General features: G+C 53.9%; 105 protein-coding genes and 2 pseudogenes (2 of these 107 only partly in view). 69 read left to right on the top strand and 38 right to left on the bottom strand.

Translation table 11 applies throughout. The annotated features are described in order from the left end of the window. The 12 genes from livK to ugpQ form a co-directional block, all read left to right on the top strand. Positions 1-871, top strand: the 3' portion of a protein-coding gene (gene livK, locus ACVXHP_RS16540; RefSeq protein WP_447571825.1) for a high-affinity branched-chain amino acid ABC transporter substrate-binding protein LivK. Its footprint begins 239 nt before the window's first position; the window shows 871 of its 1,110 coding nt (coding positions 240-1,110); its start codon lies beyond the left edge, outside the window; the stop codon is at positions 869-871. A gap of 61 nt (positions 872-932) precedes the next feature. Continuing rightward, positions 933-1,859, top strand: a complete 927-nt coding sequence (gene livH / locus ACVXHP_RS16535) for a high-affinity branched-chain amino acid ABC transporter permease LivH (protein WP_043018610.1) — start codon at positions 933-935, stop codon at positions 1,857-1,859. After that, the gene (livM, locus tag ACVXHP_RS16530; protein ID WP_038634986.1) at positions 1,856-3,133 is read left to right on the top strand and encodes a branched chain amino acid ABC transporter permease LivM; all 1,278 of its coding nucleotides are present in this window, start codon (positions 1,856-1,858) and stop codon (positions 3,131-3,133) included. Before livH ends, livM begins: the two co-directional genes overlap by 4 nt. Beyond that, positions 3,130-3,897 (top strand): high-affinity branched-chain amino acid ABC transporter ATP-binding protein LivG, encoded by a 768-nt coding sequence (gene livG, locus ACVXHP_RS16525; RefSeq protein ID WP_003827578.1) that lies wholly within the window; start codon positions 3,130-3,132, stop codon positions 3,895-3,897. The genes livM and livG overlap by 4 nt, the downstream gene beginning before the upstream one ends. Positions 3,898-3,914: 17 nt before the next feature. Beyond that, complete coding sequence (livF, locus tag ACVXHP_RS16520; RefSeq protein ID WP_304702711.1) at positions 3,915-4,628, top strand: high-affinity branched-chain amino acid ABC transporter ATP-binding protein LivF; 714 nt, start codon at positions 3,915-3,917, stop codon at positions 4,626-4,628. Between the two features lie 100 nt (positions 4,629-4,728). Further along, entirely contained in the window at positions 4,729-5,010 is a 282-nt protein-coding gene (locus tag ACVXHP_RS16515; protein WP_200008744.1) for a hypothetical protein, read from the top strand. Positions 5,011-5,150: 140 nt separating this feature from the next. Next, entirely contained in the window at positions 5,151-5,558 is a 408-nt protein-coding gene (locus tag ACVXHP_RS16510) for a dTDP-glucose pyrophosphorylase (RefSeq protein WP_200008743.1), read from the top strand. A 237-nt stretch (positions 5,559-5,795) separates the two neighbouring features. Beyond that, positions 5,796-7,112 (top strand): sn-glycerol-3-phosphate ABC transporter substrate-binding protein UgpB, encoded by a 1,317-nt coding sequence (gene ugpB, locus ACVXHP_RS16505; RefSeq protein WP_016154831.1) that lies wholly within the window; start codon positions 5,796-5,798, stop codon positions 7,110-7,112. Positions 7,113-7,216: 104 nt separating this feature from the next. Next, entirely contained in the window at positions 7,217-8,104 is an 888-nt protein-coding gene (gene ugpA / locus ACVXHP_RS16500) for a sn-glycerol-3-phosphate ABC transporter permease UgpA (protein ID WP_038634974.1), read from the top strand. Continuing rightward, entirely contained in the window at positions 8,101-8,946 is an 846-nt protein-coding gene (gene ugpE, locus ACVXHP_RS16495; protein ID WP_447571824.1) for a sn-glycerol-3-phosphate ABC transporter permease UgpE, read from the top strand. Before ugpA ends, ugpE begins: the two co-directional genes overlap by 4 nt. 1 nt (position 8,947) lies before the next feature. Beyond that, positions 8,948-10,018 (top strand): sn-glycerol-3-phosphate import ATP-binding protein UgpC, encoded by a 1,071-nt coding sequence (locus ACVXHP_RS16490; RefSeq protein ID WP_447571823.1) that lies wholly within the window; start codon positions 8,948-8,950, stop codon positions 10,016-10,018. Continuing rightward, entirely contained in the window at positions 10,015-10,758 is a 744-nt protein-coding gene (gene ugpQ / locus ACVXHP_RS16485; RefSeq protein WP_316128521.1) for a glycerophosphodiester phosphodiesterase, read from the top strand. The genes ACVXHP_RS16490 and ugpQ overlap by 4 nt, the downstream gene beginning before the upstream one ends. On the opposite strand, the gene ACVXHP_RS16480 is transcribed toward ugpQ, so the two are convergent. Further along, positions 10,755-11,195, bottom strand: coding sequence for a DUF2756 family protein (locus ACVXHP_RS16480; protein ID WP_103769558.1), 441 nt, complete (start codon positions 11,193-11,195; stop codon positions 10,755-10,757). The two genes, ugpQ and ACVXHP_RS16480, sit on opposite strands and share 4 nt — an antisense overlap. A 118-nt stretch (positions 11,196-11,313) precedes the next feature. On the opposite strand from ACVXHP_RS16480, the gene ggt reads away from it, so the two are divergent. Then, on the top strand, positions 11,314-13,059 hold the full coding sequence (gene ggt / locus ACVXHP_RS16475) for a gamma-glutamyltransferase (protein WP_201287298.1): 1,746 nt from the start codon (positions 11,314-11,316) through the stop codon (positions 13,057-13,059). 44 nt (positions 13,060-13,103) lie between these two features. Here the strand turns inward: ggt and ACVXHP_RS16470 are convergent, their stop codons facing one another. The 5 genes from ACVXHP_RS16470 to yhhY form a co-directional block, all read right to left on the bottom strand. After that, positions 13,104-14,138 carry a phosphotriesterase family protein gene (locus tag ACVXHP_RS16470; RefSeq protein WP_447571822.1) on the bottom strand — a complete coding sequence of 345 codons (1,035 nt, stop codon included), beginning with the start codon at positions 14,136-14,138 and terminating at the stop codon, positions 13,104-13,106. Further along, on the bottom strand, positions 14,135-15,106 hold the full coding sequence (locus tag ACVXHP_RS16465; protein ID WP_001038958.1) for a DMT family transporter: 972 nt from the start codon (positions 15,104-15,106) through the stop codon (positions 14,135-14,137). The genes ACVXHP_RS16470 and ACVXHP_RS16465 overlap by 4 nt, the downstream gene beginning before the upstream one ends. A gap of 53 nt (positions 15,107-15,159) precedes the next feature. Further along, entirely contained in the window at positions 15,160-15,921 is a 762-nt protein-coding gene (locus ACVXHP_RS16460; RefSeq protein WP_069323784.1) for a glutamine amidotransferase, read from the bottom strand. A 15-nt stretch (positions 15,922-15,936) separates the two neighbouring features. Continuing rightward, on the bottom strand, positions 15,937-17,151 hold the full coding sequence (locus ACVXHP_RS16455; protein WP_200008736.1) for a PfkB family carbohydrate kinase: 1,215 nt from the start codon (positions 17,149-17,151) through the stop codon (positions 15,937-15,939). Positions 17,152-17,415: 264 nt separating this feature from the next. Then, positions 17,416-17,904 carry an N-acetyltransferase gene (gene yhhY / locus ACVXHP_RS16450; protein ID WP_304702720.1) on the bottom strand — a complete coding sequence of 163 codons (489 nt, stop codon included), beginning with the start codon at positions 17,902-17,904 and terminating at the stop codon, positions 17,416-17,418. A 418-nt stretch (positions 17,905-18,322) separates the two neighbouring features. Here yhhY and ACVXHP_RS16445 point away from each other — a divergent pair, with 418 nt between their 5' ends. The 5 genes from ACVXHP_RS16445 to gntU all read left to right on the top strand — a co-directional run bounded on the left by ACVXHP_RS16445 (position 18,323) and on the right by gntU (position 23,316). After that, entirely contained in the window at positions 18,323-19,360 is a 1,038-nt protein-coding gene (locus ACVXHP_RS16445; protein WP_038634954.1) for an oxidoreductase, read from the top strand. 123 nt (positions 19,361-19,483) lie between these two features. After that, positions 19,484-20,179, top strand: coding sequence for a quercetin 2,3-dioxygenase (yhhW, locus tag ACVXHP_RS16440; protein ID WP_005121602.1), 696 nt, complete (start codon positions 19,484-19,486; stop codon positions 20,177-20,179). 129 nt (positions 20,180-20,308) lie between these two features. Then, a complete protein-coding gene (gene gntR / locus ACVXHP_RS16435) occupies positions 20,309-21,304 on the top strand; it encodes a gluconate operon transcriptional repressor GntR (protein ID WP_008786351.1) in 996 nt (331 codons plus the stop codon). A gap of 141 nt (positions 21,305-21,445) precedes the next feature. Beyond that, positions 21,446-21,976 (top strand): gluconokinase, encoded by a 531-nt coding sequence (gntK, locus tag ACVXHP_RS16430; RefSeq protein WP_003023475.1) that lies wholly within the window; start codon positions 21,446-21,448, stop codon positions 21,974-21,976. Beyond that, complete coding sequence (gntU, locus tag ACVXHP_RS16425) at positions 21,976-23,316, top strand: gluconate transporter (protein WP_200008733.1); 1,341 nt, start codon at positions 21,976-21,978, stop codon at positions 23,314-23,316. Before gntK ends, gntU begins: the two co-directional genes overlap by 1 nt. A 106-nt stretch (positions 23,317-23,422) precedes the next feature. Here the strand turns inward: gntU and yhgN are convergent, their stop codons facing one another. Continuing rightward, on the bottom strand, positions 23,423-24,016 hold the full coding sequence (yhgN, locus tag ACVXHP_RS16420) for an NAAT family transporter YhgN (RefSeq protein WP_003023480.1): 594 nt from the start codon (positions 24,014-24,016) through the stop codon (positions 23,423-23,425). 190 nt (positions 24,017-24,206) lie between these two features. Between yhgN and asd the strand changes: the two genes are divergently transcribed. From asd to glgP, 6 genes are all read left to right on the top strand, one after another. Then, positions 24,207-25,313, top strand: coding sequence for an aspartate-semialdehyde dehydrogenase (gene asd, locus ACVXHP_RS16415; protein ID WP_003023482.1), 1,107 nt, complete (start codon positions 24,207-24,209; stop codon positions 25,311-25,313). 273 nt (positions 25,314-25,586) lie between these two features. Continuing rightward, the gene (gene glgB, locus ACVXHP_RS16410) at positions 25,587-27,770 is read left to right on the top strand and encodes a 1,4-alpha-glucan branching enzyme (protein WP_200008730.1); all 2,184 of its coding nucleotides are present in this window, start codon (positions 25,587-25,589) and stop codon (positions 27,768-27,770) included. Further along, entirely contained in the window at positions 27,770-29,746 is a 1,977-nt protein-coding gene (glgX, locus tag ACVXHP_RS16405) for a glycogen debranching protein GlgX (RefSeq protein ID WP_200008729.1), read from the top strand. Before glgB ends, glgX begins: the two co-directional genes overlap by 1 nt. Positions 29,747-29,760: 14 nt before the next feature. Next, positions 29,761-31,056 (top strand): glucose-1-phosphate adenylyltransferase, encoded by a 1,296-nt coding sequence (glgC, locus tag ACVXHP_RS16400; protein WP_006687433.1) that lies wholly within the window; start codon positions 29,761-29,763, stop codon positions 31,054-31,056. Beyond that, positions 31,056-32,489 (top strand): glycogen synthase GlgA, encoded by a 1,434-nt coding sequence (glgA, locus tag ACVXHP_RS16395; RefSeq protein WP_006687432.1) that lies wholly within the window; start codon positions 31,056-31,058, stop codon positions 32,487-32,489. Before glgC ends, glgA begins: the two co-directional genes overlap by 1 nt. 19 nt (positions 32,490-32,508) lie before the next feature. Next, entirely contained in the window at positions 32,509-34,956 is a 2,448-nt protein-coding gene (gene glgP / locus ACVXHP_RS16390; protein WP_262798519.1) for a glycogen phosphorylase, read from the top strand. A 91-nt stretch (positions 34,957-35,047) separates the two neighbouring features. On the opposite strand, the gene glpD is transcribed toward glgP, so the two are convergent. Next, on the bottom strand, positions 35,048-36,556 hold the full coding sequence (gene glpD / locus ACVXHP_RS16385) for a glycerol-3-phosphate dehydrogenase (protein WP_200008727.1): 1,509 nt from the start codon (positions 36,554-36,556) through the stop codon (positions 35,048-35,050). Positions 36,557-36,758: 202 nt separating this feature from the next. Here glpD and glpE point away from each other — a divergent pair, with 202 nt between their 5' ends. The 3 genes from glpE to ACVXHP_RS16370 all read left to right on the top strand — a co-directional run bounded on the left by glpE (position 36,759) and on the right by ACVXHP_RS16370 (position 38,765). Further along, positions 36,759-37,085 (top strand): thiosulfate sulfurtransferase GlpE, encoded by a 327-nt coding sequence (gene glpE / locus ACVXHP_RS16380; RefSeq protein ID WP_079225874.1) that lies wholly within the window; start codon positions 36,759-36,761, stop codon positions 37,083-37,085. Positions 37,086-37,160: 75 nt separating this feature from the next. Further along, positions 37,161-37,991 carry a rhomboid family intramembrane serine protease GlpG gene (glpG, locus tag ACVXHP_RS16375; RefSeq protein WP_061380989.1) on the top strand — a complete coding sequence of 277 codons (831 nt, stop codon included), beginning with the start codon at positions 37,161-37,163 and terminating at the stop codon, positions 37,989-37,991. A 15-nt stretch (positions 37,992-38,006) separates the two neighbouring features. Further along, a complete protein-coding gene (locus ACVXHP_RS16370) occupies positions 38,007-38,765 on the top strand; it encodes a DeoR/GlpR family transcriptional regulator (protein ID WP_003023499.1) in 759 nt (252 codons plus the stop codon). A gap of 41 nt (positions 38,766-38,806) precedes the next feature. Here the strand turns inward: ACVXHP_RS16370 and malT are convergent, their stop codons facing one another. Further along, positions 38,807-41,512: an HTH-type transcriptional regulator MalT gene (gene malT / locus ACVXHP_RS16365; RefSeq protein ID WP_304702730.1), complete on the bottom strand. Its 2,706-nt coding sequence runs from the start codon at positions 41,510-41,512 to the stop codon at positions 38,807-38,809. 630 nt (positions 41,513-42,142) lie between these two features. Here malT and malP point away from each other — a divergent pair. Continuing rightward, positions 42,143-44,536, top strand: a complete 2,394-nt coding sequence (gene malP, locus ACVXHP_RS16360; protein ID WP_447571821.1) for a maltodextrin phosphorylase — start codon at positions 42,143-42,145, stop codon at positions 44,534-44,536. Positions 44,537-44,545: 9 nt separating this feature from the next. Then, positions 44,546-46,633, top strand: a complete 2,088-nt coding sequence (malQ, locus tag ACVXHP_RS16355) for a 4-alpha-glucanotransferase (protein ID WP_447571820.1) — start codon at positions 44,546-44,548, stop codon at positions 46,631-46,633. A 131-nt stretch (positions 46,634-46,764) separates the two neighbouring features. On the opposite strand, the gene gntT is transcribed toward malQ, so the two are convergent. From gntT to gntX, 3 genes are all read right to left on the bottom strand, one after another. Continuing rightward, a complete protein-coding gene (gene gntT, locus ACVXHP_RS16350) occupies positions 46,765-48,081 on the bottom strand; it encodes a gluconate transporter (protein ID WP_003023507.1) in 1,317 nt (438 codons plus the stop codon). Between the two features lie 376 nt (positions 48,082-48,457). Next, a complete protein-coding gene (nfuA, locus tag ACVXHP_RS16345; protein WP_003023509.1) occupies positions 48,458-49,033 on the bottom strand; it encodes a Fe-S biogenesis protein NfuA in 576 nt (191 codons plus the stop codon). A 58-nt stretch (positions 49,034-49,091) separates the two neighbouring features. Beyond that, positions 49,092-49,775: a DNA utilization protein GntX gene (gene gntX / locus ACVXHP_RS16340; protein ID WP_304702733.1), complete on the bottom strand. Its 684-nt coding sequence runs from the start codon at positions 49,773-49,775 to the stop codon at positions 49,092-49,094. Positions 49,776-49,812: 37 nt separating this feature from the next. Between gntX and bioH the strand changes: the two genes are divergently transcribed. Beyond that, positions 49,813-50,592 (top strand): pimeloyl-ACP methyl ester esterase BioH, encoded by a 780-nt coding sequence (bioH, locus tag ACVXHP_RS16335; protein WP_447571819.1) that lies wholly within the window; start codon positions 49,813-49,815, stop codon positions 50,590-50,592. An 89-nt stretch (positions 50,593-50,681) separates the two neighbouring features. On the opposite strand, the gene feoC is transcribed toward bioH, so the two are convergent. The 5 genes from feoC to greB form a co-directional block, all read right to left on the bottom strand. Beyond that, positions 50,682-50,918, bottom strand: coding sequence for a [Fe-S]-dependent transcriptional repressor FeoC (feoC, locus tag ACVXHP_RS16330; protein ID WP_038634895.1), 237 nt, complete (start codon positions 50,916-50,918; stop codon positions 50,682-50,684). Between the two features lie 11 nt (positions 50,919-50,929). After that, positions 50,930-53,248: a Fe(2+) transporter permease subunit FeoB gene (gene feoB / locus ACVXHP_RS16325; RefSeq protein ID WP_137361517.1), complete on the bottom strand. Its 2,319-nt coding sequence runs from the start codon at positions 53,246-53,248 to the stop codon at positions 50,930-50,932. An 18-nt stretch (positions 53,249-53,266) separates the two neighbouring features. Then, positions 53,267-53,494 (bottom strand): ferrous iron transporter A, encoded by a 228-nt coding sequence (gene feoA, locus ACVXHP_RS16320; protein WP_003023519.1) that lies wholly within the window; start codon positions 53,492-53,494, stop codon positions 53,267-53,269. A 375-nt stretch (positions 53,495-53,869) separates the two neighbouring features. Next, positions 53,870-56,203, bottom strand: coding sequence for a Tex family protein (locus ACVXHP_RS16315; protein ID WP_304702737.1), 2,334 nt, complete (start codon positions 56,201-56,203; stop codon positions 53,870-53,872). A gap of 98 nt (positions 56,204-56,301) precedes the next feature. Further along, positions 56,302-56,775 (bottom strand): transcription elongation factor GreB, encoded by a 474-nt coding sequence (gene greB, locus ACVXHP_RS16310; protein WP_003023524.1) that lies wholly within the window; start codon positions 56,773-56,775, stop codon positions 56,302-56,304. Positions 56,776-57,000: 225 nt separating this feature from the next. Between greB and ompR the strand changes: the two genes are divergently transcribed. Both ompR and envZ read left to right on the top strand, forming a co-directional pair. Beyond that, on the top strand, positions 57,001-57,720 hold the full coding sequence (gene ompR / locus ACVXHP_RS16305; RefSeq protein WP_001157751.1) for an osmolarity response regulator transcription factor OmpR: 720 nt from the start codon (positions 57,001-57,003) through the stop codon (positions 57,718-57,720). Next, positions 57,717-59,069 (top strand): two-component system sensor histidine kinase EnvZ, encoded by a 1,353-nt coding sequence (gene envZ / locus ACVXHP_RS16300; protein ID WP_200008717.1) that lies wholly within the window; start codon positions 57,717-57,719, stop codon positions 59,067-59,069. The genes ompR and envZ overlap by 4 nt, the downstream gene beginning before the upstream one ends. Positions 59,070-59,125: 56 nt before the next feature. On the opposite strand, the gene nadS is transcribed toward envZ, so the two are convergent. The 7 genes and pseudogenes from nadS to igaA all read right to left on the bottom strand — a co-directional run bounded on the left by nadS (position 59,126) and on the right by igaA (position 66,222). Further along, positions 59,126-59,422 (bottom strand): NadS family protein, encoded by a 297-nt coding sequence (nadS, locus tag ACVXHP_RS16295; protein ID WP_003837894.1) that lies wholly within the window; start codon positions 59,420-59,422, stop codon positions 59,126-59,128. Positions 59,423-59,474: 52 nt separating this feature from the next. Beyond that, positions 59,475-59,793 (bottom strand): annotated as a pseudogene (locus tag ACVXHP_RS16290) (type II toxin-antitoxin system RelE/ParE family toxin). 124 nt (positions 59,794-59,917) lie between these two features. Next, positions 59,918-61,540, bottom strand: coding sequence for a phosphoenolpyruvate carboxykinase (ATP) (gene pckA, locus ACVXHP_RS16285; protein ID WP_200008715.1), 1,623 nt, complete (start codon positions 61,538-61,540; stop codon positions 59,918-59,920). A gap of 500 nt (positions 61,541-62,040) precedes the next feature. Beyond that, entirely contained in the window at positions 62,041-62,919 is an 879-nt protein-coding gene (gene hslO / locus ACVXHP_RS16280; protein ID WP_016157640.1) for an Hsp33 family molecular chaperone HslO, read from the bottom strand. A gap of 24 nt (positions 62,920-62,943) precedes the next feature. Then, a complete protein-coding gene (hslR, locus tag ACVXHP_RS16275) occupies positions 62,944-63,345 on the bottom strand; it encodes a ribosome-associated heat shock protein Hsp15 (protein WP_200008714.1) in 402 nt (133 codons plus the stop codon). A gap of 10 nt (positions 63,346-63,355) precedes the next feature. Further along, positions 63,356-64,024 carry a GMP/IMP nucleotidase gene (yrfG, locus tag ACVXHP_RS16270; protein ID WP_042311923.1) on the bottom strand — a complete coding sequence of 223 codons (669 nt, stop codon included), beginning with the start codon at positions 64,022-64,024 and terminating at the stop codon, positions 63,356-63,358. Between the two features lie 62 nt (positions 64,025-64,086). Further along, complete coding sequence (gene igaA, locus ACVXHP_RS16265; RefSeq protein ID WP_316128539.1) at positions 64,087-66,222, bottom strand: intracellular growth attenuator protein IgaA; 2,136 nt, start codon at positions 66,220-66,222, stop codon at positions 64,087-64,089. A 322-nt stretch (positions 66,223-66,544) separates the two neighbouring features. On the opposite strand from igaA, the gene nudE reads away from it, so the two are divergent. Then, positions 66,545-67,105, top strand: coding sequence for an ADP compounds hydrolase NudE (gene nudE / locus ACVXHP_RS16260; protein ID WP_085049007.1), 561 nt, complete (start codon positions 66,545-66,547; stop codon positions 67,103-67,105). Positions 67,106-67,217: 112 nt separating this feature from the next. Here the strand turns inward: nudE and mrcA are convergent, their stop codons facing one another. After that, complete coding sequence (mrcA, locus tag ACVXHP_RS16255; RefSeq protein ID WP_447571818.1) at positions 67,218-69,770, bottom strand: peptidoglycan glycosyltransferase/peptidoglycan DD-transpeptidase MrcA; 2,553 nt, start codon at positions 69,768-69,770, stop codon at positions 67,218-67,220. 120 nt (positions 69,771-69,890) lie between these two features. Here mrcA and ACVXHP_RS16250 point away from each other — a divergent pair, with 120 nt between their 5' ends. The 20 genes from ACVXHP_RS16250 to ACVXHP_RS16155 all read left to right on the top strand — a co-directional run bounded on the left by ACVXHP_RS16250 (position 69,891) and on the right by ACVXHP_RS16155 (position 87,647). Next, positions 69,891-70,670, top strand: coding sequence for a DNA utilization protein HofM (locus ACVXHP_RS16250; RefSeq protein ID WP_447571817.1), 780 nt, complete (start codon positions 69,891-69,893; stop codon positions 70,668-70,670). Beyond that, on the top strand, positions 70,670-71,209 hold the full coding sequence (locus tag ACVXHP_RS16245; RefSeq protein WP_447571816.1) for a PilN domain-containing protein: 540 nt from the start codon (positions 70,670-70,672) through the stop codon (positions 71,207-71,209). The genes ACVXHP_RS16250 and ACVXHP_RS16245 overlap by 1 nt, the downstream gene beginning before the upstream one ends. Continuing rightward, positions 71,193-71,648 (top strand): HofO family protein, encoded by a 456-nt coding sequence (locus tag ACVXHP_RS16240; protein ID WP_447571815.1) that lies wholly within the window; start codon positions 71,193-71,195, stop codon positions 71,646-71,648. The genes ACVXHP_RS16245 and ACVXHP_RS16240 overlap by 17 nt, the downstream gene beginning before the upstream one ends. Then, positions 71,638-72,051, top strand: coding sequence for a HofP DNA utilization family protein (locus ACVXHP_RS16235; RefSeq protein ID WP_316128544.1), 414 nt, complete (start codon positions 71,638-71,640; stop codon positions 72,049-72,051). The genes ACVXHP_RS16240 and ACVXHP_RS16235 overlap by 11 nt, the downstream gene beginning before the upstream one ends. Continuing rightward, complete coding sequence (hofQ, locus tag ACVXHP_RS16230; RefSeq protein WP_447571842.1) at positions 71,966-73,201, top strand: DNA uptake porin HofQ; 1,236 nt, start codon at positions 71,966-71,968, stop codon at positions 73,199-73,201. Before ACVXHP_RS16235 ends, hofQ begins: the two co-directional genes overlap by 86 nt. A 405-nt stretch (positions 73,202-73,606) precedes the next feature. Further along, positions 73,607-74,128, top strand: a complete 522-nt coding sequence (gene aroK, locus ACVXHP_RS16225) for a shikimate kinase AroK (RefSeq protein WP_003023552.1) — start codon at positions 73,607-73,609, stop codon at positions 74,126-74,128. 57 nt (positions 74,129-74,185) lie between these two features. Further along, complete coding sequence (aroB, locus tag ACVXHP_RS16220; protein ID WP_304702745.1) at positions 74,186-75,274, top strand: 3-dehydroquinate synthase; 1,089 nt, start codon at positions 74,186-74,188, stop codon at positions 75,272-75,274. 96 nt (positions 75,275-75,370) lie between these two features. Further along, positions 75,371-76,666 (top strand): cell division protein DamX, encoded by a 1,296-nt coding sequence (gene damX / locus ACVXHP_RS16215; protein ID WP_447571814.1) that lies wholly within the window; start codon positions 75,371-75,373, stop codon positions 76,664-76,666. Between the two features lie 117 nt (positions 76,667-76,783). Continuing rightward, positions 76,784-77,620 carry an adenine-specific DNA-methyltransferase gene (gene dam, locus ACVXHP_RS16210; protein ID WP_200008705.1) on the top strand — a complete coding sequence of 279 codons (837 nt, stop codon included), beginning with the start codon at positions 76,784-76,786 and terminating at the stop codon, positions 77,618-77,620. 17 nt (positions 77,621-77,637) lie between these two features. Continuing rightward, entirely contained in the window at positions 77,638-78,315 is a 678-nt protein-coding gene (gene rpe / locus ACVXHP_RS16205; RefSeq protein ID WP_447571813.1) for a ribulose-phosphate 3-epimerase, read from the top strand. Further along, positions 78,308-79,066, top strand: coding sequence for a phosphoglycolate phosphatase (gene gph / locus ACVXHP_RS16200; protein ID WP_079225883.1), 759 nt, complete (start codon positions 78,308-78,310; stop codon positions 79,064-79,066). Before rpe ends, gph begins: the two co-directional genes overlap by 8 nt. After that, positions 79,059-80,063 (top strand): tryptophan--tRNA ligase, encoded by a 1,005-nt coding sequence (gene trpS / locus ACVXHP_RS16195; RefSeq protein ID WP_042311949.1) that lies wholly within the window; start codon positions 79,059-79,061, stop codon positions 80,061-80,063. The genes gph and trpS overlap by 8 nt, the downstream gene beginning before the upstream one ends. Positions 80,064-80,227: 164 nt before the next feature. Next, positions 80,228-81,133: a GntR family transcriptional regulator YhfZ gene (gene yhfZ, locus ACVXHP_RS16190; RefSeq protein WP_042311951.1), complete on the top strand. Its 906-nt coding sequence runs from the start codon at positions 80,228-80,230 to the stop codon at positions 81,131-81,133. Positions 81,134-81,148: 15 nt separating this feature from the next. After that, positions 81,149-81,511 (top strand): PRD domain-containing protein, encoded by a 363-nt coding sequence (locus tag ACVXHP_RS16185; RefSeq protein WP_447571812.1) that lies wholly within the window; start codon positions 81,149-81,151, stop codon positions 81,509-81,511. A gap of 83 nt (positions 81,512-81,594) precedes the next feature. Continuing rightward, positions 81,595-82,758 (top strand): YhfX family PLP-dependent enzyme, encoded by a 1,164-nt coding sequence (locus ACVXHP_RS16180; RefSeq protein WP_447571811.1) that lies wholly within the window; start codon positions 81,595-81,597, stop codon positions 82,756-82,758. Beyond that, positions 82,758-83,984 (top strand): phosphopentomutase, encoded by a 1,227-nt coding sequence (locus ACVXHP_RS16175; protein ID WP_447571810.1) that lies wholly within the window; start codon positions 82,758-82,760, stop codon positions 83,982-83,984. The genes ACVXHP_RS16180 and ACVXHP_RS16175 overlap by 1 nt, the downstream gene beginning before the upstream one ends. Further along, positions 83,981-84,859 (top strand): phosphotriesterase-related protein, encoded by an 879-nt coding sequence (locus ACVXHP_RS16170; protein ID WP_447571809.1) that lies wholly within the window; start codon positions 83,981-83,983, stop codon positions 84,857-84,859. The genes ACVXHP_RS16175 and ACVXHP_RS16170 overlap by 4 nt, the downstream gene beginning before the upstream one ends. A 10-nt stretch (positions 84,860-84,869) precedes the next feature. Beyond that, the gene (locus ACVXHP_RS16165) at positions 84,870-85,223 is read left to right on the top strand and encodes a DUF2620 domain-containing protein (RefSeq protein WP_165408083.1); all 354 of its coding nucleotides are present in this window, start codon (positions 84,870-84,872) and stop codon (positions 85,221-85,223) included. 11 nt (positions 85,224-85,234) lie between these two features. Continuing rightward, positions 85,235-86,539, top strand: a complete 1,305-nt coding sequence (locus ACVXHP_RS16160) for a YhfT family protein (RefSeq protein ID WP_165408084.1) — start codon at positions 85,235-85,237, stop codon at positions 86,537-86,539. Between the two features lie 13 nt (positions 86,540-86,552). Beyond that, complete coding sequence (locus ACVXHP_RS16155) at positions 86,553-87,647, top strand: aminotransferase class I/II-fold pyridoxal phosphate-dependent enzyme (RefSeq protein ID WP_447571808.1); 1,095 nt, start codon at positions 86,553-86,555, stop codon at positions 87,645-87,647. Positions 87,648-87,715: 68 nt separating this feature from the next. Here ACVXHP_RS16155 and ACVXHP_RS16150 read toward each other — a convergent pair whose 3' ends face one another. The 6 genes from ACVXHP_RS16150 to tsgA all read right to left on the bottom strand — a co-directional run bounded on the left by ACVXHP_RS16150 (position 87,716) and on the right by tsgA (position 94,823). Next, positions 87,716-87,886, bottom strand: a complete 171-nt coding sequence (locus ACVXHP_RS16150) for a DUF4223 family protein (protein WP_316128550.1) — start codon at positions 87,884-87,886, stop codon at positions 87,716-87,718. A 240-nt stretch (positions 87,887-88,126) separates the two neighbouring features. Continuing rightward, a complete protein-coding gene (gene cysG / locus ACVXHP_RS16145; RefSeq protein WP_447571807.1) occupies positions 88,127-89,500 on the bottom strand; it encodes a siroheme synthase CysG in 1,374 nt (457 codons plus the stop codon). Positions 89,501-89,511: 11 nt separating this feature from the next. After that, positions 89,512-90,321, bottom strand: a complete 810-nt coding sequence (nirC, locus tag ACVXHP_RS16140) for a nitrite transporter NirC (protein ID WP_150345503.1) — start codon at positions 90,319-90,321, stop codon at positions 89,512-89,514. 183 nt (positions 90,322-90,504) lie between these two features. Continuing rightward, positions 90,505-90,831, bottom strand: a complete 327-nt coding sequence (gene nirD / locus ACVXHP_RS16135) for a nitrite reductase small subunit NirD (protein WP_200008694.1) — start codon at positions 90,829-90,831, stop codon at positions 90,505-90,507. Continuing rightward, entirely contained in the window at positions 90,828-93,371 is a 2,544-nt protein-coding gene (gene nirB, locus ACVXHP_RS16130) for an NADPH-nitrite reductase large subunit (protein ID WP_316128552.1), read from the bottom strand. Before nirB ends, nirD begins: the two co-directional genes overlap by 4 nt. 270 nt (positions 93,372-93,641) lie before the next feature. Next, complete coding sequence (tsgA, locus tag ACVXHP_RS16125; protein ID WP_200008692.1) at positions 93,642-94,823, bottom strand: MFS transporter TsgA; 1,182 nt, start codon at positions 94,821-94,823, stop codon at positions 93,642-93,644. 264 nt (positions 94,824-95,087) lie between these two features. Between tsgA and ppiA the strand changes: the two genes are divergently transcribed. From ppiA to argD, 5 genes are all read left to right on the top strand, one after another. Continuing rightward, on the top strand, positions 95,088-95,660 hold the full coding sequence (gene ppiA, locus ACVXHP_RS16120) for a peptidylprolyl isomerase A (RefSeq protein ID WP_003023595.1): 573 nt from the start codon (positions 95,088-95,090) through the stop codon (positions 95,658-95,660). Positions 95,661-95,767: 107 nt separating this feature from the next. Beyond that, on the top strand, positions 95,768-95,935 hold the full coding sequence (locus ACVXHP_RS16115; RefSeq protein WP_304702755.1) for a YhfG family protein: 168 nt from the start codon (positions 95,768-95,770) through the stop codon (positions 95,933-95,935). Then, the gene (locus ACVXHP_RS16110) at positions 95,925-96,527 is read left to right on the top strand and encodes a putative adenosine monophosphate-protein transferase Fic (protein WP_165408090.1); all 603 of its coding nucleotides are present in this window, start codon (positions 95,925-95,927) and stop codon (positions 96,525-96,527) included. Before ACVXHP_RS16115 ends, ACVXHP_RS16110 begins: the two co-directional genes overlap by 11 nt. A 31-nt stretch (positions 96,528-96,558) precedes the next feature. Further along, on the top strand, positions 96,559-97,122 hold the full coding sequence (gene pabA, locus ACVXHP_RS16105) for an aminodeoxychorismate synthase component 2 (protein WP_316128554.1): 564 nt from the start codon (positions 96,559-96,561) through the stop codon (positions 97,120-97,122). A gap of 85 nt (positions 97,123-97,207) precedes the next feature. Then, positions 97,208-98,425 (top strand): bifunctional acetylornithine/succinyldiaminopimelate transaminase, encoded by a 1,218-nt coding sequence (gene argD, locus ACVXHP_RS16100; RefSeq protein ID WP_200008690.1) that lies wholly within the window; start codon positions 97,208-97,210, stop codon positions 98,423-98,425. A 78-nt stretch (positions 98,426-98,503) separates the two neighbouring features. Here argD and ACVXHP_RS16095 read toward each other — a convergent pair whose 3' ends face one another. Next, the gene (locus tag ACVXHP_RS16095; RefSeq protein WP_200008932.1) at positions 98,504-100,591 is read right to left on the bottom strand and encodes a YccS/YhfK family putative transporter; all 2,088 of its coding nucleotides are present in this window, start codon (positions 100,589-100,591) and stop codon (positions 98,504-98,506) included. Between the two features lie 51 nt (positions 100,592-100,642). Continuing rightward, complete coding sequence (gene crp / locus ACVXHP_RS16090) at positions 100,643-101,275, bottom strand: cAMP-activated global transcriptional regulator CRP (RefSeq protein WP_000242758.1); 633 nt, start codon at positions 101,273-101,275, stop codon at positions 100,643-100,645. Positions 101,276-101,583: 308 nt separating this feature from the next. Between crp and ACVXHP_RS16085 the strand changes: the two genes are divergently transcribed. Further along, positions 101,584-101,988, top strand: a complete 405-nt coding sequence (locus ACVXHP_RS16085; protein ID WP_447571806.1) for an OsmC family protein — start codon at positions 101,584-101,586, stop codon at positions 101,986-101,988. Positions 101,989-102,086: 98 nt separating this feature from the next. Here ACVXHP_RS16085 and ACVXHP_RS16080 read toward each other — a convergent pair whose 3' ends face one another. The 4 genes and pseudogenes from ACVXHP_RS16080 to ACVXHP_RS16065 all read right to left on the bottom strand — a co-directional run bounded on the left by ACVXHP_RS16080 (position 102,087) and on the right by ACVXHP_RS16065 (position 105,048). After that, a complete protein-coding gene (locus ACVXHP_RS16080; protein WP_042312044.1) occupies positions 102,087-102,956 on the bottom strand; it encodes a phosphoribulokinase in 870 nt (289 codons plus the stop codon). Between the two features lie 53 nt (positions 102,957-103,009). Next, positions 103,010-103,228 (bottom strand): YheU family protein, encoded by a 219-nt coding sequence (locus tag ACVXHP_RS16075; RefSeq protein WP_003023615.1) that lies wholly within the window; start codon positions 103,226-103,228, stop codon positions 103,010-103,012. Then, positions 103,225-104,284: pseudogene (locus ACVXHP_RS16070) on the bottom strand (hydrolase). The gene ACVXHP_RS16075 and the pseudogene ACVXHP_RS16070 overlap by 4 nt, the downstream one beginning before the upstream one ends. Positions 104,285-104,328: 44 nt before the next feature. Further along, entirely contained in the window at positions 104,329-105,048 is a 720-nt protein-coding gene (locus ACVXHP_RS16065) for an NUDIX hydrolase (protein ID WP_447571841.1), read from the bottom strand. Between the two features lie 191 nt (positions 105,049-105,239). On the opposite strand from ACVXHP_RS16065, the gene prs reads away from it, so the two are divergent. The 10 genes from prs to mdcH all read left to right on the top strand — a co-directional run bounded on the left by prs (position 105,240) and on the right by mdcH (position 114,852). Then, positions 105,240-106,100, top strand: a complete 861-nt coding sequence (gene prs / locus ACVXHP_RS16060) for a ribose-phosphate diphosphokinase (protein WP_447571805.1) — start codon at positions 105,240-105,242, stop codon at positions 106,098-106,100. Between the two features lie 14 nt (positions 106,101-106,114). Beyond that, a complete protein-coding gene (locus ACVXHP_RS16055; protein WP_447571804.1) occupies positions 106,115-107,605 on the top strand; it encodes a nicotinate phosphoribosyltransferase in 1,491 nt (496 codons plus the stop codon). Positions 107,606-107,802: 197 nt separating this feature from the next. Continuing rightward, positions 107,803-109,458: a malonate decarboxylase subunit alpha gene (gene mdcA, locus ACVXHP_RS16050; protein ID WP_035894383.1), complete on the top strand. Its 1,656-nt coding sequence runs from the start codon at positions 107,803-107,805 to the stop codon at positions 109,456-109,458. Next, a complete protein-coding gene (locus ACVXHP_RS16045) occupies positions 109,458-110,315 on the top strand; it encodes a triphosphoribosyl-dephospho-CoA synthase (RefSeq protein ID WP_447571803.1) in 858 nt (285 codons plus the stop codon). Before mdcA ends, ACVXHP_RS16045 begins: the two co-directional genes overlap by 1 nt. A gap of 9 nt (positions 110,316-110,324) precedes the next feature. Continuing rightward, the gene (mdcC, locus tag ACVXHP_RS16040; protein WP_032945188.1) at positions 110,325-110,624 is read left to right on the top strand and encodes a malonate decarboxylase acyl carrier protein; all 300 of its coding nucleotides are present in this window, start codon (positions 110,325-110,327) and stop codon (positions 110,622-110,624) included. Next, a complete protein-coding gene (locus tag ACVXHP_RS16035; RefSeq protein ID WP_304702763.1) occupies positions 110,617-111,450 on the top strand; it encodes a biotin-independent malonate decarboxylase subunit beta in 834 nt (277 codons plus the stop codon). Before mdcC ends, ACVXHP_RS16035 begins: the two co-directional genes overlap by 8 nt. Further along, positions 111,450-112,250, top strand: coding sequence for a biotin-independent malonate decarboxylase subunit gamma (mdcE, locus tag ACVXHP_RS16030; protein ID WP_200008930.1), 801 nt, complete (start codon positions 111,450-111,452; stop codon positions 112,248-112,250). Before ACVXHP_RS16035 ends, mdcE begins: the two co-directional genes overlap by 1 nt. A 125-nt stretch (positions 112,251-112,375) precedes the next feature. Further along, complete coding sequence (locus ACVXHP_RS16025; RefSeq protein ID WP_079225899.1) at positions 112,376-113,335, top strand: AEC family transporter; 960 nt, start codon at positions 112,376-112,378, stop codon at positions 113,333-113,335. Positions 113,336-113,338: 3 nt separating this feature from the next. Beyond that, positions 113,339-113,956: a malonate decarboxylase holo-ACP synthase gene (locus ACVXHP_RS16020; protein WP_278238684.1), complete on the top strand. Its 618-nt coding sequence runs from the start codon at positions 113,339-113,341 to the stop codon at positions 113,954-113,956. Continuing rightward, complete coding sequence (gene mdcH / locus ACVXHP_RS16015; protein ID WP_316128559.1) at positions 113,956-114,852, top strand: malonate decarboxylase subunit epsilon; 897 nt, start codon at positions 113,956-113,958, stop codon at positions 114,850-114,852. Before ACVXHP_RS16020 ends, mdcH begins: the two co-directional genes overlap by 1 nt. Before the next feature lie 93 nt (positions 114,853-114,945). On the opposite strand, the gene ACVXHP_RS16010 is transcribed toward mdcH, so the two are convergent. Beyond that, on the bottom strand, positions 114,946-115,343 hold the 3' portion of the coding sequence (locus tag ACVXHP_RS16010) for a LysR family transcriptional regulator (RefSeq protein WP_316128567.1). 535 nt of this gene lie beyond the right edge of the window; only the last 398 of its 933 coding nucleotides appear in the window; its start codon lies off the right edge, out of view; its stop codon occupies positions 114,946-114,948.

The following is a 115,343-nucleotide window of genomic DNA, read 5'->3' as shown; positions in this document are numbered from 1 at the left end:
GGCCGTTGCCGTAGCAAACAAAATCGTTAACGACGGTATTCAGTATGTTATTGGCCACCTGTGCTCATCTTCGACCCAGCCAGCGTCAGATATCTATGAAGACGAAGGGATCCTGATGATTTCCCCGGGGGCAACCAACCCGGAACTGACTCAGCGTGGTTACGCACACATTATGCGTACTGCGGGTCTGGACTCATCTCAGGGACCAACCGCCGCGAAATACATTCTGGAGAAGGTGAAGCCGCAGCGCATCGCCATCATCCATGATAAACAGCAATACGGTGAAGGCCTGGCGCGTTCGGTGCAGGACAGCCTGAAAGCGGGCAAAGCCAACATCGTCTTCTTTGATGGCATCACCGCTGGGGAAAAAGATTTCTCTGCGCTTATTGCCCGTCTGAAGAAAGAAAATATCGACTTCGTCTATTACGGCGGCTACTACCCGGAAATGGGGCAAATGCTGCGCCAGGCGCGATCCATTGGCCTGAAAACTCAGTTTATGGGGCCAGAGGGTGTGGGTAATGCCTCTCTGTCTAATATCGCCGGTGATGCCGCAGAAGGCATGCTGGTGACGATGCCAAAACGCTATGACCAGGATCCGGCAAATAAAGCGATTGTCGATGCGCTCAAAGCTGACAAGAAAGATCCAACCGGACCGTACGTGTGGATCACATATGCAGCCGTCCAGTCACTGGCGAGCGCAATGGATCGCAGCGAAAGCAAAGAGCCGCTGGATCTGGTGAAAGATCTGAAAGCACACGGGGCTGATACCGTGATTGGGCCGCTGAAATGGGACGAAAAAGGCGATTTGAAGGGATTTGAGTTTGGTGTCTTCCAGTGGCACGCCGACGGATCATCGACCGTCGCGAAGTAATACCTGAAGACGAGTTATCCCACCGCCCGTGCAAAACGGGCGGGTTAAGAAAGGTTACCTTATGTCCGAGCAGTTCCTCTATTTCTTGCAGCAGATGTTTAACGGCGTCACGCTGGGAAGCACCTACGCGCTGATCGCCATCGGTTATACGATGGTGTACGGCATTATTGGCATGATCAACTTCGCCCATGGCGAGGTGTATATGATCGGCAGCTATGTCTCCTTTATGATCATCGCTGCGCTAATGATGATGGGGATTGATTCCAGTTGGCTACTGGTCGCGGCGGGCTTCGTCGGCGCGATTGTGATTGCCAGCGCCTACGGCTGGAGCATTGAACGGGTGGCGTATCGGCCCGTGCGCAGCTCCAAGCGCCTGATCGCGCTGATTTCCGCCATCGGGATGTCCATCTTCCTGCAAAACTACGTCAGCCTGACGGAAGGTTCGCGCGACGTGGCGCTGCCCAGCCTGTTTAACGGCCAATGGACCGTCGGCAGTAGTGAAAACTTCTCTGCTTCCATCACCACCATGCAGGCGGTTATCTGGATTGTAACCTTCCTCGCGATGCTGGCGCTGACGCTGTTTATTCGCTATTCGCGTATGGGACGCGCCTGCCGCGCCTGTGCGGAAGACCTGAAAATGGCCAGCTTGCTCGGCATTAACACCGACCGTGTGATTGCGCTGACCTTTGTGATCGGGGCGGCAATGGCGGCGGTTGCGGGCGTGCTGCTCGGTCAGTTCTATGGCGTAATTAACCCCTACATCGGCTTTATGGCTGGGATGAAAGCCTTTACCGCGGCGGTACTGGGCGGCATTGGCAGCATTCCTGGAGCGATGATCGGCGGCCTGATTCTGGGCGTTGCCGAAGCGCTTTCTTCTGCTTATCTGAGTACCGAATACAAAGACGTGGTGTCGTTCGCACTGCTGATTCTGGTACTGCTGGTGATGCCGACCGGTATTCTGGGTCGCCCGGAGGTAGAGAAAGTATGAAACCGATGCATTTTGCAATGGCGCTGCTCTCTGCCGCCATGTTCTTCATCCTGGCGGGTGTCTTTATGGGCGTTCAGCTAGAACTGGACGGTACCAAACTGGTGGTGGATACCGCCGCGGATATCCGCTGGCAGTGGGTGTTCATCGGCACTGGCGTGGTGTTTCTTTTCCAACTGTTGCGTCCGGCGTTCCAGAAGGGCCTGAAGAGCGTCTCCGGGCCGAAGTTTATTCTGCCAGCGATTGACGGCTCAACGGTGAAACAGAAACTGTTTCTGGTGGCGCTGCTGGTGATTGCCGTGGCATGGCCGTTTATGGTCTCGCGCGGCACGGTGGATATCGCCACGCTGACGATGATTTATATCATCCTCGGCCTCGGCTTAAACGTGGTGGTGGGGCTTTCCGGCCTGCTGGTGCTGGGCTACGGCGGCTTCTATGCCATCGGCGCTTACACCTTTGCGCTACTGAACCACTATTACGGCCTCGGTTTCTGGACCTGTCTGCCGCTGGCGGGACTGGTTTCTGCCGCTGCGGGGTTCCTGCTCGGCTTCCCGGTTCTGCGCCTGCGTGGTGACTATCTGGCGATTGTGACCTTGGGTTTCGGCGAAATCGTCCGTATCCTGCTGCTCAACAACACTGAAATCACCGGCGGCCCGAACGGTATTAGCCAGATCCCGAAACCCACCTTTTTCGGTCTGGAGTTCAGCCGCAGCGCGCGTGAAGGCGGCTGGGATACCTTCAGCAACTTCTTTAACGTGAAGTATGACCCGTCCGATCGCGTGATTTTCCTCTATCTGGTGGCGCTGCTGCTGGTGGTGTTCTCACTGTTTGTCATCAACCGTCTGCTGCGTATGCCGCTGGGACGTGCGTGGGAAGCGCTGCGTGAAGATGAAATTGCCTGCCGTTCGCTGGGCTTAAACCCAACGCGCATCAAGCTGACTGCCTTTACCATCAGCGCTGCGTTCGCGGGTTTCGCCGGCACGCTGTTTGCCGCGCGGCAAGGTTTTGTCAGCCCGGAATCGTTCACCTTTGCCGAGTCAGCCTTTGTGTTGGCGATTGTGGTCCTGGGCGGAATGGGCTCGCAGTTTGCGGTCATCCTCGCGGCGATCCTGCTGGTGGTGTCACGCGAACTGATGCGTGATTTCAATGAATACAGCATGTTAATGCTGGGTGGTTTGATGGTACTGATGATGATCTGGCGTCCGCAGGGCTTGTTGCCGATGACCCGTCCGCAGCTGAAGCTGAAAAACGGGGAAGCAAAAGGAGAGCAGGCATGAGTCAGCCATTATTATCCGTGAACGGCCTGATGATGCGCTTCGGCGGTCTGTTGGCGGTGAACAACGTTGAGCTGGAACTGAGGCCGCAGGAAATCGTCTCATTAATCGGGCCGAACGGCGCGGGGAAAACCACAGTCTTTAACTGCCTGACCGGTTTTTATAAACCGACGGGCGGGACGATTAAACTGCGCGACCAGCATCTGGAAGGGCTGCCGGGCCAGCAGATTGCCCGCATGGGCGTGGTGCGCACTTTCCAGCACGTACGCCTGTTTCGCGAAATGACGGTGATTGAAAACCTGCTGGTGGCGCAACACCAGCAATTGAAAACCGGCGTCTTTTCCGGCCTGTTAAAAACGCCGTCGTTCCGTCGCGCGCAGAGTGAAGCCCTGGATCGCGCCGCTACCTGGCTTGCGCGTATTGGTTTGCTGGAGCATGCCAACCGCCAGGCCAGTAACCTCGCCTATGGTGACCAGCGTCGGCTGGAGATCGCCCGCTGCATGGTGACGCAGCCGGAGATCCTGATGCTTGACGAGCCTGCCGCTGGCCTCAACCCGAAAGAGACCAAAGAGCTGGACGAGCTGATTGCCGAACTGCGCAACCATCACAACACCACCATTCTGTTGATTGAGCACGATATGAAACTGGTGATGGGAATTTCCGATCGTATTTACGTGGTGAACCAGGGCACGCCGCTGGCGAACGGGACGCCAGAACAGATTCGTAATAACCCGGACGTGATCCGCGCCTATTTAGGTGAAGCATAATGGGGGCGAGGCATAATATGGATAAGGTGATGTTATCGTTCGATAAAGTCAGCGCCCACTACGGCAAAATTCAGGCGCTGCACGAGGTTAGCCTGTATATCAATCAGGGTGAAATCGTAACGCTTATCGGCGCCAACGGCGCGGGGAAAACCACCCTGCTCGGTACGTTATGCGGCGATCCACGCGCGACCAGCGGGCGAATTGTCTTTGATGGTAAAGACATTACCGACTGGCAAACGGCGAAAATCATGCGCGAAGCGGTGGCGATCGTTCCGGAAGGGCGTCGTGTGTTTTCGCGCATGACGGTGGAAGAGAACCTGGCGATGGGCGGCTTCTTTGCCGAGAAGGACCAGTTTCAGGAACGTATCAAGTGGGTGTATGACCTGTTCCCGCGCCTGCATGAGCGTCGCATTCAGCGTGCGGGTACCATGTCCGGCGGTGAACAGCAGATGCTGGCGATAGGCCGTGCGCTGATGAGCCAGCCCAGGCTACTGTTGCTTGATGAGCCGTCGCTGGGTCTGGCGCCGATTATCATCCAGCAGATCTTTAACACCATCGAGCAGTTACGCGAGCAGGGGATGACCATCTTCCTCGTCGAGCAGAACGCCAACCAGGCGCTGAAGCTCGCCGACCGCGGCTACGTGCTGGAAAACGGCCATGTGGTGCTGGAAGACACCGGCGATGCGCTACTGGCGAATGAAGCGGTGCGCAGCGCTTATCTGGGCGGTTAAACGTTCTCTTAAGAGATAAGGGGCCTGATATGGCCCCTTTTTATTGCTCTATGTTACTATTGAGAATGGTTATCAATAATAACATGAACATGGAGAAAGGATGATACGTTCAGGTACCTGCATGATGATTGGAACTCTGTTATTGGCGCTTGCATCTGGTGCTCAGGCATTGGAACCGCAAACATTTGACCCGCGCGATCCGTCTATCTGGCAAGAGAAACCGGCCAACCCGTTGGCACAGTCCAGCTCGCCCTGCGAAGTATTCACCAGCTCGGTATGCCCTGGCTGGGAAGATGAGAAATCAGATATCCAGCGTGAACGTGAGCGGCGGGAACAGCAGCGTTTACAGAATGAATATGAACGACGCTGGCGTCGGGATTAACGTTACCGGAGTGTATGGGCAGCGTGTCAGCCAATGACGCTAGCTAAATCTGCAGGTATTGCGAGCCTGGTCCCAGCAAGCATAGGTTATTTGCTGCATAATCAACGGCTTGATGTATATCCTGAGTCAATGGTAATTGAATGAATGATTTACCGCGTCAAACTGACGTGCTGCCCATGCCCGCAATAGAAGGTGTCACGGTCTCTTTTAATGGACTGCACTATCTGCGCCCCGAGCTGCTTCTGGATTTCGTGAGCGTCAGTAGCGCGCCGTTGCTTGCCGTTACGCCTGTCGCATTGCTGTACTCTTCTGTTGGTGTGCTGCAACAGGTTGACTTACGCAAGTTGCCGGTCGATGTTTGCGGGCGCGTGGTTTACCCCATCTCTTCGCTGAAGCTTCCGGCGTTACGGGGAAAGCTCATCATTAACGCCCAGTCCCGACGACTCAAGTTTCTGGAAAGTCTGGTGGCGATATCGCCAGAAGATAATATCCACGGTATGCAGATCCTGGGACTGGCGCTGGAGTTTACGTTCGCACATCCTGAGTGATCTCATCTGTACGGCAAATCTTTTTATGGGCCGGGTAAGGCACCTCCCCGGCTTTGTTGTGCTCCACCCCGCATTTTCCTGTCACTACGCTTTCACCGCCTTGCCATCTGTTTGTCGCCTTACTATCTTTTTTTTGTAATAAAAAAGTTATTTTTCTGTCATTCGAGCATGTCATGTTACCCCCGCGAGCATAAAACGCGTGATATCGCGCATCCGGCACAACAAGAGAGATAACCGATGATATCGTTACGACATACAGCTTTAGGACTGGCACTTAGCCTGGCATTTGCAGGTCAGGCGCTGGCAGTCACCACCATCCCGTTCTGGCACTCAATGGAAGGCGAACTGGGTAAAGAAGTTGACTCACTGGCGCAACGTTTTAATGCCGCCAATCCCGACTACAAAATTGTCCCACAGTACAAAGGCAACTATGAGCAAAGCCTGAGCGCAGGTATTGCCGCCTTCCGTACCGGAAACGCCCCTGCGCTGTTACAGGTTTATGAAGTGGGTACGGCAACGATGATGGCCTCAAAAGCCATTAAACCGGTCTATGAAGTATTCAAAGAGGCTGGCATCAACTTCGATGAATCTCAGTTCGTGCCGACGGTTTCCGGTTATTACACTGACTCGAAAAGCGGACATCTGCTCTCCCAGCCGTTTAACAGCTCCACGCCGGTGCTGTACTACAACAAAGACGCCTTCAAAAAAGCCGGTTTAGACCCTGAGCAGCCGCCAAAAACCTGGCAGGATCTGGCGGAATACACCGCGAAGCTGAAAGCCGCAGGTATGAAGTGTGGCTACGCCAGCGGTTGGCAGGGCTGGATTCAGATTGAAAACTTCAGCGCCTGGAACGGTCTGCCGGTCGCCACCAAAAACAACGGTTTTGACGGTACAGATGCGGTGCTGGAGTTCAATAAACCGGAGCAGGTGAAACACATTGCACTACTGGAAGAGCTGAATAAAAAGGGCGACTTCAGCTACTTCGGACGTAAAGATGAATCCACCGAGAAGTTTTACAACGGGGATTGCGCCATTACCACCGCTTCTTCAGGTTCTCTAGCCGATATTCGCCACTACGCCAAATTCAACTATGGCGTCGGCATGATGCCGTACGATGCCGATGTGAAGGGCGCACCGCAGAACGCGATTATCGGTGGAGCCAGTCTGTGGGTGATGCAAGGTAAAGACAAAGCCACCTACGAAGGCGTGGCGCAGTTCCTTAACTTCCTCGCGAAACCAGAGATTGCTGCCGAATGGCATCAGAAGACCGGCTATCTGCCGATCACCACCGCCGCGTACGATCTGACTCGCGAACAGGGCTTCTATGATAAGAACCCAGGGGCCGATATCGCCACCCGTCAGATGCTGAACAAACCGCCGTTACCGTTCACCAAAGGACTGCGTCTGGGCAACATGCCGCAGATCCGTACCATCGTGGATGAAGAGCTGGAAAGCGTGTGGACCGGAAAGAAAACCCCACAGCAGGCGTTGGACGCCGCGGTAGAGCGTGGCAATCAGTTACTGCGCCGCTTTGAGCAATCGACCAAATCTTAAGTGTATAAGTGCCTGATGGCGCTGCGCTTATCAGGCCTACAGCGTTTGTAGGCCGGATAAGGTGCTTGCACCGCCATCCGGCACCTTCCAGGAAAAGAACCTTCATGTCCTCATCCCGTCCGGTGTTCCGCTCGCGCTGGCTTCCCTATTTACTGGTGGCCCCGCAGTTAGTTATCACCGTTATTTTCTTTATCTGGCCCGCTGGTGAAGCGCTATGGTACTCGCTACAAAGCGTTGATCCTTTTGGTCTTTCCAGCCAGTTTGTCGGACTGGAAAACTTTGTCGCGCTATTCCATGACCCGTACTACCTTGATTCGTTCTGGACGACGATAAAGTTCAGTACGCTGGTTACGGTAAGCGGCCTGCTGGTGTCGCTGTTTTTTGCTGCGCTGGTGAATTACGTCGTGCGCGGTAGTCGTTTTTACCAGACGTTGATGCTACTGCCCTACGCCGTTGCACCCGCCGTTGCCGCCGTATTGTGGATCTTCCTGTTTAATCCCGGTCGCGGGCTGATTACCCATTTTCTCGGTGAGTTTGGCTATGACTGGAACCATGCGCAAAACAGCGGTCAGGCAATGTTCCTGGTGGTGTTCGCGTCGGTCTGGAAGCAGATTAGTTACAACTTCCTGTTCTTCTTTGCCGCACTGCAATCTATTCCCCGGTCGCTGATCGAAGCCGCTGCGATTGATGGTGCGGGGCCGATTCGCCGCTTCTTTAAGCTGGCGTTACCGCTGATTGCACCGGTCAGTTTCTTCCTGCTGGTGGTGAATCTGGTGTATGCCTTCTTTGATACCTTCCCGGTGATCGACGCCGCCACGGCAGGTGGGCCGGTACAGGCGACCACGACGTTGATTTATAAGATCTATCGTGAAGGCTTTGTCGGCCTGGATCTCTCTGCGTCAGCCGCGCAGTCAGTGGTGCTGATGTTCCTGGTCATTATTTTGACGGTGGTGCAGTTCCGCTATGTGGAAAGTAAGGTGCGTTACCAATGATTGAGAACCGTCGTGGGCTGACAATATTCAGCCATACCATGCTGATTGTGGGGATCATGGTGATCCTGTTCCCGTTGTACGTCGCGTTTGTCGCGGCGACGCTGGACAACAAAGCGGTATTTGAAACGCCGATGACGCTGGTTCCCGGCACGCAGTTGCTGGAAAACATGAAATACATCTGGGTCAACGGCGTGGGCGTCAACAGCGCGCCGTTCTGGCTGATGATGCTCAACAGTTTCATCATGGCATTCAGTATTACGGTGGGGAAAATCACCGTCTCTATGCTCTCCGCGTTCGCCATCGTCTGGTTTCGCTTTCCGCTGCGCAATCTGTTCTTCTGGATGATTTTTATCACCCTGATGCTGCCGGTTGAGGTGCGTATTTTCCCGACGGTAGAAGTGATCGCCAACCTGAAAATGCTCGACAGCTACGCGGGCCTGACGCTGCCGCTGATGGCGTCGGCTACCGCGACCTTCCTGTTCCGTCAGTTCTTTATGACCCTGCCGGATGAGCTGGTTGAAGCGGCGCGTATTGACGGCGCGTCACCGATGCGTTTTTTCCGCGATATCGTGCTACCGCTGTCAAAAACCAATCTGGCGGCGCTGTTCGTGATCACCTTTATCTACGGCTGGAACCAGTATTTGTGGCCGTTGTTAATTATTACCGATGTTAACCTGGGCACTGCGGTGGCGGGCATCAAAGGCATGATCGCCACCGGCGAAGGTACCACCCAATGGAATCAGGTGATGGCAGCCATGCTGCTGACGCTCATCCCTCCGGTAATCATCGTGTTAGCCATGCAGCGTGCCTTCGTGCGTGGTTTAGTGGACAGTGAGAAATAAAATGGCAGGACTCAAACTACAGGCAGTAACCAAAAGCTGGGACGGCAAAACCCAGGTGATTAAACCGCTAACGCTGGATGTCGCGGACGGGGAATTTATCGTCATGGTCGGGCCATCCGGCTGCGGCAAGTCTACGCTGCTGCGGATGGTGGCTGGGCTGGAGCGGGTCAGCGGCGGCGATATCTGGATCGATAATAAGCGCGTTACCGAGATGGAGCCGAAAGATCGCGGCATTGCGATGGTCTTCCAGAACTATGCCCTCTATCCGCATATGAGCGTGGAAGAAAACATGGCCTGGGGGTTGAAGATCCGCGGAATGGGTAAGGAGCATATTGCCGAGCGGGTGAAAGAGGCGGCACGTATTCTCGAACTGGGTGAACTGCTCAAACGTCACCCGCGCGAACTTTCAGGCGGTCAGCGTCAGCGCGTGGCGATGGGGCGGGCAATTGTTCGCGACCCGGCGGTATTTCTGTTCGATGAGCCGCTTTCTAACCTCGATGCCAAGCTGCGCGTACAGATGCGTCTGGAGTTACAACATCTGCATCGCCGACTGAAAACCACCTCGCTGTATGTGACGCACGATCAGGTTGAAGCGATGACCCTTGCCCAGCGGGTGATGGTGATGAACAAAGGCATTGCCGAGCAGATCGGTACGCCGGTTGAAGTGTACGAGAAACCGGCCAGCCGCTTTGTGGCGAGCTTTATCGGCAGCCCGGCGATGAACCTGCTGGATGGGCGCATTAGCGCTTCGGGTACGCATTTTGAACTGGATGACGGCATGGCCTTGCCCATCGCCAGGAACGTCCGGGAGTATATTGGGCGTAACATGACGCTGGGTATCCGCCCGGAGCATATTGCGTTAAGCTCGCAGGCCGATGGCGGTGTGCCGTTGGTTGTCGATACGCTGGAAATGCTGGGCGCGGATAACCTGGCGCATGGACGCTGGGGCGAACAAAAGCTGGTGGTGCGACTGGCGCATCAGCATCGCCCGACGGCAGGCAGCACGCTATGGCTGCATCTGCCGGAAAATCATTTGCATCTCTTTGATGGCGAAACAGGACAACGCGTATGAGTAACTGGCCTTATCCCCACATTGTCGCCCATCGCGGCGGCGGTAAGCTGGCACCGGAAAACACCCTGGCGGCGATCGACGTGGGGGCGCGATACGGGCACACCATGATTGAATTTGACGCTAAGCTGTCGAAAGACGGTGAGATCTTTCTGCTGCATGACGACAATCTGGAACGGACCAGTAACGGCTGGGGCGTGGCGGGCGAGTTGAACTGGCAGGATCTATTACGTGTGGACGCAGGCGGCTGGTTTAGCGGTGAGTTTAAAGGTGAACCGTTGCCGCTGCTCTCGCAAGTGGCCGAGCGTTGCCGTCAGCACGGTATGATGGCGAATATTGAAATTAAACCCACAACCGGCACCGGAACATTAACCGGCAAAGTTGTGGCGCTGGCTGCACGTGAACTGTGGACGGGAATGACGCCGCCGCTGTTGTCGTCTTTTGAAATTGACGCGCTTGAAGCGGCGCAGCAGGCGGCCCCAGAACTGCCGCGCGGTTTACTGCTTGATGAATGGCGTGACGACTGGCGTGAGCTGACCACGCGGCTCGGCTGCGTCTCGATTCATCTTAATCATAAGCTGCTGGATGAAGCGCGCGTGGATGCGCTGCGCGACGCAGGGCTACGTATTTTGGTTTATACCGTCAACCGACCCCAGCGCGCGGCGGAACTGCTGCGCTGGGGAGTGGACTGCATCTGTACCGATGCCATTGATACGATAGGACCGGATTTCCAACCCTATTAAGGCCCAATCGTTTTTAACGGAACGTTAGGCTGCGGCGTGCTGGAGGGCTTCAGCATGTCGCCGTTCTTTTTCTCCGACAGCATATGTTGCTTATTCAGCGAGCTATCCGGATTACGGGTTCCGTTCAACATGCCACCGTTGCTGTTGGGCAGCATTTGCTGTTGACCCGAATTCAACTCGCCAGGCTGAGACTGAAGGACTCGCTGGGAGTTCGTGTTGATTTGGTTTTCCATATGCTGTTGCTGCATGCGGGTTTGCGTTTGCAACTGCTGGTTGAGCATCCCTTTTTGCTGAATTTGCTGCGTTTGCATTTGGGTCTGCATACGCTGCTGGCTCGGGATCTGATAACCCGGTTGATTCGGGTTATTCATGGTGTTGATGGGCTGTGCAAAGCCTGCAAACGGCAATAGCATGGCTAAAAGTAAGAGTCGTTTCATCGCTTTTCTCCTCTCGGGGATCGTTTAAGTTTACTCCTTTCTCGCCGTTACGATGATTATTTCAGAGTTATGCACCAGGCTTAGTGGGGGCCGACCCCCATACATCTGGAGAATAACGATGATAAAACCGACGTTTTTACGCCGGGTAGCCATTGCTGCTCTGCTCTCAGGAAGTTGTTTTAGCGTTGCTGCCGCGCCGGCAGCGCCACCACCGGTATCCTACGGTGTCGAGGAAGATGTGTTCCATCCCGTGCGCGCGCAGCAGGGAATGGTGGCCTCGGTGGATGCATTAGCCACCCAGGTCGGGGTGGATATTCTCAAACAGGGGGGCAATGCCGTTGATGCCGCCGTCGCCGTTGGTTACGCGCTGGCGGTGACGCATCCGCAGGCGGGGAACCTGGGCGGCGGTGGTTTTATGCTGCTGCGCACCAAAGACGGTAACACGACGGCGATTGATTTTCGTGAAATGGCGCCAGCTGCCGCGACCCGCGATATGTTTCTCGACGATCAGGGTAACGCCGATGCGAAAAAGTCGCTGACGTCGCATCTGGCATCCGGTACGCCGGGTACCGTGGCGGGTTTCTCGTTGGCGCTGGAGAAATACGGCACGATGCCGCTGAATAAAGTGGTGCGTCCGGCGATGAAGCTGGCGGAAGAGGGTTTTGTGGTTAACGATGCGCTGGCCGACGACTTAAAAACGTACGGCAGCGAAGTGATCCCTAATCATGAGAACAGCAAAGCCATTTTCTGGAAAGACGGCGAGCCGCTGAAGAAGGGCGATAAGCTGGTCCAGAAGAATCTGGCGAAAAGCCTGGAAATGATTGCCGAAAACGGCCCGGATGCGTTTTATAAAGGGGCGATTGCCGACCAGATTGCCGGAGAAATGCAGAAGAACGGCGGTCTGATGACTAAAGAGGATCTAGCCAGCTATAAAGCCGTTGAGCGTACGCCAATCAGCGGTGACTATCGCGGGTATCAGGTCTTCTCCATGCCGCCGCCATCCTCGGGCGGTATTCACATCGTGCAAATTCTCAATATTCTTGAAAACTTCGACATGAAGAAGTACGGCTTTGGCAGCGCTGATGCCATGCAAATCATGGCGGAAGCGGAAAAATACGCCTATGCCGACCGCTCAGAGTATCTGGGGGACCCGGACTTTGTGAAGGTGCCGTGGCAGGCGCTGACCAACAAAGCCTATGCGAAAACGCTGGCCGATCAAATTGATATCAACAAGGCCAAACCTTCCAGCCAGATTAAACCGGGCAAGCTCGCCCCGTATGAAAGCAACCAGACCACCCACTTCTCGGTGGTGGATAAAGACGGCAATGCCGTGGCGGTGACCTATACCCTGAATACCACCTTCGGCACCGGGATTGTGGCGGGTAATACCGGTATTCTGCTCAATAATGAAATGGACGATTTCTCTGCCAAGCCGGGGGTGCCGAACGTATATGGACTGGTGGGCGGTGATGCTAACGCGGTCGGTCCGAAGAAGCGTCCACTGTCGTCTATGTCGCCGACTATCGTGGTAAAAGACGGGAAAACCTGGCTGGTGACCGGCAGCCCTGGCGGGAGCCGAATCATCACTACCGTGCTGCAAATGGTAGTAAACAGCATTGATTTCGGAATGAACGTCGCCGAAGCGACCAACGCGCCGCGCTTCCATCATCAGTGGTTACCGGATGAACTTCGCGTCGAGAAGGGCTTTAGTCCGGACACGCTCAAGTTGCTGGAGCAAAAAGGACAGAAAGTGGCGCTGAAAGAGGCAATGGGCAGCACGCAAAGTATTATGGTTGGACCGGATGGTGCTCTGTATGGCGCCTCTGACCCGCGTTCCGTGGATGATTTAACGGCGGGATACTGATTTTTAATACCAGGCCCGGTGTCAGGCACCGGGCTATTTGCAGATTATGCCGTGAGTAATCGGGCTGGATTATCAATACAGAGCTTGCGAAGAGTATCTTTGTCTACTCCACGGGCAGCCAGATAGGCGAGGAAGACATTCGGTACAAACCCCCAGCCATTTCCGCCATTTTTCGCCCACATCTGTTTGAGAAAAACGTCATGGCTTAAAACGATTTGGTCGGCGTAACCTAACTCAATCAGATGTGCTACCGCATCAGCTGTCTCCTGAACGCCCGGCGCGACACCTTCTTTTGGGAAGGTAATGTCCAGACCAATCATGTCAAATTCAAGCCATACGCCGCGGTCGAGCATTTTACGTTGATAGGCGACATCTTTTCCTGAAGGGTCCGAATGCGCCAGCGAGACTTTTGCCGGAGAGACGTTCATTTCTTCCAGCACAATATCCAGCACCTCATCCCCCAGTCGCAGCCACCCCGGCATATGGATATTCATCGCCGTGTGGGGGTTGTTACATTGTGCCAGAGACGCTGCCCGCAGGCTGTTACGCTCCGCGTGGGTAAAAGCAGGAGATACGCCGATTTCACCGATCATGCCCGCGCGAATATCCGTCTCACCAATACCCTGATTCAGTTCTTTATCAATGAGTGAGGCTAACAACTCGACAGGTTTATGGATCCGGGAGCTTTCAAATTTCTCCAGATAAGGTCCTGAGGACGCAACGATATTCAAACCCGTTTTTAAGGCAACTTCTCGTAGCGCTGAGGCGTCCCGCCCAATGGATTCTGATCCCGTGGCGTCGACAATCGTCCTGCCGCCTAAGGACATAAAGTTATTGATTTCAAAGATAACATCATCAATCTCTTTTCTGTCCATGTTATCAGCGCAGCAGTATGGGTCGTGTTTCAGCCCCCACTGCAGGTCAGCACTGACTTTCTTTCCCACCAGTTGCTGTGAAAAAGCATAATGTGGCTCGTCAACGACCGATGACAGATCGTTAAACAGATGCTCATGCGGTAGCGTCAGACCCATATCAGTATGCGCCACCGGGCCAGTTACGGTTTGCAGGAAACCTTTCATCCTGACACCTCCATTTTTTGCGCCATTTTGGATGCTCTGTATTCAGGGATGGTGGTAACAATCGCACCGACTAACGCGAACAGCGTACCGATGATGGTGACCAGATAGACCGTATTGCCTAATGAAGGGATCAATTCATCAATTAGCACTGAGCCAAGCAGTTGGCCTGCTGTTGACGCTACGCCCAGCATCAATAGCCCTAAGCCTCTCACCAGAATCGCCATCAGCCCGATGGACAGCAGACCCAGCGGGCCACCGAGATACATCCACCATGTATCGGGTAACTGGACGGTGACATGTCCTAATGCGATACGTATCGCCAGCGCTGCGCCCAGGACACAAAAGCCGACGATGAAGTTCCATGTAATGGACACCAGCATGGAGCCCGTTGCCTCGGCGACTTTAGCATTCCCCGCAGGCTGCCAGCCAGCGAGTAGCCCTGCCAAAAAGGGGAGGATAGCGAGCAGGATAAACGAGGTTGAGTGCCACTGTGGAGACACGACAAAAACGGTGGCGATAACGGCAAACAATGCGCCAGTAATACGCCATGGCGTAAAATATTTCTTCTCATCCACACCGACGCCAAAACGGTCGCACAGCAGGCCGGAAAGGAGCAGGGCGGAAATTAATGCCGTTTGAAAGGTGGCTACACCCAGCGCGCTGGCGGATGCGCCTTCAGAAAATACAACCATCGCTCCGCATAATCCTGCAAACCAATTCCATAGCGGGATTTTTCTCTTTTTAATCAGCGTAGGGATCGAGGCGAATTGCTGGCGTGTTTCTTTGCGCGCAACAATAATAAAAAACATGACGACCAGACCGCTGGCAAACGAGATTACTGCGCAAGCATTACCGTCTTGTAACCAGTGTCCTAACTGCCCATTAACGGCAGACTGCATCGGGGAAAGCATACCGGCTAAGATGGTGGCAAGCATCAGTAAGGGGGTTGAGTACTTATTCTTGTTCATACATCAATCCTTATATTTTATAAAAGGAGTAACTTTCGTTACTCCATTGTTTTTTATTTTCTGGCGATGAATTGAAGCGTGTTGACCCACAGGTCGGTATAAAATGGCCATGACATAAACTGCTGGGTTCCCCAGTGTGGGGAGCAGTCACTCATAAAGCAGGCGGTTTTACCCTGTTGGTATTCACCGAACACTAACAATGGGTCATTATTTATTGTTAATACGACATCGGCATCGTCCCTGGCGACGACCTGGTTATATCCAAGAAATACCGGGTAATCTGAGAATCCGTTAACAACAGGATGTTCAGGTGAGGCCGCCTCAGCATAGATACCCTCAGGCTTTTCTACCCGGTCATCGCCATCAAGCATAATAACTGGCAGAACCTCAGCAAGAACGGTATTCTTATAATTGGCTTTTGCCTCAATACCCATAAATGACAGATAGCCGCCAATCATGAGTAGTCCACCGCCATTTTTGACGTACTCTTTAATTGATTCCAGAGCGTTTGGCTTTATTTTCAACTGATAAAACGTCTCGTTTTGCAACAGGAAGGTATTGCTGCCAATGTCGCTAATAACAATAACATCGTAACGGTTTAACTCATCAATGCTCTCTGGAAATGCAATTTGTACCGTGTGGGCAGGCATGTAATCAATTTCAACGCCGCCTTTTCTCAAGCATTCCAGTAACCATGTTGCGCCTTCTTCATATTTACTGGAGGTGAAGCTGTCATAACCTTTTGAATGAATCATGTGAATATGCCAGGATTCTCCAATAAAGAGCACATTTAGTTTTTTCTGCGTATTGTTCATAGTCTGCCCCTTGATTTAGTGAGTAGAGATAGTTTGTTTGTAATGTGAACCCTGAATGCGATGAAGAACGGATTCGTTTTCCGGCATATCAGAGGCATTAGGCGTTTCAACCGCAAGTGAGGCAAATGCGCTGGCGTAGCATAATGCGGATGCCAGTGATTTTCCTTTGGCAAGGCCAGACGCGAGGGCACCATTGAAAGCGTCGCCAGCGCCAGCGGTATTTTTTACAACTGCCGGAAATGCCGGGGAATAGATGAATTGTGTTCCGTCATAAGCGAGAGAACCTTTGCTACCTAACGTAATAATGGTATTTTTGACGCCTTTCTGATGAATAATCTTCGCTGCACATTTGGCTGATTCGATATCATTAACCGCCATATTTGCCAGCAGGCCTGCTTCTGTTTCATTGGGCGTGATATAATCGATGTTATCAATGATGGTATTAACCATTTCATTGTATGGCGCTGGATTGATAATGACCGGTATGTCATTTTTTTGTGCGAGACGAATTGTTTGCTGCAGTGCTTCGTAATTCGTCTCCAGTTGCACAAGAACAATATCTGAATGAACAATGGCTTCTTTCTGAATGGTGATTTCATCAGGGGAAATTGTCATGTTGGCGCCAGGGTAGATAGCGATGACGTTATCTCCGGTATCTCCATTGACCATGATGGTTGCTGTACCTGTTTGTGTTTCTTTGCTCTGGTAGATAACACTTTTATGAATTTTTGATGAGTTTATAAAATTAATGGCGTAATCACTAAAATGGTCTGACCCTACTTTGGTAATAAAATGCACATCAGAATCGGCATAGCTTGCCGCTAATGCCTGATTACATCCCTTACCGCCGGGTGAAAAAATAAATTTATCGGCAAGTAATGATTCTCCCGTCGAGGGTAATCTCGGTAGGTAACTGATAATATCAACATTGAACGAGCCAATAACACATACATTATTTTTCATGGCAGAGAGACCTTTTTTTATTTTCTGCGCTGATTCATATTTTTCCAGCACATAAGCGATTTCATTTTTTGCAACGTTATCAAGAGAATCAAGGGTAATAAATGCACCACCATGACAGCGAGTGAGATATCCCTGTCCGGCAAGTTCATTGAGATCTGAACGAATAGTTTCCTTTGTTACCTTGAGACTTTTCGCCAGATTTGAAACTTTTACAACTCCCGAAATACTGAGTTCCTTCAATATTCTATGATGGCGTTCAAATTTCATTTTTTACCTCACCGTGGTTAAATTAATCCCAGGGGAAGTATATTGTTGTGATTGTCACCATAAAGTGATGGCAGAAACCAAAAAAAAACAAAAATGTAATATTAATACTGCTGAATTTACGGAAAAAACGGTGATAAAGCTTAAAGTGGCAATAACCATGAAATTCAGATGGTTATTGTTTTTATATAGGGGAAGTTGGTTGCAATAACGGGAATGTTCTGAAGGTTTGTGACGTTTCGCCCCACAAGGTGGGGCGGGGAAGCTTTATTTCACGCGCGCCATAAAGTACGCATCAACGTACTCACCGTTGCGCAGACCGTATTTCTTACCGGTGCCTTCGATTTCAAAACCGTACTTCTTATAGACCGCCACGGCGGGCTCGTTATCAACAAATACCGTCAACTCAATACGGTCGACGCGCAGCCAGTTATCGCACATGTCGATCATCGTGCGGATCAGCGCGCTGGCGACACCGCGGTTTTGCCAACGCGCGTCAACACAAATACCGAAATCAGCGACGTGGCTGCGGCGCGGGCGCTGGGCAACAGCAATGGAAAGATGCCCCACGACGATATCATCGATGCAGGCAACCAGCTGTTTGATCCCCGGCTGATCGGCGAGTCGCGTTTGCCACATCTCCATGGAAGGATGAGGAACCTGTAGCGTGTTGTGGTACACCTCCGGCTGGGCGTGGATCTGACGAATTACGTCGTAATCTTTAGGTTCAGCGTGGCGTATCACTATCTCACTCATTCCTTATCTCCTGCAGGGTTAATTGAGCATTTACACTCGCTGAGAAAGAAAATTCCGTCAACTGCATTTTTTTGCAAAAAGAAGTGGACAAGTGCGAATGAGAATGATTATTATTGCTCTGCGTTCAGGGGAACCCCTACGGAGAACCTGAAAGCACGACATTGCTCACATTGCTTCCAGTATTACTTTAGCCAGCTTTTGCTGGCTTTTTTTTTGCGTTTTGTTTCAGCCTGGCTTACTTGTCATTTTGTCCCCGGGATGATGCCGGATGGCGCTTGCGCTTATCCGGCCTACGGCAGAGACCTGGGTTTTGTAGGCCGGATAAAGCAACGCCGCATCCGACACGATGACAGGATGGATTCAGTCTCCAGCCGCTTTGCGCTATGGTGTAGACAATCACCTTCAAAAGGATCGTCTCATGACCTTACACTGCGCATTTATTGGATTCGGTAAAAGCACCACCCGCTACCATCTCCCTTACGTTCTGAATCGTAAAGATACCTGGCATGTCGCACATATTTTCCGTCGTCACGCTAAACCGGAAGAGCAGGCGCCGATCTATTCCCACATTCACTTCACCAGCGATCTGGATGAGGTGTTGGGCGATCCGCAGGTAAAATTGGTGATCGTCTGTACGCATGCAGATAGCCATTTTGAATACGCCAAACGCGCGCTGGAAGCGGGTAAAAGCGTGCTGGTTGAGAAACCGTTCACGCCGACGCTGGCGGAAGCAAAAGTGTTGTTCGAACTGGCGCGAAATAAGGGGCTGACCGTCACGCCGTATCAGAATCGTCGTTTTGACTCCTGTTTTCTCACTGCTAAAAAAGCGATCGAGAGTGGCAAACTGGGCGAAATAGTGGAAGTTGAAAGCCATTTTGACTACTACCGACCGGTGGCGGAAACCAAACCAGGCCTGCCGCAGGACGGCGCATTCTATGGTCTGGGCGTACACACCATGGATCAAATTATCTCGCTGTTTGGGCGTCCCGACCATGTAGCCTATGACATTCGCAGTCTGCGCAACAAAGCGAACCCGGATGATACCTTTGAAGCGCAATTGTTCTACGGTGACCTGAAAGCCATTGTGAAAACCAGCCATCTGGTGAAAATCGACTATCCGAAGTTTATCGTTCACGGCACCAAAGGTTCGTTTGTGAAGTATGGTATCGACCAGCAGGAAACCAGCCTGAAGGCCAATATTATGCCCGGTGAACCCGGTTTCGCCGCTGACGATTCTGTTGGCGTGCTGGAGTATGTCAATGATGATGGCGTTACGGTGAAAGAAGAGGTGAAACCGGAAGTGGGGGACTACGGTCGCGTCTATGATGCGCTGTACCAGACGCTGACCGTCGGTACACCTAATTACGTCAAGGAATCTGAAGTTCTTACCAACCTGGAAATCCTCGAGCGGGCCTTCGAACAGGCATCTCCTGCCACGATAACTCTCGCTAAATAGCCCTTACAGACTCCTCTGGGCTTGTTCATATTTTTTGAACAGAGGAGTCAATTTTCACCCTCTATGATCCCAGGCGGATTGAGTCCACACTTACTCCATCGAAAACATCTGGGGGTGAACATAATGATCTATTTACGCAAAGCTAACGACCGTGGCCATGCTAATCATGGTTGGCTCGATTCCTGGCATACCTTTTCTTTTGCCAACTACTATGACCCGAACTTTATGGGGTTCTCGGCACTGCGCGTGATTAATGATGACGTGATCGACGCAGGTCAGGGCTTTGGTACTCACCCCCATAAAGACATGGAAATCCTGACTTATGTGCTGGAAGGCGCGGTGGAGCATCAGGACAGTATGGGCAATAAGGAGCAGGTTCCGGCCGGTGAATTCCAGATTATGAGCGCCGGGACGGGGATCCGTCACTCGGAGTACAACCCGAGCAATACTGAGAAACTGCACCTGTATCAAATCTGGATCATGCCGCAGGAAAACGGTATTACGCCACGCTATGAACAGCGCCGTTTCGATGCGGTTCAGGGCAAACAACTGGTGCTGTCGCCGGATGCCCGCGATGGTTCGCTGAAAGTGTACCAGGATATGGAGCTGTACCGCTGGGCGCTGCTCAAAGATGAGCAGTCGGTACATCAGATTGCCGCCGAGCGCCGCGTCTGGATCCAGGTGGTAAAAGGCAATGTCACCATTAACGGAACCAAAGCCACCACCAGCGATGGCCTGGCAATCTGGGATGAGCAGGCAATTTCGATTCATGCCGATAGCGACAGCGAAGTGTTGTTGTTTGACCTGCCACCAGTCTAACGTGCTGTAACCTGATGTAGGCCGGATAAGACGCGAAAGCGTTGCCATCCGGCTTTTCATCGTTTGTCATTAATTCCGCACGTCCGTGGTAAACTGGGGAAATCTATCCCTTTTTAACGCTTCAGGACGATGAAAAAGAAAAGACCCGTACTTCAGGATGTAGCCGACCGCGTGGGCGTGACCAAAATGACGGTCAGCCGCTTTTTGCGTAACCCGGAGCAGGTCTCCGTGGCGCTGCGGGGCAAAATTGCCGCTGCACTTGATGAGCTGGGTTATATTCCCAATCGCGCTCCTGATATCCTTTCTAACGCCACCAGTCGCGCTATCGGCGTGCTGTTACCTTCTCTCACCAACCAGGTTTTTGCTGAAGTGTTACGCGGCATTGAGGCCGTCACCGACGCGCATGGTTATCAAACCATGCTGGCGCACTACGGCTATAAGCCCGAAATGGAGCAAGAGCGCCTCGAGTCGATGCTGTCGTGGAATATCGATGGTCTGATCCTCACTGAACGTAGCCATACACCCCGTACGCTGAAAATGATCGAGGTCGCGGGTATTCCGGTCGTTGAGCTGATGGACAGTCAGTCCCCGTGCCTGGATATCGCCGTCGGTTTTGATAACTTCGAAGCCGCGCGTCAGATGACCGCCGCTATCATCGCCCGTGGACACCGTCATGTTGCTTATCTTGGCGCGCGTCTTGATGAACGTACTATCATCAAACAGAGGGGCTACGAACAGGCTATGCGCGATGCCAATCTGGTGCCGTACAGCGTGATGGTGGAGCAGTCTTCATCTTACTCATCCGGTATTGAACTTATCCGCCAGGCGCGGCGTGAATATCCGCAACTGGACGGTGTGTTCTGTACCAACGATGACCTGGCGGTAGGGGCGGCATTTGAATGTCAGCGTTTAGGGCTGAAAATCCCTGACGATATGGCGATTGCCGGTTTCCACGGCCATGATATCGGTCAGGTAATGGAGCCGCGTCTGGCGAGTGTGCTCACGCCGCGTGAAAGGATGGGCAGCATTGGCGCAGAACGCCTGCTGGCGCGCATCCGAGGTGAAGCAGTCACACCTAAAATGTTAGATTTAGGTTTCACCTTGTCACCGGGTGGATCTATTTAAGCCAACAACTTTGAAGTAGCTCACACTTATACACTTCGAGCACGAATGGATATTGCTTCTCTATTTATCCGGCTGGACAATGTTACCGATAACAGTTACCCGTAACAATTTCCTGATTCTTGTACCAGTGGGGGCAACGCTTTGAGCACGACTAATCATGATCACCACGTTTACGTTCTGATGGGCGTATCGGGCAGCGGTAAATCTGCTGTCGCCAGCGAAGTGGCGCATCAACTGCAGGCCGCGTTTCTTGATGGCGATTTTCTCCATCCGCGCAGCAACATCATGAAAATGGCTTCCGGTGAGCCACTCAACGATGACGACCGTAAACCGTGGTTACAGGCGCTGAATGACGCCGCCTTTGCGATGCAGCGTACCAACAAGGTGTCGCTGATCGTTTGTTCCGCGCTGAAAAAAGTCTATCGCGATCAGCTGCGCGACGGTAACCCGAACCTTTCATTCATCTACCTGAAAGGCGATTTCGACGTAATCGAAAGCCGCCTGAAGGCACGTAAAGGCCACTTCTTCAAAACGCAAATGCTGGTAACCCAGTTCGAAGCGCTGGAAGAACCGGGGGCGAATGAAAATGATGTTCTGGTGGTTGATATCGATCAGCCGCTGGACGGTGTGGTAGCTAGCACCATTGAAGTGATTAACCAGGGCAGTAAGTAGTGACTACATTAACGCTTGTTTTAACAGCAGTAGGGTCTGTTTTGTTACTGCTGTTTTTGGTGATGAAGGCGCGTATGCACGCCTTTGTTGCTTTGATGGTGGTGTCCATTGGTGCAGGTCTCTTTTCCGGTATGCCGCTTGATAAAATCGCGGCGACCATGGAAAAAGGGATGGGAGGCACGCTCGGCTTCCTGGCGATCGTGGTGGCGCTGGGGGCGATGTTTGGCAAGATTCTGCATGAGACCGGCGCGGTCGATCAGATTGCCGTCAAGATGCTGAAATCTTTCGGTCACAGCCGCGCGCATTATGCGATTGGCTTGGCCGGCCTGATTTGCGCATTACCGCTGTTCTTTGAAGTGGCGATTGTGTTGCTGATAAGTGTGGCGTTCTCAATGGCGCGTCACACCGGAACGAACCTGGTGAAGCTGGTCATTCCGCTGTTTGCGGGCGTGGCGGCTGCCGCGGCATTCCTGCTGCCGGGACCTGCGCCGATGCTGCTGGCTTCTCAAATGCACGCTGACTTTGGCTGGATGATCCTGATTGGCCTGTGCGCCGCGATTCCGGGCATGATTATCGCCGGGCCGTTGTGGGGCAATTTCATCAGCCGTTACGTTGAACTGCATGTACCGGAAGACATTACCGAACCGCATCTGGGCGAAGGCAAAATGCCCTCCTTTGGCTTCAGCTTATCGCTGATCCTGCTGCCGTTAGTGCTGGTTGGCCTGAAAACCATCGCCGCACGCTTTGTGCCGGTTGGGTCTTCAACCTACGAATGGTTCGAGTTTATCGGTCATCCGTTTACCGCGATTCTGGTTGCCTGTCTGGTGGCGATTTACGGTCTGGCAATCCGCCAGGGCATGGCAAAAGATCGGGTGATGGAGATCTGCGGTCACGCGCTGCAACCGGCGGGGATTATTCTGCTGGTGATTGGTGCGGGCGGCGTGTTCAAGCAGGTGCTGGTTGATTCCGGCGTTGGCCCGGCATTGGGTGAAGCGTTAACCGGTATGGGGCTACCCATTGCCATTACCTGCTTTGTGCTGGCTGCGGCGGTACGTATCATTCAGGGGTCCGCGACCGTGGCCTGCTTAACGGCGGTCGGTCTGGTGATGCCGGTGATTGAGCAACTGAACTACTCCGGCGCGCAGATGGCGGCGCTGTCTATTTGTATCGCAGGCGGCTCAATCGTCGTCAGCCACGTTAACGACGCCGGTTTCTGGCTGTTCGGTAAATTCACCGGCGCGACCGAAGCGCAAACGCTGAAAACCTGGACGATGATGGAAACCATCCTCGGTACGGTCGGCGCGATTGTCGGTATGATTGCTTTCCAGCTGTTGAGCTGAGTCTTGTTGCCCGGTGGCGCTTGCGCTTACCGGGCCTACAAACGAGCACACATCCACATCGTAGGCCGGGTCAGGCGAAGCCGCCACCCGGCGTAATATGAGTGCGTCACCCCTTCATCCACATCCGTACGCCATCGAGGAACATCTGGGTTGCCATCATCACCAGAATCAATCCCATCAGACGTTCCAGCGCGTTCACTCCTTTCTCGCCCAGCAGGCGTAAAAACAGCGACGACTGCAGCAGAATCACAAATGTCCCACCCCAGGCGATCAGCAGCGCAATCACCAGATGCCCCATTTGGTTCGGATACTGATGTGATAACAGCATCAACGACGCCAGGATTGTCGGTCCCGCCACCAGCGGGATTGCCAGCGGTACGATAAACGGTTCTTCGCCTGCCGGAAGCCCGGTGCTGTTCCCGGTCGCGCTGGGGAAAATCATCTTAATGGCGATCAGGAACAAAATGATGCCCCCGGAAATCGAGACGGTTTCTGCCCGCAGGTTAAGAAATGCCAGAATTTTCTCGCCCGCAAACAGGAATATCAGCATCACCAACAACGCAATGAACAGCTCGCGAATCATAATCGCGCGACGGCGTTTTGGTTCGGTATGTTTCAATACGGACATGAAAATGGGCAGATTTCCGAGCGGATCCATAATCAGGATCAATAAAACTGCCGCTGAAATGATTTCATTCATAACTCAAATTCCCTGATAATTACCGCGGACTTTCTGCTTGCTTGCGCAGCGGGATAAGTCGCATTACTGATGGCTTCGCTATCATTGATTAATTTCACTTGCGACTTTGGCTGCATTTTGTATGGTGAAGGATATGCCACCAGGACACTGGCATACATACACAGCACACATCTCTGCAGGAAAAAACGCTATGAAAAATGTTGGTTTTATCGGCTGGCGCGGTATGGTCGGCTCTGTTCTCATGCAACGCATGGTTGAGGAGCGTGACTTCGACGCCATTCGCCCTGTTTTCTTTTCTACTTCCCAGCTCGGGCAGGCGGCACCGACGTTCGGTGGAACCGCGACCGGCACGCTTCAGGACGCTTTTGATCTGGACGCGCTGAAGGCGCTCGATATCATCGTGACCTGTCAGGGCGGCGATTATACCAACGAAATCTATCCAAAGCTTCGTGAAAGCGGTTGGCAGGGTTACTGGATTGACGCGGCCTCTTCGCTGCGTATGAAAGACGATGCCATCATCATTCTCGATCCGGTTAACCAGGATGTCATTACTGACGGTCTGAATAAAGGTATTAAAACTTTTGTCGGCGGTAACTGTACCGTTAGCCTGATGCTGATGTCCCTCGGCGGCCTGTTTGCCAATGACCTGGTCGACTGGGTTTCCGTGGCGACCTATCAGGCGGCTTCCGGCGGCGGTGCGCGCCACATGCGTGAACTGCTGTCGCAGATGGGCCATCTGTATGGCCATGTGGCCGATGAACTGGCGACCCCTTCTTCTGCTATTCTCGATATCGAACGTAAAGTGACGACCCTGTCCCGCAGCGGTGAACTGCCGGTTGATAACTTTGGCGTACCGCTGGCCGGGAGCCTGATTCCGTGGATCGACAAACAGCTCGATAACGGCCAGAGCCGTGAAGAGTGGAAGGGACAGGCGGAAACCAACAAAATTCTCAACACCTCTTCTGTGATCCCGGTCGATGGCCTGTGTGTGCGCGTCGGCGCGCTGCGCTGCCACAGCCAGGCGTTCACCATTAAACTGAAAAAAGATGTGTCTATTCCGACCGTGGAAGAACTGCTGGCGGCGCACAACCCGTGGGCCAAAGTGGTGCCAAACGATCGGGAGATCACCATGCGTGAGTTAACCCCGGCGGCCGTTACCGGCACGCTGACCACGCCAGTAGGCCGTCTGCGTAAACTGAATATGGGACCAGAGTTCCTGTCAGCCTTTACCGTAGGCGATCAGTTGCTGTGGGGGGCTGCGGAGCCATTGCGCCGTATGCTGCGCCAGTTGGCGTAATAATTTGTTAACGATCAAGGGGTGAGGAATCACCCCTTTTTTTGCGTAATACAGGAGTAAGCGCAGATGTTTCATTTTTTACCAGGAGTAAGATAAAGCATTGGCTATTCTTTAAGGGTGACTTAGTACCGGAGGTATTAAGTTGTTGCCTGAAGGTGGGACGACGCAGAGAGGATGCACAATTGTGCTGCGCCGTTCAGGTCAAAAAAAGTGTCACTACCTGATGTCGAAAATCAGTTGGAAGGCGTGACACCATAAAACAGGATGACAACCATGTCCGTTCGTATCGATAGAGACGTGATTAATGCGCTAATTGCAGGCCATTTTGCGGATCCTTTTTCCGTACTCGGTATGCATCAAACTGACGCGGGACTTGAAGTCCGCGCCTTACTTCCAGACGCCACAGAAGTGTGGGTGATCGAACCCAAAACCGGACGCAAAGTCGGCAAGCTGGACTGCCTCGACTCTCGCGGTTTTTTCTGTGCTGTACTTCCCCGCCGTAAAAATTTCTTTCGTTATCAGTTAGCCGTTGTCTGGCATGGGCAACAGAATCTGATCGATGATCCTTATCGTTTTGGTCCGCTAATCCAGGATATGGATGCCTGGCTGTTATCTGAAGGTACGCACCTGCGTCCTTACGAAACGCTGGGCGCGCATGCGGATACCATGGATGGCGTAACCGGTACGCGTTTCTCAGTCTGGGCGCCCAACGCCCAACGTGTTTCGGTGGTCGGGCAGTTCAACTACTGGGATGGCCGTCGCCATCCGATGCGTCTGCGCAAAGAGAGCGGTATCTGGGAGCTGTTTATCCCCGGCGCACAGCAGGGTCAGCTGTATAAGTACGAGATGATCGATGCTAACGGTAAGCTGCGCATTAAAGCTGACCCTTACGCCTTCGAAGCGCAGATGCGCCCGGAAACCGCGTCGCTTATCTGCGGCCTGCCCGAAAAAGTGGTGCAAAGCGAGGAGCGCAAAAAAGCCAACCAGTTTGATGCGCCGATCTCTATCTACGAGGTGCACCTGGGTTCATGGCGTCGTCATACTGATAACAACTTCTGGCTGAGCTACCGCGAACTGGCGGATCAACTGATTCCTTACGCCAAGTGGATGGGCTTTACTCATCTCGAGCTGTTGCCGATTAACGAGCATCCGTTCGACGGCAGTTGGGGCTACCAGCCTACCGGCATGTATGCGCCGACCCGTCGTTTCGGGACGCGTGATGATTTCCGCTATTTTGTGAATGCCGCGCATCAGGCGGGGCTGAACGTCATTCTGGACTGGGTGCCGGGCCATTTCCCGTCAGATGATTTTGGTCTGGCAGAGTTTGATGGCACCAGGTTGTATGAGCACAGTGACCCACGTGAAGGGTATCACCAGGACTGGAATACGCTGATCTACAACTACGGCCGCCGTGAGGTCAGCAACTATCTGGTGGGTAACGCCCTGTACTGGATTGAACGTTTTGGTATTGACGCGCTGCGCGTGGATGCCGTGGCGTCGATGATTTATCGCGACTACAGCCGGAAAGAAGGGGAATGGGTCCCGAATGAATTTGGTGGTCGTGAAAACCTCGAAGCGATTGAATTTTTACGCAATACCAACCGTATTCTTGGCGAACAGGTGCCCGGTGCCGTGAGCATGGCGGAAGAGTCAACCGACTTTGCCGGCGTATCAAGACCGCAGGACATGGGCGGTTTAGGATTCTGGTATAAGTGGAACCTCGGCTGGATGCACGACACGCTGGACTACATGAAACTGGATCCGGTTTATCGCCAGCATCACCACGACAAGCTGACCTTCGGCATGCTGTACAACTACACCGAAAACTTTGTTCTGCCGCTGTCGCACGATGAAGTGGTGCACGGTAAAAAATCCATTCTCGACCGCATGCCGGGAGACGCATGGCAGAAGTTTGCCAACCTGCGCGCCTACTACGGCTGGATGTGGGCCTTCCCGGGTAAGAAACTGCTGTTTATGGGCAACGAGTTCGCTCAGGGACGTGAATGGAATCACGACGTCAGTCTGGACTGGCACTTACTGGAAGGCGGCGATAACTGGCACCACGGGGTGCAACGTCTGGTGCGTGACCTGAACCATACCTATCGCCATCACAAGGCACTGCACGAGCTCGACTTTGACGGCTATGGTTTTGAATGGCTGGTGGTTGACGATAAAGAACGTTCGGTGCTGATTTTTGTTCGTCGTGACAAGGCCGGAAATGAAATTATCGTTATCAGCAATTTTACGCCAGTACCTCGCCATGGCTATCGCTTCGGTATCAATCAGCCGGGCAAATGGCGTGAAATCCTCAATACCGATTCGATGCATTATCACGGTAGCAATACCGGCAACGGCGGCGCGGTGCATAGCGATGAAATCGCCAGTCATGGCCGCCAGCACTCACTGAGCCTGACGTTGCCGCCGTTGGCGACCATCTGGCTGGTTCGGGAGGGGTAATGGCGCATCTGGCAACCGGCAACGCCACCCCGCATGGTGCAACGTATGACGGCCATGGCGTCAATTTCACGCTTTTCTCGGTCCATGCCGAACGCGTTGAATTATGCGTATTCGATGAGCAAGGCTGTGAGCTGCGCTATGACCTGCCGGGGCGTAGCGGCGATGTCTGGCACGGTTATCTGGCCAACGCCCGTCCGGGCCTGCGCTATGGCTACCGCGTACATGGTCCGTGGCAACCAGAGCAGGGCCACCGGTTTAATCCGGCGAAACTGCTGCTCGATCCTTATGCGCGTCGGGTGGATGGCGAGTTAAAAGATAACCCGCTGCTGCACGGCGGGCTAAATGAACCGGATCATCATGATAATGCCGCCATCGCGCTGAAGGGCGTGGTGGTGTCTGACCATTATGACTGGGAAGATGATGCCGCGCCGCGCACGCCGTGGGGCAATACCGTGATTTACGAAGCGCATGTCAAAGGACTGACGTATTTGCATCCTGACCTGCCGGAAGAACTTCGCGGGACCTACAAAGCGCTGGGGCATCCGGTGATGATCGACTATTTCAAGCGCCTTGGCATTACTGCGCTTGAGTTGCTACCGGTGGCGCATTTCGCCAGCGAACCGCGTCTGCAGCGGCTGGGCTTGACGAACTACTGGGGCTACAACCCGGTCGCTATGTTCGCGCTGCATCCGGCTTACGCCTGCTCGCCGGAGAGCGCGTTGGATGAGTTCCGTGATGCGGTAAAAGCGCTACACAAAGCGGGGATTGAGGTCATTCTCGACATCGTTTTGAACCACAGCGCCGAGCTGGATCTCGAAGGCCCCGTCTTCTCGCTGCGCGGAATTGATAACCGTAGCTATTATTGGATCAGGGATGATGGCGATTACTACAACTGGACCGGTTGTGGGAACACCCTCAATCTGAGCCATCCCGGCGTTGTGGAGTACGCGTGTGAATGCCTGCGTTACTGGGTTGAAACTTGCCACGTGGATGGTTTTCGTTTTGATTTAGCGTCCGTTATGGGGCGTACGCCTACGTTTCGTCAGGATGCGCCGTTGTTCACTGCAATCCAAAATTGTCCGCTGCTCTCACGCGTCAAACTGATTGCGGAACCGTGGGATATCGGTGAAGGCGGGTATCAGGTGGGGAACTTTCCTCCGCCGTTTGCCGAGTGGAATGACCATTTTCGCGATGCGACGCGACGTTTCTGGCTCCAGCGTAATCTCTCTTTGGGAGAATTCGCCGGGCGTTTTGCCGCCTCCAGCGACGTGTTTAAACGCAATGGCCGCAAACCCAGCGCTACGGTCAATCTGGTGACCGCGCACGATGGTTTTACCCTACGGGACTGTGTGTGCTTCACAAATAAGCACAATGAAGCGAATGGTGAGGAAAATCGCGACGGCACTAGCAATAACTACAGTGATAATCATGGTAAAGAAGGGTTAGGCGGCACGCTGGACCTGATTGAGCGGCGGCGCGACAGCATTCATGCGCTGTTGACCACGCTGTTGCTCTCACAGGGAACGCCGATGCTGCTGGCCGGTGACGAGCATGGTCATAGCCAGCATGGCAACAATAACGCTTACTGTCAGGATAACGCCCTGACCTGGCTGGACTGGCAGCAGGCAAACAGCGGGCTAACCACATTTACCGCCGCGTTGATTCATCTTCGTCAGCAAATTCCCGCATTAACAGGCGATTGCTGGTGGGAAGAGGGCGATGGCAATGTTCATTGGCTGAATAAGTACGCACAACCCTTAAGTGCGGATGAGTGGCAAAACGGCCCGAGGCAGATGCAAATCCTGCTTTCCGACCGTTTCCTGATTGCAATTAACGCCACGCTTGAGGTGACAGATATCGTTTTACCTGAAGGGGAGTGGCGAGCCATTCCCCCATTTGCCGGAGAGGACAATCCGGTGCTTACGGCTGTCTGGCAGGGACCTGCGCACGGACTGTGTGTGTTCCATAGAGGATAAAAAAGGAGTTAGTCATGGTGAGTTTAGAGAAGAACGATCGTGTTATGTTGGCGCGCCAGCTGCCATTAAAATCTGTTGCCCTGATCCTGGCCGGTGGCCGCGGTACCCGCCTGAAAGATTTGACCAACAAACGTGCCAAGCCGGCCGTGCACTTTGGCGGTAAATTCCGCATTATCGATTTTGCTTTATCCAACTGTATTAACTCCGGCATCCGCCGTATCGGCGTGATCACGCAATACCAGTCGCACACGCTGGTACAGCATATTCAGCGCGGCTGGTCGTTCTTTAGCGAAGAGATGAACGAGTTTGTCGACCTGCTGCCTGCCCAGCAGAGAATGCAGGGTGAAAACTGGTATCGCGGCACGGCGGATGCGGTAACCCAAAACCTGGACATCATTCGCCGCTATAAAGCGGAATATGTGGTGATCCTCGCAGGCGATCATATTTATAAGCAGGACTACTCGCGAATGCTGATCGACCACGTCGAGAAGGGCGCGCGTTGCACCGTGGCCTGTATGCCGGTGCCTATCGAAGAGGCCAGCGCGTTTGGCGTGATGGACGTGGACGACAGCGACAAAATTATCGAGTTTGTTGAAAAACCCGCTAACCCGCCAGCCATGCCGGGCGATCCGACCAAATCTCTTGCCAGTATGGGGATCTACGTTTTTAACGCCGACTACCTGTATGAATTGCTGGCGGAAGATGATCTTGATGAAAACTCCAGTCACGATTTTGGTAAAGACATCATCCCAAAAATCACTGAAGCTGGCATGGCGTATGCACATCCTTTCCCATTGTCCTGCGTACAGTCTGACCCGGAATCCGAGCCGTACTGGCGCGATGTGGGAACGCTGGAAGCTTACTGGAAGGCCAACCTCGATCTGGCCTCAGTGACGCCTGAACTGGATATGTACGACCAGGACTGGCCAATCCGTACGCATATGGAATCTCTGCCGCCGGCGAAATTTGTGCAGGACCGTTCCGGTAGCCATGGAATGACGCTGAACTCGCTGGTTTCCGGCGGCTGTATTATTTCTGGTTCGGTGGTGGTGCAGTCCGTTCTGTTCCCGCGAGTGCGGGTGAATTCATTCTGTAACATTGATTCGGCAGTGTTGTTGCCTGAAGTATGGGTAGGACGTTCATGCCGTTTACGTCGTTGTATCATTGACCGCGCCTGCGTTATCCCTGAAGGCATGGTGATTGGTGAAAATGCGGAAGAGGATGCACGTCGCTTCTACCGCTCCGAAGAAGGCATTGTGCTGGTCACGCGTGAAATGCTGCGCAAACTGCAGATCAAACAGGAGCGATAATGCAGGTTTTACACGTATGTTCAGAGATGTTCCCCCTGTTAAAAACCGGGGGGCTGGCGGATGTTCTTGGGGCGTTACCGGCCGCGCAAATTGCCGACGGTGTAGATGCCCGCGTGCTGCTCCCGGCGTTTCCGGATATCCGTCGCGGCATTCCTGATGCTCAGGTGGTGACGCGTCGCGATACCTTTGCAGGCAGAATTACGCTGCTGTTCGGGCATTACAACGGTGTCGGAATTTACCTCGTGGACGCGCCGCATCTCTATGACCGTCCGGGTAGTCCGTATCACGACACCAACCTGTTCGCTTATACCGATAACGTCCTGCGTTTTGCCTTGCTCGGCTGGGCCGGATGTGAAATGGCCTGCGGCCTTGACCCATTCTGGCGCCCGGATGTGGTGCATGCACACGACTGGCATGCCGGTCTGGCTCCGGCGTATCTGGCGGCGCGCGGCCATCCGGCGAAATCGGTGTTCACCGTCCACAACCTGGCGTATCAAGGCATGTTTTATGCAAAGCATATGGATGACATCCAATTGCCATGGTCGTTCTTTAATGTGCACGGGCTGGAGTTTAACGGGCAGATTTCGTTCCTGAAGGCCGGGTTGTACTACGCCGACCACATCACGGCGGTGAGTCCGACCTACGCGCGGGAGATTACCGAGCCGCAGTTTGCCTACGGCATGGAAGGTCTGTTGCAGCAGCGTCATCGGGAGGGGCGACTTTCCGGCGTGCTGAACGGCGTTGATGAAAAAATCTGGAGCCCGGAAACCGATCTGCTACTGGCCTCGCGCTATACGCGCGACACGCTGGAGGAGAAGGCGGAGAACAAACGCCAGTTACAAATTGCGATGGGACTTAAGGTTAACGATAAAGTGCCGCTGTTTGCTGTCGTGAGCCGTCTGACAAGTCAGAAAGGGCTGGATCTGGTGTTGGAGGCTCTGCCGGGTCTGTTAGAGCAGGGGGGGCAACTGGCGCTGCTTGGCGCGGGCGACCCAGTATTACAGGAAGGCTTCCTTGCCGCTGCGGCGGAACATCCAGGGCAGGTAGGGGTACAAATTGGTTACCACGAAGCCTTCTCGCACCGCATCATGGGCGGGGCAGACGTCATTCTGGTGCCTAGTCGCTTTGAACCGTGCGGCTTAACGCAGTTGTATGGACTGAAGTATGGCACGCTGCCGCTGGTGCGGCGTACCGGTGGGCTGGCGGATACGGTCTCTGACAGTTCGCTGGAAAACCTGGCGGACGGTATCGCCAGTGGGTTTGTCTTTGAAGACAGTAATGCCTGGTCGCTGCTACGCGCGATCCGGCGTGCTTTCGTATTGTGGTCCCGGCCTTCGCTTTGGCGGTTTGTACAACGCCAGGCCATGACCATGGATTTTAGCTGGCAAGTCGCGGCGAAGTCTTACCGCGAGCTTTACTACCGCTTGAAATAGATATCCAGGAATCACCTATATGAACGCTCCATTTACTTATGCATCGCCCACACTCAGCGTCGAGGCACTTAAGCATTCTATTGCCTACAAGCTGATGTTCACGATTGGTAAGGACCCGGTCATTGCCAATAAACATGAGTGGCTGAACGCCACATTATTCGCGGTGCGCGATCGTCTCGTGGAGCGCTGGCTGCGTTCTAACCGTGCGCAATTATCCCAGGAAACCCGCCAGGTTTATTATCTGTCAATGGAGTTTCTGATTGGGCGCACGCTTTCCAATGCGCTGTTATCGTTGGGGATTTACGACGATGTCAAAAATGCGCTGGAAGGTATGGGATTAGATCTGGAAGATCTGATCGACGAAGAGAATGACCCCGGTCTCGGTAACGGTGGCCTCGGACGCCTGGCGGCCTGCTTCCTCGACTCACTGGCAACGCTGGGTCTGCCGGGACGTGGCTACGGTATTCGTTATGACTATGGCATGTTTAAACAGAACATTGTCGATGGTCGACAAAAAGAGTCCCCGGACTATTGGCTGGAATACGGTAACCCGTGGGAATTCAAACGCCACAACACGCGCTACAAAGTGCGTTTTGGCGGCCGTGTGCAGATGGAAGGCAAGAAAACGCGTTGGATTGAGACCGAAGAGATCCTCGCGGTGGCCTACGACCAGATTATCCCCGGTTATGACACTGACGCCACCAACACGCTGCGCCTGTGGAATGCCCAGGCCAGTAGCGAAATCAACCTCGGTAAATTTAACCAGGGCGACTACTTTGCGGCGGTGGAGGATAAAAACCACTCCGAGAACGTCTCCCGCGTACTGTATCCAGATGACTCTACCTATTCGGGACGCGAGCTGCGGTTGCGTCAGGAGTATTTCCTCGTCTCCTCAACGGTGCAGGACATCCTGAACCGCCATTATCAACTGCATAAAACCTACGACAATCTGGCCGATAAAATCGCCATTCACCTTAACGACACCCACCCGGTGCTGTCGATCCCTGAGCTGATGCGCCTGCTGATCGATGAACACAAATTCAGTTGGGACGATGCGTTTGAGGTGTGCTGTCAGGTCTTCTCGTATACCAACCACACCTTGATGAGCGAAGCGCTGGAGACCTGGCCGGTGGATATGCTGGGCAAAATTCTGCCGCGCCATCTACAAATCATTTTTGAGATTAACGATTACTTCCTCAAGACGCTGCAGGAGCAGTATCCGAACGATACCGGTCTGCTGGGACGGACGTCGATTATCGATGAATCTAACGGTCGTCGTGTGCGTATGGCATGGCTGGCGGTCGTGGTGAGCCACAAGGTTAATGGTGTGTCTGAACTGCACTCCAACCTGATGGTGCAGTCGCTGTTTGCTGACTTTGCGAAGATTTTTCCGACGCGCTTTTGTAACGTGACCAACGGCGTGACGCCGCGTCGCTGGCTGGCGCTGGCAAACCCATCGCTTTCTGACGTACTGGATGAGAACATTGGCCGCACCTGGCGTACCGATCTCAGCCAGCTCAGCGAGCTTGAGCAGCACTGTGATTTCCCGTTAGTGAATCAGGCTGTGCGTCGTGCGAAGCTCGAGAACAAAAAGCGACTGGCAACGCTCATTGCCCAGCAGCTGAACGTGGTAGTGAACCCGAAATCGCTGTTTGATGTGCAGATTAAGCGTATTCACGAGTACAAACGTCAGCTAATGAATGTGCTGCATGTGATCACCCGCTACAACCGTATTAAGGCCGATCCGGACGCCGAGTGGGTGCCGCGCGTAAATATCTTCGCGGGGAAAGCGGCTTCAGCCTATTACATGGCGAAGCACATCATTCATTTGATCAACGATGTCGCGAAAGTGATCAACAACGATCCGCAGATTGGCGATAAATTGAAGGTGGTGTTTATCCCCAACTACAGCGTCAGTCTGGCGCAGGTGATTATTCCTGCCGCCGACCTGTCTGAGCAGATTTCGCTGGCCGGGACCGAAGCCTCCGGAACCAGTAATATGAAATTTGCGCTCAACGGCGCGCTGACTATCGGGACGCTGGATGGCGCCAACGTTGAGATGCTGGAGCATGTGGGAGCGGAGAATATCTTTATCTTTGGTAATACGGCGGAAGAGGTCGAGGCTTTACGTAGCCAGGGCTACAAGCCGCGTGAGTATTACGAGAAAGACGAAGAACTGCATCAGGTGCTGACGCAGATCGGCAGCGGCGTTTTCAGCCCTGAGGAGCCTGGACGCTATCGTGATCTGGTCGATTCACTGATCAACTTTGGCGATCATTATCAGGTGCTGGCGGATTATCGCAGCTATGTTGATTGCCAGGATAAGGTTGATGAACTGTATCGCCATCCGGAGGAGTGGACCACGAAGTCGATGATTAATATCGCCAACATGGGGTACTTCTCATCGGACAGAACGATCAAAGAGTATGCCGAAAACATCTGGCATATTGATTCGGTGCGGTTGTAACACACGAGGCCGGGGGCGCTTCGCTTGCCCGGCCTACGTTTATGCACTTTTGAAGGCCGGATAAGGCGTTAGCCGTCATCCGGCATTTTTATCAGGAGGCCAGCGACAACTGGTGCTTCTCGACATACTCCGTCAGCCACTGGGTCATGCGGGACTGCTGTTCTGCATTCAGCCACATGCCTTCTTTCGTACGACGCCACAGCGCATCTTCCGCGCGACGCACCCACTCGTGCTCAACCAGATACTTCAGCTCGGCCTCATAGAACTCATGGCCGAAGTCTTCGCCTAACTCGGCAATTGATGTGGCTTCGCCGATAATCCATTCAGTATTGCTGCCGTAGGTACGTGAATAATGGCGTGCCAGCGATTCGGTCAGGAACGGATAGCGACGGCGCAGTTTTGCTGCGTAATCTTCGCGATCGCCGCCAATATCACCGCCAGGCAGGATGCACTCTTTGGTCCATGCCGGGCCAATGCCCTGATAGTATGACGACAGTTTTTCCATCGCGTGCTCGGCCAGCTTACGGTAGGTCGTCAGCTTACCGCCAAACACCGACAACAGCGGCGCTTTGCCGTTTTCGTCGTGGATATCCAGTGTGTAATCACGGGTAATAGCCTGCGGCGAGTCGGACTCGTCATCACATAGCGGACGCACGCCCGAGTAGGTCCAGACGATATCGTCCCGGCCAAGCTGTTTCTTAAAGTGCGCGTTGTAGACCTTCAGCAGGTAATTGATTTCGCTCTCATCAATTTTCACCGCTTTCGGGTCGCCTTTGTATTCGACGTCAGTCGTCCCGATGATCGAGAATTCGTCCATCCATGGGATAACAAACACAATACGTTTATCTTCGTTTTGCAGAATATAAGCTTGTTTCTGGGTATGTACGCGCGGCACCACGATGTGGCTACCTTTAATCAGGCGAATACCGTACGGCGAAGGCAGATGCATGCCGTCGTCGAAGAACTCTTTCACCCACGGTCCGGTGGCGTTGACCAGACCACGCGCCTGCCAGGTGTGCTTTTTACCGGTATCGATATCTTCGGCTTCAACGATCCACAGACCGTTTTCACGACGAGCGGAGGTGGCGCGGGTGCGGGTTAATACTTCACCGCCTTTGCGTACGACCATTTGGGCGTTTGCCAAAACCAGACGCGCATCGTCTACCCAGCAGTCAGAATATTCGAAACCGCGCACAATCTCAGGTTTCATTACGGAATCCGCGCCAAAACGCAAACCGGTAGAGCTCGGCAAACTGGTGCGTTTGCCCAGATGATCGTACATAAACAAACCAATACGGATCATCCATGCCGGACGCAGGTGCGGGCGATGGGGCAGACGGAAGCGCATCGGGAAGGCGATATGCGGTGCCATTTTCAACAGCACTTCACGTTCTGCCAGCGCCTCGCTCACCAGGCGGAATTCGTAGTGTTCCAGGTAGCGCAGGCCACCGTGGATGAGTTTGGAGCTAGCGGAGGAGGTGGCGCAGGCTAAATCCTGCGCTTCCAGCATCAGCACGGATAAACCGCGTCCAGCGGCATCTGCCGCGATACCGGCACCGTTAATGCCTCCACCTATCACAATCAGATCTTTGGTTTCCATGCTGGCCTCTCGCACTTTCGTTATAGCTCATTAATGTTCGTTATCGAGCATAATAGCAAAGAATCGCGCCATTGGTAACATCGAATAAACAATTTACAGTGATACATATAACATTATGGCGTTTACCTGCTCAGGCAACGTACACTGAGAGGTAATATTGGTTACCTGCCAGAACATAAGTAGAACTTAACAAGAGAACGCCATGGATCAGTTTGAGTGTATTAATGTCGAAGAAGCCCATCAGAAACTACTGCATGGAATGGCGGTGCTGGTGGACATCCGCGATCCGCAAAGCTATGCGATGGGCCACGCGCCGCAGGCCTTTCATCTGACGAACGATACGTTGGGGGCGTTTATGCGTGACCATGATTTTGATACTGCCGTGATGGTGATGTGTTACCACGGCAACAGCAGCAAAGGCGCGGCGCAGTATCTTCTTCAGCAGGGCTATGACGCGGTTTACAGCGTTGACGGCGGCTTCGACGCCTGGCATCGACATTTTCCTGCAGAAGTGACATACGGTTCGTAAGCTAACAAAGATGCAGCCTGAAACGGACAGGATATATATACTGTCCTCTTTTGTGTGGAATAAGCGACAGCAATAATGTTGATGATTACCTCTTTTGCTAACCCCCGCGTGGCGCAGGCATTTGTTGATTATATGGCGACACAGGGCGTTATCCTGACGATTCAACAACATCAGCAAACGGATGTCTGGCTGGCGGATGAGTCCCAGGCCGAACGCGTGCGTGCTGAACTGGCGCGATTTCTGGATAACCCGGGCGATCCGCGTTACCTCGCGGCCAGCTGGCAGTCAGGTCATACCGACAGCGGTCTGCGCTATCAACGTTATCCGTTTCTGGCCACATTGCGCGAACGTGCCGGCCCGGTGACCTGGGCGGTAATGGCTGCGTGTGTGTTGGTGTTTATCGCGATGAATGTGCTGGGCGACCAGGCGGTAATGCTCTGGCTGGCCTGGCCGTTTGATCCTTCGCTGAAATTTGAGTTTTGGCGTTATTTCACCCACGCGTTTATGCATTTCTCGCTCATGCACATTTTGTTCAACCTGCTGTGGTGGTGGTATCTCGGCGGTGCGGTTGAAAAGCGCCTGGGCAGCGGAAAGCTGATTGTCATTACTGTGATCAGCGCCTTGCTGAGCGGTTATGTGCAGCAGAAATTTAGCGGCCCGTGGTTTGGCGGGTTGTCTGGCGTGGTATATGCGCTGATGGGCTACGTGTGGTTGCGCGGCGAGCGCGATCCGCAAAGCGGTATTTTCCTGCAGCGTGGTTTGATTATCTTTGCCTTGATCTGGATTGTTGCCGGCTGGTTTGATCTTTTCGGCATGTCGATGGCGAACGGCGCACATATCGCCGGGCTGGCCGTGGGTCTGGCAATGGCGTTTGCCGATACGCTTAATGTGCGAAAACGAACGTAATTTCAGGGAACAATAATGAAGCAAACACAACGACATGACGCGATCATTGAGCTGGTAAAAAAACAGGGGTACGTCAGTACCGAGGAGCTGGTGGAGCATTTCTCCGTCAGTCCGCAGACGATTCGCCGGGATCTGAATGACCTGGCCGATCAAAATATGATTTTGCGTCACCACGGCGGCGCGGCGTTGCCATCCAGCTCGGTCAATACCCCATGGCATGACCGTAAAGCGACGCAGACGGCAGAAAAAGAGCGCATTGCGCGCAAAGTTGCCACGCAGATCCCTAACGGTTCAACGCTGTTTATTGATATCGGCACCACGCCGGAAGCGGTGGCGCATGCGCTGCTTAATCACAGCAACTTACGCATTGTGACCAATAACCTCAATGTGGCGAACACGCTGATGGCGAAAGAGGATTTCCGCATTATTCTGGCCGGGGGCGAACTGCGTAGCCGTGACGGCGGCATTATGGGCGAAGCGACCCTCGACTTTATTTCCCAGTTCCGTCTGGACTTCGGCATCCTGGGGATCAGCGGCATCGACAGCGATGGCTCTCTGTTGGAATTTGATTATCACGAAGTGCGCACCAAACGCGCGATCATTGAGAACTCACGTCACGTTATGCTGGTGGTGGATCACTCGAAGTTCGGACGTAACGCGATGGTGAATATGGGCAGTATCAGCATGGTGGATGCGGTGTATACCGACACGCTACCGCCAGCCGGCGTGATGCAGGTTATTGCCGACCACCATATTCAGTTAGAGCTATGTTAAGTTAACTCCAGGCCTGATAAGCGTAGCGCATCAGGCATGAACTACACTCCATAGCCCATCATCTTCAGCAGTTTTTGCGCATGCTGCACCGCATCCTGGCGGTGGGCGACGCCGAGCTTTTGGTACAAATTGCGGATGTGCGTCTTAATGGTCGTGGCCGCCACGGCCAGCTCACCGGCGATCTGCTCGTTGCTGTAGCCTGAATAAATCAGTCCCAGAACCTGCCATTCGCGCTGGGTCAGCGGGCTGGTGCGGATAAGCTCCGGCACTTCCGGATGGGTAAGCAGACGTTCAACGAATCCTTCATCAAAGTGGGCGAATTTGTGGCGGTGGTGCTGGTTAATCTCACGCAAAATGCGCTGGGCGCGGTGCTGATCAAGTTCCGGCAGGGTATTGAGCTGAATCAGTTGGCGCAACTGCTGCGCCATCGCCTCACCTTCGATAACAAAGTGGCTGATAAATCCGGTGCGGTTGGCCAGTTGCAGCGCTTCAAGTAAGACGCGCTGCGCGTCATTTTTGCGTCCTGCCTGCCAGTACAGCTGATTAAGCAGCAGCAGGTTACGGTTCAGATCGCTCATCAGGCGCAGATTACGCGCATTTTCATTTAACTCTTCCAGCACTATTTCCGCCGGTTCAAACTCACCCAGCAGGATCTGCGCGCGAGCGATGTTGCGCCACTGACTTTGCAGGAAGTGGTTATTGGCGAACTCCGGCTTCGGCGTGTGGCGCAGCCAGTTAGCGGCTGATTTTTTATCGCCCACCATTTGCCAGTAAATCACCCGCACTTTATCGGCGTTTGAGATCCAGTCGCTGTGATAGCGACCGTTGCCCAATAAGTTTTCCAGACGGTTGAGCAGGCTACGTGCGTTGTCCAAATCGCCGCGTGCCAGCGAGCACTGAATCAGCAGCGCCAGGCACTGTAGCTGTTGCTGTGGCTGGAATGTGGAAAGCAACTCAATGCCCGCGCGGGCAGACGCTTCAGCTTCGTCCAGACGTGCCCATGCCCACAGTAACTGGGCGCGGATACGTACCAGGAACTCATGCATTGGCAGCTGTTCCAGGTGCTGCTCTTTGATCAACTGGAACGCCTTTTCCTGCGTCTCCCAGGCGGCCTGCAAAAAGCCCTGGGCAAATAAAATTTCGCTTTGCTGGATCAGACTCCACAGCGCGTAATGCCAGACGTCATGATGGCGCGCCATTTGCTCGGTTTGCTGCATCAACGCCAGTGAACGCGTGAGATCGCCCTTACAATGCAGGACTTCACCATGCACCGAGGTGGCGACGATACGGCTATAGAACCAGGCGATGGGTAATTCATCCAGCGCCAGTTTTGCCAGACGTTCTGCTTCGTCAGGGTTACCGTCGTTAATCGCTACCTGCGCACGCAGCGCGTTAAATTCAGCGTGCAGCGTCGGTTCCATGTCGCCTTTCATTTCTTGTTCCGCACGGGCCAGCAGGGTATTAACCTCGCTGTAGCGGTGCTGGCTTTGCATCAGCCAGGCTTGCAGCAGAACCAGACGCGGATTTTCCAGCAGGCTTTCCCACGGCAGGGCTTTCAGCGACTCTTCCAGTAGCGCCAGTTCGCTGTGGTTAAACAGGCCCCACGCATGGTTAAGCAGGATATCGCGCAGCATATGGGCGTCGCCTGCCGCCAGCGCGTGGTGGATAGCTTCGCTAGGGAAACCCTGCGCCATCCAGCTTTCTGCGGCGGCGCGGTGAATTTCAGGCAGCTCGCTCGCCAGTTCCCACTGGCAACGCTGGCGTAAAAAGCTGCCAAACAGCGGGTGATAGCTGAACCACTCGCCGACGTCATCCATCCGCTGCAGAAATAACCCCTGGCGCTCAATTTCCTCAAGTCGCATTTGCCCGTTTTCTTCGCCGGTGACCCGAACGATCAGCGCATCGTTCATCGAACGCAGGATGGCGCTTTTTAGCAGAAAGTGACGGGTGCTGAGGTCAACGCTATCCAGCACTTCATCTACCAGGTAGTCGGATAAATGGCTGGCGTTGATTCCGGCGAGGCGTCGTGCCGACTGGTGCGCAGAGTTATTGTTCTGGCGGGCGGAAAGTGCAATCAGTTGCAACGCTGTGGCCCAGCCAGCAACGTCATCGCACATCCGGCTGCTTTCAGCCGCTTCAATAGGGGAGGATAAACGACGATCGAAAAACTGTTTCGCTTCCTGATGGTTAAAGGCCAGCTGTTGGCTGCCTATTTCCAGCAACTGATCGCGCACCCGCAGGTTGGCAATGCCCAACTGCGGCAGATTACGCGACAGCACGACCAGTGTGAGATTTTCAGGCTGGTGACGCAGGAAAAAGCGCATGGCCTCGTGAATGGCCGGATTGGAGATCAGGTGATAATCATCCACCACCAGGTAGAGCGGGCGATGCCATTCGGCCAGTTCAATAAATAGCTGCGCAAACAGTGAAGTCAGGCTGGCATACTGACGTTTTTGCACCAGCGCTTCGCTGGTGGTGCAATGCCCACCGGTCGCCTGTTGGATCGCGGCAATCAGATAGCTGGCAAAGCGCTCCTGTTGGTTATCACCTTCATCCAGAGAGTACCAGCCTAACTCGTTCTTCCCCGCCGCCCATTGTGAAACAAGCGTTGTTTTTCCATAACCAGCAGGACTTGTGATCAGGGCGAGCCTGAAATTGTTCGCGCCGGAAAGTTTAGCCAACAGGCGCTCACGAACCACCGTATGGTCGAGACGAACCGGACGACTTAATTTAGACGGAATCAACATAAGTTAGTCACTTCACTGTGTGAAAATGGGGAAGAATGATTTTTTTTGCGCTTCGTAATTAATAGATATAAGGTCGGCCAGATTGGTATTTTATGCAAGCTAAGCGGGCTTTTTGTGTGTCTGATTTTGCACTATGTCACAAATCCATACATCTATTGCAATAATTTCTTTAAAGAGTCGCAACAGGCGTGGTGACTGGATCCAGCGTGACTTTCACCCAGCGGAAGGATTCCATTTTTTTATGTTGTTACTGTAACGTTTAATAAAAAGACGATGAGTTTTGTGCTCGACTTAAAACTTTCATGTGAAAGAACTCAAGCAGAATACGTATTTCAGGTGAGAAACTATTTCTCTGTTTACATATTTTTTCTAAATATCATCTTACTGTTTGATATTGTCTGGCTAATATTTTTAGGTTAATGCGAAAACCGTTATGCATTTCAGGGAGGTATGTGGGGAACCTGCGTATTGATCAGCAATGACTCTCTTCTTTAAGTGGCGGCGATCACACTTTGATGCTCATCCCCGCTCCTCCTCCCTCCCTAATCCGTGCCAGGATGAGGAAGGTCAACAACGAGCCTGGCAAACTAGCGATAACGTTGTTTTATTACCTAAGGACCTGGAATCCCTATGTCACAGCCAACCTTCAACAAAGATCAATTTCAGGCTGCCCTGACGCGTCAGTGGCAGCGTTTCGGTTTACTGTCGGCTCACGAAATGACGTCGCGCCAGTGGTGGCAGGCAGTGAGTGGGGCGTTGGCTGAGTTACTCAGCGCCCAGCCTGCGGTGAAACCGGCAAAAAATCAGCGCCATGTTAACTACATCTCGATGGAGTTTTTGATTGGTCGTCTGACCGGCAACAACTTACTCAATCTGGGCTGGTATCAGGCGGTAAGCGATGAGCTGAAAGCACACGACGTCAACCTGACTGACCTGCTGGAGGAAGAGATCGATCCGGCGTTAGGTAACGGTGGATTGGGGCGTCTGGCGGCCTGCTTCCTGGATTCGATGGCGACGGTCGGCCAGTCGGCGACGGGCTATGGTCTCAACTACCAGTACGGGCTGTTCCGCCAGTCTTTTGCCGACGGTCAGCAGATGGAAGCCCCGGACGACTGGCATCGCGGTAGCTATCCGTGGTTCCGTCACAACGCGGCGTTGGACGTGCAGGTAGGTATTGGCGGTAAAGTCACCAAAGAGGGGCACTGGGAGCCAGGGTTTACCATCACTGGCCAGGCCTGGGATCTGCCGGTTCTGGGCTACCGTAACGGTGTGGCGCAACCGCTGCGCCTGTGGCAGGCCAGCCACGCGCATCCGTTTAACCTGACCAAATTTAATGACGGCGATTTCCTGCGCGCTGAGCAGCAGGGTATCGACGCCGAAAAACTGACCAAAGTGCTGTACCCGAACGACAACCACACCGCGGGTAAAAAGCTGCGCCTGATGCAGCAGTACTTTCAGTGCGCCTGCTCCGTAGCCGACATTTTGCGCCGCCATCATCTGGCAGGGCGTAAACTGCATGAGCTGGCCGATTTCGAAGTGATTCAGCTTAACGATACTCACCCGACTATCGCCATCCCTGAGCTGCTGCGTGTGCTGATTGATGAGCACCAGATGAGCTGGGACGATGCGTGGGCCATTACCAGCAAAACCTTTGCGTACACCAACCACACCCTGATGCCAGAGGCGCTGGAGTGCTGGGATGAGAAGCTGGTGAAAGCGCTACTGCCGCGCCATATGCAAATCATCAAAGAGATTAACGACCGCTTTAAGAAACTGGTCGATAAAACCTGGCCGGGTGACGCTGAAGTATGGGCGAAACTGGCGGTGGTGCATAATAAGCAGGTGCGTATGGCCAATATGTGCGTGGTCAGCGGTTTTGCGGTTAACGGCGTGGCGGCGTTGCACTCCGATCTGGTGGTGAAAGATCTGTTCCCGGAATATCACCAACTCTGGCCCAACAAATTCCATAACGTCACCAACGGGATTACCCCGCGTCGCTGGATCAAACAGTGCAACCCGGCGCTTGCCGCACTGCTGGATAAATCGCTGAAAAAAGAGTGGGCCAACGACCTCGACCAGTTGATTAACCTGGAAAAATACGCCGACGACGCGAAGTTCCGTCAGACTTATCGTGACATTAAGCTGGCGAATAAAAAGCGCCTGGCAGAATTTGTGAAGGTGCGGACAGGTATTGAGATCAACCCGCAGGCAATCTTTGATATTCAGATCAAACGCCTGCATGAGTACAAGCGTCAGCATCTGAACTTGCTGCATATTCTGGCGCTGTACAAAGAAATTCGTGAGAACCCGCGGGCCGATCGCGTACCGCGCGTCTTCCTGTTTGGCGCGAAAGCGGCTCCGGGTTATTACCTGGCGAAAAACATTATCTTCGCTATCAACAAGGTGGCGAAAACCATCAATAACGACCCGAAAGTTGGCGACAAGCTGAAAGTCGTCTTCCTGCCGGATTATTGTGTCTCGGCGGCGGAAATGCTGATTCCGGCGGCGGATATCTCTGAGCAGATCTCAACCGCCGGGAAAGAAGCTTCCGGCACCGGTAACATGAAACTGGCGCTCAACGGCGCGTTAACCGTCGGTACGCTGGATGGTGCAAACGTCGAAATCGCCGAGAAGGTGGGCGACGAGAATATCTTTATCTTTGGTCATACCGTGGAAGAGGTGAAAGCGCTGAAAGCGAAAGGCTATGACCCGGTGAAATGGCGTAAGAAAGATAAGGTGCTGGATGCGGTTCTGAAAGAATTGGAAAGCGGCAAATTCAGCGACGGCGACAAACATGCCTTTGACCAGATGCTGCACAGTATTGGCAAGCAGGGCGGTGATCCGTATCTGGTTATGGCGGACTTCGCGGCCTACGTTGAAGCCCAGAAGCAGGTTGACGTGTTGTACCGTGACCAGGAAGCCTGGACCCGGGCGGCGATTCTGAATACCGCGCGTTGCGGCATGTTCAGTTCGGATCGCTCCATTCGCGATTATCAGGCTCGTATCTGGCAGGCGAAACGTTAAGGAATCGCGATGGAAAGCAAACGTCTGGATAATGCCGCGTTGGCGGCGGGGATCAGTCCTCATTACATTAATGCCCACGGTAAACCGCAGTCTATTGGCACCGAAACCAAGCGGCGTTTGCTGGAAGCCATGCATCGCACCACCGCCGCCACCAAGGTGGCGGTGACCCCGGTGCCGAACGTCATGGTTTATACCGCGGGTAAAAAAATGCCGTTGGCGGTTGAGGGAAGTGGAGAGTTTAACTGGTTGCTAACCACCGAAGAGGGCGTACAGCACAAAGGGCATGTCTTCGGCGGTAAATCTTTCAACCTTCCGGCGAAGCTGCCGGAGGGGTATCACACGCTTACCCTGACTCAGGGGGAGCTGCGCACGCATTGCCGCATCATTGTGGCGCCGAAACGCTGTTATGAACCACAGGCGTTGTTGGCCGGGCAGAAACTGTGGGGGACATGCGTTCAGCTTTACACCCTACGTTCAGAAAAAAACTGGGGGATTGGCGACTTTGGCGATCTCCGCGCCATGTTAGTGGATGTGGCGCAGCGCGGCGGCGCGTTTATCGGTTTGAATCCGATTCATGCGCTGTATCCGGCGAACCCGGAGAGCGCCAGCCCGTACAGCCCGTCGTCACGTCGCTGGCTGAATATTATTTATATTGATGTCAACGCAGTAGAGGATTTCCACCACAGTAAAGAGGCGCAGGCCTGGTGGCAGAAGCCGGCGACTCAGCAAGCTTTACAACGCGCGCGCGACGCCGTATGGGTGGATTACTCCGCCGTTACCGCGCTGAAAATGACCGCGCTACGAATGGCGTGGAAAAGCTTCTCTGCGCGCGATGATGAGCAAATGGCGGCATTTCGCCAGTTTGTGGCTCAGGAAGGCGATAGCCTGTACTGGCAGGCAGCATTTGACGCTCTGCATGCGCATCAGGTTAAAGAGGACGCCTTGCGCTGGGGCTGGCCGGTGTGGCCAGAGGCTTTCCAGTCGGTGGACTCGCCAGAGGTTAAACGGTTCTGCGAAGCGCATCGTGATGACGTGGACTTCTACCTGTGGCTTCAGTGGCTGGCATATACTCAGTTCGCTGACTGCTGGAAAACCAGCCAGGGTTTTGCGATGCCTATCGGGCTGTATCGCGACCTGGCGGTTGGCGTAGCAGAAGGGGGGGCGGAAACCTGGTGTGACCGTGAGCTGTACTGCCTGAAAGCCTCGGTTGGCGCGCCGCCGGATATTCTCGGTCCGCTGGGGCAAAACTGGGGGCTGCCGCCGATGGATCCGCACATCATCACGGCACGCGCTTACGAACCGTTTATCGAGCTGCTGCGCGCCAATATGCAGAACTGCGGCGCGTTGCGTATCGACCACGTTATGTCGATGCTGCGTCTGTGGTGGATCCCCTACGGTGAAACGGCCGATCAGGGTGCCTACGTGCATTATCCGGTCGACGATCTGCTTTCTATTCTGGCGCTGGAAAGTAAACGTCATCACTGCATGGTGATTGGTGAAGATTTGGGTACTGTGCCGGTGGAGATCGTCAGCAAGCTGCGCGATAGCGGCGTGTACTCCTACAAAGTGCTTTATTTTGAGAATGACCATGAGAAAAACTTCCGTGCGCCGAAAGCGTACCCGGAACAATCAATGGCAGTCGCGGCGACGCATGACCTTCCTACGCTTAAAGGTTATTGGGATAGCGGCGATCTGACGCTGGGTAAAGCGCTGGGGCTGTATCCGGATGAAGTCGTACTGCGTGGCTTGTATCAGGACAGAGAACTGGCCAAACAGGGGCTGCTGGACGCGCTGCACAAATATGGCTGTCTGCCAAAACGAGCCGGTCACAAGGCCTCACTGATGTCGATGACGCCGATTCTGAATCGTGGCATGCAACGCTACATCGCTGACAGCAACAGTGCGCTGCTGGGCCTGCAACCGGAGGACTGGTTAGGAATGGCGGATCCGGTCAACATCCCGGGGACCAGCGACCAGTACAAAAACTGGCGGCGTAAGCTCACCACCACGCTGGAGCAGATGTTTGCCGATGACGGGGTGAACAAGCTGATTAAGGATTTGGATAAGCGCCGAAAAGCCGCTGCGAAGAAGAAGTAATAAAGCCGGGGTTGTCCCCGGCTTTTTTATGGTGAGAGCACGTAGGCCTGATAAGCGCAGCGCCATCAGGCAATTCTGACGCACATTGCCTGATGGCGGCTTTGCCTTATCCGGCCTACAAGCTGTCCCGCTTAAACCACCATACCCAGTAGCAGACAACCCACCAGACCGCAGACGGAGATAATGGTCTCCAGCATTGACCATGACTTGATGGTCTCACCGATAGTCAGGTTGAAGTACTCCTTGAACAGCCAGAAGCCAGGATCGTTCACGTGGGAGAAAATGACGGAACCGGAACCGACTGCAATAACCATCAGCTCAGGGCTTACGCCGGTGGTTGCAATCAGCGGCGCTACAATCCCACCTGCGGTGATCGCTGCAACGGTCGCGGAACCCAGCGCGATACGCAGTACCGCAGCGATAGACCATGCCATCAGCAGCGGAGAAACGTTCGAACCGTGCATCATTGAAGCGATGTATTTGTCCACGCCGCTATCAACCAGTACCTGTTTGAAGGCACCGCCACCACCGATGATTAACAGCATCATCGCGATGATTTTGATTGAGGACACCAGCGTGTCGTTAATCTGATCCATCGAACGTCCACGGTTCAGACCAAAAGTGAACATCGCAATCAGCACCGCGATAAGCGTAGCCATGACCGGGTCGCCAAGGAATTCTGCCACCGTCAGGAAAGCATGACCTTTTGGCAGAATCATCTCCGCGACGGCGCGCATCGCCATCAGGATAACCGGAACCAGAGAGGTCCAGACGCTGACGCCAAAGCCTGGCATCTCTTCTTCAGTGAAGGTTTTCGCGCTGTACAAACCTTCCGGGATTGGCTTATCGATGCCTTTCAGGAAGCGTGCGTACACCGGACCGGCGAGAATCACAGTCGGGATGGCCAGAATCGTACCAAACAGCAGGGTTTTGCCCATATCTGCGTGGAAAATGGTGGCGATAGCAGTCGGACCCGGGTGAGGCGGCAGGAAGCCATGCGTGACGGACAGCGCGGCAGCCATCGGTACGCCGACGTACAGCAGCGGGATATTTGCGGCTGCGGCAATCGTGAACACCAGCGGCAGCATCAGTACGAAGCCGACTTCGTAGAACAGGGCGAAACCGACGGTGAAACCGGTTAATACCACCGCCCACTGAATGTGTTTTTTGCCGAATTTAGCAATCAGCGTGGTAGCGATGCGCTGTGCGCCACCGCAGTCCGCCAGCATTTTGCCCAGCATGGCGCCAAAACCCATAATCAGGGCGAGGCTGCCAAGGGTTCCGCCGACGCCGGCTTTAATCGAACCGATGACTTTATCCAGTGGCATCCCTTGCATCAATCCGACAGCAAGCGCCACCAGGACGAGAGCGATGAAGCCGTTCATTTTGAAACGGATCATCAGGAGGAGTAACAAGATTACACCGATAGCAACGATGACTAATGGCATGATTTACCTGGCCTTTACTTTGTTATGGGTAACGTCAGTGTTTAGATGACAAATTCCGATTGTCCCGACCGGGAACAGAGTATTTACAGCACCAATGCTGATTACCTTCAAAACTAATCAGTTTAGCTGGCTATTATGAGTGTGTTAGGTGCTGATAATAATGATACGGGTAACATACGGCGCTTGAAAATCACCTGGGCAGGCAAAATTTAAATTATGAGAGGCGGGTCAAATTATAGAGGGGATTGTTGCAGTGCTTAGGTGGAGAAATGAGGGCTGTAGGCCGGATAACGCGTTGACGCTGCCATCCGGCATCAATGCCCGATAGCGAGCGGATGCGTCTTATCGGGCCTACGGCAACTCTACAGCCTGGGGCTTAGTAGTAAGAGTGTTCGCCGCGTTGGTGTTCGGTTAAATCGCGAACCCCTTTCAGTTCAGGGAATTCAGCCAGCAGCTGTTTCTCGATACCTTCTTTCAGCGTTACATCTACCATTGAACAGCCGTTACAGCCGCCGCCAAATTGCAGAATGGCGTAGCCTTCATCGGTGATCTCCATCAGAGAGACGCGGCCACCATGGCCTGCCAGCTGTGGATTGATCTGCGATTGCAGCATGTACTCTACGCGTTCCATCAGCGGCGCATCATCGGCAACTTTACGCATTTTGGCGTTTGGCGCTTTCAGCGTCAGCTGGGAACCTAGCTGGTCGGTAACGAAATCGATTTCTGCATCTTCCAGATACGGTGCGCTCAGTTCATCAACATATGCGGTCAGCAGGTCAAATTTAATGGCGGTGTCGGTTGCTTCCACGGCGTCGGGCGGGCAATAAGAAACGCCGCATTCAGCGTTAGGCGTGCCGGGATTAATCACAAATACGCGAATTTGTGTCCCTTCTTCCTGATTTGCCAGCAGTTTGGCAAAGTGCGCTTGTGCAGCATCGGAAATATGGATCATAGTAATGGCCTAATAGTTGACTATTTTACTTGGTTATAATACGCCCATCATCGAGGCTCTACAAGGTTCGACACAGGCACCATACCTGGACAGTCGCCGCGCCGTTGCGTAAAAGCAGCTGCGCGATTTCCGCGACGGTACTTCCGGTAGTGACGACATCATCCACAATAACCATATGGAGTCCCTGCACCGGCAATTCAAGGCGAAAGGCATTTTTCAGGTTACGTTTGCGTAATCTGGCGCTGAGAGAGTGTTGTGTGGCGGTGGCCCGAACCCGTGTAATGGCCTGCCTGTCCCAGTCGCAGCCAAGCCAGCGCGCCAAAGGGCGACACAGTAAATCACTCTGATTAAATCCTCTGCGCCAGTGTCGGCGTTGCCAGAGCGGGACGCTAACGATCCTGTCCGGCAGAGGAAGACCGCTGACGCGTCGGGCCTGTAACACCTCCAGTAACAGCAGGCGTGCAAGTGCACTGGCCATTTCGCTGCGGCGTGAAAACTTAAACTGGTGGATAAGTCCGCTCAGCGGAGGAATATAGTCGCTGACAGCGATCAGACGCTGCCACGGCGGCGGTTTTTGCAGGCAACGACCGCAAGGAAGCGAAGAATGTGCGGCAGGTAGTCCGCATTGAGGACACCGGCTGAGATGTTGACGCGTTGCCCGCGAGCAAACCGAACAGATCCCCCAGTGCCCCAACGTCAACGGCATTCGGCATAGCCAGCATAAACCTGGTACTGTTAGCATAGAGACATCCTTGTTAGCTAAAAGAGAACAGTAACTGATGAATGACATCTGGTGGCAGACCCAGGGTTCGGGAAATTGCCATCTTGTGCTGCTGCACGGATGGGGACTGAATGCGGAAGTATGGCATTGCATAAGTGAGGAACTGAGCTCGCATTTCACGCTGCACCTTGTCGACTTGCCGGGATTTGGTCGCAGTCAGGGTTTCGGCGCAATGTCGCTGGAAGAGATGGCTGAGCGGGTATTAAGACAGGCGCCGAAGAAGGCTATCTGGCTCGGCTGGAGTCTGGGCGGTCTGGTGGCAAGTCAGGTCGCATTGACCCATCCTGAGCGCGTTCAGGCGCTGGTGACCGTCGCGTCTTCTCCTTGCTTTAGCGCGCGCGATGAATGGCCGGGCATTAAGCCGGAAGTGCTGGCAGGCTTCCAACAGCAGTTGAGCGAAGATTTCCAGCGTACGGTGGAACGTTTTCTGGCGCTACAAACGATGGGCACGGAAACCGCGCGTCAGGATGCGCGAGCGCTGAAGAAAACGGTGCTGGCTTTACCCATGCCGGACGTCGCGGTGCTTAATGGCGGGCTGGAGATCCTGAAAACGGTCGATCTGCGTGAGCCGTTATGCTCTGTGGATATGCCTTTCCTGCGGATGTACGGTTATCTTGATGGTTTGGTTCCGCGCAAAGTCGTCCCGATGCTTGATACGCAATGGCCACTGAGCGAATCTTTAGTGTTTGCCAAAGCCGCACATGCGCCGTTTATCTCACATCCTGGGGAGTTCTGCGCAGCGCTGGTGGCGTTAAAACAGAAACTGAATTGTTTCTAAAGTAACGCGTATCTGCATAAACGAATTATCCGGCCTGGACGTTTGCATCATTTGTAGGCCGGATTAGCGTAGCGCTATCCGGCATAGAACTAGCGCAAAGCCCACCACTCGCGCAGGCAGGCTTTACCTTCCGGGCAACTCTTGCAGCTTCCGGACAGACACCCATCGGCATCTTCCTGAATCCGTACCGCTTTGCCCATCTTTTCTAACTGATTCAGCATGGCGTCAATCATTGGCTGCGGGGTATGCAGCGTGTGGCTAATTTGCTTTGCCTCCATACGCCCCCGCAGCGCCAGTAAATCACGAACCTGAATAAGCGATGCCATTGTTGACAACCTTAGTGGCAATCGCCAGTGGTACTGGAACAGCAGGAGCTAGCCGTTCTGTTGGTTGACAGCAGTGAGAGATCCACCCGGCTGCGGGCACGGCGTAGCAGACCCAGCAATACGATGTTAAACAGAATGACGGCTAAGATGCACACCAGACTGTAAGTCGGATGCTCTTTGTAGCTGACGGTCTGATAAAACAGCGTTGACAGTGAATAAGCGATGTTCAGGCCCCACAGGATCGAGAAGCCCATCCAGCCACGGCTAGATTCACGTGCGATAGCCCCCATCACTGAAATGCACGGGACATACAGCAGAACGAAAATCAGGTAGCTGTACGCGGCGGCGGCGCTGCCAAATTTTTCGCCCATCACGCCCATTGCGCCTGTAGCCATCTCGCCGTCGCCTTTGCTGGCTTCGATAGGGTTGGCCAGAACGCTCAGGCTGAAGGTGTCTTTCAGGCTTTGCCAGGTTTCATCCACCGCACTGAACAGCTCGTCACCGAGGTGGAAATCTGCCGGATTGAACTCTTCTTCCTGAATATTTTCTGCGGTGTAAAGCGTGTTCAGCGTACCGACAACCACCTCTTTTGCCATCGCACCGGTGAACAGACCTACGGTTGCCTGCCAGTTATCTTCGTGAACGCCGATCGGCTTGAAGACGGGGGTGATGACGCGGCTGACGGAAGCCAGAGCAGAGTCGTTGATGTTATCGACGATTTTCCCGCTCAGCGAGAAGCTGTTAAACGCGCTGAGGAAAATACTGACGATGATAATGACTTTACCGGCACGCAGCACGAAGCCTTTCAGACGTTGCCAGGTCTGAATAATCAGGCTCTTGATGTGCGGCACATGGTACACTGGCAGCTCCATCACGAACGGCGTTGCTTCGCCACGCATGATGGTGTGTTTGAGCATCAGACCGGTCAGCACCGCCATGATGATACCCAGTACGTACAACGAGAAGACCGCTAGCGCACCGTTCTGACCAAAGAAAGCCGCGGCAAAGACGGCGAAAATCGCCAGGCGTGCGCCGCAGGACATAAACGGTGCCATCATGATGGTCATCAGACGTTCACGTGGGGCATCCAGCGTACGGGCGCCCATCACCGACGGTACGTTGCAGCCAAAGCCGACGATCAGCGGGACAAACGATTTACCCGGCAGTCCCAGCGCCTGCATCAGACGGTCCATTACAAACGCAGCGCGCGCCATGTAACCGGAGTCTTCAAGGAAGGAGAGGAACAGGTACATCATGCCGATTTGCGGCACCAACGGCAGCACGGTGTTGATCCCGCCGCCAAGTCCTTGCGCCAGGAAGATGGTCAGCCAATCCGGGAAGTGCAGCGTATAGCCAATCCATTGAATACCATGAATAAAGAGCGCCACGGAACCCACATCGAATAACGGCTGCAGCGCGCCGCCAATGTTAATGGCGAGCAGGAACATCAGGTACATCACGAACAGGAAAATCGGCAGCCCGAGGAAGCGGTTGAGGACAATTTTATCCACCGCGGTGGTGAAACGGCTTGGTTCTGCCGTCAGGGTATTACTGACGGTATCGCAGATTGCGGCGATGCATTGGTAACGCGCATCGGCGATATGCAGCGCCGGATCGTCCATTGTTTCGCTCAGGCGCGCAATAGCGGCATCGAGGTTTTGCGCGGCGTCACCGGCGTAGGCACGGCTGTAGATATCGCCTTCCAGCATTTGCAGGCCCAGCCAGCGGCGCTGTTTAAGCGGCATGTCTTTGGCCATCGCGTCAGCGAGGGAATCTGCTTCCTGCAGCAGCGGCTGGGCATAATGCACCAGTTCGACGGTGTCGTTTTCCTTGTAGCGATCGATCGCCAGCTTCAGCGCTTCAATGCCGCGGGCGCGGGTGGAGACCAGCGGAACCACCGGGCAGCCAAGACGGGCGGAGAGGGCGTCGATATCGATACGGATTTGCTGTTTCTCAGCAATATCCAGCATGTTCAGGGCAACGATGCAGGGAATACCCAGCTCAAGCAGTTGCAACGTCAGGTAGAGGTTGCGCTCAAGGTTTGAGGCATCGACCACGTTGATCAACAGATCCGCGTCGCCGCTTAAAATGTAATGACAGGCGATTTGCTCATCGAGAGAGGTCTGCGATGAGATTGTCGTCAGTGAATAGGTACCGGGTAAATCGACCAGCGTGACCTGATGGTCCGTTGTGGCGAAATGACCTTCTTTACGTTCAACGGTAACGCCAGCCCAGTTGCCTACACGCTGACGCGCGCCGGTGAGCTGGTTGAATAAGGTTGTCTTGCCGGAATTAGGATTACCAATTAAACCAATGGTTAGTTTTTTCATTTTTATAGACTCACTGTATTAACAGGAAACCGCTTCCACTTCTAATAACGCCAAATCCTTTTTACGCAATACCAGACTTACGCGACGCGTTTCAATATGGATGGGATCGCCGAGCGGGGCGACGCGAACCACGTTGAAGGATGAGCCGGGCAGCATGCCAAGTGACAACAGTTTCTGACGATAAGCCGGGCTGATTTCACGAGCAAAACCGGTAATTTTCCACGCACTGTCAGGAGTGAATTGCATAGGGACCTACTTATATCTCGCTAACTGGATGATTACCTCATGGGGCGGCAGGGCGGCATGAGACCAGATGATTAGCCAACGTAAGGAAAGAGTAAATAATCAACAAAACAATGATAATGAGAATGGTTTCTATCATCAATAGAATAAATGTGACGGAATGTACAATTAGATAATAATTTGAGCCAATTTTGATATTTCTCAACATTTATTCTGGTTGGTGACGAATGATTCGCGGTAGCAATTATTGAAATCTTTAATGTTTAATTAAGGTTTCATCTGTTAATGAAGTGATAAATATAATGTGGAAGAGAGAAAATAATATAGTAAATATGCCGGATACGGTATTTACACCGCTATCCGGCACATGATCCAAACTTAGCGCTTTTTACCCATTGCCGCTGCCAGCGCATCCATCATCGCGCTGTTGCCCGCAGGCTGAGCGTCACGGCCACGAGGTTTCGCGGCTTTTGGTGCCGGGCGATTGCCCTGAGTGCGATCGTTATTTCCGCCGCTGCGACGCGCGTTGGTTTCACCTGGCTGCTCATCCAGACGCATAGTCAACGCAATACGCTTACGCTGCAGGTCTACTTCCAGCACTTTCACCTTCACAATGTCGCCCGCTTTCACCACGGTGTGGGGATCTTCGACGAACTTATTCGACAGTGAAGAGATATGCACCAGACCATCCTGGTGTACGCCGATATCGACAAATGCGCCGAAGTTAGTGACGTTGGTGACAGCCCCTTCCAGAATCATCCCCGGCTGCAGATCGTTCATGGTTTCTACGCCATCAGCAAACTGTGCGGTTTTGAATTCAGGACGCGGGTCGCGACCCGGTTTTTCCAACTCTTTGATGATGTCGGTGACGGTCGGTACCCCGAAGCGCTCGTCGGTAAAATCAGCAGCTTTCAGATTGCGCAGTTCGCTGCTGTTGCCCATCAGATCGCGCAGTGATTGCTCGGTGGCGGCCAGAATGCGTTCCACAATTGGATAGGCTTCCGGGTGAACGGTAGAGGCATCCAGCGGATTATCGCCGTGGTTGATACGCAGGAAACCCGCGCACTGTTCAAAGGCTTTAGGGCCCAGACGGCTGACTTTGAGTAGTTGCTGACGGTTCTGGAACTGGCCGTTCTCGTCACGCCAGGCCACGATGTTCTGCGCCATCATGCGCGTCAGGCCAGCCACGCGGGTCAGCAGCGGTACGGAGGCGGTGTTTAGATCCACGCCGACGGCGTTTACGCAGTCTTCCACTACCGCATCCAGCTTACGTGCCAACTGCGTCTGGCTTACGTCGTGCTGATACTGGCCCACGCCGATAGATTTCGGATCGATTTTCACCAGCTCAGCCAGCGGATCCTGCAGACGACGGGCGATAGACACCGCCCCACGCAGCGAAACATCGAGGTCCGGGAACTCCAGCGCCGCCAGCTCGGAAGCGGAGTACACTGACGCGCCGGCTTCGCTGACGATCACTTTCTGCGCGGTAACTTTCGGGAACTGTTTCTGTACGTCGAGGAAGAAACGCTCGGTTTCGCGCGACGCCGTACCGTTACCAATCGCCACCAGCTCAACATTGTATTTTTCACACAATGCCGCAACGGCGACGGCGGCTTTGGCGGCCTGACCGGTATGTGGATAAATGGTATCGGTAGCGACCAGTTTGCCGGTACCGTCAACCACAGCTACTTTTACCCCGGTACGCAGACCCGGATCGAGACCCATTGTGGCGCGCAGTCCGGCTGGGGCGGCCATCAACAGGTCATGCAGGTTACGGGCAAAGACGTTAATCGCTTCATCTTCCGCACGTTCACGCACGGTACCCATCAGCTCGGTTTCAAGGTGCATCAGCACTTTGATGCGCCACGTCCAGCTCACCACGCCTTTACGCCAGCTGTCGGCTGGTGCGTTATTCAGGCGCAGTCCCAGATGATCCTGGATAATCTGCTCGCCGTGGCTCTCTTTTGGCGGCTCATCGAATTGCGGATCGGCATTCAGGGAAAGCTGCAACACGCCTTCGTTGCGACCACGGAACATGGCCAGCGCGCGGTGGGAAGGCACGGTAGAAATCGGTTCGTGGTGGTCGAAGTAGTCACGGAACTTAGCCCCTTCCTCTTCTTTACCGTTGACCACGGTAGAAACCAAATGCGCGTTTTTCCACAGGTAGTCACGAACTTTTGCCAGCAGCGCGGCGTCTTCGGCGAAACGCTCCATCAGAATGTAGCGCGCGCCATCGAGAGCGGCTTTGGTGTCCGCCACGCCGTTTTCAGCGTTGAGGTATTTTGCGGCTTCCGTTTCCGGGTCGTGGGACGGTTCGTTCCACAGCAGGTCAGCCAGTGGCTCCAGCCCAGCTTCAATGGCTATTTGCCCACGGGTGCGGCGCTTGGGTTTGTACGGCAGATAGAGATCTTCGAGTTCGGTCTTACTTAACGTACCGTTGATCGCATTCGCCAGATCGTCGGTCAGTTTGCCTTGCTCGCCGATAGATTTCAGGATCGCCTGACGGCGGTCTTCCAGTTCACGCAGATATCCCAGACGGGTCTCCAGATTACGCAATTGCGTATCGTCCAGACCGCCGGTGATTTCCTTACGATAACGTGCGATAAACGGCACGGTGTTCCCTTCATCAAGCAGGCGAACGGCAGCTTCTACCTGTTCAGCACGAGCCTGAATTTCACCTGCGATAATGCGGCAGAAAGAATCATTCATCATGGATAGCTTCGTCTATAGGATAAAAAATCAGGGGATAGTTATACGGATTGACTGGCAAAAATGCCAGTCATCTACGGGGGCTTCGGATTGTTCCGGTCTCACTTCACGTATTCGATCTCGTTTACGTACCAACTGGCTTCGCCGCCAGGGGTGTTTACTACCGCGAGATCGCCGACCTCTTTTTTCAGCAGCGCCCGCGCCATTGGCGAATCGATAGAGATGTAATCTTTACGACCGAAGATCTCATCGTAGCCGACAATGCGGAATTTGCGGATGTCGCCATCGTCATTTTCAATCTCGACCCATGCGCCGAAGAAGACTTTGCCTTCCTGTTGCGGGGAGTAATCGACGATTTTCAGATTTTCCATGCACTTGGTCAAATAACGAACGCGGCGGTCGATCTCGCGCAGGCGCTTTTTATTATACTGGTAGTCGGCATTTTCGCTGCGGTCGCCCAGACTTGCGGCCCAGGTGACCTTTTTGGTGACTTCCGGGCGCTCTTCACGCCAGAGATAATTCAGCTCTTGTTTGAGTTTTTCATACCCTTCACGGGTTATCAGGGGCGTTTTCATCTTATTGTTTTACCTTCGACTCTGTGATGATGCGCACAATTAGTATTACGTGAGCATATCAACAGAATAAATAATGTATTGCGAGAAACATTGTATACTTAAGCTGCTGTTTAATATGCTTTGTAACAATTTAGCCTGGAATTCATACCAGAATTCGCTGGTGACTCACGTGAGCTTTCTTAAGAATATACACTTAATTGTTGCGAACCTTTGGGAGTAATAACAATGCAAGAGAACTATAAGATTCTGGTGGTCGATGACGACATGCGCTTGCGTGCGCTTCTGGAACGTTATCTGACCGAGCAGGGCTTCCAGGTTCGAAGCGTCGCAAACGCTGAGCAGATGGATCGTCTGCTGACCCGTGAGTCCTTCCACCTGATGGTGCTGGATTTAATGCTGCCGGGTGAAGACGGCCTGTCTATTTGCCGTCGCCTGCGCAGCCAAAGCAACCCGATGCCGATCATTATGGTGACCGCGAAGGGTGAAGAAGTTGATCGTATCGTAGGGCTGGAAATTGGCGCTGACGATTACATTCCGAAACCGTTTAATCCGCGTGAACTGCTGGCGCGTATTCGTGCCGTACTGCGTCGTCAGGCGAACGAACTGCCGGGCGCACCTTCTCAGGAAGAAGCGGTTATTGCCTTTGGTAAGTTCAAACTGAACCTCGGTACGCGTGAAATGTTCCGCGAAGATGAGCCGATGCCGCTCACCAGTGGGGAGTTTGCGGTACTGAAAGCGCTGGTAAGCCATCCGCGTGAGCCGCTATCTCGCGACAAGCTGATGAACCTGGCCCGTGGTCGTGAATACTCGGCGATGGAACGTTCCATCGACGTACAGATTTCTCGTCTGCGTCGTATGGTGGAAGAAGATCCGGCGCATCCGCGTTATATTCAGACCGTCTGGGGCCTGGGCTACGTTTTTGTTCCGGACGGTTCTAAAGCATGAGGCGAATGCGCTTCTCGCCACGAAGTTCGTTTGCCCGCACATTATTGCTTATCGTCACCTTGCTGTTTGCCAGCCTGGTGACGACTTACCTGGTCGTGCTGAACTTCGCGATTTTGCCGAGCCTCCAGCAGTTTAATAAGGTCCTGGCCTACGAAGTTCGTATGCTGATGACTGATAAACTGCAGCTGGAGGACGGTACACAACTGGTGGTGCCGCCCGCGTTCCGCCGGGAAATTTATCGTGAGTTGGGTATTTCCCTCTATTCCAACGAGGCCGCTGAAGAAGCCGGACTGCGTTGGGCACAACACTATGAATTCTTAAGCCATCAGATGGCGCAGCAGCTGGGTGGCCCGACCGAAGTCCGCGTTGAGGTCAACAAAAGCTCGCCGGTCGTGTGGCTGAAAACCTGGCTGTCGCCCAATATCTGGGTACGTGTGCCGCTCACTGAAATCCATCAGGGTGATTTCTCGCCGCTGTTCCGCTATACGTTGGCGATCATGCTGCTGGCCATTGGCGGCGCATGGCTGTTTATTCGTATTCAGAACCGACCGCTGGTGGATCTTGAACATGCAGCGTTGCAGGTGGGGAAAGGTATTATACCGCCGCCGTTGCGTGAGTATGGCGCTTCTGAGGTGCGTTCCGTTACCCGTGCCTTTAACCATATGGCGGCAGGCGTGAAGCAACTGGCCGATGATCGTACGCTGCTGATGGCGGGGGTGAGCCATGATCTACGTACTCCCCTGACGCGTATCCGTCTGGCGACGGAAATGATGGGCGAGGAAGACGGTTATCTCGCAGAATCCATCAATAAGGACATCGAAGAGTGTAACGCTATTATCGAGCAGTTTATCGATTACCTGCGTACCGGTCAGGAGATGCCGATGGAAATGGCGGATCTGAACTCGGTGTTAGGCGAAGTGGTCGCGGCGGAAAGCGGCTATGAGCGTGAAATTGAGACTGCGCTGCTGCCGGGCAGCATTCAGGTGAAGATGCATCCGCTTTCGATCAAGCGTGCGGTTGCCAATATGGTGGTTAACGCCGCTCGCTATGGTAACGGCTGGATTAAGGTCAGTAGCGGTATGGAGCCGCATCGCGCCTGGTTCCAGGTGGAAGATGATGGTCCGGGTATCAAGCCGGAGCAGCGTAAACATCTGTTCCAGCCGTTTGTCCGCGGCGACAGCGCGCGTAGTACCAGCGGTACGGGCCTGGGGCTGGCGATTGTGCAGCGTATTATCGATAACCATAACGGTATGCTGGAAATTGGTACCAGCGAGCGAGGTGGGTTGTCGATTCGCGCCTGGCTTCCGGTTCCCTTCACTCGTGCGCAGGGTACCACGAAAGACGCATAAGAAAGGGAGGCGAAATGCCTCCCTTTGCTTACGGGATAAACGGTGGGAACTCTAGCTTAAATTGCCTTTAATTGATTAATTATAAAAGGATTTTTTTGAATTAATAAAAGCAGTTTTCTTGGTGCTCCGGTCGGCTGGCGTCGTTTTGTCTCCCAGCTTTTAACCAGGTCGTAACTCACGCCAACGGCGATGGCAAAATCCTGTTGACGTAGCCCTGTCGCTTCACGGATGGCTTTAACATCAATTTCGCTGAAGGTATGTACATGCTCAGGCTTCGGTGTTTCTTCACCTTTCTCTATACGTACCATTTCTTCTGCACTGGCCAGCAGATCGGCAAATAATTCGTCTTTCATTTTGGCCTCACCACACCGGCACGCGGTGTCCTGATTATTAAAATTCCCATGATTAAATCAGCATATCGGATAAGTGCATTAAAACCTTTTTTTGCTCTTCAGTTAAATCATCCTGTTCATTTTTAGGGTAGAGCAAGGCCAAATATATTCGACCTTTGCGCGTCACGTTGTAATAGATAATCCGAACACCGCTACGCTTGCCCATACCAGAGCGACTCCAGCGAATTTTTCTGAACCCCCCCCGTACCAGCAATAGTGTCCCCAGCCTCAGGGTTTTCAATAAGCGCCTCTTGAAAGGCGCGAAACTCATCGTCAGGCAAAAGTAACGGGCGGCGTTTACTAAATCCCTGTAGCTCAATAAATGTGAACATGACGCGTCCTGCGCATGAAATTAATAGTACTGATTATAGGTGTACCATGTACATTTTAAAAGAATAAATACAATAAAAAACCCCTTATCCTTTCGAATAAGGGGTCAGCGAATGAATCAAAAAATTACAGCTTCGGCCCGGCGCTAACCAGTGCTTCACCTGCTGGGGTGTCGGTGTACTTCTCGAAGTTCTCGATAAACAGTTTCGCCAGTGCGTTGGCTTTTTCCTGCCACTGCTCTGGTGACGCGTAGGTATTACGCGGATCGAGAATGCGAGTATCCACACCCGGCAACTCGGTTGGGATCGCCAGGTCAAACATCGGCAGACGGAATGTTTCTGCGTCGTCCAGTGAACCGTTCAGAATGGCGTCGATAATCGCGCGGGTATCTTTGATGGAGATACGCTTGCCGGTACCGTTCCAGCCAGTGTTAACCAGGTAAGCCTGCGCACCTGCCGCTTGCATACGTTTCACCAGCACTTCTGCATACTGTGTTGGGTGCAGCGACAAGAATGCTGCGCCGAAGCAGGCTGAGAAGGTTGGGGTCGGTTCAGTGACGCCACGTTCGGTGCCGGCCAGTTTGGCCGTGAAACCAGACAGGAAGTGGTACTGCGTTTGATCTGCCGTCAGGCGAGACACCGGTGGCAGTACGCCAAACGCATCAGCGGTCAGGAAAATAACTTTGGTGGCATGACCCGCTTTTGATACCGGCTTAACGATATTCTCGATGTGATAAATCGGGTAGGAAACGCGGGTGTTTTCGGTTTTGGAGCCGTCGTCGAAGTCGATAGAACCATCTTCGCGCACGGTGACGTTTTCCAGCAGCGCGTCACGACGGATCGCGTTGTAGATTTCCGGCTCGGCATCTTTAGACAGTTTGATGGTCTTGGCGTAGCAACCGCCTTCGAAGTTAAACACGCCATCGTCATCCCAACCGTGTTCGTCATCGCCGATCAGGCGGCGTTTGGGGTCGGTGGACAGCGTGGTTTTACCGGTGCCGGACAGGCCAAAGAAGACCGCCACATCACCTTTTTCCCCGACGTTTGCCGAGCAGTGCATGGAGGCGATACCTTTCAGCGGCAGCAGGTAGTTCATGACGGAGAACATCCCTTTTTTCATCTCGCCGCCGTACCAGGTACCACCAATCAACTGAATGCGTTCAGTCAGGTTGAATGCCACGAAGTTTTCTGAGTTCAGACCCTGCTCTTTCCATTGCGGGTTGGTGCATTTAGCGCCGTTCATCACGATAAAATCAGGTTTAAAATCAACCAGTTCTTCGTCGCTTGGGCGGATGAACATGTTTTTGACAAAATGCGCCTGCCAGGCCACTTCGGTAATGAAGCGCACGGAAAGACGGGTATCGGCGTTTGCGCCGCAGAACGCGTCAACGATAAACAGGCGTTTGCCAGAGAGTTGCTGGGTGACTAACCCTTTCAGATGTTGCCAGGTTTCCGGGGAGAGCGGTTTGTTGTCGTTCTTGCCTTTACCTTTGTCGGACCACCACAGCGTATCTCGCGTGGTGTCGTCGCGGACAATGTACTTATCCTTTGGCGAACGCCCGGTAAAGATACCGGTATCAACAGCAACGGCGCCCAGATCCGTTAACACGCCACGCTCATAACCTTCCAGATTTGGATCAAGTTCTTCCTGATACAACAGGTCGTAGCTGGGATTGTAAACGATATCCTGAACGTCATTGATACCATAAGCCTTGAGATCTTGCGGGGTTAAACTGTTGTTCACACGCATTTCACTGCTCCTTAGCCAATATGTATTACCTGGAATAGTAAGGTTTTTTTGGGATTGCTAACCGCGACAAGGCTCATAGATTTACGCATCCGGCAAAATCACAGGCGACCGAATGCGCTGCGACTCCTGTCACAAAGAGGCAGATATTATGGCAGGAAACCCTTTTTTGTTGTGGAAAATGTTCTTAAAACGTTAATAGAGAGTGTTTTTGGCGGGAATCTTGTGAGTGTAATCGCATTCACGTAAGAAAAATACGTAACTCATACATAAACAATATCGATTCACTTCCCGTCGTCAGTATCCGAAAAAGGTCAGCCAATACTCAAAATTGTGAAGTTGATGCGATTATGAGGCTTTCTCGTGATGCTGGATGCTGACATGGATAGTGTTGAACGTTCACGAATCACTTACTGGAGCATGAGATCTATTGGTCTGCGGCAGGTGGGGGCGAATGAGCAAGTGGATTTAGCCCGGCAGCGCACATTACCGGGCTAATAAACTTAATGGACCTGTGGGTCTGCCGGGGAAGCGTTGCTGCGGATCTCAGCAATATCCATGGCGTTAAACAGATAGTGGCTACCGCAGTAATCGCAGTGCATATCGATCTCGCCTTCTTCCGCCAGAATGCTGTCCACTTCTTCGTCCGGCAGCGTTTTCAGTGCGCCTGCACAGCGTTCGCGTGAACAGGTGCATTTGAACTCAACGTCCTGCGGATCGTAGAGGGTGACTTCCTCTTCGTGGTACAGACGCCACAGCACTTCGTTGGCTGGCAGCGTCAACAGCTCTTCCGTTTTGATGGTTTCGGTCAGCGCGGTCAGGTGATCGAAATCATCTGCCTGCGCGTTTTGCGCCGGCATCACCTGCAGCAGCATTCCGCCAGCTGCGGGTTTGCCATCGACGTCGCCAGTACGGATAAACAGACGTGTTGGCAGCTGTTCAGAACGCATGAAGTAATCTTCCAGACAGGCGGCCAGCGTGTCGCCTTCCAGACCGACCACACCCTGATAACGCTCGCCTTCTTCCGGCGTAATGGTGATTACCAGGTAGCCGTTGCCTACCAGGGTTTTCAGATCCGCGCCTTCAGGGATATCGCCCTGCATGCGGGCCACGCCGCGCATCTGCTGGTTGTTATTGCCGTTAATGACGGCCAGGCTCAGCGGACCATCGCCCTGCAACTGTACGGTGATATCACCAGCAAACTTCAGCGTAGCGGTGAGCAGGCTGGTGGCGACCAGCAGTTCAGCCAGCACGTTTTTGACCGGCTGCGGGTAAGTATGGTTTTCGAGGATCTGTTGCAGGGTTTCCGAAACGGTCACCAGCTCGCCGCGCACGGCAAAGTTTTCAAACAGATAACGATGTAATTGGTCATGTTGCGGCATAATCATCTCTCTTGCAGGTGACAGTCACTCGCTGTCGCCGTGTTTAAATCGTAACAGGTCGCGGCGTTCTTTCTTGTCCGGTCGTCTGTCCGGGTGCGGCATGGTTAACGCGTTAAGTTTACGCGCCAGCGCCATTTTTTCGCGTTTTTCCACGCTTTCCGCGGTTTCTTCATACAGCGTAACGGCTTCCGTGGCCGGGCGACGCTGCTCGGTAATGGCCTTGATAATGACCGTTCGCTCGTCATTTCCCTGGCGCAGGGTGAGGGTGGCGTTCAGCTCGACAATCTTGCTCGGCTTACTGCGCTGGCCGTTGTAGTGCACCTTACCGCCTTCAACCATTTCACGGGCCAGCGCACGCGTTTTATAAAAGCGAGCGGCCCATAGCCATTTATCCAGCCTGACATCAGCAGAGGGCTTTTCTTTCATGGCGTCTCCTTCACATCAGTGAGGGGATCAGTCGGCGGTAGTCATTCAATGACGGATGGCGTGCGTACTGTTTTTCCGCAATACCTGAGTCGGGATTGGTTACGCCGAGGCAGTAACGAATGCCGAACAGAGCAGCGGCGTCGAGAATGGGTTCGCTATCATCAATAAACAGCGTCTTCTCTGCACTCATTCCCGTTTCTTCAGCCACAGCGTGCCATAACCGCTGATCCTCTTTGGGATAACCAAATGTGTGGGTGGAAAGTAATAAATCAAGGTGCGAGGCCAGACCGGTATGCTCCAGCTTGACCGCGAGGTTATGCGGATGCGCGTTGGTGAGCAAAATACGGCGCTTGCCGCTGGCTTTCAAGGCATCAAGAAACGGTACAGTATCTTCACGCAAAACGGCGCGTGGTCCTTGTTCCGTTGTCATGGCGCAAATATCCAGATCCAGGCACTCGCTCCAGTAATCCAGGCAGTACCAGTTTAGCGTATGCTGCACGGCATGATACTGCTGACGGATATAGTCCTGGGCTTCCTGGGGAGAAATACCCTGCTTCGCGCCATAGGTTTCCGGCACCAGTTTTTGCCAGAAATAATTGTCGAATGCCAGATCGAGTAGCGTGCCGTCCATATCCAGCAACACGGTGTCGACATCCTGCCAGGCAATATTGATATGCATGGAAACTCCCCAGAAGAAAATATGATGCGCGACAGGGTAGCATATCCTGTCGCGCGAGCGTGTTATCGAATCAGGCTTTCCGGGTCGTCAATTAGCGTTGGGTTGAGGCAGCTTTCGTAGTAGCTCTGAATTTCCGCGATGCGCGAACGATGGCGCTGGTAGCGTCTGAATGCCTGAACGCTGTTATAGATAGCGCATCCGAGCATGGAGAGCATCAGCAGGGTCGTGCCAAGGTAGCGCCATAATCCTGAACGATCCGGGATTCGGTGCAGACCAATGTGCTGAGTACCGTTGGCATCGGTAGAGATATTGGTGACGATCCCCTCCGCGCGAAACGGTGTTTGCATTAGCATCTGGGCCAGACGCTGGAAGGCGTTCCACTGTTCGTGCGGCGGGTAGTCATACAGAGAGGTTGACGGCCACGGCTGATCGACCAGATCGCTGCCTTCGTCGCTGATAATCAAGAAACCGCCGGGGGCAGGGCTATTCAGCGCCTGGGCCGCGCGCGCCGTCTCGCGTGCAATAAACGGCGCCGTAGAGGTATTAACCAGATTATCCAGCGACTCTGCGCTTACCGGACGCAGCAACACGTTTACGCCATCCAGTTTTCCGGCGTTAGCGCGTTTCACCAGCGCGGCCCAGTCTTTACTGTTACCGAGGTTAACCAGCGCATTTTTTAAGCGTACGCATTCATCTTTGGCGGCGCACAGATCGGCTGTTTTCAGGACAATTTCACCAAAATCGTCCAGTAACACCATGCCGGACTTTTGGATTGCCGAACGTAACGACGCGCTGACGCGGGAATCATCATCCGGTTTGGGATGCAACTGGCGGTTTACGGCCTGCGTGAGCGCGGTGGCTTTATTCACCAGATCGGATTCTGGAAGCGGTAGCGTGCGCGCGTCATTCCAGATAATTTGCGTGCAATCAAAAGGCATGAACGGCGTGGTGGGCTGTGTATTCCAGCTCCCCTGGGTATGAATGTTACACATACCTGTGCCGCTCAGGTGTAATGTGTCCCCCACGCGAACGCCCGCGTTCTCAAGCTGTTTCACACTGGTGGCTTCGATAGTCTGTGCGCCTTTCATCCAGGAAAGCGTGAATTTTATCGGCATATCCAGCGGGATCCAGAACAGCAGCATCAGCAGTACCAGCAGCGAACCGCCAGCGATAACGGCATTGCGTAGCCAGTGTTGCAGTGGGAAATTTTTAACTTCGTCGTGCAGGGATAAAAAACGCCCCTGGCGAACAACGTGGCGATCGAGATAAATATCGATATCCGTTTGCTGCCCGAGATCCTGCGCAATGTAAGGCTGCCAGTGAGGGGGATAGATCAGATCAATAATACCCAGAGAAATATTGTTAATTTGCTCCTGGTCGTTCTCGCCAAACAATCCCCAGCGACGCGGCGTCCCGCGCAGACAATGAATTTCTCGCAGGGCGGTTTTAGATGGCGGAGCGAACAGCCCCCACAGACCTGCACCCAGCAACAGCACCGCGCCACCGACTGCCCACGGAACAAACGTATCCGGGATGATTAAACATAAAAAGAACAGCAGGAATGATGCGGCAATCAGTAACGCTTCGCGTAATCCAGAAGGGCGGCTAAGGGCATATTCTTCATGGGTTTCCTGGCGAATATTCAGCAGTTCAATTTGTTCGCTTTCTTCACCGCGAATGGACGCCTGGGTAGAGGCGGTATGCTGTAACGCATAGCCACGCGCCTCCTGCATATATTCTTGCAGCGTGTGGCCGTTTAGCGAAATAACCAACGGCAATGTATTGGTGTGGATCAGCTCAACGCTGTTTTCGTCATTGATGTATTGTTCCCAAAAAGGTGGCAAATGCACCTCAACGGAATCAAGATAATAGCGCCATTTGTTAGGATCGTCGGTGGTAATGCCGTAACGTGTAATCGCGTGCGTAAGTACAATGACGCTGTTACTTTGGGCATTCAGCGTTAACGATACTGGCGCAGAGCTGGCGCCTGTTGGACCCGGTACTTGCTGAATTTGGCTAAGGCTTTCGAGATAGTTTTCGACCGCGCTGCGTTCTTCAGGCGTAAGCTTACGCTTCGAGGCGTCTGAAAAGACGTTGCTCAAGGGTAAATTTTTCCGTCTGGATTTCGTTCTGAGTCGCCATCCTGCAAGCAATGAGCAGGCCAGCAAAGCAGCTAAAAAAATCAGAATGGTGCTCATGCTTTCCCCATCTTACTTAGTCTGTCAGGCGTGGTCAGTCGCACCCTGTTCAATATTCGTGATTCTTTAGTTGGCTATCGGCAAGTGTGGAGTTGAACTTGAGCATCTTAAAGCGCAGCCCAGTAAATGCGAATCATAGCAAAATCACTAAAAATGGAATATCAGCAAATTCCTGGAGTTATTTCAACCTATTGACTTTTAATTTGAAATAGGGATTAACTTTTAGTACGTTACATAAATGTAAATAAACGGCAATTCACGTTGCCGAAACCGTGCGGTATATCGCACAATGACCTCAGATTTCACAGCAAAGATCCTCACAATGAGCAAATCATTACAAAAACCCACGATTTTGAAAGTGGAAACCGTCGCCCAATCCCGGCTGTTTAAGGTCGAAAGCGTGGACCTTGAGTTCAGCAATGGCGTACGCCGCGTTTATGAACGTATGCGCCCCTCCACGCGTGAAGCGGTAATGATTGTGCCGATTGTGGACGACCACCTGATCCTTATCCGCGAATACGCAGTCGGGACCGAGTCCTACGAACTGGGTTTTTCCAAAGGATTAATCGATCCCGGCGAAAGTGTATTTGAGGCGGCGAATCGGGAACTGAAAGAAGAGGTAGGATTTGGCGCGAAAGACCTGACGTTTTTGAAGAAACTCAGCATGGCGCCGTCTTATTTCTCCAGCAAGATGAACATTGTGGTGGCGGAGGATCTTTATCCTGAATCGCTGGAGGGGGATGAACCTGAGCCATTACCGCAGGTACGCTGGCCGCTCGCGCATATCATGGATTTGCTGGAAGATCCTGATTTCCACGAAGCGCGCAATGTGAGCGCGTTGTTCCTTGTACGCGAATGGCTGAAAGGGCAGGGACGATTGTAGTTTATGTTGCCGGATGGCGGCTGGCGCCTTATCCGGCCTACAACATCCAGCAATATCAAATGATTACGCCGAAAATGTAGGCCGGATAAGCGAAGCGCCATCCGGCAATCGATCAGAACAGTTCGTGTGTCTCACCATTATCGATAATGGTTGTCCCCACCTCGTGTACCGCCTGCTGCGTTGGCTGAGTACCTTCAATGAAATACTCTGCACGGCTGTTACCGCCGCTCGCCAGTTGACCGGTACTGCGATCGATATTGACCGTCACGATACCCGGCGGCGGCGTCAGCGGCTGCTCAGGCACACCTTCCAACACGGATTTCATATAAGCATCCCACGCAGGCTGCGCGCTCTTCGCGCCACCTTCATAGCCGGAGATTTGATCTTTGATCGCCCCGGAAGCTGTCGTGTGACCCAGATTGCGGCGATGGTCGTCAAAGCCGATCCATACTGACGTCACCACGCCTGGCCCGTAACCGGAGAACCACGCATCTTTTGAACTGTTGGTGGTCCCGGTTTTCCCGCCGATATCATGACGCTGTAAGTCGCGACCTGCACGCCAACCGGTTCCCATCCAGCCAGGTTCACCAAAGATATTGGTGTTCAGCGCGCTTTTAATCAGGAAGGCCAGCGGCGTGTTGATCACGTGCGGAGCGTACTCCTGCGTCCCGCTTTGTGCGACCAGCGCCTGGTTGGCCTGCTCAAGCTGCGGCATAGGCACGGCGGCATTCTGCTGTTCCTGCGAAACGGCGACATCTTCTACATTGCTGTTTTCCAGCACGTTAGACTTCTGGGTATCACCATAAATCACCGGAATATCGCATTCCGGGCAGGCAATTTTCGGCTTCGCCTCGAAGATAACGCCGCCCATATCGCTTTCGATCTTACTGATGAAATACGGATCGACCAGGAAACCGCCGTTAGACATCACCGCGTAACCGCGCGCCACCTGCAACGGTGTGAACGAGGCTGAACCCAGCGCCAGCGACTCGGTGTGCACGATGTTCTGTGCCGGGAAGCCGAAACGTTGCAGGTACTCTGCCGCGTAATCCACGCCCATGGCGCGCATGGCGCGTACCATCACCACGTTTTTCGACTGACCTAACCCCTGACGTAAACGGATAGGACCAGCATACTGCGGCGGTGAGTTCTTCGGCTGCCAGTCGGAACCGGCACCGGCGTCCCAGCGGGAGATCGGCACGTCGTTGAGCATGCTCGCCAGCGTCAGACCTTTATCCATCGCGGCGGTATAGAGGAATGGTTTGATGTTGGAACCCACCTGGCGTAGCGCCTGGGTTGCACGGTTAAACTTGCTCTGGTTGAAGTCAAAACCACCGACCAGCGCCAGCACCGCGCCGTTTTGCGGATTAATAGAAACCAGGGCGGAGTTAACGTCCGGCACTTGAGCCAGCCACCAGGCATCGCCAACCTGACGTACCCAGATTTGCTGCCCGGCCTGTACCACATCTGTCACTTTACGCGGCGTCGGGCCTTGTTGCGTATCCGAGCGGTAAGGACGCGCCCAGCGCATGCCATCCATCCGTAATGACACTGATGTGCCATCCGCCAGCGCGGCAATGGCTTCCTGCGGATTGGCGCTGGTGACAACCGCCGGCAGCAGTGGTCCATATGTTGGCAGCGCTTTCAGCGTATCGGTGATTTTCTTGCTGTCCCAACTGCTTTCGCCCACTTTCCACAGCACGTTTGACGGGCCGCGGTAGCCGTGGCGCATATCGTAATCTATCACGTTGTTACGTACTGCCTGCTGGGCCGCCTGCTGCACTTTGCGCGTAATGGTGGTGGTGATGCGATACCCGTCTTCATAGGCTTTCTCGCCATAACGGTTATACATCTCCTGGCGTACCATTTCAGACAGATACGGCGCAGAGAAGGCGATTTCCGGCGCGTGATAGTTAGCGTCAATGGCCTCGCCGCGCGCCTGATCGTACTGGGCCTGCGTAATGTAGTTTTCACTCAGCATACGCGACAGCACGACATTACGTCGCGCAGTGGCCCGGTCCATCGAATAGAGGGGGTTGAAGGTTGACGGCGCTTTTGGCAGACCGGCAATCACCGCAATCTCACTTAAGCTGAGCTGATCGACCGTCTTGCCAAAATAGACCTGCGCGGCAGCACCCACGCCATAGGCGCGATACCCCAGGTAGATCTTGTTCAGATACAGCTCAAGGATCTCATCTTTACTCAGCAGTTGTTCAATGCGGATCGCCAGGAACACTTCTTTGATCTTACGCATCAGCGTACGTTCCGGGCTCAGGAAGAAGTTTCTTGCCAACTGTTGGGTAATGGTACTCGCCCCTTGTGAGGCGTGACCGGAGAACAATGCGACGCTGGCTGCACGGAAGATCCCCACCGGGTCGACCCCGTGGTGCTCATAAAAGCGGCTGTCTTCCGTGGCGATAAAAGCTTTGACCATCACTGGCGGCATCTGATCCAGCGTGACCGGGATTCGACGTTTCTCGCCATATTGCGCGATCAGCTCGCCGTCAGCGCTGTAAACCTGCATCGGGATCTGTAAACGCACATCTTTGAGCGTCGCGACGTCAGGTAATTGCGGCTCAATATAGCGATAGAGGCCATAAATCGAGCCTGCTCCCAGCAGGATGCAACATACTGCAAGGATTAATAAATACTTTACGAACTTCACTGGAGATTTCCCATTTAGTGGCATTTGGGCAGTTTATAAACAAACGCGCGGTAGTATAAAGGCAAGCCAGACGCATTGATATACCCGTTAAAGCAACGGGTGATACGGAGATCATCAGCAATGGCTTTCAATATCTGGAAAATTGGTCTGCATATTCAGCAACATGAAGCGCTGGCTGCCGCTGTCGTTCGCGACGCGACCGGTTGGTTTCTACAGCGCTGGTGGCGTATGCCGCTGGCACCTCAGGTTATCGTTGATGGCCACATTCGCGAGCCTGAACAGCTTGTCGCAACGCTACTGCCGTGGAGCCGTGAGCTTCCTCGCCGACATCATATTCACCTCTCCTTTCCCGCCAACAGGACGTTACAAAAAAAGTTCCCTCGTCCGGCAATGGCCTTGCGCGAACCAGAGCAAACCGCATGGTTGTCCGGTTCGATGGCGCGTGAACTGGATATGTCGCCGGATACGCTGCATTTTGATTATAGCGAAGACACGTTGAGCCCGGCGTTTAACGTTACTGCCGCGCAAAGCAAAGAGATTTCAACGCTGCTGACGCTAATACAAACGCTGAAAGTACAGGTTAAAGCGATTACGCCGGACGCCAGCGCCTTACAACGATTTATTCCTTATTTGCCAGAACAGCAACAGTGTCTGGTATGGCGTGATGATACCCAGTGGCTATGGGCGACCCGCTCGGCATGGGGCCGAAAATTAACGGGCGATATTGGCTGTCTCGACGAGCTTGCCACGACGTTAACTCTTTCCCCGGCAGCCATTGCGCTATGCGACCCCGGCGGCTTCGATCCTTTAAACGTCGTCTCCGTTCGTCAACCACCAATTCCACCGCACAGTCACCGCTTTGCCGTTGCATTGGGACTGGCCATGGGAGGAACGTATTGATGATAGCGACCATCAATCTTCTGCCCTGGCGTCAGACACGACGGTATGCCTGTTTGCGCTACTGGGGTGTTTTCTTTAGCGCTTCGCTGCTGCTGACCATTGGCGTGACGTTAATCTATTCCAGCGTTTTTAACGTTGAAAGCCGAATCGAACTCCTGCTGGTAGAAGCTGAAAATAAGCGGATAGCGGTGCTGACGGCGCTAAAGCCTCGTTTGCAGCAGCGCCTGCAACAATGGCAACAGGTACAAGCGCGAAACAAACAGCGTGACCAGACCCAAAGCTGGCAACAGATTCTGCAACAGCTGGCGGAATTACTCCCGGAACAGGCGTGGTTAACCAAAATGACCTGGCAGCAAGGGACGCTGGAACTGACGGGAAATGCGCTGAACTTTGCCGCCCTTAAGACGCTGGAAACGCAATTACGCCAGCAGCCGTGGTTTGCGTTAAATCGGCCCGGCGAAACGCAGCAGGATGCCCAAGGGCGCTGGCAATTCCACTATCGTCTGACGCGGAGTGACACACATGATAACGCTCTGTGATGCCTGGCTGGCGCAGTCGCCGCGCTTTCGATTTATGTGCGCATGCGGCTGGATTTTAGGGCTGCTTATGATAGTAGCGCTATGTCTTTACCCCGCCGCCAGGCAGCGGGCTATGCAACAACAGGCGCTGAACCAGCAACGTGCCGCCATTCAGACGCAATGGCGAAACGTATATCTGCTGGCATCATCGCCAGGAGAGTCTGAAGAGACGTTTACTCCTTTCTCCCCGTTGCTGTTTCAGACGCCCCTTGTACGTCTTGTTCACTGGCAACCCGCCATTAAGGGCGGGGAGATGACGCTGAGGCCTGCGTGGGAGGCTATCCCGCCGATGTTTGTCCAACTGGCGGAACAAGGGATGAACGTCAGCCGGTTTTCTCTCAGTGTAGAAGGCGCTGAACTGCTGTTAACGCTCCAACTGGAACATCTGAATGACGGTTGAACGCTGGCTGCTGGCGCTCGCCAGCATACTGATCCTGACCGGTATGCGTAATCCCTTCTTACCGCCGGAGGACCATTGCCAGATAGCCGAGCTGTCGACGTGGCGCTATCAGGGCATGGTGAGCCAGGGCGAACGACCGATCGGCATCGTGCAGGATGGGCAGCACAAATGGCGGCGAGTTGAGCGAAATGACGTCCTGAAAAACGGTTGGACGATTTCACAGATAACGGCCGAAAGCTTAACCCTCAACACAGAGAAAAGCTGCGAGCCTGCCCAATGGCAGTGGCAACGACAGGGAGCGGTAAATGAAGCGATGGATGAGATGGATAGCCATGATGCTGATGGTCGTGGCGCCCGGCGTGCTGGCCGGAAAACCGCAAAGCGTGACGCTGGTGGTGGATGATGTGCCTGTTGGGCAGGTTTTGCAGGCGCTGGCGGAACAGGAAAAGAAAAACCTGGTGGTTTCGCCGGATGTCGGCGGGGTGCTGTCACTGCATCTGACAGATGTGCCCTGGAAGCAGGCATTGCAAACGGTCGTGAAAAGCGCCGGATTGGTGCTACGTCAGGAGGGCAACATTCTGCATGTGCATTCTGTGCAATGGCAGAGTGAAAATGCGGCCCGCCAGGAAAATGAGCAGGCACGAATGCAGGCCAGCCTGCCCCTGGAACAACGCAGCATCATTTTGCAATACGCTGACGCCGGCGAGCTGGCAAAAGCCGGAGAGAAGCTGCTGAGCGCTAAAGGTCGCATGACGGTTGATAAACGAACCAACCGCTTACTGTTGCGTGATAATAGCGTTGTGCTTAACGCGCTGGAAAAGTGGGTGGCGCAAATGGATTTGCCCGTTGAACAGGTCGAACTGGCGGCGCATATCGTCACGATTAATGAAAAAAGTTTGCGCGAACTGGGGGTTAAATGGTCGCTGGCCGACGCGCAACAACCGGGGGCGGTGGGGAATGTCACCACGCTTGCCAGCGATCTTTCGGTGCCTGCGGCGACATCCCGTGTGGGATTTAATATTGGTCGTATTAACGGTCGGTTACTGGAACTGGAGCTGTCGGCACTGGAGCAAAAACAGCAGCTTGATATCATCGCCAGTCCGCGATTACTGGCTTCTCATCTGCAACCAGCCAGTATTAAGCAGGGCAGCGAGATCCCATATCCGGTCTCCAGCGGTGAAAGTGGGGCGACATCCGTCGAGTTTAAAGAAGCGGTCCTCGGGATGGAGGTTACGCCCACTGTTTTGCAGAAAGGGCGAATCAGGCTGAAACTGCATATCAGCCAGAACGTCCCCGGGCAGGTGCTACAACAAGCCGATGGTGAAGTTCTGGCGATCGATAAGCAGGAAATTGAAACACAGGTTGAGGTAAAAAGCGGAGAGACGATCGCGTTGGGCGGCATTTTTTCACATAAAAATAAATCTGCGGCTGACAGCGTGCCGTTGTTAGGCGACATCCCCTGGCTTGGCTCTCTTCTTCGTCACGATGGAAAAGAAGATGAACGTCGTGAGTTAGTGGTCTTTATTACGCCCAGACTGGTGTCAACGGAATAACTTATGCATGAAAAACCGTTGTTTTTGCACTGAACACGTTTCAGGGATTTGACGTGGGGGTGTATTTAGCATACAAGGAGTACCGATTTGAGCGTCGGTACTTTTCTTTACTTGTGCGGCAATGAATACGCTTTGCCTTTCTGGTGGTGTGTCATAGGCTTATTTAGCCGTCATTTGACTGCGCGATACGTCGCCAGGTCTGATGTTTGCAGGGCTGCATGCCTGCCACGACCAGAAATGCGTAGGGTTTGGTGATTTATTCAGTTGCCAAACCCGCTTGAGTATTGAGATAATTTTCAGTCTGACTCTCGCAATATCTTATGAGGTTTCAGTTCATGTCCTGCTGCGCTGGGTGTCTGCGAAGCGGGTTTACCATTAACGAATAGTCTTAGTAGTACCGAAAAAATGGCAGAGAAACGCAATATCTTTCTGGTTGGGCCTATGGGTGCCGGAAAAAGCACTATTGGGCGGCAGTTAGCTCAACAACTCAATATGGAATTTTACGATTCTGATCAAGAGATTGAGAAACGAACCGGAGCTGATGTGGGCTGGGTCTTCGATGTAGAAGGTGAAGACGGCTTCCGTGATCGCGAAGAAAAAGTCATCAACGAGTTGACGGAAAAACAGGGTATTGTGCTGGCAACTGGCGGTGGCTCTGTAAAATCACGTGAAACACGTAACCGTCTCTCCGCGCGTGGCGTCGTGGTCTATCTTGAAACGACAATTGAAAAACAACTTGCGCGTACTCAACGTGACAAGAAACGCCCGCTGCTGCAGGTAGAATCACCGCCTCGTGAAGTTCTGGAAGCGTTGGCTGACGAACGCAATCCTCTGTACGAAGAGATTGCAGACGTGACCATTCGCACCGACGATCAGAGCGCAAAAGTCGTAGCAAACCAGATTATTCATATGTTGGAAAGCAACTAATTCTGGCCGAATACACACTCGTCTGCGGGTACAAGTAACTAAGGTGGATGTCGCGTAATGGAGAGGATCACAGTCACTCTCGGGGAACGTAGTTACCCTATCACCATCGCGGCTGGTTTGTTCAATGAGCCAGCTTCATTCTTACCGCTGAAATCGGGCGATCAGGTTATGTTGGTGACCAACGAAACCCTGGCTCCCCTGTATCTCGATAAGGTTCGCGGCGTACTTGAACAGGCGGGTGTTAACGTTGATAGCGTTATCCTTCCCGATGGCGAGCAGTATAAAAGCCTGACGGTTCTGGACACGGTTTTCACCGCGTTACTGCAAAAACCGCACGGTCGTGATACCACGTTAGTCGCACTTGGCGGCGGCGTGATTGGCGATCTGACCGGTTTTGCGGCAGCCAGCTATCAGCGCGGTGTTCGTTTCATTCAAGTCCCGACAACCCTGTTGTCGCAGGTCGACTCCTCCGTTGGCGGCAAAACCGCCGTAAACCATCCCCTCGGTAAAAACATGATTGGTGCGTTTTACCAGCCTGCCTCCGTGGTGGTGGATCTCGATTGTCTGAAAACGCTTCCTGCGCGTGAGCTGGCATCGGGGCTGGCGGAAGTCATCAAATACGGCATCATTCTTGACGGTGAGTTTTTCAACTGGCTGGAAGACAATCTGGACGCGTTATTACGTCTGGACGGTCCGGCAATGGCGTACTGTATTCGCCGTTGTTGTGAGCTGAAAGCAGAAGTTGTCGCAGCAGACGAGCGCGAAATGGGCTTACGTGCTTTACTGAATCTGGGGCACACGTTCGGCCATGCGATCGAAGCTGAAATGGGTTATGGCAATTGGTTACATGGTGAAGCCGTCGCAGCAGGTATGGTAATGGCTGCCCGTACGTCGGAACGTCTGGGTCAGTTTACCTCCGCGGATACGCAGCGCATCATTACGCTGCTACAGCGAGCAGGCTTACCGGTTAATGGGCCGCGTGAAATGTCTACCGAGGCTTATTTGCCGCACATGCTGCGAGATAAAAAAGTGTTAGCGGGAGAGATTCGTTTAGTGCTTCCGCTGGCAATAGGGAAGAGTGAAGTGCGCGGCGGAGTGTCGCACGAGGTGGTTCTTAACGCTATTGCTGATTGCCAGCAGGCGTAACAACAAGAAAGGTCTGACGTACGTTGCAAAACGTAGGTCTTTTAGCTTCAGGTTACGTGCAAAGTTGTAAGCATTAACCTTTGAGTGGGGTGTTAAATGGATGAATTCAAACCAGAAGACGAGCTGAAACCCGATCCCAGCGATCGTCGTACTGGTCGTTCTCGTCAATCGTCTGAACGCGATAATGAGCCGCAAATCAATTTTGATGATGTTGATCTGGATGCTGACGATCGCCGTCCTGCGCGCGCACGTAAAGAGCGTGAAGAAGAGCGGGACATCGAAGAAGACTATGAATCTGATGACGATGCGATGGATGAAGAGCGTGTAGAACGTCGTCCGCGCAAGCGTAAGAAAGCGGTCAGTAAACCTGCCTCTCGTCAGTATATGATGATGGGTGTGGGCGTTCTGGTGCTGCTGCTGTTGATCATCGGTATTGGTTCTGCGCTGAAAGCCCCCTCATCTTCTTCCAGTGAACAGACTGCGTCTGGCGAGAAGAGCATCGATCTTTCTGGCAGCAATGCGACGGATCAGGCGAACACGAATACGCCTGCAACGGGCGCTGAGCAGACTGCGAGCAATACCCAGCAGGATGTTTCTCTGCCGCCGATTTCCTCTACCCCGACTCAAGGTCAGGCGCCTGCGGCAACTGAAGGCCAGCAGCGTGTTGAAGTGCAGGGCGATCTGAACAATGCGCTGACGCAACCGCAAGGTCAGGAGCAGGTTAACAACGTCGTGGTGAACTCTACGCTGCCGACCGAACCTGCGACCGTCGCGCCAGTTCGTAATGGTACTGCTGCGCGTCAGACTGCGAAAACGGAAACGGTTGAACGTCCTGCTGCTACGCACCAGGAACGTAAACAGGCCGTCATTGAGCCGAAGAGCAAACCGCAGACCACGGTAAAAGCGACGCCGACAGAGCCGAAACCTGTTGCTCAGGCAAAACCAACCACGACTGCGCCGACGACCACAACTAAAGCGCCTGTGGTAACCGCTGCGCCAAAAGCGACGGTAGAGCCAAAAGCAACCGCGGCGACGACGCCTGCACAGACCACAACACCTGCGCCAACCGCGACGGCAACGCCTGTTGCTGGCGGAGCGAAAAGCACAGGGAATGTTGGCGCGTTAAAATCTGCGCCGTCCAGCCATTACACGCTGCAGCTCAGCAGTTCTTCTAACTACGACAACCTGAACGGTTGGGCGAAGAAAGAAAACCTGAAGAACTACGTGGTGTATCAGACGACGCGTAACGGTCAACCGTGGTATGTTCTGGTGACGGGCGTGTATGCGTCTAAAGAAGATGCGAAACGTGCAGTGTCTACGTTACCCGCCGACATTCAGGCGAAAAATCCGTGGGCAAAACCGCTGCACCAGGTTCAGGCCGATTTGAAGTAAGATAGGATATGTTCTGCAATGGTTTGCTGTTTCGCCCAATTGCGGGACAAAGACTAAAGCGCAGGATGCTGTCGGAGCTTTCTCCACAGCCGGAGAAGGTGTAATTAGTTAGTCAGCATGAAAAAAAATCGCGCTTTTTTGAAATGGGCAGGGGGAAAATACCCCCTGCTTGATGATATCAAACGGCATTTACCCCAGGGTGAGTGTCTGATTGAACCCTTCGTAGGGGCCGGGTCGGTGTTTCTCAACACCGACTTTTCTCGTTATATTCTTGCCGATATCAACAGCGACCTCATCAGTCTCTATAACATCGTGAAGACCCGTACCGATGAGTACGTGCAGGCTTCGCGCGAGCTGTTTATGCCTGAAACAAATCAGGCTGAGGTGTACTACCAGTTCCGGGAAGAATTTAATGCCTGCCAGGATCCGTTCCGCCGCGCAGTGCTATTCCTGTATCTGAACCGCTTTGGTTACAACGGGTTGTGCCGTTATAACCTGCGTGGTGAGTTTAACGTACCGTTTGGTCGTTATAAAAAACCTTACTTCCCGGAAGCCGAGTTGTACCATTTTGCTGAAAAAGCGCAGAATGCGGAGTTCCATTGCCTTTCCTATGAAGAGTGCATGGACCGTGCGGACATCAACTCCGTAGTCTATTGTGACCCGCCTTATGCACCGCTCTCGGCGACGGCAAATTTCACCGCGTATCATACCAACAGCTTTAGCCCGAAAGAGCAGGCGCATCTGGCCGAGATGGCAGAAAAGCTGGTCAGTAAGCAGATCCCGGTGTTAATTTCGAACCATGACACGCCCGATACCCGTGAGTGGTACCGAGCAGCGAAACATTTTCAGGTCAAAGTGCGGCGCAGCATCAGCAGCAATGGCGGCACGCGTAAAAAGGTGAACGAACTGCTGGCGCTGTATAAACCAGGAGTCGCAACGCCTGCGAAAAAATAATTCTCAAGGAGAAGCGGATGAAACAGTATTTGATCGCCCCCTCAATTCTGTCGGCTGATTTTGCCCGCCTGGGTGAAGACACCGCGAGAGCGCTGACTGCCGGTGCCGATGTAGTACACTTCGACGTTATGGACAATCACTACGTACCGAACCTGACTATCGGACCGATGGTGCTGAAATCGCTGCGTAAATATGGCATCACTGCCCCGATTGATGTTCACCTGATGGTGAAACCGGTCGATCGTATTATCCCGGACTTCGCCGCCGCTGGCGCCAGCATCATTACTTTTCATCCGGAAGCCTCCGAGCACGTTGATCGTACCTTGCAACTGATCAAAGAGTATGGCTGTAAAGCGGGCCTGGTGTTTAACCCAGCAACATCTTTGAGCTACCTGGACTACGTCATGGATAAGCTGGATGTGATCCTGCTGATGTCCGTTAACCCAGGCTTTGGCGGACAGTCTTTCATCCCGCAAACGCTGGATAAGCTGCGTGAAGTGCGTCGTCGTATTGATGAATCTGGCTATGACATCCGCCTGGAAGTTGATGGTGGCGTCAAGGTGAACAATATTGGTGAAATTGCGGCGGCGGGTGCAGATATGTTTGTTGCCGGCTCCGCTATTTTCGACCAACCAGACTATAAAAAAGTCATTGATGAAATGCGCAATGAACTGGCGAAGGTAAGTCATGGATAAGTTTCAGGATATTCGGGGCGTTGCTTTTGACCTCGACGGCACGCTGGTCGACAGCGCGCCGGGATTAGCCGCCGCGGTGGATATGGCGCTGTATGCGCTGGAACTGCCGGTTGCTGGTGAAGAGCGAGTTATTACCTGGATTGGTAATGGTGCAGATGTACTGATGGAGCGCGCGCTGGCGTGGTCTCGTCAGGAGCGCGCGACATTACGTAAAACGATGGGTAAACCGCCCGTTGATGATGATATTCCCGCCGAGGAACAGGTACGTATTTTGCGTAAGCTGTTCGACAGGTACTACGGCGATGTTGCAGAAGAGGGGACATTCCTGTTCCCTGATGTTGCCGACACGCTGGGCGCGTTGCATGCGAAAGGTTTGCCGCTGGGTCTGGTGACCAACAAACCAACCCCGTTTGTCGCGCCATTGCTCGAGGCGTTAGATATCGCCAAATACTTCAGCGTGGTCATCGGTGGTGACGACGTGCAGAATAAAAAACCACACCCGGATCCACTACTGCTGGTAGCAAGCAAGCTTGGCATTAAGCCCGAGCAAATGCTCTTCGTAGGGGATTCTCGTAATGATATTCAGGCGGCTAAGGCTGCTGGTTGTCCGTCCGTTGGCCTGACGTATGGTTACAACTATGGTGAGTCTATCGCCTTGAGCGAGCCCGATGTCATGTCCGACCGCATTAATGAACTACTGCCCGCTCTCGGGCTTCCGCATAGCGAAAATCAGGAATCGAAAAATGACTAAGCCCATCGTTTTTAGTGGCGCACAGCCCTCAGGTGAATTGACCATTGGCAACTATATGGGTGCGCTGCGTCAGTGGGTGAACATGCAGGATGACTACCATTGCATCTACTGCATCGTTGACCAACATGCCATTACCGTTCGTCAGGATGCTCAACAGCTGCGTAAAGCAACGCTGGATACGCTGGCGCTGTACCTGGCATGCGGGATCGATCCTGAAAAAAGCACCATTTTCGTTCAGTCTCACGTACCGGAACATGCACAGTTAGGCTGGGCGCTGAACTGCTACACCTATTTCGGCGAGCTGAGCCGTATGACTCAGTTCAAAGATAAATCTGCGCGTTATGCAGAAAACATCAACGCCGGTCTGTTTGATTATCCGGTGCTGATGGCGGCAGACATTCTGCTGTATCAGACCAACCAGGTACCGGTTGGCGAAGATCAGAAACAGCATCTGGAACTGAGCCGCGATATCGCTCAGCGCTTCAACGCGCTGTATGGCGACATCTTCAAAGTACCGGAGCCGTTCATTCCTAAATCCGGCGCGCGCGTGATGTCGCTGCTGGAGCCGACGAAGAAAATGTCCAAGTCGGATGACAACCGCAACAACGTGATCGGTCTGCTGGAAGATCCGAAATCTGTGGTTAAGAAAATCAAACGAGCGATGACTGACTCGGAAGAGCCGCCTGTTGTTCGTTACGACGTGAAAGAAAAAGCGGGCGTTTCCAACCTGCTGGACATTCTCTCTGCCGTCACCGGCCAGAGCATTCCGGAGCTGGAACAGCACTTCGAAGGCAAAATGTATGGTCATCTGAAAGGTGAAGTCGCAGAGGCCGTTTCCGGCATGCTGACCGAGCTTCAGGAACGTTATCACCGTTTCCGTAACGATGAGGCTTTCCTGCAGAAAGTGATGAAAGAGGGTGCGGAAAAAGCCAGTGCGCGCGCGTCTGTTACGCTGAAAGCCGTTTACGAAGCGATTGGTTTTGTCGCCAGGCCGTAATGTTCTCTGCGTTGTTGAAGAAACCGGGTACGCCCGGTTTTTTTTCGCCTGCTCGTGGGTGAATCTCAAAAAATGTGAACCGCCTCGCCGTTTGCATATTTCCTCGTTGCCTTATATCTTCATTTTAATGAAGATATAAATATTCAATTTACTGAAAATATAAAATGCGTCGGACATTTATTAAGAAAGAGGGGGTTGTGCTGACAACCCTGGCCCGTTACCTGCTTGGTGAGAAGTGTGGTAACCGACTGAAAACGATAGATGAACTTGCTGCTGAGTGTCACTCATCGGTAGGGTTAACCCAGGCTGCGTTAAAAACGTTGGAATCCTCGGGGGCGATCCGTATTGAGCGTCGTGGGCGAAACGGTAGCTATCTGGTGGAGATGGATAATCGTGCGCTGCTCAAGCATGTGGATATTAATAACGTAGTCTGCGCAATGCCGCTGCCCTATACCCGTTTATATGAAGGGCTGGCGAGTGGGCTAAAGGCGCAGTTCGAGGGGATCCCGTTTTATTACGCGCACATGCGCGGGGCCGATATTCGTGTGGAATGCCTGTTGAACGGCGTGTACGACATGGCGGTGGTTTCCCGGCTGGCTGCAGAAAGTTATCTCGCTCAGGATGGATTGCGCATCACGTTGGCGCTGGGACCGCATACCTACGTTGGCGAGCATCAGCTCATTTGTCGCAAAGGCGAATCGGCAGCGGTAAAACGAGTCGGACTCGATAACCGCTCGGCGGATCAGAAAATCATGACCGAGGCCTGTTTTGGCGACCGTAACGTTGAATTGATCGATATGCCTTATCACGAGAGCTTGCAGCGCATTGCGAAAGGCGATGTCGATGCGGTTATCTGGAACGTGGTTGCGGAGGCTGAGCTGGCTGTACTGGGGTTAGAAGCCACGCCGCTCACCAACGATGCGCGGTTTCTTCGGGCCACAGAGGCCGTGATACTAACCCGGGCGGAGGATTATCCGATGCAGCAGCTTCTGCGAGCCGTTGTGAATAAAGAGGCACTGCTTGCCCACCAACAACGTGTGGCGAACGGTGAACAGGAACCCAGCTATTAAGTAAAGGCGAACGACATGGAAAACAGGCTTAACCTGCTGTGTGAAGCGGGCGTTATCGACAAGGATATTTGTAGCGGCATGCTGCAGGTGGTCAGACGGCTGGATGAGGAGTGGCGTTTGCCGGTTCATAGCGAGCAAGGGATTATGGCGATGACCCATATGGCGAGCGCGTTAATGCGCAGTCGCCAGGGCGAAGTGGTTGAAGCGCTGGACGGTGACATTTTGGCGGAGATGGCGCAATCGCCTCTCTGGCCAACTATTTTGCTGGTTCATCAGGCGCTGCTGAAAGAGTTTACGGTGACGCCGCACGTTAATGAGGAAGGCTACATGCTGGCGAACCTGTATGGATTGTGGATGGCGGCGAACGAAGGCGTCTGAAATCAATGAGGAATTAGCTTAGCGCACTCTAAATATTCAAAAAAATGAATATTTAGCTGAAGGATTAGATACGAGGCAGAGAAATGTTTATAGACGCATTGAAACGCCAGAACCCCGCGCTGATCTCGGCCGCTCTCGCGTTGTGGCAGCAGGGAAAAATCGCACCTGACAGTTGGGTCATTGATGTCGATCAGGTCATTGAGAATGGCAAACGTCTGTTGGATGTCGCCAGGCAGCATGGTATCTCGCTGTATCTGATGACGAAACAGGTTGGGCGTAATCCATGGCTGGCGGACAAGCTGTTGCAGCTTGGCTATGAAGGCATTGTGGTTGTGGATTACAAAGAGAGTCGCGTTATGCGCCGTGCCGGGTTACCGGTTGCGCATCAGGGACATCTGGTGCAGATCCCGTCGCGACTGGTCAATGAGGCTGTGGCGCAGGGGACCGAGGTTATCACGCTGTTCTCGTTAGAAAAAGCGCGCGAAGTCTCGGCTGCCGCGGTGAAAGCCGGCTGTGAACAGAACGTGATGTTGAAGGTGTATGACAAGGATGATTTTCTCTATCCGGGGCAGGAAAGTGGTTTTCCGTTGGCGTACCTGACGGATGTGGTCAATGAAATCCGCAGACTGCCGGGTCTGCGCCTGAGCGGGTTAACCCATTTTCCCTGCCTGCTATGGGATGAAAAATCAGCGCAGACGGTGCCGACACCTAACTTGCATACCCTGGTGAGTGCCCGACGTCAGTTAGCGGAAGCCGGAATTGCCATTGAGCAACTTAATGCGCCGTCTGCCAGTAGTTGCACATCGTTACCCCTGTTGGCGGAATATGGCGTCACCCACGCCGAGCCGGGCCATGCGTTGACCGGCACTATCCCTTCCAACCAAAAAGGCGACCAGCCTGAACGCATCGCGATGCTGTGGTTGAGCGAGGTTTCGCACAATTTTCGTGGAGACAGTTATTGCTACGGCGGGGGGTATTACCGTCGCGGCCATGCGCAAAACGCGCTGGTCTTTACGCCAGAAAGCGACGCGCCGATCGCCGCAACGCTGAAACCCGTGGATGACAGCAGCATTGACTACTACCTGCCTGTGGCCGGTGAGTTTCCGGTGAGCAGCGCGGTGATCTTCTGTTTTCGCACACAGATCTTCGTGACGCGTAGCGACGTAGTGCTGGTGTCCGGTATTCAGCGTAATGCGGCTGAAATCGTCGCCCGCTACGACAGTCTTGGCAATATTCTGGAGGACTAATGGCCCGATTCGTGGTGTTGGTTATTGATAGCTTTGGCGTCGGCGCAATGAAAGACGTCACGCTGGTCAGGCCGCAGGATGCCGGAGCGAATACCTGTGGTCATATCCTGAGCGAGTTCCCGCAGCTACAGCTGCCAACGCTGGAAAAGTTGGGATTGATTAACGCCCTGGGCTTTGCGCCGGGTGTAATGAAACCTTCAGCATCGGCAGTCTGGGGCGTTGCGGAGCTGCAGCATGAAGGCGGCGATACCTTTATGGGGCATCAGGAGATCCTGGGGACGCGTCCTCAGGCGCCGTTGCGGATGCCGTTTAACGACGTCATCGATGATGTTGAAAAAGCGCTGAAAGCCGCAGGCTGGCAGGTGGAAAGGCGTGGTAGCGACCTGGCGTTTCTGTGGATTAACGACGCGGTAGCGGTAGGGGATAACCTCGAAGCGGATTTAGGACAGGTCTACAACATTACCGCCAATCTTGCTGTTATGCCGTTTGATGAGGTGTTGAAAATTGGTCGCGTGGTACGCGAGCAGGTGCAGGTTGGGCGCGTGATCGCGTTTGGCGGCCAGCTTGCAGACAGCCAGCGCATTCTGGATGCCGCCGAGACCAAAGAGGGACGCTTTATCGGGATTAGCGCCCCACGCTCCGGCGCTTATGAAAACGGTTTTCAGGTCCGGCATCTGGGTTACGGCGTAGATGAGCAGGTGCAGGTTCCGCAAAAACTCCATGAAGCCGGAATCCCTACCGTACTGGTCGGTAAGGTGGCGGATATCGTTGGCAATCCGCACGGGCGCAGCTGGCAAAACCTGGTGGATAGCCAGCAGATCATGGATATCACGCTTAACGAATTTAACGCGGAGCCGACGGTATTTATCTGTACCAACATTCAGGAAACCGATCTTGCCGGACACGCTGAAGACGCGGCGCGTTATGCCGAGCGGTTGCAGGTTGTTGACCTTAATCTTTCGCGCCTTCTGGACGCTATGGATCCAGATGATTGTCTGGTGGTCATGGCCGATCACGGCAACGATCCGACCATTGGGCACAGTCATCATACCCGAGAGGTGGTACCGGTTCTGGTGTATCGGCAGGGGCTGGAGCCCGCACAATTAGGTATTAGGGCGACGTTATCCGATGTTGGCGCTACGGTGTGCGAATTTTTCGGCGCGTCGTTACCACAAAACGGCAGCTCTTTTCTTTCGGCATTACGGCTTAAAGAGGACATCTTATGAGTTTTGATCCGACGGGTTACACCTGGGTTCACGAACATCTGCATATCGATCTCTCCGGGTTCAAGAATAACCTCGATTGCCGGTTAGATCAGTACGACCTCATTTGTCAGGAGATGAAAGATCTCCGTGTGTTGGGCGTCAGCAACATTATTGAGATGACCAACCGCTATATGGGGCGTAACCCGCAATTCATGCTCGACCTGATGCGCGATACCGGCATCAACGTGATGGCCTGTACAGGTTATTACCAGGATGCGTTTTTCCCCGAGCATGTTGTGACCCGTAGCGTGCAACAGCTCGCGCAAGAGATGATCGATGAGATTGTCATCGGTATCGATGGCACCGAGTTGCAGGCCGGAATTATCGCGGAAATCGGCTCCAGCGAAGGGGTGATTACGCCGCTCGAAGAGAAGGTGTTTATCGCCGCGGCGTACGCGCATAACGAAACCGGACGCCCCATCTCGACCCACACCTCTTTTAGCACAATGGGGCTGGAACAATTGACCCTGCTGAGGGCGCACGGCGTCGACCTTTCTCGCGTAACCGTTGGTCACTGCGATTTGAAAGATAACCTCGACAATATTTTACGCATGATCGATCTCGGCGCGTATGTGCAGTTCGATACCATCGGTAAAAACAACTATTACCCGGATGAGAAACGCATTGGCATGCTGCACGCGCTACGCAATCGTGGGCTGCTAAATCGCGTGATGCTCTCTATGGACATTACCCGCCGCTCGCATCTAAAAGCCAATGGCGGCAATGGCTATGACTATCTGTTAACCACTTTTATTCCACAGTTGCGCCAGTCAGGATTCAGCCAGGCCGATGTGGACACGATGTTACGTGATAACCCCTCACAATTTTTCCAATAAGGACAGAAACATGAAAAAGATTGGCGTTGCTGGCTTACAACGTGAGCAGATTAAAAAGACCATCGAAACCGCAGCTCCTGGCTGCTTTGAGGTATCCATTCATAACGATATGGACGCGGCGATGAAGGTGAAATCCGGGCAACTGGATTACTACATCGGCGCTTGTAACACCGGCGCGGGCGCAGCGCTGTCGATTGCCATTGCGGTGATTGGCTACAACAAAAGCTGCACTATCGCCAAGCCGGGTATTAAGGCAAAAGACGAACATATCGCAAAAATGGTTGCGGAAGGGAAAGTCGCTTTTGGTCTCTCCGTCGAACATGTTGAACATGCGATACCGATGCTGATTAACCATCTGAAATAAAAGGCATGACTATGGATCTGTACATTCAGATTGTGCTGGTGGCCTGCCTGACCGGCATGACGTCACTTCTGGCGCATCGCTCGGCGGCTGTCTTTCATGACGGTATCCGTCCGATTCTGCCGCAACTGATCGAGGGATACATGAATCGCCGCGAGGCGGGAAGTATCGCGTTCGGTCTGAGTATCGGTTTTGTGGCGTCGGTGGGGATCTCTTTCACCCTAAAAACCGGCTTGCTCAATGCCTGGCTGCTGTTCCTGCCAACGGACATTCTCGGTGTGCTGGCGATGAATAGCCTGCTGGCGTTCGGTTTGGGCGCTATCTGGGGCGTATTGATTCTGACCTGCCTGCTGCCGGTGAACCATTTGCTCACGGCGTTACCGGTTGATGTGCTGGGTAGCCTCGGTGAGCTGAGTTCTCCAGTAGTTTCTGCCTTCGCACTCTTCCCGCTGGTGGCGATATTTTACCAGTTTGGCTGGAAGCACAGCATTATCGCCGCAGTGGTGGTGCTGATGACCCGGGTGGTGGTAGTGCGTTACTTCCCGCATCTGAACCCGGAATCCATTGAGATCTTCGTCGGGATGATGATGCTGTTGGCCATCGCCATTACGCATGATATTCGCCACCGTGGTGATGACGAGATAGATGCCAGCGGGTTATCGGTCTTTGAAGAGCGAACCTCGCGGATTATTAAAAACCTGCCGTACATCGCCATTGTCGGCGCGTTGATTGCCGCCGTCGCCAGTATGAAGATTTTCGCCGGCAGTGAAGTTTCGATTTTTACGCTGGAAAAAGCCTACTCGGCGGGAATTACGCCGGAGCAGTCGCAGACGCTGGTTAACCAGGCGGCATTGGCGGAATTTATGCGCGGGCTGGGTTTTGTGCCGATGATTGCGACAACCGCGCTGGCGACGGGTGTTTATGCGGTAGCAGGCTTCACGTTCGTCTATTCCGTTGGCTACCTGGCGCCGAACCCGTGGATTGCAGCCATTCTTGGCGCTATCGTGATTTCAGCGGAAGTGCTGCTGTTGCGCTCGATTGGCAAATGGCTGGGACGGTATCCATCCGTACGTAACGCCTCGGACAATATTCGTAATGCCATGAATATGCTGATGGAAATGGCGCTGCTGGTCGGCTCGATTTTTGCCGCTATCAAGATGGCGGGCTACACCGGCTTCTCAATTGCGGTGGCGATTTACTTCCTCAACGAATCGATAGGGCGTCCAGTTCAGAAGATGGCGGCCCCGGTCGTGGCAGTCATGATTACCGGTATTGTGCTGAATATTCTCTACTGGTTTGGTCTGTTTGTTCCGGCTTGAGGAGGTGTAAAAAATGAAAACATTCCCTCTGCAAAGCCTGACGCTCGCACAAGCGCAGCAGAAGCAGTTCGCGCTGGTGGATACGATCTGCAGCCACTTCCCCGGCGCGGATTTCCTGGCTGGCGGTGATTTAGGTCTGGCGTCGGGGCTGAATCAACCTCGGGTAACGCAACGTGTGGAAAAGGTGCTGGCCGAGGCGTTTCATGCTGAGGCCGCAGCGCTGATTCAGGGGGCTGGTACCGGTGCGATACGCGCCGGGCTGGCGGCGCTGCTCAAACCCGGCCAGAGACTGCTGGTTCATGATGCGCCCGTTTACCCCACAACACAGGTACTCATCGAGCAGATGGGCATTACTCTGGTCACGGCTGATTTCAACGATCTCGGGGCAATCACACGGGCTATTACACAGCATCGCCCGGATGCCGCGCTGGTGCAACATACGCGTCAGCAGCCGCAGGATCGTTACGTTTTAGCCGAGGTATTGGCGGAGATTGCGCGCTGCGGTGTACCGACGTTAACCGATGATAACTACGCCGTCATGAAGGTAGACGGTATCGGTTGTGAACATGGGGCGACGCTGTCGACTTTTTCCTGCTTCAAGCTCTTTGGCCCGGAGGGGGTTGGGGCGGTTATCGGCAAGGCGGAGGTTATAGCCAGAATCCGTGCGACGCTTTATTCCGGCGGCAGCCAGATTCAGGGGACGCAGGCGCTGGAGGTGCTGCGTGGTTTGGTTTTCGCTCCGGTGATGCATGCGGTACAGGCTGGCGTTTCTGAACGATTGCTGACGCTGCTCAATAGCGGCGTGATATCCGAGGTGAAAAAGGCGGTTATTGCCAATGCCCAGTCGAAGGTGCTAATCGTTGAGTTTCATCAGCCAATTGCCGCCCGCGTACTGGAAGCAGCGCAAGAAAAAGGCGCATTACCGTACCCGGTGGGGGCTGAGTCGAAATATGAGATCCCTCCGCTGTTTTATCGTCTTTCCGGGACGTTTCGCGAAGCAAATCCGTCGCTGGGCGATTATGCGATTCGTATTAATCCAAACCGGAGTGGAGAGCAGACCGTACTACGTATTTTGCGTGAGAGCGTGAATGCGATGGCATGTGAATGAGAATAGAATCTGAAAATACAAAAAACCGGGAAGTACCCGGTTTTTTTGTATCTGCGCAATAACGTCTATTACTGATCTGCAGCCGGGCCGCAGCCACCAATAATTTTTGAAATAGAAATGGCTGGGTGCAGGAGATAGTCGTATTCGCAGGTTTTATTTTTGTTCTGAATGCTGCCTGTACAAGCAGTCAGCGTGGAAAGAGCCAGGAATACTGCTACAGTTTTAAGCATGGTTTTCATTAAATCATCCCTATTAATAAATATAATATCGTTTATGCCAATTCCATATGCTTCGAAAAACACGTAGTGAATTAAGCGGGTTAGATATAACCTGATAAGGGATTTATTACCTGTTCTTTTCACTTAATAATGCTTTAATTTTTATTAAATATCAGGATTAATTATACGTGGATGTTATTTCTCAAATTAAAATATATATGGCGCTATGCCGGGATCATAGCGCCTGAGTATACTTGGGGATTAATGGTTCGAGAACCAGTTCAGCTTATCGCGTAGCCCAACCACACGACCGACGATAATCAGCGCCGGGCTTTCAACCTGCTGCGCTAATTCCCCGAGCTGCGTCAGTACGCCGTGGACGACGCGCTGCTTCACGGAAGTCCCGTTTTCTACCAGTGCAACCGGCATATCGGCCTGCATGCCAAATTCGATCAGTTTTTCCTGAATGGTGGCCGCCTGATTCAGTCCCATATAGAACACCAGCGTCTGTTTCTCTGCCGCCAGATTTTCCCAGTCCAGCTCGCCACCGGTTTTCAGGTGTCCGGTAACCAGACGAACACTTTGCGCGTAATCACGATGGGTCAGAGGAATGCCAGAATAAGCGGAGCAACCGGAAGCCGCGGTAATACCCGGCACAACGGAGAATGGAATACCGGCGTGGCAAAGCGTTTCCAGCTCTTCGCCACCGCGGCCAAAGATGAACGGGTCGCCACCTTTTAGTCGTACCACGCGCTTGCCTTGTTGCGCTTCACGCAGCAGGATCTGGTTAATCTCTTCTTGCGGTACGCAGTGGTAGCCCGCGCGTTTACCGACGAACACCCGGTCCGCATCGCGGCGCACGAGGTTCATAATATCGTCGGAAACCAGACGGTCATAAACCACTACGTCTGCCTGCTGGATCTGCTGCAACCCCTTCAGCGTCAGCAGCCCGGCATCGCCAGGACCGGCACCAACCAGCACCACTTCGCCACGGTGATCCAGCGGTTCGTTGAGCAACTGCTCGGTGGTTTCCTCGACGGCTTTTGTGTCACTGTTTGCCAGCGACTGCGCCAGGCGGTCATTCACGAACAATTTTTCCCAGAAGCGGCGACGTTCACCCATGCTGGCAAACTGTTGCTTCACCCGGGAACGCAGCTTGCCTGCATACTGTGCGACCTGGCCCAGATGCTGAGGCAACATAGATTCGAGTCTTTCACGCAGCAGACGGGCCAGCACCGGCGAAGTGCCGCCAGAGGAGACCGCCACCATCAGCGGCGAGCGGTCGATAATGGAGGGCATGATAAAACTGGCTGCTTTTGGCGCATCGACCACGTTGCAGAAAATACGCCGTGATTCGGCGGCGATGCTGACGCTTTGATTGACGGCGTCGTCATCGGTGGCGGCGATAACCAGCCAGCAAGGATCGAGCAGGGACTCATCGAACGGCCCCTCAACCAGCGTCAGCATGCCTTCATTTGCCCATACGGTGAACTGCGGAATAAACGCCAGCGCATTAACCGTTAAACGGGCGCCCGCTTCCAGCAGTAACCGCGCTTTGCGTTCTGCGACATCACCACCGCCGACGATCAAGCAGTCACGGTCACGTAGTTGACAAAATATAGGCAAATGATCCACGACATTACCCCTTAATTATTGGCAGCAGCCTCTGGCTGATTGATTTTTGCCGGAGCCGGACGCTCCGATTTTGGCGTAGCATACCAATAACCCAATCCCATGAATACGACACCGGACAAAGTATTACCGAGTGTCACCCACAGCAGGTTATGACCAATTCCGGCCAGGGTATAGGCTTCGCTGTGGTGGCCGAACCAGGAGAGGGCAAACAGCGTCATGTTGGCAACCGAGTGTTCGTAGCCGGAAGCAATAAATGCCAGCAGACACCACCAGATAGCGAGGAATTTTGCTGCGCCTTCGGTACGGATTGCCATCCAGATTGCCAGACAAACCAACCAGTTACACAGTGCGCCTTTGAAGAACAGCACCGTTGCAGGCGCGGTGGTTTTCGCCAGTGCGACCGAATGGACGATACTGGTATCGACCGGCAACAGGCTGCCGCCGCCCCAGCTGTAAAGCAGGGCGACAAACACGGAGCCGACCAGGTTACCCAGCCAGGTTTGCGGCAAAATTGCCCACATTTGACCGTGGCTGATGGTGCCCGCTTTAACGCCGAGCGTCAGGAACATGGTGTGACCGGTAAACAGTTCAGAACCCGCGATGATGACCAGCGTTAAGGCGATACCAAAGGTTGCACCCATCACCAGAGGACGTACGGATGGGTCGAGCAGATTGCCGAGGGTGAAAATAAGAATGATGCCGAGACCCACATAGGCCCCTGCCATTGCCGAACTGACCCAGAATCCGAACGGATTATTAGCCGACAGGCGTGCGATGCGCGCAGCATTAGCCGCACACTTATTGATAGTGTCAGTAAACATTTGATTATCCTTGAAGTACAAAAAATAAAAAGAAATCGTAACCGTAGGCCGGATAAGGCATTTATGCCGCCATCCGGCAATGTGCTTTTGCAATTGCCTGATGGCGCTACGCTTATCAGGCCTACCAATAAAAGACCTGCAAATACGTCAAAAAAGGGGAGGCGTTGCGCCTCCCAAAATTAATTAACCGCGCAACTGCACTACGCCGTCTTTCACTCGCGCTTCGTAATGTTTCACCGAGAACTGTTCGTCTTCCATGCACAGTCCGTCGCTTAAACGAAAGCGCTGTTTCTTCAGCGGGCTGGCGACCCACAGTTCGCCCTGATGCTCAGCGATCAAGCCACGAGAAAGCACGCTGGACTCAAAGAACGGATCGATGTTGCTGATCGCAAACACCTGGTCACTGTGATATGGGCGGAAAATCGCGACCTGTTCAGTACCTAGCAGGGCGCAGACGCCCGTTGCAGGCAGAATGTCATCGATTTTGCAGATGTTTTGCCACTGGCTCATGCGTTTTCCTCCACCAGAGTTACCGGGATACGCTCATAAGGCGTTGCCGGACGATGTTGTTCACGTTCAGGCACAATCTGGACGTTCGGATCGCGTTTGTCGCTGTTGATGAAGTGCTTGAAGCGAACCTGCGCGGATGGGGTGTTAACGGTTTCTGTCCACTCGCATACCACTGCTTCACGCAGACGGGTCATCTCTTCTTCCAGATGGTCGTTCAGGCCCAGCTTGTCGTCGATGATGACCGATTTCAGATACTCGATGCCGCCTTCCAGGTTGTCTAACCACGGTGCGGTACGGGTCAGTTTGTCGGCAGTACGGATGTAGAACATCATAAAGCGATCGAGATACTTGAGCAGCGTTTCACGATCGATATCCGCCGCCAGCAGATCGGCGTGACGTGGTTTCATCCCGCCGTTACCGCAAACGTACAGGTTCCAGCCTTTTTCCGTGGCGATGATACCCACGTCTTTGCCCTGGGCTTCCGCGCATTCACGGGTACAGCCGGAGACACCGAACTTCATCTTGTGCGGCGTACGGATGCCTTTGTAGCGGTTTTCCAGCTCGACGCCGAAACCAACGCTATCGCCCACGCCGTAGCGGCACCAGGTGCTGCCCACGCAGGTTTTCGCCATACGCAACGCTTTAGCATACGCATGACCGGTTTCGAAACCGGCCTCAATCAACTGACGCCAGATTTCCGGCAGGTCATCTTTCTGCGCGCCGAACAGGCCAATACGCTGAGAGCCGGTGATTTTGGTATACAGGTTAAATTCACGCGCGATACGTCCCACCGCCACCAGACCTTCCGGGGTGATTTCACCGCCAGCGGAGCGCGGGATCACGGAGTAGGTGCCGTCTTTCTGGATATTCGCCAGGAAGTTGTCGTTGGTGTCCTGCAGCGGCGTGTGCTGAGGTTTGAGAATGTACTCATTCCAGCAGGAGGCCAGCAGAGAACCGACGGTAGGTTTACACACTTCACAGCCGTAACCTTTACCGTGTTTTGCCAGCAACTCTTCGAAGGTTTTAATACCTTCTACGCGAATGAGATGGAACAGTTCCTGACGCGAGTACGGGAAGTGTTCACACAGGTTGTTGTTAACTTCAATACCCTGTTTCGCCAGTTCAGCGTTCAGTACCTGCGTTACCAGCGGGATGCACCCGCCGCAGCCGGTACCGGCTTTGGTTTCAGCTTTCAGCGCCGCAACGGTGTGGCAACCTTTATTGATAGCAGCAACCAACATGCCTTTCGTGACGTCAAAGCAGGAACAAATCTGCGCGCTGTCCGGCAGTTTATCGACGCCGATAGATGGTTTGCCGCTGCCCGCATGTGCTGGCAGGATCAATGAGTCCGGGTTTTCCGGCAATTCGATGGCATTCAGCACCAGTTGCAGCAGATTGCCGTAATCGCTGGTGTCGCCCACCAGAACCGCGCCGAGCAGCGTTTTGTTATCTTTGCTGACAATGAGGCGTTTGTAGACTTCTTTGCTCTCGTCGAGGTAAACGTAGCTGCGTGCGCCCGGAGTGCGGCCATGCGCGTCGCCAATCCCGCCAACGTCAACGCCGAGCAGCTTCAGCTTGGCGCTTAAATCTGCGCCTTCGAAGGCGTTTTCGGTTTCGAGGATATGGTCAACGGCGACCTGCGCCATTTTGTAGCCGGGAGCCACCAGACCATATACACGGTTGTTCCAGCTGGCGCATTCGCCGATGGCATAGATGTCCGGGTCAGAAGTCTGGCAGGTGTCGTTAATCACGATCCCACCGCGTGGAGCGACGTCCAGGCCGCACTGGGTGGCCAGTTTGTCGCGTGGACGAATACCGGTAGAGAAAACGATAAAATCGACCTCCAGTTCGCTACCGTCGGCAAAACGCATGGTTTTGCGCGCTTCGACGCCTTCCTGGACAATCTCTTTCGTGTTTTTGCTGGTGTGCACACGCACGCCCATGCTTTCAATTTTGCGACGTAACTGCTCACCACCCATATGATCCAGCTGTTCAGCCATCAGCATCGGGGCGAATTCAATCACGTGGGTTTCAACGCCGAGGCTTTTTAGCGCACCGGCGGCTTCCAGGCCCAGCAGGCCGCCGCCGACGACAGCACCGCGTTTGCTACGGCGTGCGCAAGATTCAATGGCGTTGAGGTCTTCAATGGTGCGGTAAACGAAGCAGTCCTGAGTTTCTGAACCTTTAATCGGCGGGATCCACGGATAAGAGCCAGTCGCCATGATCAGCTTATCGTAATAAACCGTACGACCTGCGCTGGAGTGGATCACCTTCTCCTGGCGGTTGATGGTAATTGCGCGCTCGCCCACTAATACCTTAACGCCGTGCTTCTCGTAGAATCCTTCACGCACCAGAGAAAGCTCTTCGGCGGTGTGGTGGGAGAAGTAGGAAGACAGGTGTACGCGGTCGTACGCTTTGCGGGGTTCTTCACAGAAGACGGTAATATCAAAATTGGCAGCGTCGGATTTATCAAGAAGATCCTCAATAAAGCGATGGCCGACCATACCATTACCGATAATAGCGAGTCTGACTTTGCTCATTTTTGCCTCGATTTCTTTTCTATTACCGCCTACCTTAACGATTCAGCAACCCCGCTTATTGATACAAATCAAATTCGCCCTCATATACTCCTTAAGAGGTATATAACTGATTTACCTACATTTTTATAAGTTACGGAATTGACTGGCTTTTCGTGTTTGTATAAATAGCGTACAAATTAAGGGTTTTTTGTATGAATTGGCCTACAGCACCAATGGAGCAAGAAACGCGAGGAATATGCCGGATGGCGCGGACACCATCCGACAGTGGGATTAATGCGTGGCTGGAGCGTTATGCTGGCGATGACGCGTGACAAACCCAAGAATAAAGCACATCACGAACACAACGGCATACAAGCCGTTAGCCGTTTGCAGTGCCGCCATCGGGCCGCTATGCGCGACGATCGGGCCGGTAACGACGAAAGTAAGCATGGTACCGATGGTGCCGCAGGTCAGAACGAAGTTAACCAGTTTAGGTGAGGCGACCTTAGTCTGCTGGGAACCGAGGGTAATAATGGTGGTATAAATTGCGCTGGAGAAGAAGCCCAGCGTCAGAATGAACCACGGCATATGCTCCGGCGTACCGGTGATAAACAGATACATCAGGATGGTGGCCAAACCCGCCAGTACCGTCAGGATGCGCTGCAGATCGAAGAAACGCAGAATAAAGCTAAACGCCCACATGCCAACCATGTAAGACATCCAGAAGTCGCTGACCAGTTTACCCGCATCACCCAGGCTCATGCCCAGGCTTTTGGCGTATTCCGGTACCCACGAGATAAAACCAAGCTGGCCGAGGATGTAGCACAAAGCCGCAATGGACAAGAACAGTACGCCAATGCCCCATTTTTCTTTTACTACCGGTGCGTCTGACTGCTGCGCGTGTTTGCCCAGCGCCGGGAATTCGCAGCCGAAGGTCAGCAGGAAAATGGCGACATATACCAGGCCGATGCAGGCATAAACCCAGTACCATTCGATGCTGCGCGCTAACAGGAACGCCGCCACCATCGGGAAAATCATGCCAGCCATGCTGAAGAAGGAGTCCGTAAACAGCAGGCGGGAACCGCGCTGGCGACCTTCATACATCTGCGTGACCAGGAACGTACCTATCGACATGGTGATACCGCTCACCAATCCCAGAACAAACATCGCCGCAGAGAACAAGGCCAGGCTGTGGCTGAGCATTAGTCCGGCGACCGCCAGAACCATCAGGATAAAGCCAAAACGCAATTGGGTTTTCAGGGGCACAATTTCCATTAGCCATGCATTCAGAAAGATAGAGATCAGGATGCCGGCATTCAGGAAGGTGAAAGTATTACTCATACTGGAAACGGGCAAATGGAAGTAATCTGCGATATTTCCCATCACCATCCCGGTGACAATTACCAACGCGCCTGTCAGGGCGTAGGAGAGAAAGCTAATCCATGTGAGCTTAATGCGGTTGCTGTTAGTCATGACTGGCCTGTATAGAAGTGTAAGGCGCATTGACTGCGCCGTGAGCGGGCAGATTTTAGGCGCTTTAGTGACACATTTAAATATTTAATGGCAATAACTTGCTCCGTTACATTTTTGTATGTGATCTCGATCACAATGGGGTTTGCGGCCATGAGGTTACATTTGTTTCAAGTACGTAAAATTAAGTAAAGGGATGGCCTTGTCCTTGAAGGCTCTTTAGAATCAATTCACTTGCTTCATTTCTGCTCTTGTTAAGGAATTCTCATGCTCAAATCGACTCTGGCGGCTGTTGCAGCTGTTCTCGCTCTTTCCGCTCTTTCCCCAGCAGCACTGGCAGCAAAAGGTGACCCACATGTCCTGCTGACCACCTCTGCGGGTAACATTGAGCTGGAGCTGAACAGCCAGAAAGCCCCGGTTTCAGTGCAAAACTTTGTCGATTATGTGAACAGTGGTTTCTATAACAACACCACGTTCCACCGTGTGATCCCGGGCTTTATGGTACAGGGCGGCGGCTTCACCGAGCAGATGCAGCAGAAGAAACCTAACCCGCCAATCAAGAATGAAGCCGATAACGGGCTGCGTAACACCCGCGGCACGATTGCGATGGCGCGTACAGCAGATAAAGACAGCGCGACCAGCCAGTTCTTTATCAACATCGCAGACAACGCGTTTCTCGACCACGGCCAACGCGACTTTGGCTATGCTGTGTTCGGTAAAGTTGTGAAAGGTATGGATGTCGCGGATAAGATCTCTCAGGTACAGACTCATGATGTTGGTCCTTACCAGAATGTCCCGTCAAAACCGATTGTTATCCTCTCAGCTAAAGTCCTGCCGTAATCGTATTTTGCGCGGGTAGTTCCTGCCCGCGTTCTCTCCCTTCTCTGCGTAACCCGAAATTGCTGCTTATACTTGTGGCAAGTGCCGCTTACATTCAGGGAGGTCACGTGAAAAAACTCACAGATAAACAAAAGTCCAGGCTCTGGGAGCAACGCCGTAATGTCAATTTCCAGGGAAGCCGACGACTGGAAGGCGTGGATATTCCACGGGTGACTCTGAGTGCGGAAGACGCCCTGGCGCGTCTGGAAGAGTTGAGGAGGCACTATGAGCGATAAATTCGGTGATGGACGTGACCCTTATCTGTACCCCGGTCTGAATGTGATGCGTAACCGCTTGGGGATCCACCAGGCCCAGCGCCTGACACAAGCGGCATACGAATTAACAGCACTGCGCGCCGCGACGGTTGAGCTGGGGCCTTTAAAACGCGGCCTGCCGCATCTGTGCGCCATTCACCGCCAGTTATACCAGGATATTTTCGACTGGGCGGGACAACTGCGCGAAGTCGATATCTACCAGGGCGATACTCGCTTTTGCCATTTCGCCTATATCGAGAAAGAAGGCAATGCGCTGATGCAGGATCTGGAAGAAGAGTCCTGGCTGGTGGGATTGCCGGAAGAAAAATTCGTCGACCGCCTCGCGCACTATTATTGCGAAATCAATGTGCTGCATCCGTTTCGTATTGGTAGCGGTTTGGCGCAGCGTATTTTCTTCGAACAGCTAGCGATCCATGCCGGGTATATGCTGAGCTGGGATGACATTCAGGTTGAGGAGTGGAACCAGGCGAACCAGAGTGGGGCGATGGGCGACCTGACCGCTCTGCGGGCGATATTTCGTAAAGTGGTAAGCGAAGCCCCGGAAACTGAGTAGAATAGCGCGGTTCTTATGTACCGGAGCCGCCATGATCCTGCTTATCGATAACTATGATTCTTTTACCTGGAACCTGTACCAATACTTCTGCGAACTGGGCGCTGATGTCCTCGTCAGGCGTAACGACGAGCTGACGCTGTCGCAAATCGACGCGCTGAATCCGCAAAAAATCGTGATTTCCCCGGGCCCCTGCACGCCGGATGATGCTGGTATCTCGCTGGATGTCATTCGCCATTTCGCGGGCCAGATCCCGCTGCTGGGCGTGTGTCTCGGTCACCAGGCGATGGCGCAGGCGTTTGGCGCAACCGTGGTTCGGGCGGCAAAAGTGATGCACGGTAAAACCTCGCCGATTACGCATAACGGGCAGGGCGTTTTTCAGGGACTCGCTAACCCATTAACCGTGACACGCTACCATTCTCTGGTGGTTGCCCCCGAAACGCTTCCTGACTGCTTTGAAGTGACGGCCTGGAGTGAAACACAAGAGATCATGGGTATTCGCCACCGCGAGTGGGATCTGGAAGGCGTGCAGTTTCACCCGGAGAGTATTCTCAGCGAACAGGGGCATCAGCTGCTGGATAATTTCCTCCAACGGTGATTTATGGTTGCTATTCAGTGATTTTTTATTCATATTTTGTGATTATAATTTCACTAGCATTTCTGCTTAACAGGGTGGTAATGACATGGCAACTGAACAAACTGCGATTACGCGCGCAACATTCGATGAAGTAATTCTGCCGATTTATGCACCGGCTGAGTTTATCCCGGTAAAAGGAAAAGGGAGTCGAGTCTGGGATCAACAGGGTAAAGAGTATGTTGATTTCGCGGGCGGCATTGCAGTTACCGCGTTAGGACATTGCCATCCGGCGCTGGTTGAGGCGTTAAAAACCCAGGGCGAAACTCTGTGGCACACCAGTAACGTTTTCACCAACGAACCGGCGTTGCGCTTAGGCCGTAAAATCATTGATGCGACCTTTGCTGAACGCGTGCTGTTCATGAACTCCGGTACCGAAGCCAACGAAACCGCCTTTAAGCTGGCGCGTCATTATGCCTGTGTACGCCACAGCCCGTTCAAAACCAAAATCATTGCCTTCCATAATGCGTTTCACGGACGTTCGCTGTTTACCGTATCTGTTGGTGGGCAACCGAAATATTCCGACGGCTTTGGACCAAAACCGGCGGATATCATCCATGTACCGTTTAACGATCTGCATGCGGTAAAAGCGGTGATGGACGATCACACCTGTGCGGTGGTGGTTGAGCCAATTCAGGGGGAAGGCGGCGTTACTGCGGCAACCCCGGAATTTCTGCAAGGTTTGCGTCAACTTTGCGACCAGCATCAGGCGCTGTTGGTATTTGATGAAGTGCAGTGTGGGATGGGGCGTACCGGCGATTTGTTTGCCTATATGCACTACGGCGTGACGCCGGATATCCTCACCAGTGCCAAGGCGCTCGGCGGCGGCTTCCCGGTGAGCGCCATGCTGACCACCCAGGAAATTGCCTCCGCGTTCCATGTAGGTTCACACGGCTCCACATACGGCGGTAATCCGCTGGCCTGTGCGGTTGCAGATGCCGCGTTTGATATCATCAACACCCCGGAAGTTCTGGAAGGTATTCAGGGCAAACGTCAGACGTTTGTGCAGCATTTGCAGCAGATTAATCAGCAGTTCGATATTTTCAGTGATATTCGCGGGATGGGGCTGCTGATTGGTGCCGAGCTGAAGCCGCAGTTTAAGGGTCGGGCACGTGATTTCCTCTACGCTGCCGCGCACGAAGGGGTGATGGTGCTGAATGCCGGACCGGACGTGATGCGCTTCGCGCCGTCGCTGGTGGTAGAACAGGCAGATATCGAGGAAGGGATGCAGCGTTTTGCGCAGGCGGTGGCGAAGGTGGTGGGCTGATTGCCTGATTGCCTGATTGCCGGATGGGTAAGGTGTGATTCGTAGGCCGGATAAGCGTAGCGCATCCGGCAGTCGATCTTAACCTTTCATATCCCGCAGTCGGCGGCTCAGCCAGATGCCGTGGTGTGGTCGTTGACGCCATGCGACCGACGAAATGGTGTGCATGGTGTTCAGATGACCCAATATCCTTTGCAGATGCTGCTCCAGGGTGCTTAACGGGCCGTGGGACAGCATCTCTGGCGCTTCGAGAATATTCACATCACCCGAGCTTCCCGGTCCGTCATACTCCAGCCGCTGCTGACAGCGCTGAAGCGCAATTTCGCAGGATTCCAGATACCGCTGTGCCAAATCCGGCGTCAGCATCGTATGTTCCCTTGCCAGCGTGGTCATCGCGTTGATGTGTTCAACGATGAACTGGCTGTGCGTGACCCACAGTTTCATATCCGCCAGATAGTGCGAGTTGAATCCTGGCTCCTGCATTGCCTGATTCAGTGAGTTAAACAGCGTGTTATGCGCCTGATTGACCCGCATGCGTTGATACGCCAGCGGCGTGGCCTGCGGATCGTTGCTGAGGATCAGGCGAATGGCCTCCTGATCGGCTTCTAACGCATCGTGGGCGTTCTTACGCAACAGGCCGCTCTGCCACTGCGGCCACAGCCAGAGCGTGCCGCCGAAGGCGATTAAGCAGCCAATCACCGTGTCGACAAACCGCGGCACGATAAATTGCTCTCCGTTCAGCGTCAGCAACTGCAGGGTGTATACCGCCGTAACCGTAAAGCCAACGGTGGCCCAGCCGTAGTTTTTGCGAATGATCAGATAGCTGCCTAACGTTATCAGCAACATGCCCGCCAGCGTGAAACCTTCCTGAATATGAAAGTGCAATGTGACGCCCGCAATCACCAGTCCGACGAGTGTACCCACCGAGCGATGCAAAATACGCACCCGGGTCGCCCCATAGCCATTTTGCGTGACGAACAGGATGGTCATCAAAATCCAGTAAGGTTTAGGCAGATGTAAGGCGCTGCCCATCAGGCTGGCGATACTCAGCATGACGCTAATGCGTCCAGCGTTACGCAGCGCCGGGGATTTCAACGACAGATAGTTTTTCAGCGCCGGGATCAACGGCAACCGCCGCTGTTTGTCCGCCATTAAATCACGGGCATACAGCGGGCGCTGGGTCCGTAGCACACGGGCAATACGGCTGAAGTGCCAGTAGCAAAACTGTCCTACCGGATTGTCCGGATGCTGGTTGGCGATTTTCTCCAGAGAGCCAATCTGCTTTTCCATGGAGAAACGGGTCGGCAAGCGGTGATACAAGATATCATCGGCCAGTACGCGCAGGCGGGCGGCAACGGTGCGCGCGTTCCAGCGAATCACCTGTTCCGCGTGGCTTCGCTCAACCAGTTTTTGCACCTCTTCCGGCTGATGCAGGCTCACCGAAATATGCTCCTGCAAATCGAGCGCTTCCTGAAAGGCACGCAACAGCCGTTTGTATTCATTATTGTGATGCGCCGACAGCATATGCATTTGCTGGTAGCACTGGGTAATCAGATCCACCGCTTTTTGTTGACGAACCAGCAACGGAGGCAGCGCTTTTTCTGGATCGGCATGCTGGGTCAGCAGACTGTACTTGGCCTCACAGTAATCGGCTAATTCGCGGTACAACAGGCTGAGCGATTCGCGCAGCGGCTGCTCACGCCACATCCAGAACCAGAACCAGTTGAACAGACCGTACCACAACGTACCCAGTGCATAGATCAGCAATGGCTCCCAGACGGGCATGTTCCCGGCAAGGCTTAGCGTGAAAATTGCCGCGATGAGTGAGGCTGGCAGCAGTCGCGCATGCAGCGGGCTTAGCTCGGCGGTTACGCCAAGAATCAGCGTCAGGCCGGTGAGGATGAGCGGCAGCGGTATAGCTTGCGCCAGCAGTAACTGCATGATCAGGCTGCAACCGGCAAACAGCGACGCGCCAATAACTAAACGTTTGAAAAAACGTTTATGCGGGGTATCAAGACCGGCAATATTGCAACAAGCAGGTACGAGGGAAAACAGAAGCCCCAGATGAAGCTGACCAATGATAAGACCGACAGCCACAGGTAAACACAGCACCAGGGTCTGTCGTAGTGCGTAGTTGATCTCGGGGTGATAAATCAGTCTTCGCCACATCGGAGCAAACAAAAATGGCGCGCTACCGGGTAGCGCGCCATTTCGACGGGATTAACGCGTGCCGTAAACGACAATGGTCTTACCGTGAGCGGAGATCAGGTTCTGATCTTCCAGCATCTTCAGAATACGACCAACGGTCTCACGGGAGCAGCCAACGATCTGGCCGATTTCCTGACGGGTGATTTTAATCTGCATACCGTCCGGGTGAGTCATCGCGTCAGGCTGTTTTGCCAGATTCAGCAGAGTCTGGGCAATACGACCGGTGACGTCGAGGAAGGCAAGGTTGCCTACTTTTTCAGACGTGACCTGCAGGCGACGAGCCATCTGAGAAGACAGGCGCATCAGAATATCCGGGTTGACCTGGATTAATTGGCGAAATTTTTTGTAGGAAATTTCAGCGACTTCACATGCGGTTTTGGCCCGTACCCAAGCGCTACGTTCCTGGCCTTCTTCAAAGAGGCCTAATTCACCAATAAAATCGCCCTGATTCAGATAAGAAAGGATCATTTCTTTCCCTTCTTCATCTTTGATCAGCACTGCCACTGAGCCTTTAACGATGTAATACAACGTTTCCGCTTTTTCACCCTGGTGAATCAGCGTGCTCTTCGATGGGTACTTATGAATATGGCAATGAGACAAGAACCATTCGAGAGTCGGGTCTGTTTGCGGTTTGCCAAGCACCATGCGCGGTTATCCTCTGTTATAAGCTGTCTCCAGAGCCAGAAAACGACGCTGCCTCTGGGTTTGCAAAAATGTGCTTCCCGCTACCTGGGAAGGGGGCTACTAAAAATAGACTGCAGCCTGTAATGTGATGTCCTCTGCATACATGCAGTACGTCAATGTATTACTGTAGCATCCTGACTGTTTTAGCATAGCTTTCGCCGTGTGTCTCCTGGTGTCTCGCTTCAGCATGACGCAGGTCGCCTTCCGTTGCGAGAATTGTTATGTACGCGTAATCTGTCAGGAAAATTGAAACATTGGAGTTACGAAATATGCAAGCGCGTGTAAAGTGGGTTGAGGGGTTAACCTTCCTCGGAGAGTCCGCCTCTGGCCACCAAATTTTGATGGACGGTAACTCCGGTGATAAAGCGCCGAGCCCGATGGAAATGGTATTAATGGCCGCGGGTGGTTGTAGCGCGATCGATGTGGTGTCGATCCTGCAAAAGGGACGTCAGGATGTGACCAACTGCGAAGTGAAACTCACCTCTGAGCGCCGTGAAGAAGCGCCGCGTTTGTTTACCCACATCAATCTGCATTTCATCGTCACCGGCCACGATCTGAAAGATGCGTCGGTCTCCCGTGCCGTCGATCTCTCGGCGGAAAAATATTGTTCTGTGGCATTGATGCTGGAAAAAGCGGTGAATATTACCCACTCCTATGAAGTGGTTGCTGCGTAACACATGACGCCGGATGGCGGCGTGGCCTTATCCGGCCTACAGAACGATACTGATTTGTAGGCCCGATAAGCGTAGCGCCATCGGGCACATCCCATACATCACTCTATCTTTTTGCCTTCCATCAGACGCTGGACCAGCGGCAGCATAATCAATTCCATCGCCAGACCCATTTTGCCGCCAGGCACGACTAATGTATTGATGTGGGAAATGAATGAGCCTTGCAGCATGGCCAGAAGCCACGGAAAGTCGATCCCTTCCAGATTGCGAAAATGAATCACCACAAAGCTTTCGTCCAGCGACGGAATACTCTTGGCTGCAAAAGGGTTTGAGGTATCGACGGTGGGCACGCGCTGAAAGTTAATGTGCGTACGGGAAAACTGCGGCGTGATGTAATTGATGTAATCGTCCATTGAGCGCACAACCGAGTCCATCACCGCTTCACGCGAGTGTCCACGCTCGCTGGTATCGCGGGTCAGCTTCTGGATCCATTCCAGGTTAACGATCGGCACCACGCCGACCAGAAGATCGACATGCCGGGCCACATTTTGCTGTGGAGTGACGACGCCGCCGTGTAGCCCTTCATAGAACAGGACATCCGTCGGTTCAGGCAATGGCTGCCAGGGGGTAAACGTCCCCGGAACCTGGTTCCACGGTACGGCTTCATCGTAGGTATGCAGATATTTGCGCGACTGACCTGTTCCCGTCTGGCCGTATTCAATGAAGGTTTGTTCCAGCAGACCAAAGTCATTGGCTTCAGGACCGAAATAGCTGATATGCCGCCCGGCATCGCGCGCTTTGCGAATCGCCATGTCCATTTCCGGACGGGTATAGCGATGAAAACTGTCACCTTCCACCTCGGCGGCGCGCAGATTTAACTGCGCGAAAATTTTACGAAACGCGAGGCTGGTGGTGGTGGTCCCCGCGCCGCTGGATCCTGTTACCGCAATCACCGGATGTTTGGCAGACATAACAACTCCATGAATTGGTTGATTTTTTATTATAGTCGGCCGTCGGCTACGGATTACTCGTGAATCTGCTTCCTCGGCATGATGTTGACCGTTTCATGCAGTTCGGACCACACCAGCACGGCTTCACCTGATTGTAGTTGGCGTTTGACGTCGGCGACTTTTTGTTCGAGCGAGCGTTCATGTTCACCATAATCGGTGCCTTCGCGCAAGACAAAGCTTTCAATCAGATTGTCCAGCGCGTCCGGGGAGATGTCTTGCCAGGGGATAATCATGATGACGCCTCCAGATACGTTGTCAGCCAGTCGGGAATTCTGGATTCCAGCCACATCTCAGGGCGGCGCAGCGTGCCGCCAATAAAGCCGACGTGTCCGCCGTGTTCAGTCAACTGATACTCCACCTGTGAGGGCAGGTTTTCCGGTTCAGGGATCACGTGATGATCCATAAACGGATCGTCCTTGGCATGGATAATCAGCGTCGGTTTGGCGATCTGATTAAGCAATGGCATGGCGCTACACTGGCGATAATAGTCTATAGCATCGGCAAAACCGTGGATTTTGGCGGTGATCAGATCGTCAAAATCACGAATGCGACGCAGGGATTTCAACTGGGTCAGACTCACCGGCAGCGAACCCGGGTAGGCCTGTAGCTTACGCGAGGCGTTAGCTTTCAACAGATTGAGCAGATAGCGCTGGTAGACGCGTGAGAACCCCTTCTCCATATGGTAACTACAGGCTTCCAGCACGAAAGGCGCAGAGACAATAACCGCTGCATCAATGGGAATGTCGTTGCCTTCTTTGGCCAGCAGGCAGGCCAGCATGTTCCCGCCGAGTGAATAGCCTACCGCCGCGGTCGGCACACGACCAAACTCACGCTCCAGCCAATGTAAAAACCAGGTGCCATCTTCTGTTTCACCAGAATGATAAATACGGTTGAGACGATTTGGCTCGCCGCTGCAGCCGCGAAAATGCATCACCACGCCCAGCCAGCCGCGCTTTTGCGCTGCTTCAATCAGGCCATGTGCGTACGGGCTGTTCAGACTGCCTTCCAGACCGTGAAAAACCACCAGGCGCGGTTTGTGCTTCGCCTGTTGCGGATCTTCACTCCACGCCAGATCGACAAAGTCACCGTCGGGTAATTCCAGACGCTGCCAGTGGGCGTCGAACTTCACCTTACGGCGAATTAAACGCGGCAGCATTGTCTGCAAATGGCGGTTACTGATACCGCGCATCGGGCGGAATTCTCGCGAATCATCAGTAGGTGGGATCATTTCTGTGGACGTGATTTCAACCATAACACCAGAGCAATTAATAATCGGAAAGAATAACTATACCGCGCGCAGCGTCTGCGGGTTAGCCAATATGTGATTTTGTCGCTAGTCAGTCAGCAGATTACGCGAGAAAAGATGAAAATCGACGTCGGGCTTTCGTCGCCACAGGCGAGCTTTACGCGTCCCTGTCGCCACGCTTTCTCCGGTATCTTCAAACATTCCTGACGCTTCAAAGCGGCGAATCAGACTTTTACGCTGGATCGACTGACCGAGGATCACCTCAGTGGCTTCGAGCAGTTGCCCATGGGTAAATGTCTCCGGCAAGCAGTATACAGGCAGTAATGAGTACATCGTTTTTTGCCGTAAGCGATGCAGTGCCGCCGCAATGATGTCTCCGTGGTCGAACGCGAGGGAATAACTTTTCAGCTCATCAACCGGCACCCAACGGGCATTGCTGACGCTGGCGATGTGCGGCGCACAGTCTACCCAGGCGATTAGCGCAAACCAGGAGATCGTCAGACTCCAGCCGCGCGGGTCGCGATCCGGGCCGGAAAAGGTATCCAGTTGTTCCAGCCACGAAGGCAAAACACCTGTTTTTTCAGTGAGCTTGCGTAGCGCTGTGGCACGAGTGGAATCATCGTGCTCGATATCAATGAAGCCACCTGGTAATCCCCAACGCCCTTTTTGCGGCTGGTTTGCACGTTCAACCAGTAATACGCACAGCGCCTGTTGATGCAGGGTAAACAACACGCTATCGACCGTCACCAGAGGTGAGGGAAAGCGGCGGGCATCGTATTGATTCAGGTAGTCGGCTTCGGTGGTCATAAAATACTCACGATGATTTGCAACGCCCACAAGTGTACCAGCCCAATACTGGGGGGCAAGGTTCGTTTTTTCTTATTATTTATCAGATGATTATGTCGCGCCCTAAAAATAATGCATTTTGTGCTTGCTTAATATGTGTCTTAGGGACACTATTAATTGTGTCGAAGGGACACAATTAAGGGGTAAGCGTGATGAGCATAAAACTGACACTAACGTTGGACGACCAGAGCTACGGAGTGACACACGGTGTTTTTCCTGATGGCGCCGTCTGGTTGAAGGTTACTGAAGCATTACCAACCTTTGCTCGCCTGATGCGCATTCGCGCGACGGCGATGCGCGACATGAACGACTTTATGCTGCTGGCGCAACTGGTGGAGGCGGTTCGCCATCAAACGGATGTGCTGGTCAGCCATCTCGAGCTTCCCTGGTTGCCGTGGGCGCGACAGGATCGCCATATGGCAGCGGGTGACAGCTTTGCGCTGAAAGTCTTTGCCAGCCAGCTTAATACACTGCAATTCGATAAGGTGAAGGTGCTCGATCCACACAGCGACGCGGCTGCGGCAGCTATCGATAATTTTGTGGCGATTTCACAAGAGACTTGCCTGTTGCACAGCGCGACCTTGCAGCGCAAGTTCCAGCAAAAAGCGCTAATGCTGGTCGCCCCCGATGCCGGTGCGCTGAAGAAAATTGATGCCGTTGCCAGAGCGGTCGGTGCAGCGGAGTACGCCGTCCTGAGTAAAAAACGCGATGTAGCAAGCGGTAAGCTGACGGGATTTGCTTTAGTGGCCGGAGACGTCAGAGGCCGGGATATGCTGATTGTTGACGACCTGTGTGATGCCGGCGGTACGTTCATCGGCTCTGCGCAGGTACTCCGTGATGCTGGCGCCCGTAGCGTCAGCCTGTATGTCACCCACGGTCTTTTCACTAAGGGCGTCGAACATCTGTTTGCGAACGGTATTGATGCTATCTACACCACCACCTCTTTCGCTGCTCCGGCGCTGGAACATCCGCAGCTTGATCTTATCGACATTGACGCGATTTACCGCGCCTGAGGGAGATACTGATTATGAAAATGAACCCGATTCTGGCTATCGACGGCTACAAAGTTTCTCACCGCGTACAGTATCCGCAAGGAACCCGCCGCGTGTATTCGAACTTTACCCCGCGCAGCGATCGCTTTTTCTCCTCGCCGTTGGCGGATGGCAAACTGGTGTTTTTTGGTCTGCAAGGTTTTCTGCAGTGGTTTCTGGTTGATCTGTTTAACGAGGCGTTCTTTGCCCGTCCGGAAGACGAGGTGGTCAACGAATACAAACAGGTCATGGACAGCTATCTCGGCAAAGATGCGGTAGCGGTTGATCATATCCGCGCCCTGCATCAGTTGGGCTATCTGCCGCTGCACATCAAAGCGCTGGATGAAGGCAGCAAAGTGCCGATGGCGGTGCCCGTTTTAACTATCATCAACACCCAACCTGAGTTTTTCTGGTTGGTGAATTACCTGGAGACCGTGCTGTCGGCAGAACTGTGGAAGGCGTCAACAAACGCCACAATTGCCCATCACTATCGTAAAATCTGCGCACGCTGGGCACAGAAAACCTGTAGCGACCTGACGCACCTCGACTTCCAGTGCCATGACTTTTCGTTTCGCGGTATGGCCGGATTGCAGGACACCATGCAGGCGGGCAGCGGCCACTTGTTGAGTTTTAAAGGCACTGACAGCATTCCGTCGCTTCTCTACGCCCGGGATTATTATACCGACGGCGAGCCCTATTTTATTGGCGCCAGCATTCCGGCGACCGAGCACAGCGTGATGTGTATGGGGGAACGTGAACATGAGATCGAAACCTTCCGCCGCCTGATTGCCGATCTCTACCCGCAGGGATTTGTGTCGATTGTCTCTGATACGTGGGATTACTGGCAGGTGCTGACGGAATATACCCGCGAACTGAAAAACATCATTCTGGCGCGAGAGGGACGGGTGGTTTTTCGCCCGGATAGCGGTAATCCGGTTGAGATCCTGTGCGGTACTGGCGCGGATGAGGATACACGAGCCGATCGTACGGCACAGGAGAAAGGCTCTGTGGAGGTGCTGTGGGAGATATTTGGCGGCAAGGTTAACGCCAAAGGCTACAAGGTGCTCGACCCACATGTGGGGCTGATTTATGGCGATTCCATCACCCTTGAGCGGGCGAATGAGATCCTGCGCCGCCTGGAAGCGAAAGGATTTGCCAGTTCAAATGTGGTGTTTGGCGTCGGTTCTTTTACCTATCAGTACAACACGCGTGACACCTTCGGTTTTGCGATGAAGGCAACATGGGGAGAAGTCGACGGCAAAGGCCGGACGATTTTTAAAGAGCCGAAAACGGATAACGGTCTGAAGCGTTCCGCTCGTGGTCTGCTGCGCGTGACGAGGGATGAAGCGGGTGATTTATGCCTGCATGACGAACAGACCTGGGAGCAAGAGCAGGGAGGGGAGCTGAAAACCCGTTTTCTCAACGGCAAGCTGTTTAACCGTGAACACTTCGAACAGATCCTCCAGCGTCTGGCGACGCAACGGTAATTTCCCGCCAGCGGGTAGCGTTACCCGCTTTCTCCTCCCTCCCGGCGTAAATTGATCATCGTCACAAATGGTTACTTCAATTATTACTCTCAAGCTAATGATTCTTTCCTACGCTTAATTGATGACTTTCTCACCAGGGCGCACACTCTTAGCTGTGTTAAGCAATCAAAATGATTAGCTGAATCAGGAGGTTAATAATGTTATCTGGGCAAACGCCAGCACGAGTCTGGAACACCCGCCGCACGGAAAAACAGCGCCGTCTGGCTTCCGTTCCGGTGCAGGGTAAGGTGCTGCCGACCGCAGACCTGACCGCGATGCTGGAAAAACTGATCGCGCCGGGTGACCGCGTGGTATTAGAAGGGAATAACCAAAAGCAGGCAGATTTCTTGTCCCGTATGCTGGCTGAGGTGAACCCGCAGATTGTGCACGACCTGCACATGATTATGCCAAGCGTCGGACGCAGCGAGCATCTGGATATCTTCGAAAAGGGTATCGCCCGCAAGCTGGACTTCTCCTTCTCCGGCACCCAGAGCCTGCGCATTTCGCAGCTGCTGGAAGATGGTCAGCTGGAAATTGGCGCCATCCATACTTATATCGAACTCTATTCCCGTCTGTACGTTGACCTGTCGCCGAACGTGGCGCTGATTGCCGGCTTCAAAGCCGACCGCAAAGGTAACCTCTATACCGGGGCGAGCACCGAAGATACTCCGGCGTTAGTGGAAGCCGCCGCGTTCCACGACGGTATCGTCATCGCACAGGTCAACGAGCTGGTGGACGACGAATGCGACCTGCCGCGCGTGGACATCCCTGGCTCCTGGGTTGACTTCGTGGTGGTGGCCGATAAGCCATTCTTTATTGAACCGCTGTTTACCCGCGACCCGCGCCTGATTAAACAGGAACACATCCTGATGGCGATGATGGCGATTAAAGGCATCTACGCGGAACACCAGGTGCAGTCGCTGAACCACGGTATCGGCTTCAATACTGCCGCTATCGAACTGCTGCTGCCGACCTACGGCGAACAGCTGGGGCTGAAGGGCAAAATCTGTAAACACTGGACTTTGAACCCACATCCGACGCTGATCCCGGCGATTGAAAGCGGCTGGGTAGAAAGCGTGCACTGCTTCGGCGGCGAGCTGGGGATGGAAGAGTACATTCGCGCCCGTCCGGACATCTTCTTCACCGGTTCTGACGGCTCCATGCGCTCCAACCGCGCCTTCTGCCAACTGGCAGGTCAGTACGCGGTGGATATGTTTATCGGTTCTACCTTGCAGGTTGACGGCTACGCCAACTCTTCAACGGTCACCCGCGGCCGTCTCTCCGGCTTCGGTGGTGCGCCAAATATGGGCCACGATCCGCACGGTCGCCGCCATGCGACCCCAGCCTGGCTGAACATGATCACCGAACCGGATCCGATGCAGCGCGGTAAAAAACTGGTCGTGCAGATGGTGGAAACCTTCCAGGCCGGCGTGAAACCCACCTTCGTTGAGAAACTGGATGCGGTGGACGTCGCGAAAGCCTCCGGCATGCCGCTGGCACCGGTAATGATCTACGGCGACGACGTGACCCACGTGCTGACCGAAGAAGGTATTGCCTACCTCTACCGCGCTAAGGATCTGGAAGAGCGCCGCGCGATGGTAGCCGCCGTTGCCGGTATCACCGATATCGGTCTCGGCGTTGACGCTAAGCGCGTTGCCGAGCTGCGCCAGAGCGGCAAAGTGGTCTACCCGGAAGATATGGGCATTCGTCGTACCGATGCCACCCGTTCCCTGCTGGCGGCCGGTAGCGTCGCTGACCTGGTGGAATGGTCCGGCGGTCTTTACAACCCACCTGCGAAATTCCGGAGCTGGTAATGAAACTTCTGCCCCAGATTCAGGTTGAAGGCGGTGCCGAATGGCTGGCGCGAACCGCCACGCAGTGTCTGATCGACGAAGCACGATTAAGCCCGAAACCCGGTCTGGTGGACAGTCGGGGGAACGGCGCGCACCACGATTTATCGTTGGCGCTGATGGAGCGCTCCGCGCACAGCCTGACCCCCACGTTTCAGGCGCTGGCGCTGCAAAGCTGGCAGCGTCCGGCGGATATCGCGCTCAGACAAACCGTAGGGCGACTTGGCCGAGAAGGCGAGAAACAGATGATGGCCGCCACCGACGGCGTGAATACCCACCGTGGCGCGATTTGGGCGCTCGGGCTGCTGGTCAGCGCGGTGGCGATGCACGGCGGCGTGGGCAGCGCGCAGCAGGTGGCGAATACCGCCGCTGAACTGGCAAAACTGCCGGATGCCGCCGCGCCGAAGGTCTTCAGCAAGGGGCTACGCGCCACCCACCGTTATCAGGTGCCGGGTGCCAGAGAAGAGGCGCAGCAGGCGTTTCCGCACATCATGCAGCGCGCGCTGCCGCAGCTTCGTTTAAGCCGCTTTAACGGCAGCAGCGAAACGCACGCCAGGCTCGATGCGCTGATGGCGATCATGACCTCGCTCACCGACACCTGCGTGCTGTCGCGCGCCGGGATGGCGGGGCTGAACGCTATGCAGGACGGCGCCCGCGCCGTGCTGAGCGCAGGGGGGAACGCCCATCCGGCAGGCCAGGCGGCCTTAGCGGCGCTCGATAGCCAGATGCTGGCGCTCAACGCTTCGCCGGGCGGCGCGGCCGATTTACTGGCCGCCACGCTGTTTCTCGATCGCATCGAATCGCCCTATTTCAAGCATTAAGAGGATGTTATGGAACACATTACGTTAACCGTACCGGCCAGCCGCACCTTAAGCGGCAAAGCGCTGGCAGGCGTTGTGGGCTCCGGGGATATGGAGGTGTTATTCACCGCCGACCAGGGCCAGACGTTAACCATTGATATCACCACTTCTGTCGATAACAGCACTCGCCGTTGGGAAGCGCTGTTCAACCGTCTGCAAACGGTCAGCAGCCTGCCGGCGGGCAAACTGACGATCCACGATTTCGGCGCGACGCCGGGTGTGGCGCGCATTCGTATCGAACAGGTATTTGAAGAGGTGAGCTATGCGTGATGATCGCAGTTTTATCGAATTAAAAGCACGTCAGCGTGCACATGCACTGCTGGATGAAGGCAGCTACCGTGAACTGCTCGACCCATTTGAAGGCGTGATGTCCCCGTGGCTCGGCGCGCAGGGCATCGTCCCGCAGGCCGATGACGGCATGGTGGTGGCGAAAGGCACCATTAACGGCAAACCGGCTGTGGTGGTGGCGATTGAAGGCGCGTTCCAGGGCGGCAGCATGGGCGAAGTGTCCGGTGCCAAAATGGCGGCGGCGCTGGAGCTGGCGGCGGAAGATAACCGTAACGGCATCCCGACTCAGGCTGTCCTGAGCCTGGAAACCGGCGGCGTGCGCTTGCAGGAAGCCAACCTTGGCCTCGCGGCGATTGCCGATATTCACGCGGCGATTGTTGACCTGCGCCGTTATACCCCAGTGGTCGGCATTGTCGCCGGTACCGTGGGCTGCTTCGGTGGGATGTCCATCGCGGCGGCGCTGTGCAGCTATCTGATCGTCACCCGCGAAGCGCGTCTGGGCCTCAACGGCCCGCAGGTTATCGAACAGGAAGCCGGGATTGAAGAGTACGACTCCCGCGACCGTCCGTTTATCTGGAGCATGACCGGTGGCGAAATTCGCTACCAAAGCGGGCTGGTGGAAGCGCTGGTCAATGACGGTGTGAACGCGGTGAAAGCCGCCATGAACGAGGCGCTGGCCAAAGGCGTACCGGCAAAACATCGCACTGATAACTACGACTGGTATCTCGATCGCCTGACCCACTTCGACACGCGTAAACAGGCCGATACCGAACAGATTCATGCGCTCTTTGCCCGGGAGGTGAAATGATGAGTAACGCAATGAGCCGTGGCCAATTATGGCTGGAAACCCTGGTGCCAAACGCTAAACGTATCGAGGGGCTGTGCCCGTCCGTACAGGCGGCAGACGGTGAATTGAACGGTGAAACCGCGCGTTTTATCGCGGTCGTTCCCGATGCCAATAACCATTATCCACGCGCTGCCAAAGGCGAAGTAGGTCTGCTGGAGGGCTGGACGCTGGCGAAAGTGGTGAGTGAAACCATCGCCGCCGATGCCGATAAAACCGTCAAGCGCCCGATTGTGGCGGTGATCGACGTGCCGAGCCAGGCCTACGGTCGCCGTGAAGAAGGTTTCGGCATTCACCAGGCGCTGGCCGGTGCCGCGGCGGCGTATGCTAACGCGCGTCTGGCGGGCCACCCGGTGATTGGTCTTATCGTCGGTAAAGCAATGTCCGGCGCGTTTCTGGCGCACGGCTACCAGGCAAACCGCCTGATCGCCTTTAACGATAAAGGCGTGCTGATCCATGCGATGGGTAAAGAGTCGGCGGCGCGCATCACCCTGCGTACCGTTGACGCGCTGGAAAAACTGGCGGCGACTATTCCGCCGATGGCGTATGACATCAGCAACTACGCCACCCTGGGGCTGCTGGAGAATCTGCTGGATATCAGCAATCCGGACGCGCCTTCTGCTTCCGATCTGGCGCTGGTGAAAACCACGCTGCAACAGGCCATCAATGACGCTCGTCAGGACCCGACGCTGAAAAGCCGTCTGGGCGCTGACAACCGCCGCAGCTCTGCCCTCGTACGCGAACGCATGCGGGCTAGCTGGTAAGTAAAAAAGAGACCTGCCGGATGTACGGCTCCGTGGGCGCATACGCTGCGCCCGCGTGGGTCACTGCATCTGAAAAAATAATAATCATCGCGCCAGTGCTAACTTTTTTTCATTACAGGTGAAATATGACTTACGTAATTGTTCATGCTCTTGCTCCGATTTTCGTCATCATGCTGCTAGGATTCTGGGCCGGGAAGGCCAAAATGGTGGACAACAAAAATGTCTCCCTGCTCAATATCTTCGTCATGGACTTTGCATTGCCTGCAGCGCTGTTTAGCGCAACCGTACAGACGCCGTGGGCGGGTATCGTCGCGCAGTCACCGCTGATTGTGGTACTGACGCTGGCGATGTGGATTACCTATGCCGCCATCTATTTTATGGCGACCAAAGTGTTCAAGAAATCGCCGCAGGATGCCGCCGTGCTGACGCTGACCGTCGCGCTGCCGAACTACGCCGCGCTGGGTCTGCCGATTCTGGGTAGCGTACTGGGTGAAACTTCTTCCACCTCGCTTTCCGTTGCCGTTTCCATCGCCTGCGGTTCCGTGTTGATGACGCCGTTCTGCCTGCTGATCCTCGAACGTGAGAAAGCGCGCGCGGAAGGCGGTAACTCCGGTTCTACGCTGTCTATGCTGCCGGTACTAATGTGGCGTTCCATTAAAAAACCGATCGTTATGGGTCCGCTGCTGGGGGTTATCCTCTCCGCCATTGGTATTAAAATGCCGGAACTGGTGCTGGCGGCGATCAAACCGCTGGGTCTGTCTGCAACCGCGGCGGCGCTGTTCCTGACCGGTGTGATCCTCTCTGCGCGTAAACTGCAGATCAACACCGTGGTGATCACCTCCACTATCGCTAAGCTGCTGATTCAACCGGCCATTGCCTGGGGTATCGTGCTGATTTTCGGCCTGCATGGTTCCGTGGCGATTACCGCGATCCTGATGATTGCGCTGTCCGCGGGTTTCTTCGGCGTGGTGTTCGGTAACCGCTTTGGCGTGCAGTCGCCGGATGCAGAAGCCGTGCTGCTGTTGAGCTCGGTCCTGTGTATCCTGTCTCTGCCGCTGTTTATCTCGCTGACTTCAGGAATCTAAATCATGAGCACAACATTACGCCCACACGACCTTATCTGGCTGAACGCGCGCGACGCGCTCGAAGATGTCACGGAATCCTGGGTGGATACCGTCTGGCATAGCGGTCTGCCGGTGGTCGTGCGGCGTGATGTTGATGCGCAGGGGCGCGTGCCCGTGGGTGTCCGCGGGATGAAGCGCGACCAGCGCGCCGCCGGTTGGGTAAAAGCGGGGGCGGTCGTCCGCGTCTGCTCGCCGGAATCGCTGGTGGACCCGCTGGCGCTGCTGCGCTCGCCCTTTATTTCTCAGCCACCCGTTCAGGTGGCTTTGTTATTGGCGCAGCAGGCGTGGCCGTGGACATGGGGCATTACCGGCAGTACCGGCTATGCGCTGGCGACCGGGATCCCGGTTATCCACGCGGCAAGCGATCTGGATCTGCTGATCCGCGCGCCGCAGCCGCTGGCACGCGAGCCGCTGGCGATGTGGCAGCAGCAGCTGACGGGCGGGCTGTGCCGGGCGGATACCCAGGTGGAAACGCCCTGTGGCGCGTTTGCCCTCAACGAATGGCTGCGTGACGGTAAAGCACTGTTAAAAACCTCACAGGGGCCGCGTCTGGTGAGCGACCCGTGGAGCAGGGAGGAATAATGAAAATTCTGTTTACCTTTCCGGGGCAGGGAACGCAGCACGCAGGTATGTTGCAAAACCTTCCGGGAACAGAGTTAGCGCAGGCGCGTGAGGTGCTGGGGAGTGAGGCGGAGACGCTGGATTCCCCGCAATCACTGCAACATACCCGGGCGGTGCAGCTGGCGCTGCTGATTGCCGGTGTCGCCTGGGCGCGCGAGCTGGAGCGTCGCGGCGTGTCGCCGGATATCGTCAGTGGTTTGTCTATCGGTGCTTACCCAGCGGCGGTGGTCGCCGGGGCGCTGGATTTTGCTGATGCGTTGAAGCTCGTGGCGCTGCGTGGTGATTTAATGGAGCAGGCGTATCCGCACGGCTATGGCCTGACAGCGATTATGGGACTAACCCTGAGCCAAGTGGAAAATCTGGTGGCAGGCAGCGGAACCTATATTGCCAACCTGAATGCCGAAACGCAGATTGTGATTGCGGGTAGCGATGAAGCGATGGCCTGCGTGGCGAAGCGGGCGCTGGAAAAAGGCGCCAGCAAAGTGCATCGGCTGGCGGTGAGCGTGCCGTCGCACTGTGAACTCCTGGCGGAACCGGCGCAAAAGCTGGTTGAGGCTTTCAGTAAGGTGACGCTTTCTCGCCCACGCTACGCCTACCTCAGCGGCAGCACCGGGCGCGTACTGTGGCAGCCGGAACGTATTGCCGACGATCTGGCGATGAATATGGCGCGTACCGTGCGCTGGCAGGAGGCGGTTATCTCCGCTAACGAACGTGAAGCACGGCTGGCGATTGAAATGCCGCCCGGTGGCGTGTTGACCTGCTTAACGCGTCAGGCGGCGTGGGAAGGGGAGTCTGTTTCTCTGGAGCGCAGCGGCGTGGATGTTGCCGTGCATCTGGCAAAACGGCTTCGTGCGTGATGTGATTGCCCGATGGCGCTGCGCTTATCGGGCCTACAAAATCGGCTCGATACGCGTAGGCTGGATAAGGCGCGTAGCGTCGCCATCCGGCAATCAGGCGTTCTGGTTCAGCGTCCTGGCGTACATGCGCCCTTCGGCGGCCAGCGCCAACAGGCTTGGATCGCGCTCGCGGTTGCGGGCAAAGACAATGGCGATAAGCTGCTGCATCTGGTACGGCTGTGCCAGTTTCTGCAACTGTACGGTATTCTCATACATCTTCTTCATGCGCCCCGGCATCAAACAGAATCCTACCCCTGCCTGTACCAGACTGAGCATGGAGAAAATATCGTTCACGCGGGTGACAATTTCCGGCTCAAATCCGGCGATATGAAACGCTTCCTGAAAACCGGCATAGGTGGCGAAGCCTTCCGCCAGTGAGACAAACTTTTCATGGCGATAGTGGCGTAGGTCGGCCTTCGCGGTGGTATCCAGCCCGGCTGACATCGGCGCGG

It is taken from the genome of Citrobacter freundii complex sp. 2025EL-00176 (genome assembly GCF_053309355.1).
This window is presented reverse-complemented; position numbering and strand designations above follow the sequence as displayed.

Bases quoted from the DNA above. Each gene is read 5' to 3' on its own strand.
- livG (WP_003827578.1), top strand. From the start codon at position 3,130: ATGAGTCAGCCATTATTATCCGTGAACGGCCTGATGATGCGCTTCGGC.
- nirC (WP_150345503.1), bottom strand. From the start codon at position 90,321: ATGTTTACTGACACTATCAATAAGTGTGCGGCTAATGCTGCGCGCATC.
- feoA (WP_003023519.1), bottom strand. From the start codon at position 53,494: ATGCAATTCACTCCTGACAGTGCGTGGAAAATTACCGGTTTTGCTCGT.
- gntX (WP_304702733.1), bottom strand. From the start codon at position 49,775: ATGCTAACAGTACCAGGTTTATGCTGGCTATGCCGAATGCCGTTGACG.
- ACVXHP_RS16470 (WP_447571822.1), bottom strand. From the start codon at position 14,138: ATGAAAGGTTTCCTGCAAACCGTAACTGGCCCGGTGGCGCATACTGAT.
- hofQ (WP_447571842.1), top strand. From the start codon at position 71,966: ATGAGATGGATAGCCATGATGCTGATGGTCGTGGCGCCCGGCGTGCTG.
- ACVXHP_RS16085 (WP_447571806.1), top strand. From the start codon at position 101,584: ATGCAAGCGCGTGTAAAGTGGGTTGAGGGGTTAACCTTCCTCGGAGAG.
- ACVXHP_RS16165 (WP_165408083.1), top strand. From the start codon at position 84,870: ATGAAAAAGATTGGCGTTGCTGGCTTACAACGTGAGCAGATTAAAAAG.
- envZ (WP_200008717.1), top strand. From the start codon at position 57,717: ATGAGGCGAATGCGCTTCTCGCCACGAAGTTCGTTTGCCCGCACATTA.
- ugpA (WP_038634974.1), top strand. From the start codon at position 7,217: ATGTCCTCATCCCGTCCGGTGTTCCGCTCGCGCTGGCTTCCCTATTTA.
- ACVXHP_RS16510 (WP_200008743.1), top strand. From the start codon at position 5,151: ATGAATGATTTACCGCGTCAAACTGACGTGCTGCCCATGCCCGCAATA.
- rpe (WP_447571813.1), top strand. From the start codon at position 77,638: ATGAAACAGTATTTGATCGCCCCCTCAATTCTGTCGGCTGATTTTGCC.
- greB (WP_003023524.1), bottom strand. From the start codon at position 56,775: ATGAAAACGCCCCTGATAACCCGTGAAGGGTATGAAAAACTCAAACAA.
- mdcA (WP_035894383.1), top strand. From the start codon at position 107,803: ATGTTATCTGGGCAAACGCCAGCACGAGTCTGGAACACCCGCCGCACG.
- damX (WP_447571814.1), top strand. From the start codon at position 75,371: ATGGATGAATTCAAACCAGAAGACGAGCTGAAACCCGATCCCAGCGAT.
- ompR (WP_001157751.1), top strand. From the start codon at position 57,001: ATGCAAGAGAACTATAAGATTCTGGTGGTCGATGACGACATGCGCTTG.
- ugpQ (WP_316128521.1), top strand. From the start codon at position 10,015: ATGAGTAACTGGCCTTATCCCCACATTGTCGCCCATCGCGGCGGCGGT.
- nirD (WP_200008694.1), bottom strand. From the start codon at position 90,831: ATGAGCCAGTGGCAAAACATCTGCAAAATCGATGACATTCTGCCTGCA.
- ggt (WP_201287298.1), top strand. From the start codon at position 11,314: ATGATAAAACCGACGTTTTTACGCCGGGTAGCCATTGCTGCTCTGCTC.
- trpS (WP_042311949.1), top strand. From the start codon at position 79,059: ATGACTAAGCCCATCGTTTTTAGTGGCGCACAGCCCTCAGGTGAATTG.
- pckA (WP_200008715.1), bottom strand. From the start codon at position 61,540: ATGCGTGTGAACAACAGTTTAACCCCGCAAGATCTCAAGGCTTATGGT.
- nirB (WP_316128552.1), bottom strand. From the start codon at position 93,371: ATGAGCAAAGTCAGACTCGCTATTATCGGTAATGGTATGGTCGGCCAT.
- ACVXHP_RS16245 (WP_447571816.1), top strand. From the start codon at position 70,670: ATGATAGCGACCATCAATCTTCTGCCCTGGCGTCAGACACGACGGTAT.
- ACVXHP_RS16185 (WP_447571812.1), top strand. From the start codon at position 81,149: ATGGAAAACAGGCTTAACCTGCTGTGTGAAGCGGGCGTTATCGACAAG.
- yhgN (WP_003023480.1), bottom strand. From the start codon at position 24,016: ATGAATGAAATCATTTCAGCGGCAGTTTTATTGATCCTGATTATGGAT.
- malQ (WP_447571820.1), top strand. From the start codon at position 44,546: ATGGAAAGCAAACGTCTGGATAATGCCGCGTTGGCGGCGGGGATCAGT.
- ppiA (WP_003023595.1), top strand. From the start codon at position 95,088: ATGCTCAAATCGACTCTGGCGGCTGTTGCAGCTGTTCTCGCTCTTTCC.
- ACVXHP_RS16490 (WP_447571823.1), top strand. From the start codon at position 8,948: ATGGCAGGACTCAAACTACAGGCAGTAACCAAAAGCTGGGACGGCAAA.
- ACVXHP_RS16445 (WP_038634954.1), top strand. From the start codon at position 18,323: ATGACCTTACACTGCGCATTTATTGGATTCGGTAAAAGCACCACCCGC.
- crp (WP_000242758.1), bottom strand. From the start codon at position 101,275: ATGGTGCTTGGCAAACCGCAAACAGACCCGACTCTCGAATGGTTCTTG.
- glgP (WP_262798519.1), top strand. From the start codon at position 32,509: ATGAACGCTCCATTTACTTATGCATCGCCCACACTCAGCGTCGAGGCA.
- nfuA (WP_003023509.1), bottom strand. From the start codon at position 49,033: ATGATCCATATTTCCGATGCTGCACAAGCGCACTTTGCCAAACTGCTG.
- livH (WP_043018610.1), top strand. From the start codon at position 933: ATGTCCGAGCAGTTCCTCTATTTCTTGCAGCAGATGTTTAACGGCGTC.
- livM (WP_038634986.1), top strand. From the start codon at position 1,856: ATGAAACCGATGCATTTTGCAATGGCGCTGCTCTCTGCCGCCATGTTC.
- ACVXHP_RS16020 (WP_278238684.1), top strand. From the start codon at position 113,339: ATGAGCACAACATTACGCCCACACGACCTTATCTGGCTGAACGCGCGC.
- ACVXHP_RS16055 (WP_447571804.1), top strand. From the start codon at position 106,115: ATGAAAATGAACCCGATTCTGGCTATCGACGGCTACAAAGTTTCTCAC.
- yhfZ (WP_042311951.1), top strand. From the start codon at position 80,228: ATGCGTCGGACATTTATTAAGAAAGAGGGGGTTGTGCTGACAACCCTG.
- ACVXHP_RS16025 (WP_079225899.1), top strand. From the start codon at position 112,376: ATGACTTACGTAATTGTTCATGCTCTTGCTCCGATTTTCGTCATCATG.
- aroB (WP_304702745.1), top strand. From the start codon at position 74,186: ATGGAGAGGATCACAGTCACTCTCGGGGAACGTAGTTACCCTATCACC.
- igaA (WP_316128539.1), bottom strand. From the start codon at position 66,222: ATGAGCACCATTCTGATTTTTTTAGCTGCTTTGCTGGCCTGCTCATTG.
- malT (WP_304702730.1), bottom strand. From the start codon at position 41,512: ATGTTGATTCCGTCTAAATTAAGTCGTCCGGTTCGTCTCGACCATACG.
- ACVXHP_RS16455 (WP_200008736.1), bottom strand. From the start codon at position 17,151: ATGAAATTTGAACGCCATCATAGAATATTGAAGGAACTCAGTATTTCG.
- asd (WP_003023482.1), top strand. From the start codon at position 24,207: ATGAAAAATGTTGGTTTTATCGGCTGGCGCGGTATGGTCGGCTCTGTT.
- gntT (WP_003023507.1), bottom strand. From the start codon at position 48,081: ATGCCATTAGTCATCGTTGCTATCGGTGTAATCTTGTTACTCCTCCTG.
- ACVXHP_RS16175 (WP_447571810.1), top strand. From the start codon at position 82,758: ATGGCCCGATTCGTGGTGTTGGTTATTGATAGCTTTGGCGTCGGCGCA.
- ugpB (WP_016154831.1), top strand. From the start codon at position 5,796: ATGATATCGTTACGACATACAGCTTTAGGACTGGCACTTAGCCTGGCA.
- yhhW (WP_005121602.1), top strand. From the start codon at position 19,484: ATGATCTATTTACGCAAAGCTAACGACCGTGGCCATGCTAATCATGGT.
- ACVXHP_RS16035 (WP_304702763.1), top strand. From the start codon at position 110,617: ATGCGTGATGATCGCAGTTTTATCGAATTAAAAGCACGTCAGCGTGCA.
- malP (WP_447571821.1), top strand. From the start codon at position 42,143: ATGTCACAGCCAACCTTCAACAAAGATCAATTTCAGGCTGCCCTGACG.
- livF (WP_304702711.1), top strand. From the start codon at position 3,915: ATGGATAAGGTGATGTTATCGTTCGATAAAGTCAGCGCCCACTACGGC.
- prs (WP_447571805.1), top strand. From the start codon at position 105,240: ATGAGCATAAAACTGACACTAACGTTGGACGACCAGAGCTACGGAGTG.
- ACVXHP_RS16515 (WP_200008744.1), top strand. From the start codon at position 4,729: ATGATACGTTCAGGTACCTGCATGATGATTGGAACTCTGTTATTGGCG.
- ACVXHP_RS16080 (WP_042312044.1), bottom strand. From the start codon at position 102,956: ATGTCTGCCAAACATCCGGTGATTGCGGTAACAGGATCCAGCGGCGCG.
- ACVXHP_RS16250 (WP_447571817.1), top strand. From the start codon at position 69,891: ATGGCTTTCAATATCTGGAAAATTGGTCTGCATATTCAGCAACATGAA.
- yrfG (WP_042311923.1), bottom strand. From the start codon at position 64,024: ATGCATATCAATATTGCCTGGCAGGATGTCGACACCGTGTTGCTGGAT.
- tsgA (WP_200008692.1), bottom strand. From the start codon at position 94,823: ATGACTAACAGCAACCGCATTAAGCTCACATGGATTAGCTTTCTCTCC.
- glgA (WP_006687432.1), top strand. From the start codon at position 31,056: ATGCAGGTTTTACACGTATGTTCAGAGATGTTCCCCCTGTTAAAAACC.
- mdcE (WP_200008930.1), top strand. From the start codon at position 111,450: ATGAGTAACGCAATGAGCCGTGGCCAATTATGGCTGGAAACCCTGGTG.
- nadS (WP_003837894.1), bottom strand. From the start codon at position 59,422: ATGAAAGACGAATTATTTGCCGATCTGCTGGCCAGTGCAGAAGAAATG.
- glpE (WP_079225874.1), top strand. From the start codon at position 36,759: ATGGATCAGTTTGAGTGTATTAATGTCGAAGAAGCCCATCAGAAACTA.
- ACVXHP_RS16155 (WP_447571808.1), top strand. From the start codon at position 86,553: ATGAAAACATTCCCTCTGCAAAGCCTGACGCTCGCACAAGCGCAGCAG.
- ACVXHP_RS16110 (WP_165408090.1), top strand. From the start codon at position 95,925: ATGAGCGATAAATTCGGTGATGGACGTGACCCTTATCTGTACCCCGGT.
- ACVXHP_RS16095 (WP_200008932.1), bottom strand. From the start codon at position 100,591: ATGTGGCGAAGACTGATTTATCACCCCGAGATCAACTACGCACTACGA.
- ACVXHP_RS16150 (WP_316128550.1), bottom strand. From the start codon at position 87,886: ATGAAAACCATGCTTAAAACTGTAGCAGTATTCCTGGCTCTTTCCACG.
- bioH (WP_447571819.1), top strand. From the start codon at position 49,813: ATGAATGACATCTGGTGGCAGACCCAGGGTTCGGGAAATTGCCATCTT.
- ACVXHP_RS16170 (WP_447571809.1), top strand. From the start codon at position 83,981: ATGAGTTTTGATCCGACGGGTTACACCTGGGTTCACGAACATCTGCAT.
- ACVXHP_RS16045 (WP_447571803.1), top strand. From the start codon at position 109,458: ATGAAACTTCTGCCCCAGATTCAGGTTGAAGGCGGTGCCGAATGGCTG.
- glgB (WP_200008730.1), top strand. From the start codon at position 25,587: ATGTCCGTTCGTATCGATAGAGACGTGATTAATGCGCTAATTGCAGGC.
- glpG (WP_061380989.1), top strand. From the start codon at position 37,161: ATGTTGATGATTACCTCTTTTGCTAACCCCCGCGTGGCGCAGGCATTT.
- yhhY (WP_304702720.1), bottom strand. From the start codon at position 17,904: ATGAGTGAGATAGTGATACGCCACGCTGAACCTAAAGATTACGACGTA.
- hslO (WP_016157640.1), bottom strand. From the start codon at position 62,919: ATGCCGCAACATGACCAATTACATCGTTATCTGTTTGAAAACTTTGCC.
- hslR (WP_200008714.1), bottom strand. From the start codon at position 63,345: ATGAAAGAAAAGCCCTCTGCTGATGTCAGGCTGGATAAATGGCTATGG.
- ACVXHP_RS16160 (WP_165408084.1), top strand. From the start codon at position 85,235: ATGGATCTGTACATTCAGATTGTGCTGGTGGCCTGCCTGACCGGCATG.
- ACVXHP_RS16465 (WP_001038958.1), bottom strand. From the start codon at position 15,106: ATGAACAAGAATAAGTACTCAACCCCCTTACTGATGCTTGCCACCATC.
- gntR (WP_008786351.1), top strand. From the start codon at position 20,309: ATGAAAAAGAAAAGACCCGTACTTCAGGATGTAGCCGACCGCGTGGGC.
- feoB (WP_137361517.1), bottom strand. From the start codon at position 53,248: ATGAAAAAACTAACCATTGGTTTAATTGGTAATCCTAATTCCGGCAAG.
- gph (WP_079225883.1), top strand. From the start codon at position 78,308: ATGGATAAGTTTCAGGATATTCGGGGCGTTGCTTTTGACCTCGACGGC.
- ACVXHP_RS16460 (WP_069323784.1), bottom strand. From the start codon at position 15,921: ATGAACAATACGCAGAAAAAACTAAATGTGCTCTTTATTGGAGAATCC.
- mdcH (WP_316128559.1), top strand. From the start codon at position 113,956: ATGAAAATTCTGTTTACCTTTCCGGGGCAGGGAACGCAGCACGCAGGT.
- mdcC (WP_032945188.1), top strand. From the start codon at position 110,325: ATGGAACACATTACGTTAACCGTACCGGCCAGCCGCACCTTAAGCGGC.
- ACVXHP_RS16180 (WP_447571811.1), top strand. From the start codon at position 81,595: ATGTTTATAGACGCATTGAAACGCCAGAACCCCGCGCTGATCTCGGCC.
- glgX (WP_200008729.1), top strand. From the start codon at position 27,770: ATGGCGCATCTGGCAACCGGCAACGCCACCCCGCATGGTGCAACGTAT.
- ACVXHP_RS16480 (WP_103769558.1), bottom strand. From the start codon at position 11,195: ATGAAACGACTCTTACTTTTAGCCATGCTATTGCCGTTTGCAGGCTTT.
- ACVXHP_RS16240 (WP_447571815.1), top strand. From the start codon at position 71,193: ATGATAACGCTCTGTGATGCCTGGCTGGCGCAGTCGCCGCGCTTTCGA.
- glgC (WP_006687433.1), top strand. From the start codon at position 29,761: ATGGTGAGTTTAGAGAAGAACGATCGTGTTATGTTGGCGCGCCAGCTG.
- nudE (WP_085049007.1), top strand. From the start codon at position 66,545: ATGAGCAAATCATTACAAAAACCCACGATTTTGAAAGTGGAAACCGTC.
- aroK (WP_003023552.1), top strand. From the start codon at position 73,607: ATGGCAGAGAAACGCAATATCTTTCTGGTTGGGCCTATGGGTGCCGGA.
- glpD (WP_200008727.1), bottom strand. From the start codon at position 36,556: ATGGAAACCAAAGATCTGATTGTGATAGGTGGAGGCATTAACGGTGCC.
- pabA (WP_316128554.1), top strand. From the start codon at position 96,559: ATGATCCTGCTTATCGATAACTATGATTCTTTTACCTGGAACCTGTAC.
- feoC (WP_038634895.1), bottom strand. From the start codon at position 50,918: ATGGCATCGCTTATTCAGGTTCGTGATTTACTGGCGCTGCGGGGGCGT.
- ACVXHP_RS16065 (WP_447571841.1), bottom strand. From the start codon at position 105,048: ATGACCACCGAAGCCGACTACCTGAATCAATACGATGCCCGCCGCTTT.
- ACVXHP_RS16075 (WP_003023615.1), bottom strand. From the start codon at position 103,228: ATGATTATCCCCTGGCAAGACATCTCCCCGGACGCGCTGGACAATCTG.
- argD (WP_200008690.1), top strand. From the start codon at position 97,208: ATGGCAACTGAACAAACTGCGATTACGCGCGCAACATTCGATGAAGTA.
- ACVXHP_RS16370 (WP_003023499.1), top strand. From the start codon at position 38,007: ATGAAGCAAACACAACGACATGACGCGATCATTGAGCTGGTAAAAAAA.
- dam (WP_200008705.1), top strand. From the start codon at position 76,784: ATGAAAAAAAATCGCGCTTTTTTGAAATGGGCAGGGGGAAAATACCCC.
- ugpE (WP_447571824.1), top strand. From the start codon at position 8,101: ATGATTGAGAACCGTCGTGGGCTGACAATATTCAGCCATACCATGCTG.
- ACVXHP_RS16315 (WP_304702737.1), bottom strand. From the start codon at position 56,203: ATGATGAATGATTCTTTCTGCCGCATTATCGCAGGTGAAATTCAGGCT.
- ACVXHP_RS16235 (WP_316128544.1), top strand. From the start codon at position 71,638: ATGACGGTTGAACGCTGGCTGCTGGCGCTCGCCAGCATACTGATCCTG.